88 protein-coding genes, 1 tRNA gene and 4 pseudogenes (1 of these 93 running past the window's edge) are annotated in these 115,343 nt (G+C 57.9%); 55 read left to right on the top strand and 38 right to left on the bottom strand.

What is annotated here, in order from left to right; genetic code table 11:
- The 3 genes from MMG91_RS00470 to pgm all read left to right on the top strand — a co-directional run.
- Nucleotides 1–1,417, top strand: partial view of a hypothetical protein gene (locus MMG91_RS00470; RefSeq protein WP_310658714.1) — the 3' portion only. The gene continues 74 nt to the left of window position 1, outside the view; the window shows 1,417 of its 1,491 coding nt (coding positions 75–1,491); its start codon lies beyond the left edge, outside the window; the stop codon is at nucleotides 1,415–1,417.
- Between the two features lie 67 nt (nucleotides 1,418–1,484).
- Nucleotides 1,485–2,885 carry a PLP-dependent aminotransferase family protein gene (locus MMG91_RS00465; RefSeq protein WP_310658364.1) on the top strand — a complete coding sequence of 467 codons (1,401 nt, stop codon included), beginning with the start codon at nucleotides 1,485–1,487 and terminating at the stop codon, nucleotides 2,883–2,885.
- Between the two features lie 110 nt (nucleotides 2,886–2,995).
- Entirely contained in the window at nucleotides 2,996–4,642 is a 1,647-nt protein-coding gene (pgm, locus tag MMG91_RS00460; RefSeq protein ID WP_305501683.1) for a phosphoglucomutase (alpha-D-glucose-1,6-bisphosphate-dependent), read from the top strand.
- A 124-nt stretch (nucleotides 4,643–4,766) separates the two neighbouring features.
- Here pgm and MMG91_RS00455 read toward each other — a convergent pair whose 3' ends face one another.
- Nucleotides 4,767–5,462 (bottom strand): pirin family protein, encoded by a 696-nt coding sequence (locus MMG91_RS00455; protein ID WP_310658363.1) that lies wholly within the window; start codon nucleotides 5,460–5,462, stop codon nucleotides 4,767–4,769.
- Between the two features lie 279 nt (nucleotides 5,463–5,741).
- Between MMG91_RS00455 and MMG91_RS00450 the strand changes: the two genes are divergently transcribed.
- The 3 genes from MMG91_RS00450 (at nucleotide 5,742) to MMG91_RS00440 (ending at nucleotide 10,983) form a co-directional block, all read left to right on the top strand.
- Nucleotides 5,742–8,216: a UvrD-helicase domain-containing protein gene (locus tag MMG91_RS00450; RefSeq protein ID WP_310658362.1), complete on the top strand. Its 2,475-nt coding sequence runs from the start codon at nucleotides 5,742–5,744 to the stop codon at nucleotides 8,214–8,216.
- A gap of 212 nt (nucleotides 8,217–8,428) precedes the next feature.
- Nucleotides 8,429–9,805 carry a cystathionine beta-synthase gene (locus MMG91_RS00445; RefSeq protein ID WP_310658361.1) on the top strand — a complete coding sequence of 459 codons (1,377 nt, stop codon included), beginning with the start codon at nucleotides 8,429–8,431 and terminating at the stop codon, nucleotides 9,803–9,805.
- A complete protein-coding gene (locus MMG91_RS00440; RefSeq protein ID WP_310658360.1) occupies nucleotides 9,802–10,983 on the top strand; it encodes a cystathionine gamma-synthase in 1,182 nt (393 codons plus the stop codon). The genes MMG91_RS00445 and MMG91_RS00440 overlap by 4 nt, the downstream gene beginning before the upstream one ends.
- A gap of 120 nt (nucleotides 10,984–11,103) precedes the next feature.
- Here the strand turns inward: MMG91_RS00440 and MMG91_RS00435 are convergent, their stop codons facing one another.
- Nucleotides 11,104–11,379 carry a DUF1652 domain-containing protein gene (locus MMG91_RS00435; RefSeq protein ID WP_305449682.1) on the bottom strand — a complete coding sequence of 92 codons (276 nt, stop codon included), beginning with the start codon at nucleotides 11,377–11,379 and terminating at the stop codon, nucleotides 11,104–11,106.
- A gap of 443 nt (nucleotides 11,380–11,822) precedes the next feature.
- Here MMG91_RS00435 and MMG91_RS00430 point away from each other — a divergent pair, with 443 nt between their 5' ends.
- The 12 genes from MMG91_RS00430 (at nucleotide 11,823) to MMG91_RS00375 (ending at nucleotide 32,249) form a co-directional block, all read left to right on the top strand.
- Complete coding sequence (locus tag MMG91_RS00430) at nucleotides 11,823–13,229, top strand: FAD-dependent oxidoreductase (RefSeq protein ID WP_310658359.1); 1,407 nt, start codon at nucleotides 11,823–11,825, stop codon at nucleotides 13,227–13,229.
- Nucleotides 13,230–13,715: 486 nt separating this feature from the next.
- The gene (locus tag MMG91_RS00425; protein ID WP_310658358.1) at nucleotides 13,716–15,173 is read left to right on the top strand and encodes a serralysin family metalloprotease; all 1,458 of its coding nucleotides are present in this window, start codon (nucleotides 13,716–13,718) and stop codon (nucleotides 15,171–15,173) included.
- 67 nt (nucleotides 15,174–15,240) lie between these two features.
- Nucleotides 15,241–15,663 carry an AprI/Inh family metalloprotease inhibitor gene (locus MMG91_RS00420; RefSeq protein ID WP_310658357.1) on the top strand — a complete coding sequence of 141 codons (423 nt, stop codon included), beginning with the start codon at nucleotides 15,241–15,243 and terminating at the stop codon, nucleotides 15,661–15,663.
- A 211-nt stretch (nucleotides 15,664–15,874) separates the two neighbouring features.
- Nucleotides 15,875–17,662 carry a type I secretion system permease/ATPase gene (locus tag MMG91_RS00415; RefSeq protein ID WP_310658356.1) on the top strand — a complete coding sequence of 596 codons (1,788 nt, stop codon included), beginning with the start codon at nucleotides 15,875–15,877 and terminating at the stop codon, nucleotides 17,660–17,662.
- Nucleotides 17,659–19,008, top strand: a complete 1,350-nt coding sequence (locus MMG91_RS00410) for an HlyD family type I secretion periplasmic adaptor subunit (RefSeq protein ID WP_305449686.1) — start codon at nucleotides 17,659–17,661, stop codon at nucleotides 19,006–19,008. The genes MMG91_RS00415 and MMG91_RS00410 overlap by 4 nt, the downstream gene beginning before the upstream one ends.
- A gap of 2 nt (nucleotides 19,009–19,010) precedes the next feature.
- Nucleotides 19,011–20,375 carry a TolC family outer membrane protein gene (locus MMG91_RS00405; RefSeq protein ID WP_310658355.1) on the top strand — a complete coding sequence of 455 codons (1,365 nt, stop codon included), beginning with the start codon at nucleotides 19,011–19,013 and terminating at the stop codon, nucleotides 20,373–20,375.
- Between the two features lie 121 nt (nucleotides 20,376–20,496).
- Nucleotides 20,497–23,454, top strand: coding sequence for an autotransporter domain-containing protein (locus MMG91_RS00400; protein WP_310658713.1), 2,958 nt, complete (start codon nucleotides 20,497–20,499; stop codon nucleotides 23,452–23,454).
- 204 nt (nucleotides 23,455–23,658) lie between these two features.
- The gene (locus tag MMG91_RS00395; RefSeq protein ID WP_310658354.1) at nucleotides 23,659–26,706 is read left to right on the top strand and encodes an autotransporter domain-containing protein; all 3,048 of its coding nucleotides are present in this window, start codon (nucleotides 23,659–23,661) and stop codon (nucleotides 26,704–26,706) included.
- A 23-nt stretch (nucleotides 26,707–26,729) separates the two neighbouring features.
- Entirely contained in the window at nucleotides 26,730–28,430 is a 1,701-nt protein-coding gene (locus MMG91_RS00390) for a polyurethanase (RefSeq protein WP_310658353.1), read from the top strand.
- Between the two features lie 97 nt (nucleotides 28,431–28,527).
- The gene (locus tag MMG91_RS00385) at nucleotides 28,528–30,381 is read left to right on the top strand and encodes a polyurethanase (protein WP_310658352.1); all 1,854 of its coding nucleotides are present in this window, start codon (nucleotides 28,528–28,530) and stop codon (nucleotides 30,379–30,381) included.
- 255 nt (nucleotides 30,382–30,636) lie between these two features.
- On the top strand, nucleotides 30,637–31,023 hold the full coding sequence (locus tag MMG91_RS00380) for a hypothetical protein (RefSeq protein ID WP_310658351.1): 387 nt from the start codon (nucleotides 30,637–30,639) through the stop codon (nucleotides 31,021–31,023).
- 20 nt (nucleotides 31,024–31,043) lie between these two features.
- Entirely contained in the window at nucleotides 31,044–32,249 is a 1,206-nt protein-coding gene (locus tag MMG91_RS00375; protein ID WP_310658350.1) for a heparan-alpha-glucosaminide N-acetyltransferase domain-containing protein, read from the top strand.
- A 43-nt stretch (nucleotides 32,250–32,292) separates the two neighbouring features.
- Here MMG91_RS00375 and MMG91_RS00370 read toward each other — a convergent pair whose 3' ends face one another.
- Complete coding sequence (locus tag MMG91_RS00370) at nucleotides 32,293–32,517, bottom strand: YgdI/YgdR family lipoprotein (RefSeq protein WP_008012287.1); 225 nt, start codon at nucleotides 32,515–32,517, stop codon at nucleotides 32,293–32,295.
- Nucleotides 32,518–32,725: 208 nt separating this feature from the next.
- On the opposite strand from MMG91_RS00370, the gene MMG91_RS00365 reads away from it, so the two are divergent.
- The 5 genes and pseudogenes from MMG91_RS00365 (at nucleotide 32,726) to MMG91_RS00345 (ending at nucleotide 39,916) form a co-directional block, all read left to right on the top strand.
- A complete protein-coding gene (locus tag MMG91_RS00365; protein ID WP_310658349.1) occupies nucleotides 32,726–34,393 on the top strand; it encodes a VRR-NUC domain-containing protein in 1,668 nt (555 codons plus the stop codon).
- Nucleotides 34,390–36,669: an ATP-dependent DNA helicase gene (locus MMG91_RS00360; protein WP_310658348.1), complete on the top strand. Its 2,280-nt coding sequence runs from the start codon at nucleotides 34,390–34,392 to the stop codon at nucleotides 36,667–36,669. The genes MMG91_RS00365 and MMG91_RS00360 overlap by 4 nt, the downstream gene beginning before the upstream one ends.
- 71 nt (nucleotides 36,670–36,740) lie before the next feature.
- Nucleotides 36,741–37,268, top strand: a pseudogene (locus tag MMG91_RS00355) (zeta toxin family protein); the annotation flags it as partial.
- Nucleotides 37,269–37,369: 101 nt separating this feature from the next.
- Nucleotides 37,370–39,292, top strand: coding sequence for a PAS domain S-box protein (locus tag MMG91_RS00350; RefSeq protein WP_310658347.1), 1,923 nt, complete (start codon nucleotides 37,370–37,372; stop codon nucleotides 39,290–39,292).
- Between the two features lie 87 nt (nucleotides 39,293–39,379).
- Nucleotides 39,380–39,916 (top strand): hypothetical protein, encoded by a 537-nt coding sequence (locus MMG91_RS00345; protein ID WP_305449696.1) that lies wholly within the window; start codon nucleotides 39,380–39,382, stop codon nucleotides 39,914–39,916.
- Between the two features lie 135 nt (nucleotides 39,917–40,051).
- Here the strand turns inward: MMG91_RS00345 and MMG91_RS00340 are convergent, their stop codons facing one another.
- The 3 genes from MMG91_RS00340 to MMG91_RS00330 all read right to left on the bottom strand — a co-directional run bounded on the left by MMG91_RS00340 (nucleotide 40,052) and on the right by MMG91_RS00330 (nucleotide 42,757).
- Nucleotides 40,052–40,519 carry a hemerythrin domain-containing protein gene (locus tag MMG91_RS00340; RefSeq protein WP_305449697.1) on the bottom strand — a complete coding sequence of 156 codons (468 nt, stop codon included), beginning with the start codon at nucleotides 40,517–40,519 and terminating at the stop codon, nucleotides 40,052–40,054.
- Nucleotides 40,520–40,743: 224 nt separating this feature from the next.
- A complete protein-coding gene (locus MMG91_RS00335) occupies nucleotides 40,744–42,090 on the bottom strand; it encodes a sodium:proton antiporter (RefSeq protein ID WP_310658346.1) in 1,347 nt (448 codons plus the stop codon).
- Nucleotides 42,091–42,145: 55 nt separating this feature from the next.
- Complete coding sequence (locus MMG91_RS00330) at nucleotides 42,146–42,757, bottom strand: Yip1 family protein (RefSeq protein WP_310658345.1); 612 nt, start codon at nucleotides 42,755–42,757, stop codon at nucleotides 42,146–42,148.
- Nucleotides 42,758–42,928: 171 nt separating this feature from the next.
- Between MMG91_RS00330 and MMG91_RS00325 the strand changes: the two genes are divergently transcribed.
- Genes MMG91_RS00325 through MMG91_RS00315 form a run of 3 tightly spaced genes read left to right on the top strand, consistent with a single transcriptional unit; the run spans nucleotide 42,929 to nucleotide 44,410 of the window.
- A complete protein-coding gene (locus MMG91_RS00325) occupies nucleotides 42,929–43,441 on the top strand; it encodes a CinA family protein (protein WP_310658344.1) in 513 nt (170 codons plus the stop codon).
- A complete protein-coding gene (locus MMG91_RS00320; protein WP_305449701.1) occupies nucleotides 43,438–43,956 on the top strand; it encodes a hypothetical protein in 519 nt (172 codons plus the stop codon). The genes MMG91_RS00325 and MMG91_RS00320 overlap by 4 nt, the downstream gene beginning before the upstream one ends.
- A 7-nt stretch (nucleotides 43,957–43,963) precedes the next feature.
- The gene (locus MMG91_RS00315) at nucleotides 43,964–44,410 is read left to right on the top strand and encodes a DUF421 domain-containing protein (protein ID WP_305449702.1); all 447 of its coding nucleotides are present in this window, start codon (nucleotides 43,964–43,966) and stop codon (nucleotides 44,408–44,410) included.
- Nucleotides 44,411–44,458: 48 nt separating this feature from the next.
- Here MMG91_RS00315 and MMG91_RS00310 read toward each other — a convergent pair whose 3' ends face one another.
- Entirely contained in the window at nucleotides 44,459–45,316 is an 858-nt protein-coding gene (locus MMG91_RS00310) for an SDR family oxidoreductase (protein ID WP_310658343.1), read from the bottom strand.
- A 244-nt stretch (nucleotides 45,317–45,560) separates the two neighbouring features.
- On the bottom strand, nucleotides 45,561–46,709 hold the full coding sequence (locus MMG91_RS00305; RefSeq protein WP_310658342.1) for a PatB family C-S lyase: 1,149 nt from the start codon (nucleotides 46,707–46,709) through the stop codon (nucleotides 45,561–45,563).
- 235 nt (nucleotides 46,710–46,944) lie between these two features.
- Here MMG91_RS00305 and fdnG point away from each other — a divergent pair, with 235 nt between their 5' ends.
- The 7 genes from fdnG (at nucleotide 46,945) to MMG91_RS00270 (ending at nucleotide 56,075) form a co-directional block, all read left to right on the top strand.
- Nucleotides 46,945–50,010, top strand: coding sequence for a formate dehydrogenase-N subunit alpha (gene fdnG / locus MMG91_RS00300; protein ID WP_310658341.1), 3,066 nt, complete (start codon nucleotides 46,945–46,947; stop codon nucleotides 50,008–50,010).
- On the top strand, nucleotides 50,011–50,955 hold the full coding sequence (fdxH, locus tag MMG91_RS00295) for a formate dehydrogenase subunit beta (RefSeq protein WP_310658340.1): 945 nt from the start codon (nucleotides 50,011–50,013) through the stop codon (nucleotides 50,953–50,955).
- Entirely contained in the window at nucleotides 50,952–51,605 is a 654-nt protein-coding gene (locus tag MMG91_RS00290) for a formate dehydrogenase subunit gamma (protein WP_310658339.1), read from the top strand. Before fdxH ends, MMG91_RS00290 begins: the two co-directional genes overlap by 4 nt.
- A 4-nt stretch (nucleotides 51,606–51,609) precedes the next feature.
- Nucleotides 51,610–52,536 carry a formate dehydrogenase accessory protein FdhE gene (gene fdhE, locus MMG91_RS00285; RefSeq protein WP_310658338.1) on the top strand — a complete coding sequence of 309 codons (927 nt, stop codon included), beginning with the start codon at nucleotides 51,610–51,612 and terminating at the stop codon, nucleotides 52,534–52,536.
- 72 nt (nucleotides 52,537–52,608) lie between these two features.
- Entirely contained in the window at nucleotides 52,609–54,057 is a 1,449-nt protein-coding gene (gene selA / locus MMG91_RS00280; RefSeq protein ID WP_310658337.1) for an L-seryl-tRNA(Sec) selenium transferase, read from the top strand.
- The gene (gene selB, locus MMG91_RS00275) at nucleotides 54,054–55,973 is read left to right on the top strand and encodes a selenocysteine-specific translation elongation factor (RefSeq protein ID WP_310658336.1); all 1,920 of its coding nucleotides are present in this window, start codon (nucleotides 54,054–54,056) and stop codon (nucleotides 55,971–55,973) included. The genes selA and selB overlap by 4 nt, the downstream gene beginning before the upstream one ends.
- 6 nt (nucleotides 55,974–55,979) lie before the next feature.
- Nucleotides 55,980–56,075, top strand: a tRNA-Sec gene (locus MMG91_RS00270).
- A 20-nt stretch (nucleotides 56,076–56,095) separates the two neighbouring features.
- Here the strand turns inward: MMG91_RS00270 and MMG91_RS00265 are convergent.
- The gene (locus MMG91_RS00265) at nucleotides 56,096–57,421 is read right to left on the bottom strand and encodes an OprD family porin (protein ID WP_405046510.1); all 1,326 of its coding nucleotides are present in this window, start codon (nucleotides 57,419–57,421) and stop codon (nucleotides 56,096–56,098) included.
- Between the two features lie 53 nt (nucleotides 57,422–57,474).
- Nucleotides 57,475–58,128, bottom strand: a complete 654-nt coding sequence (locus MMG91_RS00260) for a hydrolase (RefSeq protein WP_123722783.1) — start codon at nucleotides 58,126–58,128, stop codon at nucleotides 57,475–57,477.
- Nucleotides 58,129–58,364: 236 nt separating this feature from the next.
- On the opposite strand from MMG91_RS00260, the gene MMG91_RS00255 reads away from it, so the two are divergent.
- From MMG91_RS00255 to MMG91_RS00225, 7 genes are all read left to right on the top strand, one after another.
- Entirely contained in the window at nucleotides 58,365–59,330 is a 966-nt protein-coding gene (locus tag MMG91_RS00255; RefSeq protein WP_310658335.1) for a tripartite tricarboxylate transporter substrate-binding protein, read from the top strand.
- Between the two features lies 1 nt (nucleotide 59,331).
- A complete protein-coding gene (locus MMG91_RS00250; RefSeq protein ID WP_310658334.1) occupies nucleotides 59,332–59,823 on the top strand; it encodes a tripartite tricarboxylate transporter TctB family protein in 492 nt (163 codons plus the stop codon).
- 24 nt (nucleotides 59,824–59,847) lie between these two features.
- Nucleotides 59,848–61,356 (top strand): tripartite tricarboxylate transporter permease, encoded by a 1,509-nt coding sequence (locus tag MMG91_RS00245; protein ID WP_310658333.1) that lies wholly within the window; start codon nucleotides 59,848–59,850, stop codon nucleotides 61,354–61,356.
- 359 nt (nucleotides 61,357–61,715) lie between these two features.
- A complete protein-coding gene (locus tag MMG91_RS00240; protein WP_310658332.1) occupies nucleotides 61,716–62,357 on the top strand; it encodes a hypothetical protein in 642 nt (213 codons plus the stop codon).
- Entirely contained in the window at nucleotides 62,357–62,800 is a 444-nt protein-coding gene (locus MMG91_RS00235) for a phage holin family protein (RefSeq protein ID WP_305501727.1), read from the top strand. The genes MMG91_RS00240 and MMG91_RS00235 overlap by 1 nt, the downstream gene beginning before the upstream one ends.
- The gene (locus MMG91_RS00230) at nucleotides 62,797–63,621 is read left to right on the top strand and encodes a DUF3618 domain-containing protein (protein WP_305449715.1); all 825 of its coding nucleotides are present in this window, start codon (nucleotides 62,797–62,799) and stop codon (nucleotides 63,619–63,621) included. Before MMG91_RS00235 ends, MMG91_RS00230 begins: the two co-directional genes overlap by 4 nt.
- Before the next feature lie 28 nt (nucleotides 63,622–63,649).
- The gene (locus tag MMG91_RS00225; protein ID WP_310658331.1) at nucleotides 63,650–64,006 is read left to right on the top strand and encodes a hypothetical protein; all 357 of its coding nucleotides are present in this window, start codon (nucleotides 63,650–63,652) and stop codon (nucleotides 64,004–64,006) included.
- 33 nt (nucleotides 64,007–64,039) lie between these two features.
- Here the strand turns inward: MMG91_RS00225 and MMG91_RS00220 are convergent, their stop codons facing one another.
- Complete coding sequence (locus MMG91_RS00220; RefSeq protein WP_305449717.1) at nucleotides 64,040–64,597, bottom strand: ATP-dependent Clp protease proteolytic subunit; 558 nt, start codon at nucleotides 64,595–64,597, stop codon at nucleotides 64,040–64,042.
- 286 nt (nucleotides 64,598–64,883) lie between these two features.
- Here MMG91_RS00220 and MMG91_RS00215 point away from each other — a divergent pair, with 286 nt between their 5' ends.
- Both MMG91_RS00215 and MMG91_RS00210 read left to right on the top strand, forming a co-directional pair.
- The gene (locus MMG91_RS00215; RefSeq protein ID WP_310658330.1) at nucleotides 64,884–65,183 is read left to right on the top strand and encodes a KGG domain-containing protein; all 300 of its coding nucleotides are present in this window, start codon (nucleotides 64,884–64,886) and stop codon (nucleotides 65,181–65,183) included.
- Between the two features lie 225 nt (nucleotides 65,184–65,408).
- A complete protein-coding gene (locus tag MMG91_RS00210) occupies nucleotides 65,409–65,750 on the top strand; it encodes a hypothetical protein (protein ID WP_310658329.1) in 342 nt (113 codons plus the stop codon).
- A gap of 139 nt (nucleotides 65,751–65,889) precedes the next feature.
- Here the strand turns inward: MMG91_RS00210 and MMG91_RS00205 are convergent, their stop codons facing one another.
- The 5 genes from MMG91_RS00205 to MMG91_RS00185 form a co-directional block, all read right to left on the bottom strand.
- On the bottom strand, nucleotides 65,890–67,158 hold the full coding sequence (locus MMG91_RS00205) for an OprD family porin (protein WP_310658328.1): 1,269 nt from the start codon (nucleotides 67,156–67,158) through the stop codon (nucleotides 65,890–65,892).
- A gap of 128 nt (nucleotides 67,159–67,286) precedes the next feature.
- Nucleotides 67,287–69,059 (bottom strand): acyl-CoA dehydrogenase C-terminal domain-containing protein, encoded by a 1,773-nt coding sequence (locus MMG91_RS00200; RefSeq protein ID WP_310658327.1) that lies wholly within the window; start codon nucleotides 69,057–69,059, stop codon nucleotides 67,287–67,289.
- A gap of 64 nt (nucleotides 69,060–69,123) precedes the next feature.
- Nucleotides 69,124–70,794, bottom strand: coding sequence for a cation acetate symporter (locus tag MMG91_RS00195; protein WP_310658326.1), 1,671 nt, complete (start codon nucleotides 70,792–70,794; stop codon nucleotides 69,124–69,126).
- On the bottom strand, nucleotides 70,794–71,120 hold the full coding sequence (locus MMG91_RS00190) for a DUF485 domain-containing protein (protein ID WP_048393398.1): 327 nt from the start codon (nucleotides 71,118–71,120) through the stop codon (nucleotides 70,794–70,796). Before MMG91_RS00190 ends, MMG91_RS00195 begins: the two co-directional genes overlap by 1 nt.
- Nucleotides 71,121–71,242: 122 nt before the next feature.
- Nucleotides 71,243–72,865, bottom strand: a complete 1,623-nt coding sequence (locus MMG91_RS00185; RefSeq protein ID WP_305449723.1) for an acyl-CoA synthetase — start codon at nucleotides 72,863–72,865, stop codon at nucleotides 71,243–71,245.
- A 228-nt stretch (nucleotides 72,866–73,093) separates the two neighbouring features.
- Between MMG91_RS00185 and MMG91_RS00180 the strand changes: the two genes are divergently transcribed.
- The 3 genes from MMG91_RS00180 to MMG91_RS00170 all read left to right on the top strand — a co-directional run bounded on the left by MMG91_RS00180 (nucleotide 73,094) and on the right by MMG91_RS00170 (nucleotide 77,392).
- Nucleotides 73,094–75,370, top strand: a complete 2,277-nt coding sequence (locus MMG91_RS00180; RefSeq protein WP_310658325.1) for a PAS domain S-box protein — start codon at nucleotides 73,094–73,096, stop codon at nucleotides 75,368–75,370.
- Between the two features lie 4 nt (nucleotides 75,371–75,374).
- A complete protein-coding gene (locus MMG91_RS00175; protein WP_305449725.1) occupies nucleotides 75,375–76,010 on the top strand; it encodes a response regulator transcription factor in 636 nt (211 codons plus the stop codon).
- A gap of 197 nt (nucleotides 76,011–76,207) precedes the next feature.
- Nucleotides 76,208–77,392 carry a patatin-like phospholipase family protein gene (locus MMG91_RS00170; protein WP_305449797.1) on the top strand — a complete coding sequence of 395 codons (1,185 nt, stop codon included), beginning with the start codon at nucleotides 76,208–76,210 and terminating at the stop codon, nucleotides 77,390–77,392.
- A gap of 9 nt (nucleotides 77,393–77,401) precedes the next feature.
- Here MMG91_RS00170 and MMG91_RS00165 read toward each other — a convergent pair whose 3' ends face one another.
- Complete coding sequence (locus MMG91_RS00165) at nucleotides 77,402–78,061, bottom strand: MliC family protein (RefSeq protein ID WP_310658324.1); 660 nt, start codon at nucleotides 78,059–78,061, stop codon at nucleotides 77,402–77,404.
- 235 nt (nucleotides 78,062–78,296) lie between these two features.
- Here MMG91_RS00165 and MMG91_RS00160 point away from each other — a divergent pair, with 235 nt between their 5' ends.
- Complete coding sequence (locus MMG91_RS00160) at nucleotides 78,297–78,596, top strand: chorismate mutase (RefSeq protein ID WP_310658323.1); 300 nt, start codon at nucleotides 78,297–78,299, stop codon at nucleotides 78,594–78,596.
- Nucleotides 78,597–78,668: 72 nt separating this feature from the next.
- On the opposite strand, the gene MMG91_RS00155 is transcribed toward MMG91_RS00160, so the two are convergent.
- Together MMG91_RS00155 and MMG91_RS00150 are read right to left on the bottom strand one after the other, a co-directional pair.
- Nucleotides 78,669–79,328, bottom strand: coding sequence for a LysE family translocator (locus MMG91_RS00155; RefSeq protein ID WP_095055738.1), 660 nt, complete (start codon nucleotides 79,326–79,328; stop codon nucleotides 78,669–78,671).
- A 168-nt stretch (nucleotides 79,329–79,496) separates the two neighbouring features.
- Nucleotides 79,497–84,329 carry a M10 family metallopeptidase C-terminal domain-containing protein gene (locus tag MMG91_RS00150; RefSeq protein ID WP_310658322.1) on the bottom strand — a complete coding sequence of 1,611 codons (4,833 nt, stop codon included), beginning with the start codon at nucleotides 84,327–84,329 and terminating at the stop codon, nucleotides 79,497–79,499.
- Nucleotides 84,330–84,610: 281 nt separating this feature from the next.
- Between MMG91_RS00150 and MMG91_RS00145 the strand changes: the two genes are divergently transcribed.
- The 4 genes from MMG91_RS00145 to MMG91_RS00130 all read left to right on the top strand — a co-directional run bounded on the left by MMG91_RS00145 (nucleotide 84,611) and on the right by MMG91_RS00130 (nucleotide 87,962).
- Complete coding sequence (locus MMG91_RS00145) at nucleotides 84,611–84,775, top strand: general stress protein (protein WP_217854924.1); 165 nt, start codon at nucleotides 84,611–84,613, stop codon at nucleotides 84,773–84,775.
- Between the two features lie 409 nt (nucleotides 84,776–85,184).
- Entirely contained in the window at nucleotides 85,185–85,799 is a 615-nt protein-coding gene (locus tag MMG91_RS00140) for a dTMP kinase (protein WP_310658321.1), read from the top strand.
- Between the two features lie 59 nt (nucleotides 85,800–85,858).
- A protein-coding gene (locus MMG91_RS00135) for an IS3 family transposase (protein ID WP_310658320.1) occupies nucleotides 85,859–87,008 on the top strand; the annotation gives its coding sequence in 2 pieces (ribosomal slippage) (nucleotides 85,859–86,248 and nucleotides 86,250–87,008; 1,149 coding nt in all).
- Nucleotides 87,009–87,026: 18 nt separating this feature from the next.
- A complete protein-coding gene (locus MMG91_RS00130) occupies nucleotides 87,027–87,962 on the top strand; it encodes a diguanylate cyclase (protein WP_405046507.1) in 936 nt (311 codons plus the stop codon).
- Nucleotides 87,963–87,994: 32 nt separating this feature from the next.
- Here MMG91_RS00130 and MMG91_RS00125 read toward each other — a convergent pair whose 3' ends face one another.
- The 6 genes and pseudogenes from MMG91_RS00125 to MMG91_RS00100 all read right to left on the bottom strand — a co-directional run.
- Nucleotides 87,995–89,017: an FAD-dependent oxidoreductase gene (locus MMG91_RS00125; protein ID WP_310658711.1), complete on the bottom strand. Its 1,023-nt coding sequence runs from the start codon at nucleotides 89,015–89,017 to the stop codon at nucleotides 87,995–87,997.
- Nucleotides 89,018–89,067: 50 nt separating this feature from the next.
- Complete coding sequence (locus MMG91_RS00120; RefSeq protein WP_310658319.1) at nucleotides 89,068–91,257, bottom strand: FAD-dependent oxidoreductase; 2,190 nt, start codon at nucleotides 91,255–91,257, stop codon at nucleotides 89,068–89,070.
- A complete protein-coding gene (locus MMG91_RS00115; protein ID WP_310658318.1) occupies nucleotides 91,254–91,811 on the bottom strand; it encodes a hypothetical protein in 558 nt (185 codons plus the stop codon). Before MMG91_RS00115 ends, MMG91_RS00120 begins: the two co-directional genes overlap by 4 nt.
- Before the next feature lie 11 nt (nucleotides 91,812–91,822).
- A complete protein-coding gene (gene arsS / locus MMG91_RS00110) occupies nucleotides 91,823–92,800 on the bottom strand; it encodes an arsenosugar biosynthesis radical SAM (seleno)protein ArsS (protein WP_310658317.1) in 978 nt (325 codons plus the stop codon).
- 239 nt (nucleotides 92,801–93,039) lie between these two features.
- Nucleotides 93,040–93,159 (bottom strand): annotated as a pseudogene (locus MMG91_RS00105) (DoxX family protein); the annotation flags it as partial.
- 513 nt (nucleotides 93,160–93,672) lie between these two features.
- Nucleotides 93,673–94,113 (bottom strand): annotated as a pseudogene (locus tag MMG91_RS00100) (DUF692 family multinuclear iron-containing protein); the annotation flags it as partial.
- A gap of 140 nt (nucleotides 94,114–94,253) precedes the next feature.
- Between MMG91_RS00100 and MMG91_RS00095 the strand changes: the two are divergent.
- The 3 genes from MMG91_RS00095 (at nucleotide 94,254) to MMG91_RS00085 (ending at nucleotide 96,650) form a co-directional block, all read left to right on the top strand.
- The gene (locus MMG91_RS00095) at nucleotides 94,254–94,940 is read left to right on the top strand and encodes a DUF2064 domain-containing protein (protein ID WP_310658316.1); all 687 of its coding nucleotides are present in this window, start codon (nucleotides 94,254–94,256) and stop codon (nucleotides 94,938–94,940) included.
- A complete protein-coding gene (locus MMG91_RS00090; RefSeq protein WP_310658315.1) occupies nucleotides 94,930–95,631 on the top strand; it encodes a TIGR04283 family arsenosugar biosynthesis glycosyltransferase in 702 nt (233 codons plus the stop codon). Before MMG91_RS00095 ends, MMG91_RS00090 begins: the two co-directional genes overlap by 11 nt.
- A gap of 458 nt (nucleotides 95,632–96,089) precedes the next feature.
- Nucleotides 96,090–96,650 carry a lipocalin family protein gene (locus MMG91_RS00085; RefSeq protein ID WP_310658314.1) on the top strand — a complete coding sequence of 187 codons (561 nt, stop codon included), beginning with the start codon at nucleotides 96,090–96,092 and terminating at the stop codon, nucleotides 96,648–96,650.
- A gap of 245 nt (nucleotides 96,651–96,895) precedes the next feature.
- Here MMG91_RS00085 and MMG91_RS00080 read toward each other — a convergent pair whose 3' ends face one another.
- On the bottom strand, nucleotides 96,896–98,176 hold the full coding sequence (locus MMG91_RS00080; protein WP_310658313.1) for a sodium:proton antiporter: 1,281 nt from the start codon (nucleotides 98,174–98,176) through the stop codon (nucleotides 96,896–96,898).
- A gap of 459 nt (nucleotides 98,177–98,635) precedes the next feature.
- Here MMG91_RS00080 and MMG91_RS00075 point away from each other — a divergent pair, with 459 nt between their 5' ends.
- Both MMG91_RS00075 and MMG91_RS00070 read left to right on the top strand, forming a co-directional pair.
- Nucleotides 98,636–100,516: a DUF294 nucleotidyltransferase-like domain-containing protein gene (locus tag MMG91_RS00075; protein WP_310658312.1), complete on the top strand. Its 1,881-nt coding sequence runs from the start codon at nucleotides 98,636–98,638 to the stop codon at nucleotides 100,514–100,516.
- A complete protein-coding gene (locus MMG91_RS00070; RefSeq protein ID WP_310658311.1) occupies nucleotides 100,513–101,232 on the top strand; it encodes a 3'-5' exonuclease in 720 nt (239 codons plus the stop codon). Before MMG91_RS00075 ends, MMG91_RS00070 begins: the two co-directional genes overlap by 4 nt.
- A gap of 106 nt (nucleotides 101,233–101,338) precedes the next feature.
- On the opposite strand, the gene MMG91_RS00065 is transcribed toward MMG91_RS00070, so the two are convergent.
- The 12 genes and pseudogenes from MMG91_RS00065 to MMG91_RS00005 all read right to left on the bottom strand — a co-directional run.
- Nucleotides 101,339–102,448 (bottom strand): mechanosensitive ion channel family protein, encoded by a 1,110-nt coding sequence (locus MMG91_RS00065; protein WP_310658310.1) that lies wholly within the window; start codon nucleotides 102,446–102,448, stop codon nucleotides 101,339–101,341.
- A gap of 117 nt (nucleotides 102,449–102,565) precedes the next feature.
- Entirely contained in the window at nucleotides 102,566–104,233 is a 1,668-nt protein-coding gene (locus tag MMG91_RS00060; RefSeq protein WP_310658309.1) for a BCCT family transporter, read from the bottom strand.
- Nucleotides 104,234–104,792: 559 nt separating this feature from the next.
- Nucleotides 104,793–105,089: a hypothetical protein gene (locus MMG91_RS00055; RefSeq protein ID WP_310658308.1), complete on the bottom strand. Its 297-nt coding sequence runs from the start codon at nucleotides 105,087–105,089 to the stop codon at nucleotides 104,793–104,795.
- A gap of 1,434 nt (nucleotides 105,090–106,523) precedes the next feature.
- Complete coding sequence (locus MMG91_RS00045) at nucleotides 106,524–107,357, bottom strand: hypothetical protein (protein ID WP_310658307.1); 834 nt, start codon at nucleotides 107,355–107,357, stop codon at nucleotides 106,524–106,526.
- A gap of 447 nt (nucleotides 107,358–107,804) precedes the next feature.
- Nucleotides 107,805–108,329, bottom strand: coding sequence for a cupin domain-containing protein (locus MMG91_RS00040; protein WP_310658306.1), 525 nt, complete (start codon nucleotides 108,327–108,329; stop codon nucleotides 107,805–107,807).
- Between the two features lie 374 nt (nucleotides 108,330–108,703).
- Nucleotides 108,704–109,894: an acyl-CoA dehydrogenase family protein gene (locus tag MMG91_RS00035; protein ID WP_310658305.1), complete on the bottom strand. Its 1,191-nt coding sequence runs from the start codon at nucleotides 109,892–109,894 to the stop codon at nucleotides 108,704–108,706.
- Between the two features lie 26 nt (nucleotides 109,895–109,920).
- Nucleotides 109,921–110,901: a class I SAM-dependent methyltransferase gene (locus MMG91_RS00030; protein WP_310658304.1), complete on the bottom strand. Its 981-nt coding sequence runs from the start codon at nucleotides 110,899–110,901 to the stop codon at nucleotides 109,921–109,923.
- A gap of 32 nt (nucleotides 110,902–110,933) precedes the next feature.
- Nucleotides 110,934–112,463 (bottom strand): class I adenylate-forming enzyme family protein, encoded by a 1,530-nt coding sequence (locus MMG91_RS00025; RefSeq protein ID WP_310658303.1) that lies wholly within the window; start codon nucleotides 112,461–112,463, stop codon nucleotides 110,934–110,936.
- Entirely contained in the window at nucleotides 112,460–113,758 is a 1,299-nt protein-coding gene (locus MMG91_RS00020; RefSeq protein ID WP_310658302.1) for an MFS transporter, read from the bottom strand. Before MMG91_RS00020 ends, MMG91_RS00025 begins: the two co-directional genes overlap by 4 nt.
- 108 nt (nucleotides 113,759–113,866) lie before the next feature.
- The gene (locus tag MMG91_RS00015) at nucleotides 113,867–114,253 is read right to left on the bottom strand and encodes an ectoine synthase (protein ID WP_310658301.1); all 387 of its coding nucleotides are present in this window, start codon (nucleotides 114,251–114,253) and stop codon (nucleotides 113,867–113,869) included.
- Nucleotides 114,254–114,747: 494 nt separating this feature from the next.
- Entirely contained in the window at nucleotides 114,748–114,948 is a 201-nt protein-coding gene (locus MMG91_RS00010) for a YbdD/YjiX family protein (RefSeq protein ID WP_038983272.1), read from the bottom strand.
- A gap of 15 nt (nucleotides 114,949–114,963) precedes the next feature.
- Nucleotides 114,964–115,343: pseudogene (locus tag MMG91_RS00005) on the bottom strand (carbon starvation protein A); the annotation flags it as partial.

The following is a 115,343-nucleotide window of genomic DNA, read 5'->3' as shown; positions in this document are numbered from 1 at the left end:
CCGCGCCGAGCGTACGGCATTGCAGTTGATGATTCAGCGCCTGGTGGTGTCCGCGGGAGGTATTGAGCGTATCGGCGATTACAAGGTGCTGACGATCCAGTCCGGGTCCCGCGACAGTTGCTACGCACTGGCGCTGCTGCGCGCGGCGCAACTGAGTATTGCCAGTCGGGCACCGGCAACGTTTCAACTGCGAGTGGCGACCTTGCGCTTGAACGGTGTGGCCTCCACATCCCTGGAAAACATCCATCACAGTTGTAGTGCGCTGTTTCTCTACGACGACCCCCGAGTCGAAGTGTTGATGGTCGATAATCGGGAAGTCCTGCCGTTCAACCATCTGGCGCCGATCTCTGAAGCCGGTCGCGAGTCGAACCGGCTCAATCTACTGATGGTCGGGCACCGCCGTACCTGGGACGGGGCGCTTGATCTGTGGGATGACGGGTACCTGGCAACCGGCGAATTTTATGGACAGATTGCCCGCTGGGACCAAGGTGTCGATGCATTGATCAGCAGCGATACGCCCCGTCGGCAGAAGCAGTTTCTCGTGGGATTGAACCGTGCAGCGGCCAAGGCCGGGCTCAAGGCAGCAGACCATCATGAGACGGGGTACGAGGGCCTGTTCGCGCGGCTCGATGAATTGGGCAGCGATTGCTACCGCGCGTTTTATCCTGAGTCTGCCCAAGCGGCATGGCGTCCCGCCGATCGCTTTGAAGCTTGTCGCCGCACAACCTTCATTGATATTCACGACATGCTGGTCAGCAATCTGGAAGAGCGCTGGCCACTGCTCACCGATTTCCTAGGGGTTCAACCTGACGAGTTGTCAGCTCAGCTCAGTGATAACGACTACGTCAGCTTGTCGATATCCGCGCATATTCGTGGCTTGCAAGCGTGCTTTGTCCACGGTCGCACCTACGAGACGGGCGTCAGCGAGTTCCTGCAGCGGTCGCTGGTGATGATGCGTCGTAAACAGCTTCCAGAGCGTTTTTGCGAACAGGCAATGGAGACATTCGGCAACCCGATGACAATGACCGACCAGCGCACGTTGGCGACGGCCGAGGCACAAAAGAACCTCGGTTTGAGCGAGGCTCAACTGGTGTGTCTGCTGTTCGCCCCTTTTGTCGATAGCGGCGCGGCGCTGGAGCATTTTCTTCGTCGGTGCCATCCGGGCATGCTCGTGGCGTTGCCCGACTTGCACCGGGCGATGCAGGGCGGCCCGGCGCCCGAGCAGGTTCTGCAGTGGATGGTCGATGTAAGCGGGTTGCCTGTAAGTCTGATCGGTACGCTTTACCGCATGGGGCCGGTGGTTCGGGATGAGGGCAGGGGGCTCGGCATGGAAAGCGGCGAAGTGGGTGCGCAAGCTGAAGTCGTGGAACCTGACAGTGAAACGACTGTGGCTGGCGAATGGTCGACGGGCCGGTGAAAGTGCCAGGTCTGACGGATTCAGCAAGGATGCGTCACGACGTTCGTAGCCTGTTCGGCCGTTACCCATGAAAGGACCACGAGATACCGATTTCGCGTACCAGGCGGTGTACCGTTACCTGACTAATCTGATCAATGAACCGGGCAGTGACGCGCAAGTGCGCCTGCCCTCATTGCGACAGTTGGCGCACCGCCTGAGTGTGTCTATCTCGACCATTCAGTACGCCTACTCGCTGCTGGAGAAGGAAGGGCGCGTCTATTCGGTGGCCAAGTCCGGCTACTACGCCGTCCCCGTATCCTCGATAGGCATGCCCGGCCGCGGCAAGGACCTGCTCGAAACGGTTTATGTCAACGCCAGACGTCCCGGCATGCTGGTGCTGAGCGCCGATGAACCGGCGTTATTACAACCGCTGGATAGCCCGTTGCTGTTGCTGGAGAGAGAATTGCTGCGCCAGTACCCACGCCAGCCACAACCGTCTTCGCAACCCTGCGGCGAGCTGGAGCTGCGCACAGCCCTGGCGGCGCGCTATACCACTTCGCCGACACGTTGCTGGCATGCTGATGATGTTTATATCGGTGCAGATCTGCGGGGAGTCCTGGAAATATTGATCGCCGTCCTTGGCCTCAAAGACGCTGTGGTGGTGGTCGAATCACCGTGCGACTGGGTCATTCTGCGTCTGCTCCAGGATGCGGACGTGCGGGTGATCGAGCTGCCGTTGCAAGCCGATGGTGGTCTGGATCTGGAGCAGTTGAAGGAACTGCTTGAGACCGAGCCGGTGCGACTGGTCATGCTTTCATCGGGACTGAACATGCCACGAGGCAGTGTGGCACCTGACAGCAACAGGCAATCCGCCGCACAGCTGCTGCTACGACATGGCAGTTGGGTACTGGAAAACGATTGCTATGGCGAGCTTGAGTTCGAGTCGAACGGCCTGCGATTTCGTGATCTGCTGGACCCGGATCGGCTGATCGTGTTTTCCACATTCGAGAAATTCATCGGGTCGGAGGCGCCCTTCGGCTATCTACTGTCGCGACAATTGCGTGCCAGATTGCAGCGGCACTTTTTGCTGCGCGCTTTCCGTTTGTCGTTGATTCGTCAGAAAGCCATTGCACGGTTGTACAGCAACGGACGCATTGATCAACACCTGCTGGTGTTGCGTCGACTGCTCAAGGAACGCATGGTGCAGATGACCCAGTTGCTTGAAGAGCGTCTGCCCGATGCGCTGCACTTCGTTGAACCCCGGGGCGGGGCGACGATCTGGATTCGCTCATTGCGCCAGGTCAATGTGCATCGAGTGTTCGAGCGTTTGCTCAAGCAGCATGTGGTGATTGCGCCGGGAGAATTGTTTAGCTTGCAGGGCCTGCACGGTCAGCACTTGCGCCTGAGTCACACCTTCGGTGGTCACCACGACCTCGCCGACGCATTGGGACTGTTGGGGGATGCCTTGCGCCTGGAATCGATCGACTGAGCCAAGGTGCCAATCCTCCCCGGAACCTGACAATCGATAACATCGCGCCAGGGGCAAACTGTCAGTAAACTGCGTTCTATTCCCGAACCACTCTTTCTCAGAGGTTTTGCATGACACTCAGTCCTTTTGCGGGCAAACCGGCACCGGCAGAACTGTTGGTAGACATCCCGCGACTGGTAACGGCCTATTACACCGGCCAGCCCGATGCAGCCATTTCTACCCAGCGCGTCGCCTTCGGCACGTCCGGACACCGAGGTAGCTCGTTCGACCTGAGTTTCAACGAATGGCACGTTCTGGCCATCAGTCAGGCAATCTGCCTGTACCGCGAAGCCCAGGGCATCGACGGTCCGCTGTTCGTCGGGATTGACACCCACGCGCTGTCCACGCCAGCCGGTGCCAGCGCCCTGGAAGTCCTGGCGGCGAACGGCGTGACAGTGATGATTGCCGAAGGCGACGAGTACACCCCGACGCCGGCCATTTCCCACGCGATTCTTTGCTACAACCGTGGGCGCACCTCGGGCCTGGCGGACGGCATCGTCATCACGCCGTCTCACAACCCGCCACAAAGCGGTGGCTACAAGTACAACCCTACCAACGGCGGCCCGGCCGATACCCACATCACCAAGTGGATCGAGGCCAAGGCCAATGAGTTGCTGGCGGCCAAACTCGTCGGGGTCAAGCGCATCAGCTACGAGCAAGCGTTGAAGGCCAGCACCACTCATCGTCACGATTACCTCAATACCTATGTTGCTGACCTGATCAACGTGATCGATTTCGATGCCATCCGCGATGCGAAGCTGCGTCTGGGTGTCGATCCGCTGGGCGGAGCAGGGGTGCGCTACTGGTCGGCGATTGCCGAGCACTACCGCCTGGACCTGGAGGTGGTGAATAAAGAAGTTGATGCGACATTCCGTTTCATGACCGTCGACTGGGACGGGCAGATCCGTATGGACCCATCGTCCAGCCACGCCATGCAAGGCCTGATCGGTCTGAAAGAGCGTTTCGACGTGGCCTTTGCCTGTGACCCGGATCACGACCGTCATGGCATCGTGACCCCATCCGGTGGTTTGCTGGCACCCAACAACTACCTCGCGGTAACGATCGATTACCTGTTCCAGAACCGTCCACAGTGGCGCGCCGATGCGGCCGTGGGCAAAACCGTGGTCAGCAGCGGCTTGATCGATCGTGTTGCCAAGCGTCTGGGCCGTCGTCTGTACGAAGTACCGGTCGGCTTCAAATGGTTTGCGGATGGTCTGTTCGACGGTTCCCTCGGTTTTGGCGGTGAAGAAAGTGCCGGCGCCTCGTTCCTGCGCAAGGACGGCAGTGTCTGGTGTACCGACAAAGACGGCTTGATTCCGGCTTTGCTGGCCGCCGAAATGACCGCTCGCACGGGCCGTGATCCTGGCCAGGCCTATCGCGCGCTGACTGATGAGCTGGGCGAACCTTTCTCGGTACGGGTCGATGCCAAGGCGAACCCTGAGCAGAAAGCGCTGCTGAGCAAATTGTCGCCAGACCAGGTCACCTCGACTCAACTGGCGGGCGAAGCGATCCAGAGCATCCTTAGCCATGCACCGGGTAACGACCAGGCTATTGGCGGTCTGAAAGTCATGACCGAGAACGGTTGGTTCGCGGCGCGTCCGTCGGGTACTGAGGATATCTACAAGATCTACGCGGAAAGCTTTGTCAGTGACGATCACCTTAAGCAGTTGGTGGCGGAAGCTCAGACCTTGGTGGATGGCGCGATTTCTGCGAAGTGATTGAGGGCCCCATCGCGGGCAAGCCCGCTCCCACCAGGATTGCGCTAAACCTGTGGGAGCGGGCTTGCCCGCGATGGCGTCAGTACAGTCACTACATTTAAGAAAAAATCCCGCATTTAACGCATCAAGCCACATCCACCAACACAATCTCACTGTCCTCAATCGCGGTCACGCGCAACACCTGCTCATCGGCAATCGCGACACCGTCTCGAGCTTGTGCACGCAAGCCATTGACTTCAATGACACCCGTGGCCGGAACCAGGTAAGCACAGCGGCCGCTGTCCAGATGATACTCCGCGGATTCACCGGCCTTCAGGTTCGCCGCCACCAGACGCGCATCGGCTCGAATGTGCAGGCTTTGATCATCGCCAACCTTGCCGCTGGCCAGGGTCACGAATCCTTCGCGCTCGCCTTTGGGGAACGGCTTGGCGCCCCACGACGGTGCCGAACCGACTTTGTTGGGAATGATCCAGATCTGAAAGATCCGGGTCTCGGTTGCTTCCAGGTTGTATTCGCTGTGAGCGATTCCGGTGCCGGCGCTCATGACCTGTACATCGCCTGCTTCGGTGCGGCCCTTGTTACCGAGGTTGTCTTGGTGGGTAATTGCGCCTTCACGAACGTAGGTGATGATTTCCATGTCCCGGTGCGGGTGTTGCGGGAAGCCGGTACCTGGGGCAATCACATCATCGTTCCACACCCGCAGGTTGCCCCAGTTCATGCGTTTGGGGTCGTAGTACTCGGCGAACGAAAAGTGGTGATGGGCATCCAACCAGCCATGGTGCGCGCCGCCGAGCGAGTTGAAGGGTCTGAGTTCAAGCATGATCGTCTCCTGAAAAGGTTCGTCATGGGGCAGAACGCCTGAGCCACAAACGAGAACCGGTGGTTGATGGCGAGCATCATCTATCAGGCAATCATCGATAAAAAGCGTAAAAAATGCCTCAATACAATCGAATTAGTTGATATCAAATAACCTCGAAACATTCTCATCCAGCCTTCAGTTCATCGCATAAGCCAATGACCTGTAAGCATTTCACTAGAACTCAACGACAAATGCAGACACCATAGCCCTCAACAGCCTCACACCCTGGAGTCCGTCAGCGTGCCGCAACACACCCCCGATCTTCCCCCCGAACTTCGTCCCTTGGCCGAGATGCCTTTGTTCAAGCGCTTGGCCGCCCGGTTCTTTGGCCATGGCCTTACCCGTCTGCGCGCGCAACACCGTGCGTCCTGGCTGCACGGGCAAGCCGACGGTTTTCGCAGCGGCCACAGCGCCGGTGTGGAGTACGGCTATAAGGAAGGCAAGCTCGAGGGGCTGGAAGAAGGTCGGCAGGTTCTGTTGATTCGCGACTCGCGCTCAACCGAGCATCGACCGCCCAACGTCGATGACAATCTGTTCGACGATTGGCGGCTGCCATTGAGTGCTGAGCTGAAGAAGCGCATGAAGGCCGACGTGGCGCGACTGCTGCCAGCGCATGCCCAGCCAAGCGCTGCCCAGTGGAAGATGATTTTTAGTGACACACCGTCGACCTCGGTGATCGCCGGGGCGGGCGCGGGTAAGTCGACTACCCTGGTGTTGCGAATTCTGCTGCTCAGCCATTACTTGGGGTTTGAGTTGAGCTCGATGACCGTGGTGACTTTCACCCGCGAATCGCGCAAGGACTTCATCAACAAGCTGATCGAACTGTTTGCAGTCTGGGGCCGGGGAATCAGTCTTAAAGAAGCGCGCGACCTGGTGCGCACTTTCCATTCGCGCATCCTGCCGATGGTCCGCAGCCTGCCGGGTTTCGAGCGGCTGCAAGCTTTCGAAAACCTCAGTCACCGCGTGCAAGGCGGCGATGAGGAGGTCGACAGCAATCCCTTTGACCTGCGCATCAACGACGCCCAGCGTCAGCAACTCAATGCCTGTTATCACAGCCTGTACAATCGCGATGAGCGCTTTCGCGAACTGATCAAACCTCTGTCTCGCCATGCCTTGCAGCTCAAGGAGCTGGAGCGTGATCACCCGGACGTGCAGAAGCGTATGGCGGTGACTGAATTGGCCGCCAAGCGTGATGAAGAACTGTGCGACACAATCGAAGACTTGTGGTTTCGCGCCGGTGCCTGGCCGATCAAGGGCATCGAACCGAATCGTCAAACCTTCGACATCAACGGCTCGACCTTTCATTGCCACGGCTACATTCCGACGCTCGACGCCTGGGTGGTGCTGGGTTTCGATCCCCGGGAAAATCCCCAGGTGAGCCGTCCGAATGCCAAGCTTTCGGTGCGCGCAGAATGGGCGGTAAAGCGCACGTTGTTTCAAGCTTTCTGTCGTAAGCCTTTGATATGGCTGGATAGTTATGAGTCTTCAAAGCGTGTTTTGGCATCGCTTGCCGGAGACGCCAGCGCCGGACCGGGCTTCGATTACAAGGTCAAGGGCGAGCTCGGCTCCGCGCCGTTGCTGGACTGTTTTGTCGCGGCGGCCGGGTTTATTGAAAACCTCGGCCTGGATGTGCCGAATGCCGTAGGCCAGATGAGCTTCGCCAAGGATGACCCGGACCGGTTTTTCTTTGAGGCCTTGAGCCTGTTCTGGCGAGCGCTGGAAGATCATTTGCTGGATCAATCGCCACCGGTGATGACCTACAACCGGATGTTCGCGCTGTTCAGCGAGCATTCGCCGGAGAATCTCAAGCTGCTGAGCGATGAGCTGCTCAGGCCGATGTCGCACTTGATGATCGACGAGTTTCAGGACGTGTCGCCGCAGATCGTTTCGTGGATTCGCGCCAGCCTGGCGGAGATCCGCAGTCGCGGACCGGCCATGCATGTGGGGCGCGGGGCGCAACGTTCGTCATTGCTTTGCGTCGGCGATGACTGGCAGTCCATCTATGGCTGGCGCGGCAGTTCGCCGACTTACTTTATGGAGTTCAACAAGGAATTCCCGTCGCCGACCACGACCAAAGTGATGCTCAGCGACAATTACCGCAGCCATCAGCACATCATCGACGCGGCGGAGCACATTGTCCGCGCGGCACCGGCGATCGCCGGCAAGAAGGCCAAGGCCAGCGGTGAGCCCAAGGCGTTGCTGCCGGTGAATGTTCTCGATCGGGATGACCAAGGCATGGCCCAGCGCCTGATCGAGCACTATAGAAAGGGCGATTCAATTTTGATGCTTTATCGAAAAAGCAGCGATAAGTCGTTGATTGAAGAGCATATTCAATCTGTAGTTAATGTGGATTCTAGCTTGTCGTACGACGCTCGGCGGCTCAAACAACTGACCTATCACAGCGCCAAGGGCCTGCAGGCTGATGCGGTATTTTTGCTGGGCGATTGCCAGCATCTGACCAGTTCACCCTACAAGAACCAGGTCTATCGCATGGCCGGGCTCGGCAAGCCTGGGGATAGCGAAGCTTACGACAGCGCACAGAAAGACGAGATATTGCGGCTGGCTTACGTGGGCATCACCCGGGCAGTCAGCCATTGCTACTGGTATGTCGATGGCCAGGATACCTCGGCTGCGAATATGCCCAAGGCCTCCGACCGGATCGGCAAGGGCAAGGCGTTCTTCGCGGATCACCGTCAGGGAAAAGTGCCGGCCTGATCCTGAAGCTGTTCACTGAGAATCTTGAGTCAGAAAAACCTGTGGCGAGCGAGCTTGCTCGCCACAGGGGCAGTACCGGCTGACTGCGAAAAGTTGCGGGGGGCGCAATCCCGGCCTATGGTCCAAGGCGAGGCTTTGCTTGCGACTCGCGCGCAATGATTCGCCGCAGGTCGCTGTCCATCCAATGCGGATACATGCAGCGAGGTGACGACATGCCGAACGACTCCCGTCCCGCCGTGCTCGAACTGATCGGTAATACGCCGCTGGTGCGTGTCAGCCGCTTCGATACCGGCCCGTGCACGCTGTTTCTCAAACTCGAATCGCAGAACCCCGGTGGCTCGATCAAAGACCGCATCGGCCTGGCAATGATCGACACCGCCGAGCGCGATGGTCGCCTGCGCCCTGGCGGCACCATCGTCGAGGCCACCGCCGGCAATACCGGTCTGGGCCTGGCCTTGGTCGGCCGGGCCAAGGGTTATCGGGTGGTGTTGGTGGTGCCGGACAAGATGTCCACCGAGAAGGTCCTGCACCTCAAGGCCATGGGCGCCGAGGTACACATCACCCGCTCCGATGTCGGCAAAGGCCATCCCGATTATTACCAGGACGTCGCTGCGCGGTTAGCGCAGGATATTCCCGACGCCTTCTTCGCGGATCAATTCAACAACCCGGCCAACCCGCTGGCCCACGAGTGCAGTACCGCTCCGGAGATCTGGGCGCAGACTCAGCATGATGTGGATGCCATCGTGGTCGGCGTCGGTTCGGCCGGCACGCTGACCGGGCTGACCCGTTTCTTTCAGCGCGTACAACCGAATCTGGAAATGGTGCTGGCCGATCCGGTCGGCTCGGTGATGGCCGAATACAGCCGCAGCGGCACCCTCGGTACGCCCGGTTCCTGGGCGGTGGAGGGCATTGGCGAAGACTTCATTCCGTCGATTGCTGACCTGTCCAGCGTGCGTAAGGCTTACTCCATCAGCGACGAGGAAAGTTTCGATCATGCCCGCCAACTGTTGCGCGCGGAAGGCATTCTCGGCGGCTCCTCTACCGGCACATTGCTGGCAGCGGCGCTGCGTTACTGCCGCGAACAAACCGAGCCGAAGCGGGTGGTCAGTTTCGTCTGCGACACCGGCACCCGCTACCTGTCGAAGGTTTACAACGACCAGTGGATGAACGATCAGGGGCTCCTTGCGCGCAAGCGCTACGGTGATTTGCGCGACCTGATCGCGCGGCGCTTCGAGGATGGCCGGGTGGTCAGCGTGGGCCCGGACGATACGCTGCTCACCGCATTCCAACGCATGCGCCTGGCGGACGTGTCGCAACTGCCGGTGCTGGTGGACGGGCAGCGACTGGTCGGCGTGATCGACGAGTCCGACATTCTGCTTGGCGTGCACGAAGACGCTTCACACTTCCGTATGCCGGTGAGCAGTGCGATGACTGGCAAGCTGGAAATCCTGCCGCCCGGCGCCAGTCTGGCGGAGCTAGAGGCGAAGCTCGACCGAGGATTGGTGGCGATGATCGCGGACGCCTCGGCTTTCCACGGGCTGATTACCCGCGTCGACATGCTCAATTACCTACGGAGATCCCTTGCATGAGTCAGCACGATGACACCGCCGAACCACGCGCCTTTGCCACCCGTGTGATCCATGCCGGACAGACACCGGACCCGTCCACCGGGGCGCTGATGCCGCCGATTTACGCCAACTCCACCTATCTGCAACAGAGCCCGGGTGTGCACAAGGGCTTCGACTACGGGCGCTCGCACAACCCGACGCGCTTTGCGTTGGAGCGTTGTGTGGCGGACCTCGAGGGCGGTACCCAGGCCTTCGCCTTCGCTTCCGGGCTGGCGGCGATCGCCACGGTGCTCGAACTGCTCGACGCTGGCGCGCACATCGTTTCTGGCAATGATCTGTACGGCGGAACCTTCCGACTGTTTGAACGGGTACGCCGGCGCAGCGCCGGGCATCGCTTCAGCTTTGTCGATATGACTGATCTGGCGACCTTCGAAGCGGCGCTGCAGGACGACACGCGCATGGTTTGGGTCGAGACGCCGAGCAATCCTTTGCTAAGCCTCACCGATCTCACCGCCGTCGCACGGATCTGTCGCGAGCGAGGCATCATCTGCGTGGCGGACAATACCTTCGCCAGCCCGTGGATCCAGCGGCCGCTGGAGCTGGGCTTCGACATCGTGTTGCACTCGACCACCAAGTACCTGAACGGCCACTCCGACGTGATCGGCGGCATCGCGGTGGTCGGGCAGAATGCCGAACTGAGCGAGCGCCTGGGGTTTCTGCAGAACGCGGTAGGGGCGATCGCCGGACCGTTCGACGCTTTTCTCACCCTGCGTGGCGTGAAGACTTTGGCATTGCGCATGGAGCGCCATTGCAGCAACGCGCTGGAGCTGGCGCAATGGCTGGAACGTCAGCCGCAGGTGGCGCGCGTCTATTATCCGGGCCTGCCATCGCACCCGCAGCACGAACTGGCGCGGCGGCAGATGCGTGGGTTCGGCGGGATGATTTCCCTTGAGCTGAACAGCGACCTGGCGGGTGCCAGACGTTTTCTGGAGAGTGTGCGGATCTTCGCCCTGGCCGAGAGCCTGGGCGGGGTGGAAAGCCTGATCGAGCACCCGGCGATCATGACCCACGCCACCATCCCCGCAGAAACCCGCGCGCAGCTCGGCATCAGCGATGCGCTGGTGCGTTTGTCTGTGGGGGTGGAGGATGTTGAAGACCTGCGCGCCGATCTGGCCCAGGCCCTGATGTCTATCAGTTAAGCGCAATCCATGTAGGAGCGGGCTTGCTCGCGAAGAGGGCGTGTCAGCGACATTAATGTTGCCTGACACACCGCATTCGCGAGCAAGCCCGCTCCCACAGGTTTTGTGGAACGCCAACCATCAGGCATAGCTTCTGAGAGCCTGCGGCGGAATGAACGCCTCCAATTCGTCTTCCACAGCTTCGATAATTCGTTCTACATCCGCCGCATTCATAACCGTTGCGCAAGGAATGCCGGCAATGGCGATCATGGTTTCGCCACTGGCGCGATCGAACAGGCGGGCAACCATGCTGCCCGGTGCATCCATGGTCGCTTCGAAACCCATGGGATGAAAATGCCAGCGCATCAGCTGGCAGGCATTTGGAAAAGTGACCTTACTGAATGTGCCTTGATTCATGTGTTGCCCACCTTATTCATCGAGCGCTTCCTTTAGCTCATGTTAGGAGGGAAGAGCCTTCAATGGCTCAACCGGTGACTGACTTTAAAAGTAGCATCCAGATGTGAAAATCATGTGGATTTTTTCGGTCCGTTAGGCGAATGGTTCATTTTTTTTGATGCAGATCACGAGATACGGATTTTTCGACCAAAGGCTTATATGGCCGGGGCATTCCACGGGGGGCATTGAAGCCTGGCCAGAGCTTCGGCAAGCTCGGTTTTTTTTCGTCGAGTCCTGTGCGACAGCATGCCCCGCGATCCGGATGAAGCCCTGGAGCATTCGGACCGTATTCGTCTGGACGGGCTTACGCCAAACAAATTTTTTTGCGGGCACGCGCGCAAGACAATCCCTGAGCCCACGCATTAGGATCGACGCCAACGAAGTTTTGAGTAGCGGAGTTTTGCATGTCGGCGTGGCGCACGATCAGTTTGTGGATGGATCAACTCGACGAGCCGTTGCTGGCGCGCCCGCCGCTGGAGCAGGATCTGGACGTCGACGTGGCCATCATTGGCGCCGGGTACACCGGGCTCTGGACCGCGTATTACCTCAAGCGCCTGGCGCCGGGGCTGAACATTGCCATCGTCGAGGCAAACATCGCGGGTTTTGGTGCTTCGGGCCGCAACGGCGGCTGGTTGATGGGCAACCTGTTGGGCGAAGATCGCTTGCTTGCCGATTTACCGGCCGAACAGCGCCGTGCTTCTTTCGATCTGCTGCATGGCATCCCTGATGAAGTTGCGATCGTCCTCGATAGAGAAGGCATCGACTGCGATTATCGCAAAGGCGGGGTGCTTTACTGCGCTGCGCGTTATCCCGAGCAGGAAACTACCCTGCGCCATTATCTGGACACGCTCTACCGCCAAGGTCTGATCGAAAGCGACTACCACTGGCTCAGTCCCGAGCAATTGGCGCAACAGATCAGAATTGCCAAACCTTATGGCGGTATCTATGCACCGCACGTCGCGACCATTCACCCGGCAAAGTTGGTCCGAGGCCTGGCACGGACGGTAGAGCGCATGGGGGTCAACATCTATGAGAACAGCCCGGTCACTCAATGGCAGTCGGGCAGTTTGCGTACAGCCAAGGCTCAGGTTCGCAGCCACTGGATCGTGCCGGCGGTAGAAGGTTATGCGGTCACATTGCCGCCGTTGGGCCGTTATCAATTACCGGTCCAGAGTTTGCTGGTGGCAACCGAACCGCTGTCCGCCGCGACCTGGGATGAAATCGGCCTCAGTCGTGGGCAAGCCTTCAGCGAAAGCAGCCGTCAAGTCACCTATGGCCAGCGCACGGCGGATAACCGCTTGGTATTTGGTGCCCGTGGTGGCTATCAATTTGCTGGCAAGTTGCGCCATGACTTCGACCTGACCACCAGCGAAGTAGAGTTGCGGCGCTACCTGTTCAGCGAACTTTTTCCGCAGCTCAAGAACGTACGAATTACCCATGCCTGGGGCGGCAACCTGGGCATGTCCCGGCGCTTCAAGCCGCACATGCTCTGCGATCGAGCCAGCGGCATCGCCTTGTCCGGCGGTTATGGCGGGGAGGGCGTGGGTGCCAGCAACCTCGGAGGGCGAACCTTGGCCGACCTGATTCTCGAACGGGATACCGAGTTGGTCCGCCAGCCGTGGGTCATTCCTCAGGGCGGTCTTGACGCGCTCAAGGCTTGGGAACCCGAGCCCTGCCGCTGGTTGGGCTACAACGCGATCATCCGCTGCTTCGTCCACGAAGACCAGACCCTGGCCAACCCGGCCACCGCGCCCTGGCGTCGCAAACTGGCCAGTCGGGTCGCGGGGTTCATGGAAGGGTTCATGCGCTAAACGGCGACGCTCTGAGTTGCTGCCCGTGCGCAAGACCATGATTTTTGATCTTCTGATTGCCCGGCAGCTCTCCAATAAAAAGAAACAGCACCAGCGACTTGGCCAACGGTGACATCTGCGTGGCTGTCTACAACTAACTGGTCGTTTAATTTATTTGATGGCAATGCGCTGGCACTTATATTAATAAGTTCAGAAAAATGTGAGCTCATCTACAGAAAAACAACTTACCACTATTTAATATTTAGATAGCATATTGTCAGACAATCCGGCTAAAACCTTCAACTAAAAACTATATTTCGACAGCACACGCACTGTTTACTGGAGTTCGCCGGAACCGCTCAATTTGACGTCAAAAAAAATGTAGACGTTTGATTTCGAATTGTGTCAGTTTTTATACGCCTTCATTGGGCGAGTGATAGGACGATCTCGCCAGAGATTGTCGTATCGGACAAAAACTGTTCCATTGCTAAACAAGGAAGTGTGTTTATGTCGAAAGTAAAAGACAACGCTATTGATCTTGCCGAACAGGGCTTTGCGCCATTCCAGGCGCTGGCTGCACCCAGTTCCGCCTACAACCAGATCGATAGTTTCAGCCATCAATATGATCGGGGTGGCAATCTCACGGTCAATGGCAAACCCTCCTTCTCCGTCGACGAGGCAGCTACCCAACTGCTGCGTGACGGCGCTGCCTACCAGGACAAGGACGGCAGCGGCAAAATCGAACTCACCTACACGTTCCTGACCTCGGCTTCGTCGAGCACCATGAACAAGCACGGCATTACCGGGTTCAGCCAGTTCAATACGCAACAGAAAGCCCAGGCCGTGCTCGCCATGCAATCCTGGGCCGACGTGGCCAATGTCACCTTCACCGAAAAGTCGTTTGGCGGCGACGGTCACATGACCTTCGGTAACTACAGTGGTGGTCAGGATGGCGCGGCGGCATTCGCCTACCTGCCAGGCACGGGTCCAGGTTATGACGGTACTTCGTGGTATCTGACGGGCAGTGGCTATAACGTCAACAAGACACCGGACCTGAACAACTACGGTCGTCAGACCCTGACCCATGAAATCGGTCATTCCCTGGGCCTGGCTCACCCTGGCGACTACAACGCCGGTGAAGGTGCGCCGACCTACAACGACGCGACCTACGGCGAGGACACCCGCGGTTACAGCCTCATGAGTTACTGGAGCGAAAGCAATACCGACCAGAACTTCAGCAAGGGCGGTGTGGAAGCCTATGCGTCCGGCCCGCTGATGGATGATATCGCCGCCATTCAGAAACTCTACGGTGCCAACACCACCACCCGTACCGGTGACACCACCTACGGCTTCAACTCTAACGCCGGTCGCGATTTCCTGAGCGCGTCTTCGTCGTCGGACAAAGTCGTGTTCTCGGTCTGGGATGCGGGCGGCAAGGACACCCTGGACTTCTCCGGCTTTACCCAAAACCAGAAGATCAACCTCAATGAAGCCTCGTTCTCCGACGTTGGCGGCATGGTGGGTAACGTGTCCATCGCCAAAGGTGTCACCGTCGAGAACGCGACTGGCGGTTCGGGTAGCGACCTGCTGATCGGTAACAGCGTGGCCAACGAGCTGAAGGGCGGTGCCGGCAACGACATCCTCTTCGGCGCGGGCGGTTCGGACAAACTGTGGGGCGGTTCGGGTTCGGACACCTTTGTGTTCGCGGCCAGCAGCGACTCCAAGCCAGGTGCCGTCGACCAGATCCTCGATTTTGTCAGTGGCCTGGACAAGATCGACCTGACCGGCATCACCAATGGCGCAGGCCTGCACTTCGTGAATTCGTTCACCGGTGCGGCAGGCGATGCGGTATTGACCACTTCGGGCGGTAACAGCCTGTTGTCGGTGGACTTCTCCGGGCACGGCGTGGCTGACTTCCTGGTCAGCACTGTTGGCCAGGCGACGTTCTCGGACATCGTGGCCTGATTCAAGGCATAAAGGAGGGCGGCGCTTGACGCGCCGCTCTCTGCCCCGATCCAGAGTAAAACGCCCTATGATCCAGAACGCTTTTACCTACAAAGCAACCGCGTGGCTGTTGGCGACGCTGATGATGTTTCTTGGAGATGTAGCCATGGCACGCAGTCTGAAACTGGCCGATCCGTCGGAGCTCGCCGGGAAATGGCAGGCCACCTTGAATACCGCGCAAGACTCGCCCGAGTCCCAGGCGCTGCAGGACAAGCCGTCGAATGTCTGCTCGATCGAGCTCAAATTGAACCAGACGCTGGGTGAGGGCGCCGACTGCCTCGGCGCCTGGCTGAACGAGTCGGCGATTGGCTGGTTCCCGGAACCGGATGGCATCGCCGTGACCGGTAAAGAAGGCTCAAGAATTGTGTTTTTCAGCCGACAGCATGAGGGGCTTTATAAAAGCACTTTGAAGTCAGGTCTGATCATTACGCTCGAGCGCGCAGCGCAGTAAGTGAAAAATGCCGGACCGGTATCAGTCGCTGAATATAAAGCTCGTTATTGCCGTTATAAGCAGCAGATCAATAACCGGAGCTCTTTGAAGAACACAAAGAGTTGTTATTAATGTGTAAGCGATAACCGGCAAAAGAACGTCTCGGCCATGTGCGGACAGTTAATTGGAACCTCGCCAAGTAAGGCGAGGATTAATACCTCAGGAAAAACCAATGAAGATGGCGAAGAGCCCGGCCACCGCACCGTTATTCAAGGCACTGGGCGACTATAAAAGCATCCTGATCAGTGTCGGGTGTTTTACCGCACTGATTAATGTGCTGATGTTGGTCCCGTCGATTTATATGCTTCAGGTCTATGACCGGGTACTGTCTTCGCAAAACGAAACCACACTGGCGATGTTGTCGTTGATGGTGGTCGGGTTTTTCGCTTTTATCGGTCTGCTGGAGATCGTGCGTAGCTTCATTGTCATCCGTATCGGCAGCCAACTGGAGCGTCGTTTCAACCTGCGGGTGTATCAAGCCGCTTTCGAGCGCAACCTGTTCAAGGGCGAGGGCAACGCGGGGCAATCCCTGGGCGACCTGACCCATATTCGCCAATTCGTCACCGGCCCGGCGCTGTTTGCCTTCTTCGATGCGCCGTGGTTTCCGGTCTATTTGTTTGTGATCTTTCTGTTCAACGTCTGGCTCGGTGTATTGGCCACCGCAGGCGCGGTACTGCTGATCGGGCTGGCCTGCCTCAACGAGGCGATGACCAAAAAGCCCTTGGGCGAAGCCGCAGGGTTTTCCCAGAAGTCCAGCCAACTGGCCACCAGTCACCTGCATAACGCCGAAACCATTCAGGCCATGGGCATGCTCGGTGTCTTGCGCAAGCGCTGGTTTCAGGTGCACTCGCGTTTTCTCGGCTTGCAGAATCAGGCCAGCGACACTGGCGCGGTCATCAGCTCTCTGAGCAAAACCCTGCGCCTGTGCCTGCAATCCCTGGTGCTGGGGCTGGGCGCCTTGCTGGTGATCCAGGGTGACATGACCGCCGGGATGATGATCGCAGGTTCGATCCTGATGGGCCGGGTACTGAGCCCCATCGATCAGTTGATCGCCGTGTGGAAACAGTGGAGCGGCGCCAAACTCGCTTACCGCCGTCTAGACGCCTTGCTGCAAGCCTATCCACCGACTGAGGAGGCCATGGCGTTGCCGGCGCCGAAAGGTCAGATCACCTTCGAGCAAGTCAGCGCCGGCCCGCCAGGGCAACGGGCAGCCACCTTGCACATGGTCAATTTCAACCTCGGCGCCGGCGAAGTGCTGGGCGTGCTCGGGGCTTCCGGCTCGGGTAAATCGACCCTGGCCCGGGTGCTGGTCGGCGTCTGGCCAACGTTGGGCGGCACGGTGCGCCTCGACGGCGCGGACATTCATCGCTGGAACCGCGATGACCTTGGCCCTTACATCGGTTATCTGCCCCAGGACATCGAACTGTTCAGTGGCAGCATCGCCGAAAACATCGCCCGATTCCGTGAGGCGGATCCGCAAAAAGTCGTCGAAGCCGCGCGCCAGGCTGGCGTACATGAACTGATCCTGCGCATGCCGCAAGGCTACGACACTGTGCTCGGCGAGGACGGCAGCGGTTTGTCCGGTGGTCAGAAACAGCGTGTGGCCCTGGCTCGCGCGCTGTACGGCAATCCGAGTCTGGTGGTGCTGGATGAACCGAACTCCAACCTCGACACCGTCGGCGAAGCGGCACTGGCCGGCGCCATCGCGCACATGAAGGCCCGGGGCACCAGCGTGATTCTGGTCACCCATCGCTCTTCAGCCCTGGCCCAGGCCGACAAGTTGCTGGTGCTCAACGAAGGTCGCTTGCAGGCCTTCGGCCCAAGCCAGGAAGTGCTCAAGGCGCTGGCCGGTAACCCGTCAGGCGCCCAGGAACAACAACGTGAAAAACCTGCGCAAGCACCGGGGGGGCTCAGCATGAGCCGGCAGTATCAGCCCACGACAAGGAATTCGGGTGTATGAGCAGCACACGCATGAACGACGACAGCGAAGCGACCATGGAACACGACTACATCGCCGAACGTCCTGAGCGCGATGCGCGTTTCTTCGCTCGCATGGGCTGGATTCTGGCGATTGTCGGTGCCGGCAGTTTCTTCACATGGGCGAGCCTCGCGCCGCTCGATCAAGGTATTCCGGTGCAGGGGACCGTGGTGGTCTCGGGCAAGCGCAAAGCCGTGCAATCGATGAGCAGCGGCGTAGTCAGCCAGATTCTGGTGCGCGAAGGACAAGTGGTGAAGCAAGGCCAGCCGCTGTTCCGCCTTGACCAGACCCAGGTCGCGGCCGACGTGCAATCGCTGCAAGCGCAATACCGCATGGCGTGGGCCAGCCTGGCGCGCTGGCAGAGTGAACGGGATAACCTCAAACAGGTGAATTTCCCCGCCGAGCTGAGCAACGATCCTGACCCGCGTCTGGCCTTGGTGCTCGAAGGCCAACGGCAATTGTTCAGCAGCCGTCGCGAAGCCTTTTCCCGGGAACATGCCGCCCTGCGCGCGAACATCGAAGGCGCCAGCGCGCAACTGGCCGGCATGCGCCGCGCGCGCACCGACCTGACGGCCCAGGCCAGTTCCCTGCAACAACAGTTGAGCAATCTTCAGCCCTTGGCGGACAACGGCTACATCCCGCGCAACCGCTTGATGGATTACCAGCGTCAGTTGTCGCAAGTGCAGCAACAGCTGGCCGAGAACACCGGCGAAAGCGGCCGCGTGGAGCAAGGCATCCTTGAATCCCGACTGAAGTTGCAACAGCACAGCGAGGAATACCAAAAAGAAGTCCGCAGCCAACTGGCCGACGCACAGCTCAAAAGCGTGACCTTGGAAGAGCAACTGACTTCCGCCGGCTTCGACCTGCAACACAGCGAAATCATCGCCACCGCCGACGGCATCGCCGTCAACCTTGGGGTTCACACCGAGGGCGCCGTGGTGCGTCAGGGCGACACCTTGCTGGAGATTGTCCCGCAAGGTACCCGCCTGGAAGTAGAAGGACACCTGCCGATCAACCTGATCGACAAGGTCGGCACGCACTTGCCGGTGGACATTCTGTTTACCGCGTTCAACCAGAGCCGTACCCCGCGAGTCCCCGGTGAAGTCAGCCTGATCTCCGCCGACCAGATGGTCGATGAGAAAACCGGTGTGCCGTATTACGTGCTGCGCAGCAGCGTCAGTGACCAGGCCATGGAAAAACTCAACGGTCTGGTGATCAAACCTGGCATGCCGGCAGAAATGTTCGTGCGTACCGGTGAACGTTCACTCCTCAACTATTTGTTCAAACCGCTGCTCGACCGGGCAGGCTCCGCGTTGACCGAGGAATAAGGATGTTCGGCTGTATGAATAAGTTTTCCCTGCTCGCGGCGACCCTGGCGTTGCTGACGTGCAACAGCACGATGGCCATGGGGCCCTTCGACATCTATGAGCAAGCGTTACGCAATGATCCGGTGTTCCTCGGTGCCATCAAGGAGCGCGATGCAGGCCTTGAAAACCGTGCCATCGGCCGCGCCGGGCTGCTGCCCAGGATTGGTTACAACTACAACAAGGGGCGTAACACCTCCAAGGTCACTCAACTTAATGAGGGGAGACCAGACTTCACCGAGGACCGCAACTACAGCAGTTACGGCTCGACCTTGACCCTGCAACAGCCGCTGCTCGATTACGAGGCTTATGCGGCGTATCGCAAAGGCGTGGCGCAATCGCTGTTCGCCGACGAAAACTTTCGTGGCAAGAGCCAGGAACTGCTGGTTCGCGTGTTGGAGAATTACACCAAGGCGCTGTTCGCTCAGGACCAGATCGACATTGCACGGGCCAAGAAAAAAGCCTTCGAGCAGCAGTTTCAGCAGAACGAGCAGATGTTCCGCCAAGGCGAGGGCACGCGCACCGATATCCTCGAAGCCGAGTCACGTTACGAACTGGCGACCGCCGAGGAAATCGAGGCGCGCGACGAACAGGACGCGGCCCTGCGCGAGCTCGGCGCACTGGTTGGCGTGCCGGCCATCAACATTGGTGACCTGACGCCGCTGGATCAGAACTTCCAGACCTTCACCCTGCAACCGGCTAATTACGACACCTGGCACGAGATGGCGGTGGCCAACAACCCGAACCTGGCCTCCCAGCGTCAGGCGGTGGAAGTGGCGCGCTATGAAGTCGAACGCAACCGCGCCGGCCACCTGCCAAAAGTCAGTGCCTACGCCTCGGTGCGCCAGAACGAATCGGAAAGCGGCAACACCTATAACCAGCGCTACGACACCAACACCATCGGCATCGAAGTCAACGTGCCGCTGTATGCCGGTGGCGGGGTCTCGGCCTCGACCCGTCAGGCCAGCCGCACCATGGAACAGGCCGAGTACGAGCTGGACGGCAAGACCCGGGAAACCTTGATCCAGTTGCGCCGTCAGTTCAGCGCCTGTCTGTCGGGGGTCAATAAATTGCGGGCTTATCAGAAGGCGTTGACGTCGGCCGAAGCGCTGGTGGTCTCGACCAAGCAAAGCATTTTGGGCGGCGAACGGGTCAGCCTCGATGCGTTGAATGCCGAACAACAACTGTTTACCACCCGCCGGGATCTGGCTCAGGCGCGCTACGACTATTTGATGGCCTGGACCAAGTTGCATTACTACGCAGGGACCTTGAGCGAGCAGGATCTGGCCAAGGTGGATGAGGCCTTCGGACAAGGCCCGAGGGCTCAATGATTTAACCCTGTAGCAGCTGCCGAAGGCTGCGTTCGGCAGCTGCTACAGGGTGTTTTGCAACACCGAGCCCTGGACCGGGGCCTACAACTCTAAAAACGCCAAAAAAGCGAGAGTCATGAACATGGACGTACAGATCAAGCCGATGTCGGTCGGCGCGCTATTGCTCCTGATTTCATCAGTACCAGGCCCAGCCCAGGCGCTTTATCTGGAAACCGGCAAACCCGGCGACCCCGCCAGTTGGCGCTCGACGGAGTTCCAGCGCGATTGGGGCCTGGCGCGCATGCAGGCTGATCAAGCCTATGCCGCCGGCATCACCGGCAAGGGGGTGAAAATCGGCGCGCTGGATTCCGGTTTCGATTCCAGCCATCCCGAATTTGCCGCAGAGCGTTATCACGCGGTGACGGCCAGCGGCAGCTATGTCGACGGCTCGGCGTTCAATGTCGACGGCACGCTCAACACCAACAACGACTCCCACGGCACCCACGTCACCGGCACCATGGGTGCTTCCCGTGATGGCAGCGGTATGCACGGCGTGGCGTACAACGCGCAAATCTACGTCGGCAACACCAACAAGAACGACAGTTTCCTGTTCGGCCCCAGCCCCGACCCGCGCTATTTCACAGCGGTCTATAACGCCCTGGCAGATGCTGGCGTGCGCGCGATCAACAACAGCTGGGGCAGCCAGCCGAAGGACGTCAGTTACCGAACCCTCGACGACCTGCACGCCGCTTACGCCCAGCACTGGAACAAAGGCACCTGGCTTGATGCTGCCGCCGACGTTTCGCGCCGTGGGGTGATCAACGTGTTCAGCGCCGGCAACAGCGGTTACCCGAATGCCAGCGTGCGTTCGGCCTTGCCGTACTTTCAGCCGGACCTGGAAGGCCACTGGCTGGCAGTGTCGGGGCTGGATCAAAGCAATCAGCAGAAATACAACCAGTGCGGGATCGCCAAGTATTGGTGCATCACCACCCCGGGGGCGAAGATCGACAGCACCATTCCCGGCGGCGGTTACGCGATCAAATCCGGCACCTCCATGGCCGCGCCGCATGCCACCGGGGCTCTGGCGCTGGTGATGGAACGCTATCCGTACATGAATAATCAGCAGGCGCTGGAGGTGCTGCTGACCACCGCTACGCAGCTCGACGGCTCAATCACCAACGCACCGAGTACGCGCATCGGTTGGGGCGTGGCCAACCTCGAACGGGCGATGCGCGGACCGGGGCAATTGCTCGGGGCGTTTGACGCCAATCTGGCAGCCGGGCAAAGCGATGTCTGGAGCAATGACATTTCGGACAAGGCGCTGATTCAACGTCAGGCCGAAGACGCCGCCGAACACAGCGCCTGGCAACAGACGTTGAAGGACAAGGGCTGGGAAAACGGTGTCCCGGCCGGCGCCAGTCAGCAGGATCAGACCGATTACGCGGTGGGCACAGCTCGCGACTCCGCCGCCGCCAACCGAGTCTACGAAGGCAGCCTGATCAAGTCCGGGGCCGGACGGTTGATGCTCACTGGCGACAACACTTATCGCGGCCCGACCACGGTCAACGGTGGTTTGCTGGCGGTAAACGGCTCGCTGACATCGACGGTGACTGTCAATGACAGCGGCACCCTCGGCGGTAACGGACGAGTCGCCGCCTTGAATGCCAATGCCGGCGGCACCGTGGCGCCTGGTAACTCCATAGGTACGTTGCAAGTCAGCGGCGATGTGACATTTGCACCGGGTTCGACCTATGCCGTCGAACTGTCACCCACCAGCAGCGACCAGATTATTGCCGGCGGTACGGCGACAATCAGCGGCGCTACCGTGAGCCTGTCCCTGGAAAACAGCCCGACCTTGCTCAGCACCCAACAAGTGCAAAGCCTGCTGGGCAATCAATACAACATCCTGCAAGCGGCGGGCGGGATTCAGGGCCAGTTCGGCGCGGTATTGCCCAACTATCTGTTCATCGGCGGCAGCCTCGACTACGCCGCGACCGGCATTCAGCTGAGCGTGGAGCGTAACGCCACAACCTTCGCCAGCGTCGGGCAAACGCCGAATCAGCGTTCCGTCGCGGCCGCAGCGGAAGGGCTTGGCGCGGGGAACGCCGTCTACGAAAGCCTGCTGCTGTCGCCGACCGCCAGTTCAGCGCAACAAGCGTTCCAGCAGTTGTCGGGGGAAATCTACCCGGCGCTGGGCTCGGTGTTGATCAATGACAGCCGTTATCTGCGCGATGCGGTCGGTGAGCGTCTCAATGAAGCCGACGGTTCCCGAAGCAATGGCTGGATCAAAGCGTTGGGCGCTTGGGGCAAGACCGATGACAGTCACGACACTGCCGGCTACACCACATCGATTGGCGGTTTGCTGGCGGGTGTCGATGGCGCGGTGGATGACCAAACCCGTGTGGGCCTGGTCGCCGGTTACAGCGACAGCTCGGTCAGCATGGGCTCTGGAACGCATTCATCAGCGCAGGTCGACAGTTATCACCTGGGTGCCTATGCCGGCCACGAAATGGGCGCCTGGCGCCTGAGTGCCGGCGGTGCCTACAGCTGGCATCGGGCCGACGTCAAACGTGACCTGCAATACGGTGACGTCAGCGCCAAACAGAAAGCCAAAGTCGATGCCGGGACTACCCAAGTATTCGGCGAGGCAGCGTATCGCCTGAACCTGCAAGCACTGGCTTTGGAACCGTTCGCCAATCTGGCTTACGTGCACCTCGACACCGAGGGCTTCACCGAAATAGGTGACGGCGCCGCGCTCAAAAGCAGTGGCGACCAACGTGACGCGGTGCTCAGCACCCTGGGCGTACGCGCACTGAAAACGGTGAGGCTGTCCGGCCAGCAACAGCTGGACCTGAGCGGCAGCCTCGGCTGGCAGCACAACCTGAGCAACACCGATTCCGAAGAACACCTGGCGTTTGCCAGCGGTGGCACTCCGTTCGCGGTGGAAAGCTCGCCACTGGTTCGCGATGCGGCGCTGGTGGGTGCCCATGCCAGCCTGGCTTTGAGCCGGGATGTTCGGTTGAACCTCGATTACACCGGCCAACTGGCCAGCCGCGAGAAGAGCCACGGGGTCGGGCTGAGTCTCAATTGGCAGTTTTAGTCGCAGCTGCCGAAGCCTGCGTTCGGCTGCGAAGCAGTCGTAAACCCTGAATGCACAGTGTGTCTGATGGATCGCGGCGCCTGATTTTACGACTGCTGCGCAGCCGAACGCAGGCTTCGCCAGCTGCTACAGATCGCGTTATCGCGTGATGTATCGGCAGGAAGGCATAAGGATTTTTGCAACACAACTAAGGACGGTAGCTCGATGAAGAACAAGTACAACAAACTTGCCTTGCTCTGCGCACTGGCCACCCTGGGCACCGCGCACGCGGTGCCCTACGTGGAAAACGGCAGGACAGGCGATCCCGATAGCTGGCGCAGCACGGAGTTCAACGCCGACTGGGGGCTGGGGGCGATCAACGCTCAGGAAGCCTACGCGGCCGGATACACCGGCAAAGGGGTGAAACTGGGGATCTTCGACCAGCCGGTCTACGCCTTGCACCCGGAGTTTTCCGGGGCCAACAAGGTGATCACGCTGGTCACCAGCGGCATCCGCGAATACACCGACCCGTACATTCCGGTCAAAGCGGGGGATGCCTTTCTCTATGACGGTTCGCCCTCGGTGGGCTCCAACGGCAAACTCGGTGCCCACGGCACCCACGTTGGCGGGATCGCCGCGGGCAGTCGCGATGGCGGCCCGATGCATGGCGTCGCCTTTGGCGCGCAGATCATCAGCGCCGACAACGGCGATCCGGGCCCGGAAGACGGCATCATTCGCGGCAACGACGGCGCGGTGTACAAGGCCGGTTGGGATGCCCTGATCGCCAGCGGCGCGCGGATCATTAACAACAGCTGGGGCATCGGCATCACCGACCGCTTCGACCTGGGTGGCCGGGACCCGGCGTACCCGCACTTCACCGTGCAGGACGCACAGGTGCAGTTCAACGAGATCCAGACCTTGCTCGGGACCAAACCCGGCGGAGCCTACGACGGCGCCATCGCAGCGGCCCGCAGTGGCATCGTGACGATCTTCGCCGCCGGCAACGACTACAACCTCAACAACCCGGACGCCATCGCCGGCCTCGGTTACTTCGTCCCGGAGATCGCGCCGAACTGGATGACTGTCGCCGCGTTGCAGAGGAATCCGGACACCAGCAGCCCCGACCCTTACAACATCAGCACCTTCTCGTCGCGCTGCGGTTACACCGCGAGCTTCTGCGTGTCGGCACCGGGCAGCCGGATCTACAGCTCGATCATCAGCGGCACCAATGCCAATGACCTGACCACCGGCTACGCCAATTACAACGGCACCTCCATGGCGGCGCCACACGTTGCAGGCTCAATGGCGGTGTTGATGGAACGCTTCCCTTACATGACCGGCGCGCAAGTCGCCAGTGTACTGCGCACCACAGCCACTGACCTTGGCGCACCCGGCGTCGACTCGCTGTACGGCTGGGGCATGATCAACCTGCGCAAAGGCATTGATGGGCCGGCCATGTTCGTGACCGAGCAGGATATTCCCGAGGAGTTCCGCATCGAAGGTGCCTACGGCTCCAGCCAGTTTGTCGCCGACTTGCCGGGTATCGGCGCGATCATCGACGCTGGCAAACCCACCGAGCGTGTGTGCAATGACGTGCACTGCGGGCTCGATGTCTGGCGCAACGACATTTCCGGCCATGGCGGCCTGACCAAGCAGGGCATCGGCACGCTGGTGCTGACCGGCGCCAACACCTACGCCGGCCCGACCCTGGTCAATCAGGGCCGATTGGCGATCAACGGCTCGCTGCTGTCGGCCGTCACCGTCAATAACAGCGGGATCCTCGGCGGTAACGGCAGCATCGCGGCGCTGACCGCGAAAAGCGGCGGTACCGTGGCGCCCGGCAACTCCATCGGCACCTTGCAGGTGGCGGGCGACGTGACTTTCGAGCCTGGCTCGACCTACGCCGTAGAGCTGTCGCCCACCAGCAGCGACCAGATCATCGCCAGCGGCAAGGCGGTTATCGAAGGCGCAACCGTCAGCCTGTCCCTGGAAAACAGCCCGACATTGCTGACCACCAGCGAAGCGAAATCCCTGCTGGGCAACCAGTACAACATCCTGCAAGCGGCCGGTGGAATCGAAGGGCGCTTCGGTGTGGTGGTGCCGGACTACCTGTTCCTCGGTGGTACCCTCGACTATTCGGCTAACGGCATTCAACTCGCCGTCGAGCGCAACGCGACGTCCTTCACCAGCGTTGGCCAAACCCCGAACCAACGCGCCGTGGCCGCTGCCGCCGAGCAACTGGGCGCCGGCAATCCGCTCTACGAAACCCTGCTGTTGTCGCCGACCGCCGCTGTCGCGCAACAAGCGTTCCAGCAACTCTCCGGCGAGATACATCCGGCAATCGGCACGCTGCTGATCAACGACAGCCGTTACCTGCGCGATGCAGTCGGCGAGCGTCTGCGTGAGCACGATCTGTTCGACGCCGGGGCACCCACCGATGATCGCAGCAACGCCTGGCTCAAAGTGCTCGGCGCCTGGGGCAAGAGCGATGGCGGGCATGACAACGCCAGTTCCAACAGCTCCATCGGCGGGCTGCTGGCCGGTGTCGATGGCTTGATCACTGAAGATACCCGACTGGGTTTCGTCACCGGTTATAGCGACAGCTCGTTGAGCATGGGCGATGGCACGCATTCGTCGGCCTCGGTCGACAGCTACCACTTGGGTGCGTACCTGGGCCATGAAATCGATGCGCTGCGCCTGAGCGTCGGCGGCGCCTACAGCTGGCATCGCATCGACGTCAAACGTGACCTGCAATTTAACGGCGTCAGCGGCAAGCAGAAATCCAAACGCGATGCGACCTCCGCGCAGCTGTTCACCGAAGCGGCGTATCGCCTGGACCTGCAACCGATCGCTCTGGAGCCATTCGCCAATCTGGCTTACGTGCACTTGAACACTGAAAGCTTCAGCGAAAAAGGTGATGCCGCAGCGCTCAAGGGCGGTGAAAACAACCGCGACGTGGTGCTCTCGACCCTTGGCCTGCGGGCGAGCAAAGCCATTGCGTTGTCTGACCAGCAACAGCTGGAACTGTCCGGCACGCTCGGCTGGCAGCACAACCTGAGCAACACCCGTTCCGAAGACCACTTGGCCTTCGTCAACGGCAACACCGCGTTCAGCGTGCAAAGCGTGTCCATGGACCGCAATGCCGCAGTGATCGGCGCCCGTGCCGGATTGGCGCTGGGCCGCGATACCCGTTTGAACCTGGATTACAACGGGCTGCTCGGCTCCCGGGAAAAAGACCACGGTGTGGGCCTGACCCTGGACTGGCAGTTCTGATTTGACGCTAAGGAAGCAAGATCATGGGACTGTTTGATTACAAAAATGGCGGCAGTGAGGCCGGCAAGGCGCTGTACTCCGACGCGATCGCGCTGACGCTCTACGCGTACACGCCGACCGGCCAGCCACTGCCGGCGACTGCCTGGGCGCCGATTGGCGCGGCAGCGTTGGGCTACCAGGGCAAGGTCGGGGCCCAAGGCACCTTCTATGGCGAGAAGGACGGCTTCACCAGCGCCGAAGCCGAAGTGCTCGGTAAATACGACGGGGCAGGGAAGCTGATTGGCATCGGTATCGCCTTCCGTGGCACCGGCGGCCTGGGTTACAGCGACACCTTCGGCGACATGAAAAACAACCTGCTGGCCGCGATCGGCCCGGTGGATTACGCGACGAACTACGCGAAGAACGCCTTCGACACTTTGCTCAAAAGCGTCGCCGCGTTCGCCATCGCCCATGGCCTGAGTGCCAAGGAGGTGCTGGTCAGCGGGCATAGCCTTGGCGGGTTAGGGGTCAACAGCCTGGCGGAGTTGAGCGGCAATAACTGGGGCGGGTTCTTCAAGGACGCCAACTACATTGCCTTTGCCTCGCCGACCCAAAGCGCCACCGGCAACAACGTGCTGAACATCGGTTACGAGAACGATCCGGTGTTTCGAGTGCTCGACGGCACCACCTTCAGCAGTGGCTCGCTGGGCAAGCACGACGGTCATCAGGATTCGGCGACCAACAACATCGTCAACTTCAATGACCAGTACGCCTCTACCGCGCAGAACCTGGTGCCGTTCAGCATCCTCAACCCGCTGAACTGGTCGGCCCACGGTTCGTTGGGCTATGCCGACGGCTTGAACCGGGTGATCGACTCGCGCTTCTACGACCTCACCGACAAGGACTCGACGCTGATCGTGTCCAACCTGTCGGAGTCGTCCCGCGGCAGCACCTGGGTCGAGGACCTGGGCCGCAGTGGCGAGCCGCATATCGGCAGCACGTTCATCATCGGCACCGACAGCAATGACTGGCTCAAGGGCGGCGCGGGCAATGACTTCATCGAAGGCCGTGACGGTAACGACCGGTTCCGCGATGACGGTGGCTACAACCTGCTGCTGGGCGGCAAGGGCAGCAACACTTTCGAGCTGCAGAAACCGTTGCAGAACTTCAGCTTTGCCAATGACGGCGACGGCACGCTGTATGTGCGCGATGCCTACGGCGGCATCAGCCTGACCCGCGACATCGGCGCGCTGGTGAGCAAGGAATCGGGTTCGTGGTGGGGCAGCAAGGACATTACCTACAACGTCACCGCCAATGGCTTGCTCAATGGCAGCGAACTGACCCATTACAACCACTCGCTCAATGGCGATGCCTACGGCAACACGCTGGTGGCCAGCGTCGACGGTGACTGGCTGTTCGGCAACGCCGGCGACGATCTGCTGCGCAGCGACAAAAGCCACGTGACCTTCGTCGGTGGCGCGGGCGATGACGTGATGCATGCCTCGGGGGGCGGCAACAACACCTTCCTGTTCAGCGGCGCCTTCGGCTTCGACGCGATCAATGGCTACCAGGGCAGCGACAAACTGGTGTTCATGGGCGTCCAGGGCGCGGGGCAGGGTTATGACTACGCGCAGCACGCGACCCAGGCCGGCAACGACACTGTGCTCAAGATTGGCGATTACGCCGTAACGCTGGTGGGCGTGGGTCTGGATAATCTCTCGGCTTCGGGAATTACGTTTGCGTAAAGGCTGCATGCACTAAATGCTCCGGGGCGCTTCGTGATCGAGGCGTCCTGGCTGTGAGCTATCTCTGACAATTCCAACAAAGAGAGAGGCAATACCAATGGGTGTGTATGACTACAAAAACTTCGGCACAGCAGACTCCAAGGCGTTGTTCAGCGACGCCATGGCGATCACGCTGTATTCCTATCACAACCTCGACAACGGTTTCGCCACCGGTTACCAGCAAAACGGCTTCGGCCTGGGCTTGCCGGCAACCCTGGTTACCGCACTGATTGGCGGCACCGATTCCCAGGGCGTCATCCCCGGCATTCCCTGGAACCCCGATTCGGAAAAGGCCGCGCTCGACGCCGTGCAAAAAGCCGGCTGGACGCCGATCACCGCCGCGCAATTGGGCTATGACGGCAAGACCGACGCTCGTGGAACCTTCTTCGGCGAGAAGGCCGGTTACACCAGCGCTCAAGTCGAGATTCTCGGCAAGTACGACGCCCAGGGTCATCTCACCGAAATCGGCATCGCGTTTCGTGGCACCAGCGGTCCGCGAGAAATCCAGATCGGCGACTCCATCGGCGATGTGATCAACGATCTGCTGGCGGCGTTGGGTCCCAAGGATTACGCGAAAAACTACGCGGGCGAAGCCTTCGGCAATTTGCTCGGTGACGTTGCGGCATTTGCCCAGGCCAATGGGCTGTCGGGCAAGGACGTGCTGGTCAGCGGCCACAGCCTCGGTGGCCTGGCGGTCAATAGCCTGGCGGACTTGAGCAGCGAAAAATGGTCCGGGTTCTACCAGGATTCGAACTACATCGCCTACGCCTCGCCGACCCAGAGCAGCAGCGACAAAGTGCTGAACATCGGTTATGAAAACGACCCGGTATTCCGCGCCCTCGATGGCTCGTCGTTCAACCTGTCCTCGGTAGGCGTGCACGATGCCGCCAAGGATTCGACGACCGATAATATCGTCAGCTTCAACGACCATTACGCGTCGACGGCGTGGAACGTGCTGCCATATTCCATTCTCAACATCCCCACCTGGATCTCGCACTTGCCCACCGGTTACGGCGACGGCATGACCCGGGTGCTGGAGTCGCAGTTCTACGACCTGACCAGCAAAGATTCGACCATCATCGTCGCCAACCTCTCGGACCCGGCGCGCAGCAACACCTGGGTTCAGGACTTGAACCGCAATGCCGAAACCCACAAAGGCAGCACCTTTATCATCGGCAGCGACGGCAATGACCTGATCCAGGGCGGCAAGGGCAGCGACTACCTGGAAGGCCGCGACGGCAACGACACCTTCCGCGATGGCGGTGGCTACAACATCCTGTTGGGCGGCAAGGGCAGCAACGTGCTGGACCTGCAGCAGTCGGTGAAGAACTTTGTCTTCGCCAATGACGGTGCCGGCAACCTGTACGTGCGCGACGCCAATGGCGGCATCAGCATCACTCGCGACATCGGCAGCATCGTGACCAAGGAGCCGGGGTTTCTCTGGGGTGTGTTCAAGGATGACGTGACCCACAGCGTCACCACCAATGGCCTTGCGACCGGCAGCAACCTGACCCAGTACGCTTCAAGCATCAAGGGCACGACCGGGGCCGACACCCTCAACGCGCACGCAACGGGCGACTGGTTGTTTGGCCTTGATGGTAACGATCATTTGATTGGCAGCATTGGTAACGACGTGTTTGTCGGCGGGGCGGGGAATGACCTGATGGAGTCGGGTGGCGGGGTCGATACGTTCCTGTTCAGCGGCGCGTTTGGCCAGGACCGGGTGGTGGGTTATCAAACCAACGACAAACTGGTGTTCCTCGGGGTTCAGGGTGTTGCGCCGAACGATGATTATCGGGCCCATGCCACGGCGGTGGGGCAGGACACGCTGCTGACATTCGGCAGTGATTCGGTGACCCTGGTGGGTGTGGGGCTGGACAGTTTGTCCAGTAGCGGGATTGTGATCGCCTGAGGGTGATGGGGCGCCGGTAAGGGCCTCTTCGCGAGCAAGCCCGCTCCCACAGGGATTTTGCGAACAATGAAAATCCAATGTGGGAGCGGGCTTGCCCGCGATGAACGACAACGCGGTAGATCGGTGACTCACGGTTCACTCCCGGACTCCAATACCTGCACCAACAGGAACTGGCACTAAAGCATCAGCCTCTTTATGCGTTACACTATAACGCTATTGCTGCATGCCGCCATTGAGTACAGGAGATTTTGCAACGTGAGTAACAGCAAGAGGTACATCGTCAGTTTGGCGGTGGCCTTTCTATCGGCCACCGCCGCCGCAGACCTGCCTCAGAGCTCGATTCTGACCCGTTATGGGGTCACCTCCGATCAATTGCCCAAACCGGCAGTGACCGAACCCGCCAACCCTGTCGAAGAAAAAAGCCGCTTCAAGCTCCAGCCAGAACAGCCCTGGGTGACAGTGCGCCTGGGCGATGGCAAACAACCGGAGAAGACCGGCAATATCAGCATCGATCGTTCGATGCAGCAGGAACTGGAGCGTTGCCAGCGGATGCAGGAACAACTAATCCGGCGCGGGGGACAATACATTTCCTGCGACAACAGCATTCCGGGATTCACTGAGCCGCCAGCAATAGCCCACTGACCACGACATGAGTGACTGATATGACCCTATCCACCAGCGTGGCAGGGCAGGTGGGACGTGTTTCCCCTGCGCTTGCTACCAGCGCGGCAAAAACCAATACGCGGATGCTGGCGATCGATGCCCTGCGCGGCTTCGTCATGCTGTTGATGCTCATCGACCACGTACGGGAAACCTTTCTGCTGCACCGCCAGGTGACCGATCCGATCGACGCCTTTAGTGTGACCCCGGACCTGTTCTTCACCCGACTGCTGAGCACCCTTTGCGCCCCGGTGTTCATCTTCCTCACCGGTTTGTCGGCCTGGCTCTACAGCCAGAAACACACGGCCAATGAAACCTCGGTGTTCCTGCTCAAACGCGGGCTGTTCCTGGTGTTTCTGGAACTCACGTTCGTGTGCTTTGCCTGGAACGCCGAGTTCCCGCCCAAGACGTTGTGGCTGCAAGTGATCTGGTGCATCGGCATCTGCATGATCGTGCTCGCCGGGTTGCTGCACTTCAAACGCGGTTGGTTGATCGTGCTCGGGGTGGCGATTGTCGCCGGGCACAACCTGCTCGATGGCGTGACCGTGGGGCCGGAGTCGCCGTTCTTCGTGCCGTGGTCGATCCTGCATCAGCGGGTGTTCATCGATATCACCGAGTTCACCCGGGCTCGCACCACGTATCCAGTGTTGCCGTGGATCGGGGTGATTCTGCTGGGCTGGGCCATCGGGCCATGGTTCGGCAAGGACATGGCATCGGCGGAGCGGACTTCGCGGTTGCTGAAAGTCGGTGTTGGCTTGCTGGTGGCGTTCGTGTTTATCCGCTACCTGAACGTTTACGGCGAGAAACCTTGGGTCCAGACCGGGGACTCACTTCGCACGTTCATGAGCTTTATGAGCGCGAAGAAGTACCCGCCATCGCTGATGTTCCTGATGCCGACGCTGGGTCTGGGGTTGATTCTTCTGGCGTTATTCGAGAAAGCCCAGGATCGCTGGTCCACCGCGACCTTGGCGATTTACGGCGGTGCGCCGATGTTTTTCTATTTGCTGCACCTGTACGTGCTCAAGGCGATGTACCTGGTGGCCGTGGCGATTTGGGGCACCAATCAGGGCACTTATTATGGCTTCGATAACCTGCCCCTGGTCTGGCTATGGAGCGTGATCCTCGGGGTGTTGCTGTTCTTCCCGACGCGCTGGTTCGCCAATCTCAAACAGCGCCGTCGCGATATCGCGATTCTCAAATATCTCTGATTTGGCTGCCCGCGATGACAACGCGGGCAACCCGTTCAGGGCATCAGTCTTCCTTGCGAACCGTGGCCACGTCATCGGCCCGGACTTTTACCTTCGCCCCGGAAATATCTTCAAACTCGAAGAAGCCATCCTTGGTTTTGGTGTTCGGCATGTCCTTGGTCAAATACTGGGTACCGTTCTGCAGGGTCACGACCGTCGGCGTCGAGCAACCGGCCAAGGCCAGAAAGGCCGCTACTGCCAGGGGCAAACCCAGAGTCTTGATATTCATACACACCTCTTATCACTGAATAAAAACAGCGCGAACGCCTCGCTTGAGGTCAATCGTCGCTGTGCCTCTAACGCGGTTGGTGCAATGGAATGGCAGAAAGTTCGATGGTCACCCGAAAATTGCCGGATAGCGTTGCCACTGATCCTTTTCCGTTTGCACCGGGTGGGGCATAGCTGGTATCTGTACGCATAACCAGTACTCGTTTGCCATGGCCCTTTTGCCCGTGATTGTAAATCCTCTCGATGACCCGTTCTATTACTTGAATAACTTCCTGCAAGTGCTTGATTGGCTTGAACATCGTTATGCCGATGTATTGAGCGTCGAGGAACAGGATTTCATCCGCGACTTCAATCGACTGCCCCGTGAATCCCAGGCGCTGCTGGTCAGGCTGGTGATGCGCAAGGGCGTGCATTTCAGGGCGGGTAAACTGAGTTACGTCGAGATCGGCGACATCGACAACGCTGCGGCGCCGCTACTGGCATCGGGCTGGGTCGATGAGCAGTCGCCGTTGCACATCGAAGACTTGTTCGAGGTGTTGCTCAAGGCCGAGATTCTCCAGTGTTTTGGCAGCGTCATCGATCAGCCAAAAGGCAAAAAGACCGATTGGCTGCCGGCCCTGAGCGAGCAATTTCCCGAGGCGCAAAGTTTTGCCCTGTGGTGCCCGGCATTGAATGACCGGTTGTTCAGCCTGACCGTCATGGGCCTGTGCGACCGGCTGCGGCTGATGTTTTTTGGCAATCTTTACCAGGACTGGTCGGAATTCGTGCTGGCCGACCTGGGCATCTTTACCTATGAAAAAGTCGAGTTCTGCGCCGAGTCCCGTGGCTTGCGCAGTCGCGAGGACGTCGACGCCTGCCTGTTTCTGCACAGCTGTCAGCAACGTTTTGAGGCTGGTGAAGACGTGGCGGACGTTGTCGAGCAGATCAACGGGCTGCAGCTCGACAATCCCTGGCTGCAAAGACGTCGCGGCAAACTGCTGTTCCAGATCGGTCAACACTGCGAGCGCATTGCCGATTTTTCCACCGCCCTGAGCCTCTACCGCGAATGCGCTTACCCCGGCGCGCGTCTGCGGCTGATTCGCGTGCTGGAGCGCTGTGCTGAATATCAACTGGCGATGGACCTGGCCGCCCACGCCGAGCAAGCCCCCGAAAGCGCCGCCGAGCATCAGCATTTATCGCGTGTGCTGCCCAGACTGCGGCGCAAATTGGGTGGGCCGCCGATCAAACGGCCAGCCCCTCGGGCCATGCAGCGTCTGGACCTGCAACTGCCCCGGCACGATCCGGCGTTGTCGGTGGAGTCTTACGTTCAGGCGCACCTGGCGGACGATTCGGCGCCGGTGCATTACGTCGAGAACAGTCTGATCAATTCACTGTTCGGGCTGCTGTGCTGGCCGGCGATCTTCGCGCCGTTGCCGGGGGCGTTTTTTCACCCGTTCCAGCGCGGGCCGGTGGACCTGCTCAACGAAGACTTTCATGCGCGGCGCGCGGACCTGTTCCAGGCCTGCCTCGCCGAACTCGATGACGGGCGTTATGTGCAAACGGTTCGCGAGCGTTACGGCGCCAAATGGGGCGTGCAGTCACCGTTCGTATTCTGGGGCGCGCTGAGCGAAGAACTGCTGGAGCAGGCGCTCGACTGTCTGCCAGCGGAACACCTCAAGCACTGGTTCAATCGACTGCTGCTCGACATCAAGGCCAACCGCGCCGGCATGCCGGACTTGATCCAGTTTTGGCCGCAACACAAAACCTACCGGATGATCGAAGTCAAAGGCCCAGGCGATCGGTTGCAAGACAATCAATTGCGCTGGCTGGAATTCTGTCACGAGCACCAGATGCCGATCGCCGTGTGCTACGTGCAATGGGCGGAGCAGGGCGCGTGAGCTACAGCATTGCGGTGCGGGCGCTGTGTGAATTCACCGCCAAGGTCGGCGACCTCGACCTGCGCTTCACCCCGTCACCGACTGCGCTGGAAGGCATCGTCGGGCATCGCACCGTGGCGTCACGGCGCAACGAGGGTTACCAGAATGAGGTCGCCCTTGAGGGCCAGTATCGGACCTTGACCGTGAAGGGCCGGGCGGATGGCTACGACCCGGTGCAGAACTGCCTTGAAGAAGTTAAAACCTACCGTGGCGACCTGAGCAAACAACCGGCCAACCACCGTCAGTTGCACTGGGCGCAGGCGAAGATCTACGGCGGGTTGATGTGCCAGAAACTGCAGTTGGAGCAGATTAATCTGGCGTTGGTGTACTTCGACATCGTCAGCGAGAAGGAAACCTGCCTGGTCGAGACCTTCAGCGCCGCCGAATTGCAGCTATTCTTCGAACACCACTGCGGGTTGTTCCTGCACTGGGCCGAACAGGAAATGGCCCATCGCGAAGGGCGCAATCTGGCGGCACAACGGTTGGCATTTCCTCATCCTGATTTTCGCCCCGGGCAACGGCATCTGGCTGAGTCAGTGTTCAAGGCTGTCAGCACCGGTCGCTGCCTGATGGCCCAGGCGCCGACCGGTATCGGCAAGACCGTTGGCACGCTGTTCCCGATGCTCAAGGCCTTGGCGCCGCAACAACTGGACAAGGTGTTTTTCCTCACGGCGAAAACCCCGGGGCGCAAATTGGCGCTGGACGCCGCTCAGGTCATCCTCGACAGCGCCGACGCGCCACCTTTGCGAGTCCTCGAGATGATCGCCCGGGACAAGGCTTGTGAGCACCCGGACAAAGCCTGCCATGGCGAGTCTTGCCCGTTGGCCCAAGGTTTTTATGATCGTCTGCCGGCCGCGCGTCAGGCCGCCAGCCAACTGAGCCTGCTGAACCAGAGTGCCTTGCGCGAGGTTGCCCTGCAGCACGACGTTTGCCCCTACTACCTGAGCCAGGAAATGGCTCGCTGGGCGGACGTGGTGGTCGCCGACTACAACTACTATTTCGACTTCAGTGCGTTGCTGTTCGGGCTGGCCCAGGCCAATAACTGGAAAGTCGCGGTGCTGGTGGACGAAGCCCACAACCTGGTAGAGCGCGGCCGGCAGATGTACAGCGCCAGCCTCGATCAGGCGACGTTGAACAACGTGCGAAAAACCGCGCCCGAGCCGTTGAAGAGATCCTTGCAACGGGTCAATCGCGAATGGAATGCCCTGCATGATCAGCAACTGAGCCCCTATCAGGCCTACGACAAAGCCCCGGAAAAACTGCTTCAGGCGCTGTCCTTGTGCTGCGCGAGCATCGGCGACTACCTGAACGATCATCCTCAGGGCCTGGACAGCGGATTACAGAACTTTTATTTCGACATGCTGCAATTCGGCCGCATGGCTGAACTGTTCGATGAACATTTCCTGTTCGACATCAGCAAGCGCGACCTCGAGCGCAAGCGCAACCTGTCGCAACTGTGCCTGCGCAATGTTGTGCCCGCCGCTTTCATTCGCCCGCGCCTGACTGCTGCGCGTAGCGCCGTGTTGTTTTCCGCCACCCTGAGCCCTCGGCATTACTATGCCGATTTGCTGGGAACACCAGCGAACACGGTATGGATCGATGTGGAATCGCCATTTCATGCCGATCAGCTGCAAGTACACATCGTCAATCAGATTTCGACCCGCTATGTCCATCGTCAGGCATCCCTCGAGCCCATCGTCGAGCTGATTGCCAAACAGTTCACGCAACGCCCCGGTAACTATCTGGCGTTTTTCAGCAGCTTCGATTATTTGCAGCAAGTGGCCCAGTTGCTGGCCGAACGGCATCCGCACATCACGCTGTGGTCGCAGTCCCGGGGAATGGGGGAAGTGCCGCGTCAGGCGTTTCTCGATCAATTCACTGTTCATAGTCAGGGCGTGGGGTTTGCGGTGCTGGGAGGAGCATTCGGCGAAGGCATCGATTTACCCGGCGCGCGGTTGATTGGTGCATTCATTGCCACCCTGGGGTTGGCGCAACTGAATCCGGTCAACGAACAGATGAAACAGCGCATGGCGGCGATTTTCGGTGCCGGGTATGACTACACCTACCTGTTTCCTGGCGTTCAGAAAGTTGTGCAAGCCGCGGGGCGGGTGATCCGCACTCAGCAGGATCAAGGGGTGGTGATGCTGATCGATGACCGGTTTGGCGAGAGCAAGGTCAAGCAATTGCTGCCGCGCTGGTGGTCAGTTGAGTTGACGCAATTCCCTTCTGTTCTGTAGGAATATTTACTTTATAAAACAGCGACATATCTTGAAAGACACGCTCATTTGAACAAACAGCGAAACAGCGCTTCGCCGCTTTTCCACCGATGGCAACGGCAGCCGGTTACCAATTCGAGACTCATATTGTTGCCTGCAATCAAGAGTTCGCTCATGCATCGAGCATCAAAAGAGCACTCAGGAGTCTGGAAAAGCAGGAAATGGAAAGGTTCGTCACTGTGTCGGATCTGGATGCCAGTATGAGTAATGCGCAAGCGATCATTCTGGCCTTCGAGACGGCAGCCAAAGCGATCAGCGGTTCGCAAATCACCTTGTATGAGCGCGGGTTGGGGGCATTGAACGAACGGACCTTACGCGCTCAAAGTACTTATACCAAAGCCGCCGACGGGACCTTGACCATCGCAGGAACACCGGCACCTTATACGTACAGCGCTTATGGGAGGGTCATCGACAATCACATCTACACGATGAGTGAGCGCGATGAAATGATAAAAGAATGTCATCTGGCACTGCTCAAAACCCAAGCCCATGCTGAACGGGTGCCGGATTTTGTGTACAACGATCTGTACGCCTATATCGTCAAGTACGTGTACCGATAATCCGTCGCGCCAATGCGACAAACCCACGTATAGGTTTTTTGAATTTCCTGACAAGCGGTTTGTCGCATACTCCAGAAGAACAACAATAAGGACAGGGATCCATGAGCGATGACCGGACCAAGACCAATGCCATCGAGGAGAAGCGCTTTCGTCTGCTGATCGATGCAGTGGTCGACTACGCGATCTACATGATCGACCCCGATGGCATTATCAACAGTTGGAATTCCGGTGCCAAACGCTTCAAGGGATATGAAGAGGCGGAGATTCTAGGTCAGCACTTTTCGCGTTTCTATACCGAGGAGGATCGCAAAGCCGGTCTGCCCCAGCGCGCGCTCGATACCGCCATTCGCGAAGGGCGGTTCGAGGGCGAAGGCTGGCGGGTTCGCAAGAACGGCACGCATTTCTGGTCCCACGTCATCATCGATCCCATTCTCGATCCGTCGGGCAAATTGCTGGGTTTTGCCAAGATCACCCGGGATTTGACCGACCGTAAAATGGCCGAAGAAACCCTCAAACAAAGCGAGCAGCAGTTCCGGCTGCTGGTGCAAAGCGTTACCGACTACGCCATCTACATGCTCGCCCCGGATGGACGCCTGACCAACTGGAATCTGGGAGCTCAGCGAATCAAGGGATATCGGCCCGAAGAAGTTATCGGCCAGCATTTCTCGATGTTTTACACCCCTGAAGACCGTGAAGCCGGTGAACCGCAACGGGCGCTGGAGATTGCTACGCGCGAGGGGCGATTCGAAAATAAGGCTTGGCGCATGCGCAAGGACGGCACGCGGTTTTTTGCACATGTCGTGGTCGACCCGATTTGGGGCGACACCGGCACGTTGCTGGGATTTGCCAAGATCACTCGGGACATCACCGAGGTGACCCAAGCCCAGCAAGCCCTTGAAAAAACCCGCGAAGCGTTATTTCAGGCGCAAAAGATGCAGGCTATCGGTCAACTCAGCGGGGGGATTGCCCACGACTTCAATAATCTGCTGACCGTTATTCTCGGCAATCTGGAAATCGTTCGTAAACGTGCGGCAGACGACCCGAGAATTACCCGTTTGCTCGACAACGCCACTCAAGGCGCCATGCGTGGGGTTTCCCTCACCCAGCGCATGCTGGCGTTTGCCAGGCGTCAGGAGCTCAAGACCGAATCCGTCGAGATACCGGCGCTGATACAGGGGATTACCGGGCTATTGCGTAGCTCTCTGGGGCCTGGGGTGAGCATAGAAACCCACTTTTCGCCCGAACTCGAACCTGTCATGGCCGACGTCAATCAGCTCGAACTGGCGGTACTGAACCTGGCGACCAACGCCCGCGATGCAATGCCCGACGGTGGGAAACTTGTCATCAGTGCCCAAACAGAAGAAATCCACGATCAGTCGAAATTGTCCCTTTCGCTTGGCCGCTATGTCTGCCTGAGTGTCACGGATACGGGGGAGGGCATGGATGACGCTACCCTGGCCTCGGCAATGGACCCCTTCTTCACCACCAAAGGCGTCGGCAAAGGCACTGGCCTCGGGTTGTCGATGGTTCATGGGTTTACAGAGCAACTGGGTGGGCGCTTCATTCTGAAAAGCCAGAAGGACGTCGGCACTACGGCCGAACTCTGGTTACCCGTCGCAATCGCCGGCTCGACCACCGATCCCGTTACCGAGGATACAGCCGGGTCGCAGGTGCCATGTTTGTGTGTATTGGTTGTGGACGACGATAGCCTGGTATTGACCAGTACCAGCCTGTTGCTTGAAGACCTGGGCCATCGGGTGATCAGTGCAGCGTCCGGTGCACAGGCACTGGAGCTGTTCGACAGCGAACACGATTTTGACCTGGTCATTACGGACATGGTCATGCCCAAGATGAGTGGTGCGCAGCTGGCGCAGGCTATTCGGGCAATGAGGCCGCACCTGCCGATCATCCTCGCCACCGGCTACGCCGAGCGCCTGGAAGGCTTCGCGTCCAGACTTCCGCGCCTGTCCAAGCCTTTTACCCAACTCAATCTGGTGGAAGTCATTGCCTTGGCGATGAAGTGAATGACACAGGCAATCGGGCTGAACTTGTCGGTTCGTGCTTCTTCTAAACGTTTTTTCATCCGCTACCTGAATCGGGTTGACAGTACCGTGCCGAGAATACTGACCGAACCCGCAGCAGCCGAAACGCTGACTGAACACAACGCCAAGATGTTCGGTTCACCCAAGGAACGTCTGGATTTCTACCGCCGGGAAATCCAGTACGAGACCAGCATTCTGGCCAACCGCACCGACGCCTATCTGGCAGCGCAATCGTTTCTGGTGATCGCTTTCGCTTCTTGTATGGCCAATCTCAACCCCGAATGGGGAAAGCTCTTCACGCTGGTGGTCCCGCCATTCCTGGCACTGTTGGGGTTGCTCAGTTCGCTCAACGCCTGGCCGGGTATTCGCGCCGCTTACGACATCATCGATCACTGGCACTTCAAGCAAAGTGAATTGCTGCGTAGCGAGCCACTGATGGGGCTGGCCTACGACGAGTCACCGCTGTTCAGTAAAATGGAATCGACCCACAAGGGTTATCGCAAGTCGCTGCTGTTCTCCGTGCGCACGCCGTGGATCTTCGCCACGTTCTGGGTGTTGCTGGGCACCTATGCTGTTTACATCCAACTGACCAATCCCGGCGCGTGACGCCGTAAAATCAAAAAGGCCCGGCATACGCCACAATCCCCTTGGGGGCCCCATCAGTTGTGGCGAGCGAGCTTGGTCCGGGCGGCGTTCCGGCGGGAGCAAGCCCCCTCGCTACAGGCTTCTCTGTGAACAGCATCAAGCCGCCAGCCCGAGCTCTTTTTTGTAGCGGGCTTTCAGGCTTTCCATCTCTACACCCAATTCGTCGAGCGTCGTTTTGCCCAGCAGTTTTTTGGCCTGAGGAAACATTTCCTTTTCCTCCTCTTCGATGTGATGCTCCAACAACTCCTTGACCACTTTCACTCGACCGGCAAATTCAACGGTAGAGGGATCGGTGGTTTTCAGGTCGGGAAGCACCAGCGAATCGACGGTGCGATGTTCTTCCTTGGCTTCGTAATACATCACGTCCTGCTCTTTGCCCCCGGCCTTTTTATACGCCGGATACAAGACTTCCTCTTCCAGGCGGGTGTGGATCGATATTTCCATTTCCAATTTTGCCAGCAGCTCGGTGCGCTTTTTAACCCCACGCTCGGTGGACTCGCTCAACTGTGCCAGGATGCCTTTTACGCGTTCATGGTCGGCTTTCAACAGGTCAATGGCGTTCATGGTCAAACCTCTTGTTTAGTCACGGGTCAGGCGCAAACGGTCTTCCTGCCGTTGTCGCTCATACTGTTGGAGCATTTCCCGTGCCGGTTTCAGAATTCACAAAAAAACCTGTAAAAACAGTTGATTGTGATCGGCTGGAAGCGACGTTTGTCGTGCAACCTGCATGAATATCCATTGCTGTTCAGTGCAGGTTGACCGAAGGAATGGCTTCGCCGAGAAAGGCGTCAGACGTGTTGCTGATTACGCCGCTCATAACGGGCCAGGATCGGTTGAGTGCTGATGCCATGGACCAGGATACTGAGCGCCACCACCGACAACGTCAGGTCGGTGCACAGCGTCGCCGCGGCCGGACCGAGGTCGTGGTTCAAGGCGTAGAACAGGTAATAAAAGCTTCCGATGCCGCGAATCCCGAACCAGCCAATCAACAGCCGCTGGCGGCCGTCCAGCAAGCGCCCCCACGGCATGAGCCATACACACAAGGGGCGAATGGCACAGAACAACACCAGTGCAATCACCAACGCTCGCCAGTCCCAATGGCCCACCAGCACCACGCCCAGCAGGGTGACCAGAAACACTTCCATGGCGCGTTCCACCAGGCTACCGAAGGCCAGCATGTCGCCCATCATGATGCCCGCCGCGACTTGGGTTTCTGGCAAGTTCGTCACGTCGCCGTGGACGGCAGCCGCAGGTTCGACGTTCTGGTGGCCGACTACCGGTTGCACCAGATGCTCGGCGGGGATCCGCGCGTCGCCGGTGGATTTGACTTCGGCCTGCCGCAACCCGAGGCCTGCGGCGAATACCGATAAAAAGCCATAGGCATGTATCTCCTCGGCCGCGACATACGCGAGGGCGATCAGGGCCAGGGTCAGGTAATCGTTGGGAGAAATGGTGCTGTCGGCATTGCGGATGCGCATCGACAAGGTCAAGCGACCGATCCCGTGCCCCATCCAGTAACCGATGAGAAAACCGGCCGGCACGGCCCACAGCACACTTTTCAGTGCCCACTCACTGAGCCAGGCGTCGCTATCGCCGCCCTGCTGCACGAACAGCAAGCCGAGGATCACGAAGGGGAAGGCGGTACCGTCGTTGAGCCCCGCCTCACCCGTGAGCCCGAAACGCACCGAATCGTAATCCCTGGCGTCGTTGACCTGCACCAGCGAGGCCAGTACCGGATCGGTGGGGGCCAGGATCGCCCCGATCAGCAGCGACGGCCCCCAAGCCACGGCAAAACCGTAATGCAGCAGCAGGCAGATGCCAACGATGGTCAAAATCATCACCGGTCCCGCCAGGCCGAACGCCACGCGCCATCGAAGATCCTTGAGCGGCAGGCGCAATTTGAGACCGCAGACAAACAGTGAAAAGATCACCGCGACTTCCGTCAGGTGCTCCATCCAGATCGCCGTGTCCTTGATGTCCAGCTTCAGCAGCCCCAGGCCCGTCGGACCGATCGCCACACCCAGCGCCAGGCACACCGCCGAGGTGGTCACCGGCATCCAGCGCAGATAGGACGAGGTCAGTGCCAGAATCAACAGCACCGCACCCAACACCGCCACCCATACAGTGAAGTTCATGCCCGGTTCTCGGAGGTAGGCCGCCGACCGCCGGCGGATGGCGGAATCAGGAGCGTCACACGCCGGTCACACGCACGTACTCAGGTCCCAGATAATTGAACCAGAGCAGAATCATCTCCACCAGGATAGTCACCAGCACCAATAGCCCGACGCCCCATACGCTCGCCGCATTCAGCAAGCCTTCTTCTTTGCGCTCGTGCATGAAGATCGGCAAACCGACGAACAGCAGAAACGTCGAATAGAGGGAGGCGGCCCCCAGCACCGTGATCGCCAGCCAGCGGCTCGGGTAGAGCCCGGCGATACCAGCAAGGAAGAACGGGGTGACGGTGTAGGCGGCAAAACCGATGCACTGATTGACGGTGGGGCGGGAGTCGAAGGTGCGCGACATCCAGCGGATGAACAGCCCCATCAGCACCACGCCGACAATGATGCTCAGGTACAGCAGCCCGCAGAGTTGCAGGGCGCTGGTGGCACTGAGTTTGACCGTTTCATTCTCGGCCAGGCTCCAGCCGACATAGGTGGTACCGATAAACAGGCAGACGGCGGGGATCAAGGCGAGCACTAGCAAATGAGCGAGGTAATGGCGCGGATTCGCTTCCTCTTCCTTACGAATATCTGTCCAGACGAAATTGGGCTGAGTGAACAGCCTGACGAGGGGTGCGGACATGACGACCTCCAGATAGCGAGCGGCCCGGCGTAGCGGCCCCTAAAAGTATTGAGGTGCATCCATCGCCGGGGGTTCATTTTTTATCAGGAGCGTCATGGGCGGTCTGCCCGAGGGAATGTTTCCAGGCGTCGAAGGTCAACCGAGCAGTTCCTCTTGCCTGGATACCTGGTCATGAGCGTCAGCCAAACCGTCGTCGAATATTTGCGGCAACACGAATTGCGACTGACGACCGCCGAGTCCTGTACCGCCGGAAAGATCGTGACCTTGCTGGCCGAAGTGCCGGGCAGCGGGGACTTGATCGAGAGCGGCTACGTGGTTTATTCCCCTGAAGCGAAGCAACGGTTGCTCAACGTCAGCCCCCATACGATCAAAACCTTCAACCTGACCAGTTGTGAAGTCGCTCGCGAAATGGCCTTGGGCGCCTTGCTCGACAGCACCGCCAACGTCGCCGTGGCCACCACCGGGATTTTGGGGCCGGAGGATGTCGACGGGATTCCGGCCGGCACCATCTGTTTCGCCTGGGCGTACCAGACTGAGCGAGGGAAGTATGTGTTCACACATCAGCATCGGTTTTTCGGCTCCCGCAGCAAGGTCCAGTTATTGGCCGCAGAGCATGCCTTGAAGCAGATCTCGTTTTTTTATCAACGTGCACTGACCGGTGAACAAGATCAGGTAAATCAATGAACGACGAATCCCGCCGCACCGAATACCACAGCCGCGATTTTCCGGTGCGCGAAGACATGGCCTATCAGGTCAAGGTCTGGCGATTCGAGCGCTGGGGCTGGTACGTGTTGGTGCTGCTGGTGGTGCTGGCCTTGCTCGGCTTGTTTTCACGTGGCCCGCTCAGTTCCCGGGATGTTCACGGCAGCGATGGCAAGGTGCGGGTGGAATACGAGATGTTCCACCGTCATGGCTCGACCAATCCGATGAAGCTCAGCGTGATCGGCCGGCCGGATGCCACGGTTGAACTGGAACTGACCGGAGAACTGCTGGAGGGCTTCGACATCGAAACCCTGCAACCGGAACCTGTGCGCGCACTCAGTGGCGAGCAGGGCATGAAACTGTGGGTGCAAACCGACGCGCAAGGGCAGGCCAGCCTTTACCTGACGTTGCGCGGGGATGGGCTGGGCCTGTTTCGCAGCCAGATCGCCTCGCCCGGTGCAGCCCCCGTCAAGGTGGATCAATTCATTTTTCCTTAGGTGACTTATGGATTCGGTATTGCGCGCGGCCGTGATGTACCTGGCGTTGATGGTGCTGTTCAAGATCGCGGGCCGGCGCTCTTTGGCCGAACTGACGACGTTTGATTTTTTGCTGCTGATGATCATCGGCGAGGCCACGCAACAAGCATTGCTGGGCGATGATTTTTCCCTGACCAACTCGATGCTGGTGATTGTTACGCTGATTGCTATCGACGTTGGGCTTTCACTGCTCAAACAGCGCTCGCAATGGGTGTCGCGGCTGATCGATGGAGGACCGACGATCATCGTCGAAAACGGCAAGATCCTGCACGAACGCCTGCGCCATGCGCGACTGGTGGAAGCGGATGTCATGGAGGCTGCGCGGTCGAGCCAGGGCATTGAAACCCTTGAGCAGATCAAATTCGCCATCATCGAGCGCAATGGCAAGATATCGGTGATTGCTCAAGAGCCCTGACTCACCCGCGAACCTGCATTTGGCCCCTGTAGCAGGACGTCAGCCGCGTCAAAGCATCGGCTTGCCGCCCGTGACGCCATACCGTTGCCCGGTGATGTAGCTGGCTTCATCCGAGGCCAGCAGCACATAGATCGGCGCGACCTCCACCGGTTGACCGGGACGGCCGAGCGGGGTTTGCGCGCCGAAGTTTTGCACGTCTTCGTCGGGCATGGTCGAGACGATCAATGGCGTCCAGATCGGCCCTGGCGCCACGCTGTTGACCCGGATGTTTTTCGGTCCGAGCATCTGCGCCAGGCCGGCGGTAAAGTTGGCAATCGCGCCTTTCGTGGTCGCGTAGGCCAGCAACGTCGGCTTGGGCATGTCGGAGTTGACCGAACTGGTGTTGATGATCGAACTGCCGGGCTGCATGTGCTTCAGCGCGGCCTGACAGAGCCTGAACATGGCCGTGATGTTCACATCGAAGGTCATCACCCATTCTTCGTCGGGGATGTCCTCGATGTTTTCGTGGCTCATCTGGAACGCGGCGTTGTTGACCAGAATGTCGATCCGGCCAAAACGCTCGATGGTTTTGTCCACCAGCGCCTGGCAGTGCGCTTTCTGCGCCACATCGCCGGGCAGCAGCAGGCATTGACGACCGGCCTGTTCGACCCAACGTGCGGTTTCCTGCGCATCTTCAGTTTCATTCAGGTAAGCAACCACCACATCCGCGCCTTCCCGGGCGAACGCAATCGCCACCGCACGGCCGATACCGCTGTCGCCACCGGTGATCAGGGCGATTTTGCCCTCCAGCCGCCCCGAACCTTTGTAGCTCTGCTCGCCACAATCCGGGTAAGGGTCCATTTTCGTTTGAACCCCGGGGACTGGCTGGCTTTGTTTCGGGAAGGGTGGTTTTGGATAGTCAGTCATCGGGAAATCTCCTCGGCTCAAGGCAAAAGACTCAAGCGCCACAAGCGCTCGTTGAGGGTTGACCCCGGTCTTTTGTCTTGAGTTCGGTTGGATTTCCGCTGGCTACTCAGTGATCGTTCCCACGCTCTGCGTGGGAACGCAGCCAAGGACGCTCCGCGTCCCAAAAGATCGGACGCAGAGCGTCCAGTGAGGCATTCCCACGCAGAGCGTGGGAACGATCAATTAACCCGTGGTGCCGCAAGGGTCAGCGGTTACGCAAACTACGCTCCATCCGCGCGATCCCTTCTTCCAGCAGCGCCCGCGGGCAGCCGAAGTTCAGGCGCACGAACTGCCGGGCGTTATCGCCAAAATCCAGCCCTGCGCTCAGCCCGACCTTGGCCTGTTCGAGGAAGAATTGCTGCGGGTTGTCCAGTTCCAGCGCCGTGCAATCGAGCCACGCCAGGTAAGTGCCCTGGGGCACGTTCATGGTCACACCCGGCAACCGCGTGCGAACCGCCTCCACCAGATAATCCCGATTGCTTTGCAGGTAAGCCATGAGCTCGCTCAGCCACGGGCCGCCTTCGCTGTAGGCGACGCGGGTGGCTTCCAGGCCCAGCGGGTTGACGCTGTCGACCATGCCGCAGCGGGCGTGGTTGACACGATGGAGTAGCGCAGCGTCCTGAATGATCATGAACGCCGTCTTCAGGCCGGCGATGTTGTAGGCCTTGCTCGCCGACATCAGGGTGATGGTGCGCTTGGCGATCTGCGGGCTGAGAGAGGCAGTCGGAATGTGCACGCGCCCGTCGAAGCACAGTTCGGAGTGGATCTCGTCCGAGATGATCCAGGCGTCCTGCTCCAGGCAAATGTCAGCGACCGCTTGCAGTTCTTCCCGGGGAAAGACCTTGCCCAGCGGGTTATGCGGATTGCTCAGCAACAGCGCGCCACCGCCTTGCAGCGCCTGGCGCAAGGCATCGAGTGGCGTGGCATACGTGCCATTGGCCAGCGCGTCGAAATCCAGCTCGACCTTGTTCAACTGCCAGTGACCCGGTGCATGGCGCAGCGGCGGGTAGTTGGGCGTCTGCACGACCACGTTCTGCTGCGGCTGAACCAGCGCATGCAGGGCCATGTTGAAACCTGACTCGATACCCGGCAGGAATACCAGTTCCTGAGGTTGAACACGCCAGGCGTACTTGCTCCACAGGTCGGCGACGATGGCGTCGCGCAAGTCATCCTGAGCCACGCTGTAACCGAGCATCGGATGTTCCAGGCGTTTTTGCAGTGCCTGAATGATCGCTGGCGGCGCGGCGAAATCCATGTCGGCGACCCACATCGGCAATACGTCGGCCGGGTAGCGGCTCCATTTGGTACTGCCGGTGCCATGGCGGTCGAACACCTGATCAAAATCGAAAGTCATGCTCAGTCTCATAAAAAGCAGAGGGGTTAATCCGGCGCTCATGATAAGCGCCAACCTTCACCGCTGGCGAGGTGCTCGATAGACCATGACCGGCAAGCCACCGACGGTCGGTTTCCAGACCGCGCACGGCAACATTGTCTAAAGTTCTAATTGGCGGTAGTTCCGTTGCCGTCACCGTGATCGTCCAGAAAAACCCGGTCATCGCACCGGGTTTCCACCTGATCAGGAGTGCACGATGGACCTCAACCGTCGTCAGTTCTTCAAGGTCGCAGGTATCGGCCTTGCGGGATCCAGCCTCGGCGCGCTGGGCATGGCCCCGACGCCAGCTTTCGCCGAACAAGTGCGTCATTTCAAGCTCGCCCATACCCATGAAACCCGCAACACCTGCCCGTACTGCTCGGTCGGTTGCGGCTTGATCATGTACAGCCAGGGCGATAACGCGAAGAATGTCGCCCAGAGCATCATCCACATCGAAGGCGATGCCGACCACCCCGTCAATCGCGGCACCCTCTGCCCCAAAGGCGCAGGCCTGCTCGATTTCATTCACAGCCCCAGCCGTCTTCAGTACCCGCAGGTGCGCAAGCCCGGCACCACGGAGTGGACGCGAATCTCCTGGGATGAAGCGCTGGATCGCATAGCCGACCTGATGAAGGCCGACCGCGACGCCAACTTCATCGAGAAGAACGCCCAGGGGCAGACAGTGAATCGCTGGCTGACCACCGGTTTCCTCGCGGCGTCGGCGTCGTCCAACGAAGCGGGGTACATCACCCACAAGGTGATTCGCAGTCTCGGCATGCTGGGGTTCGATAACCAGGCACGTGTCTGACATGGCCCGACGGTGGCAAGTCTTGCCCCGACGTATGGCCGTGGTGCCATGACCAACCACTGGACCGATATCGCCAACGCGAATCTGGTTCTGGTGATGGGTGGGAATGCCGCCGAAGCGCACCCTTGCGGTTTCAAATGGGTGACCGAAGCCAAAGCCCACAACAAGGCGCGGCTGATTGTGGTCGACCCGCGCTTCACCCGTACGGCCTCGGTGGCCGACTATTACGCGCCGATCCGCACCGGTACCGACATTGCCTTCATGGGCGGGCTGATCAATTACCTGCTGACCGAAGACAAGATCCAGCACGAATACGTACGTGCCTATACGGACGTGTCGTTCATCGTCAAGGCCAACTACGGTTTCGAGGACGGGTTGTTCAGCGGTTACGACGCGAGCAAGCGGATCTACACCGATAAGTCCGGCTGGGGCTATGAAATCGGCGAGGACGGTTTCGCCAAAGTCGACCCGACCTTGCAAGACCCACGCTGCGTCTATCAATTAATGAAGCAGCATTACAGCCGCTACACCCTGGAACTGGCCAGTCAGGTCTGCGGCATGCCCGTGGACGCGATGAAGAAAATCTGGGAGGAGATCGCCACCTGCTCGCAACCGGGCAAAACCATGACGATTCTCTACGCGCTGGGCTGGACCCAGCATTCGACCGGCTCGCAGATGATCCGCAGCGCGGCCATGGTGCAACTGCTGTTGGGCAACGTCGGCATGCCGGGCGGGGGCGTCAACGCCCTGCGCGGGCACTCCAACATCCAGGGCTTGACCGACCTGGGCTTGCTGTCCAACCTGCTGCCCGGTTACCTGACCCTGCCGGCCGAGGCCGAACAGGATTACAACGCCTACATCGCCAAGCGCGCACTCAAGCCGCTACGTCCCGGGCAGATGTCTTACTGGCAGAACTACGGCAAGTTCCACGTCAGCCTGATGAAAGCCTGGTACGGCGCCAATGCCACCGCCGAGAATAACTGGGGCTACGACTGGCTGCCCAAGCTGGACATTCCCGGCTACGACATCCTGAAAATGTTCGACATGATGGGCAAGGGCCAGGTCAACGGCTACATGTGCCAGGGCTTCAACCCGATCGCCGCCTTGCCGGACAAGAACCGGGTGATGAAGGCGTTGGCCCAGCTCAAGTGGCTGGTGGTGATGGACCCATTGGCCACCGAAACCTCGGAGTTCTGGCGCAACGTCGGGCCGTACAACGATGTGGAAACGACCGGCATCCAGACAGAAGTCATTCGCCTGCCTACCACCTGTTTCGCCGAAGAAAACGGTTCACTGGTCAACAGCGGTCGCTGGCTGCAATGGCACTGGAAGGGTGCCGACGGCCCGGGGCAGGCGCGCACAGACATAAAGATCATGGCCGAGTTGTTCTTGCGCCTGCGCAAGCGTTACCAGGCCAACGGCGGTGCCGGGGCCGAGCCGATCCTCAAGCTCGACTGGCCCTACAAAGTAGCGGATGACCCGACACCGGAAGAGCTGGCCCGGGAATTCAACGGCTACGCCGTATCCGATATCACCGACGCTTCGGGCGCGATGATCAAGACCGGTCAGCAGCTGTCCGGCTTCGGCCAACTCAAGGATGATGGCAGCACGGCGTCCGGGTGCTGGATTTTCTGCGGCAGCTGGCCCGAGCAGGGCAACCTGATGGCCCGGCGTGACAACAGCGATCCTTTCGGCATGAAGCAGAACCTGGGCTGGGCCTGGGCCTGGCCGGCGAACCGGCGGATTCTCTACAACCGTGCCTCTTGCGACCCTCAAGGCAAACCGTGGGACCCAAACAAACGGCTGGTATGGTGGAACGGCAAGGTCTGGACCGGCACCGACGTGCCCGATTACAAGGTCGACGCCGCACCGGAAGCGGGCATCAATCCGTTCATCATGAACCCTGAAGGCGTGGCGCGTTTCTTCGCCCTCGACAAGATGAACGAAGGGCCGTTCCCGGAACACTATGAGCCGTTCGAAACGCCCATCGGCATCAACCCGATGCACCCCAACAACAAGCAGGCGACCAGCAACCCGGCCGGGCGGATCTTCGATTCGGTGTGGGACACCCTCGGGCAGGCCAAGGACTTCCCTTATGCGGCGACCAGCTACCGGCTGACCGAACACTTCCATTTCTGGTCCAAGCATTGCCCGATCAACGCTATTACCCAGCCCGAACAGTTTGTCGAAATCGGTGAAGTCCTGGCCAAGGAGAAGGGCATTGCCGCAGGCGACCGGGTGCGGGTCAGTTGCAAACGCGGGCATATCGAAGCAGTGGCGGTGGTGACCAAGCGGATTCGTCCGCTGCAGGTCAACAATCAGGTGGTGCATCAGATCGGTATCCCGTTGCACTGGGGCTTCACCGGCGCCACCCGTCACGGTTACCTGACCAACACCCTGGTGCCGTTCCTCGGCGATGGCAACACTCAGACCCCGGAATCCAAGTCATTCCTGGTCAACGTGGAGAAAGTCTAAATGGCCAGCCAAGACATCATCGCCCGTTCGGCCACCACCACCATGCCGCCTTCGGTGCGCACCCAAGAGGAAGTGGCCAAGCTGATCGACACCACCAAGTGCATTGGCTGCAAGGCCTGCCAGGTCGCCTGCTCGGAATGGAACGAGCTGCGCGACGATGTCGGTCACAACCTCGGCACTTACGACAACCCTCATGATCTCAGCGCAGACACCTGGACCCTGATGCGCTTCACCGAGCATGAAACCGACGCCGGCAACCTCGAATGGCTGATCCGCAAGGACGGCTGCATGCATTGCGCCGAACCCGGCTGCCTGGCGGCGTGCCCGAGCCCCGGCGCGATCATCAAGCACGCCAATGGCATCGTCGATTTCGATCAGGATCATTGCATCGGCTGCGGGTATTGCATCACCGGTTGCCCGTTCAACATTCCGCGCATCTCGCAAAAGGATCACAAAGCCTATAAATGCACGCTGTGTTCGGACCGGGTGGCGGTGGGGCTGGAGCCGGCCTGCGTGAAAACCTGCCCGACCGGAGCCATCGTTTTCGGCAGCAAGGAAGACATGAAAGAACACGCCGCCGAACGTATCGTCGACCTCAAGAGCCGTGGTTTCGACAACGCCGGTTTGTATGACCCCGCAGGCGTCGGCGGCACTCACGTGATGTATGTGCTGCACCATGCCGACACGCCCAGGTTGTACGCCGGGCTGCCGGATCACCCGGCGATCAGTCCACTGGTGGACCTGTGGAAAGGCCTGAGCAAACCCCTGGCGCTGCTGGCCATGGGCGCGGCTGTACTGGCCGGGTTCTTCCATTACGTGCGCGTCGGGCCACAACTGGTCGAGGAGGACGAACATCCAGTCACCCTCGACCCGGCGGTGCATGAATTCGATCCCTCGGTGCACACCTTTGATCCGACGAAACCCGGCGGGGAGGACAGGCCATGAACAACAAACCGATCCTGCGCTACACCGCCAACCAGCGCACCAATCACTGGCTGGTGGCGATTGTGTTTCTCATGGCCGCGCTGTCGGGGCTGGCCTTGTTTCACCCGGGGCTGTTCTGGCTCAGCAACCTGTTTGGCGGCGGTTCGTGGACGCGCATTCTGCATCCGTACATGGGCGTGGCGATGTTTGTGCTGTTCCTCGGCCTGGTGTTCAGTTTCTGGCGGGCGAACTACTTCAGCGCCAACGACCGGTTGTGGCTCAGGCGCGTCGGGACGGTCATGCGTAACGAAGAGGAGGGCGTGCCGCCGATCGGCAAATACAACCCGGCGCAGAAAGTGCTGTTCTGGATCTTGCTGATCTGCATGCTGGTGCTGTTGTTCAGCGGGTTGGTGATCTGGCGTGCCTGGTTCAGCGCGTACTTCGGCATCACCGGTATTCGCTGGGCGATGCTGCTGCATGCGCTGGCGGGGTTCATCCTGGTGCTGAGCATTATCGTTCACGTCTATGCCGGTATCTGGATTCGCGGCTCGGTCCACGCCATGGTGCGTGGCAGGGTCAGCCGCGCCTGGGCGAAAAAACACCATGAACTCTGGTATCAGGAAGTGACCCGAGACGAGACGCCTGAGCGACCGATCACCAAAAAAGGATGACCCCTTGGCCACGATCCTCGAGCCCGGGCAGATAGAAGCGGCGGCGAGTTCACCGCCGTTTCTGTACCTGCCACCGAACAACCTGTTCACCTTGCGCGCGCTGCGCCTGGAACGTCTGGCCGATGGGCATCCCATGGCGGACTATCTGCGATTGATCGCGGGTCTGTGTCATGTCCAGCAGCGCCTGATGGACGATCCGCCTGTTGCGGCCATGCCCGAACCCGAACGCCTGCGGGTGTGCGTGGAACATGGCTTGCCACCATTCGCTGCCGACAGTCTGGTGCGTGAAAACGTTTGGCTACCCTTTCTCGAAGCCTTGTTGCAACGCTATCAGCCACCGCCACAGGCTGCGGTAGAAAACGCCGTGGCGACTTTGCGCAGTGCCAACCCGGGGCTGCTCAAAGCCTGGGCGATTGCCCTGGTCAGCGGCCAGTATTCAATGCTGCCGGCAGAGTTGGTGCCGTTCCTCGGTGCAGCGCTGCAAGCGGCCTGGAGCCATTGGCTGCTGAGTTCACCCAACCTTGAACTCAAGCGCGGCGACAGCCTCAGCCAATGCCCGGCCTGCGGCTCGCCGGCGATGGCCGGAGTGATTCGTCATCGCGGCAAATACAACGGCTTGCGTTATCTGGTGTGCTCGTTGTGTGCCTGCGAATGGCATGCGGTGCGGGTCAAGTGCGTGTATTGCGAACAGAGCAAGGGGCTTCAATACGTCAGCTTCGAGGATGACCGCCATGCCGCCAATCAGGCGCCGTTGCGGGCGGAAGTCTGCCCCGGCTGCAACAGCTACCTGAAACTGATCTACCTGGAAAACGACGCCGAAGCCGAAGCGCTCTCGGCAGACCTGTCCAGCCTGATGCTGGATATGCGCCTGGAGCAGGAAGGCTATCAGCGCCCATCGCCCAATCTGATGCTGGCACCGGGAGGCGACTGAGCCTACCCCCTTGAGCAGTGAACTCAGCGGCTACACTCAGACGCGACGGTCAATCGCTTCCGGGAGCCTCTGATGTCCGCACCCTCCGCCGGCCAAGCCTTGCGGCTGCCCTCCATCGACAGCTTGCTGCGCCATCCCGCCTGCCAGGCGTTGGCCGAGCGTTATGGGCGTGACGCGCTGTTGGCCGGCCTGCGGCAACTGCTCGATGACTTGCGCGAACCGGTGCTCAAGGGTGAACTCAATGCCGTTGAAATCGCCCCCGAGGTATTGGCGGGCAGGGCAGGCGAGCGTCTGGCGATCCAGCATCGCAGCCAGGTCCGCCGGGTGTTCAACCTCACCGGCACGGTGCTGCACACCAACCTCGGGCGCGCGTTATTGCCGGAGGCCGCTATCGAAGCCGTTCAGCTCGCTGCCCGCTATCCGCTCAATCTGGAATTCGACCTGCACAGCGGCAAGCGCGGCGACCGCGATGATTTGATCGAAGGCCTGATCCGCGAGCTGACCGGCGCCGAAGCGGTGACCGTGGTCAACAACAATGCCGCCGCCGTGTTGCTGACACTCAACAGCCTGGGCGCGCGCAAGGAAGGCATCATTTCCCGTGGTGAACTGATCGAAATCGGCGGCGCCTTCCGCATCCCCGACATCATGGCTCGCGCCGGAGTGCGGCTGCACGAAGTGGGCACTACCAACCGCACCCATGCCCGCGATTACGAGGCTGCGATTGGTCCGCGCAGTGGCCTGGTGATGCGCGTCCATGCGAGCAATTATTCCATCGAAGGTTTCACCGCCCGGGTGCCGACGGCTGAATTGGCCGAGCTGGCTCACCGTCACGGGTTGCCGCTGCTGGAAGATCTGGGTAGCGGCAGCCTGCTGGACCTGACTCGCTGGGGGCTCCCCGCCGAACCGACGGTGCGCCAGGCGCTGCTCGATGGTGCGGACATCGTTACTTTCAGCGGTGACAAACTGCTCGGCGGCCCTCAGGCCGGGCTGATTGTCGGTCGCAAAGACCTGATCGCGAAGATCAAGAAGAACCCGCTCAAGCGCGCGCTGCGGGTCGACAAACTGACCCTGGCTGCCCTCGAAGCCGTATTGGCGCTGTACCGCGATCCTGATCGGCTGGCTGAACGTCTGCCGAGTCTGCGGTTGCTGACGCGACCTCAAGCCGACATCCTCGCCCAGGCCGAACGCCTGCAACCGTCACTGGCGCAGGTGTTGGGTGACCGCTGGAGCGTCAGCGCGGTGCCGGCGCTGGGCATGATCGGCAGCGGCAGCCAGCCGGTGGCGCGACTGCCCAGCGCTGCGTTATGCCTGCGGCCCAACGTTTCCAAACGTCTGCGTGGGCGGCGATTGCTGGGGCTGGAGGCAGGGTTTCGTCGGTTGCCGATTCCCGTGCTCGGTCGCATCGACGGCGATGCGCTTTGGCTGGACCTGCGCCAACTCGACGATGAAGCCGCGTGGTTGGCTCAGCTCAATCAGCTGGCGCAATTCGATCAGTTGCAGGAGGAGGGCCGGGACGGGTGATTGTCGGCACCGCGGGGCACATTGATCACGGCAAGACCTCCTTGCTCCAGGCACTGACCGGCCAGGCCGGCGACCGTCGCCGGGAAGAACGCGAACGCGGCATGACCATTGACCTCGGCTACATCTACGCGACGCTGGAACCGGGCGCCGCGCTGACCGGTTTTATCGACGTACCCGGCCATGAACGTTTTACCCACAACATGCTGGCCGGCGCTCAGGGCATTGATCTGGTGTTGTTGGTGGTGGCGGCCGATGACGGCGTCATGCCGCAGACCCGCGAACATTTGGCGATTGTCGAGTTGCTGGGCATCCCTCGGGCACTGATTGCAATCACCAAATGTGACCGCGTCGATCCTGCTCGTGTGCAAGCCGTCCGGGAACAGATCGAAGCATTGCTGGCACCCGGACCGTATGCCGACGCGCCGCAAATCGCGCTGTCGAGTGTGACCGGCGAGGGTATCGAGACACTGCGTCAAGCCTTGCTGGAGGCGCAACATGAGGTGCTTCAACGCAGCGCCAGCGGCGGTTTTCGCCTGGCGATTGATCGGGCTTTCAGCGTGGCTGGCGCCGGTATCGTGGTGACCGGCACCGCGTTGTCTGGCCAGGTGGCCGTGGGCGATACGCTGTTGTTGAGTCCGCAGGGCAAACCGGTGCGGGTGCGAGGCCTGCATGCGCAGAACCAGGCGGCTTACAGCGCAACGGCCGGGCAGCGAGTCGCGCTGAACCTGAATGCCGAACGCTTGGCCCTGGAGCAGATTCACCGGGGTCACTGGCTGTTGGCCGAATGGCTGCATGCGCCGACCCAGCGTCTGGATATCGAGATGACCTTGTTGGCCAGCGAAGCGCGAAGCTTCGAGCACTTTCAACCGGTGCACGTGCACCTCGGCACTCAGGACGTGACCGGGCGAGTGGCGTTGCTGGAGGGCAGCAGCCTGGCGCCGGGGGCAAAGATGTTCGCGCAACTGCTGGTGAACGCGCCGGTGCTGGCGGTGAAGGGCGACCGCTTGATCCTGCGCGACCAAAGCGCCCAACGGACCCTCGGCGGTGGCCGGGTGCTCGACCCGTTCGCCCCGGCCCGACACCGCCGCAGCCCCGAACGATTGGCGCAGCTACAGACGCTGGCCACCACGAACAGCCTGGAACAAGCACTTCCGGCATTGCTGGCCAACAGCGACACCGGGCTCGACCCTCAGCGTCTGGAACGCCAGTTTAATTGTCCGCGCGAAACTTGGGAGCTGCCCGACGATGTGCGTTTGATCGATACGCGGCAAGGGCCGTTGCTGTTCAGCTCGGTGCGCTGGGAAGCCCTGAAAGCGCCGCTTTTGGAACACCTCGCCCGCTTTCATCAACTCGAACCGGATCAAATGGGACCGGACAGGGATCGCCTGCGTCGCTTCGCCGGCACCGCGCTGGATCGGCCGACCTTTATCAGTCTGCTCGACGAATTACTGGCCAGCGGCGCGATTGTCGCCAGCGGCCCATGGCTGCATTTGCCCGATCACCAGGTGCGTTTGAGCGAGGACGACGAGACCCTGTGGCAACAGCTACAGCCGCTGTTTGAACAGGCGGGTTTCGATCCGCCGTGGGTGCGTGATCTGGCGAAATCGACGGGCCATGAAGAGGCCGCCGTGCGCCTGCTGCTGCGCAAGATGGCGCGACTGGGGTTGGTGCATCAAGTGGTTCGTGACCTGTTCTACACCGACACGCTGCTGCGCCGATTGGCGGCTATGCTGGTGCAACTGGCCAGCGATAACCCGGTGATTCAGGTCACCGCGTTTCGCGATGCCGTGGGCCTGGGGCGCAAGCGCAGCATTCAGATTCTTGAATACTTCGACCGCATCGGCCTGACCCGACGCTTTGGCGACCGGCGCCACATTCGGCTCGACAATGCACTGGCTCAACCAGCAACAGACTGAGTTCAAGGAAGGCAATCGCGCCCGGTGGCGCGGCCGGGCTTCAAACCCGGTTGGGGACGGCATCCGTTCCCGGGCAGGTTCGACTCCGGCTGCCTTCCGCCATTTCCATCGTGACGCGCTGATTATAGTTGCCCGAAGGTCAGCGGATACTGGATAACAACGTAAACCCTGTCGATGTCATCGCCTGCCTGAGCAGTGTTGGCTCGGTGAGACACATGGGACAGTTGCACTGATAAACCCTTGGCGGCGCCGGATTGCACGATGTAGCGCACGTCTATGTCGCGCTCCCAATGCCGCCCGCCATCGCCTTGTTGAGGCACGTACTCACCGACAGTCTGGTCGAACGGGTTGTAGGCCCCACCCTTGGGCGCACGGGTGCCGTCGATGGCGCTGCCCCGGACATAACGGGTCATGAAGCTCAGACCGGGAATTCCATAAGCGCCGAGGTCGAGGTCGTAGCGTGCCTGCCAGGAGCGTTCGTGGGCGCCGTTGAAGTCGGCGTACTTGATCGAGTTGGCCAAGTAAATGGAGTCGCCACCGACGAAGTCGAACGGTGTGTCGCCATTGATGCGTTGCCAGGCCAAGGTAAAGACATGTGCATCAACCGTATATTTGCCCGACAGGCTGTAGGCGGTGTTGTCGATAGCACCGGCCAGAGTCTTGCCGGTGTCTTGCGTGCGATACAGGTTGGCGTCGATGAACACGCCGGACTGTTTCAGGTGCAGGTTGGCGTAATACTGCCGCCAGGTGTCACTCAGTTCGGAGGCATACAGGGCGCCGCCGACAGGGCTGTGTGTGAACAGGTCGGCGCCTAGAAACGTGATGCCACCGGCCTCGGTGTTGGCACCGTAGCCGTAAAAGTTGCCCTTGCTCGACGTGTTGTCTTGATTCTTGAACGCCGTGAAATGACCAGCCGCCAGTTTCACGTTGTCGATCTCGCTGCTGTTCAACAGAAAGCCCGTGGCGTATTCCGGTTGCAGGCGTTTGTCGGCGGTGTCGAACACCGGGGTTTCGACGGTCATTTCACCGAAGGCCAGGGTGGTTCGGGAAGCCCTGATTTTCAGCGCGCCACCGGCACTGGAATAGTTGTCTTCGCTGCGGCCGTCACTGTCCAGTGGCAGTAACCCCGTTCCCGAATGCCCTTTGCCTCCGTCGAGCTTCAGCCCCGTAAAGGCGTGGCTGTCGACGCCGAAACCTAGTGTGCCGGGTGTGAATCCGGATTCAAAAGAGCCGATAAAGCCTTGAACCCACTCTTGTTTGTAGTTCTTGCCCGAAGGCGAGGGTGAACGGTAGTCGCTGTTGAGGAAGAAATTTCGACTGAGCACCTCAAGCTTCGCGCCCTCGAGGAATCCTTGCGCGGTTGCCGGCGCTTCATCCGCCAAGGCCGTTCCGGCGAAAAGCACGCAGAGCCAGAAGGACGCTTTGGCCACGTCCTCCCGACCGGGCATGAGCGGGGGGGCTTGTAAAGAAAACATCATTGATCGCCCCTCGCTGTTTTCTCTCAATGGCCTTCAGAGGCGTTGAACATGGTCTTGGCGTAGATCAGGCCCAGACCATAGGCACCACCGTTGGCAATGGAGGTTTTCACCGTCTCGTCGTAAGTCTCGGTACGTGCCCAGTCACGCTGGAGTTCAAGCAAGTACTGCAGCGATGTCATGGGGCGGGCGCCGATCTGGATCATGCGTTGCAAGGCCATTTCATGGGCCTCGGTGGTGACGTCGCCACAGGCATCGGCAATCACGTACACCTCGAAGCCCTGGTCAATCGCCGAAAGGGCCGGGCCAACGATGCACACGGAAGTCCACAGGCCGGCCAGAACGATTTTCTGCTTGCCGGCAGCGTTGACTTCGACGGCAATACGCTCGTCCTCCCAGGTGTTCATGCTGGTGCGGTCGATCACCTTGTGTTCCGGGAATACCGATTTGATTTCGTCGAAAATCGGGCCGGAAAAACTCTTCTCGGCAACGGTGGTGAGGATGGTCGATACCTTGAAGCCTCTTGCGGCCTTGGCCACGAGGGCAGCGTTGTTGCGCAGGGTGACGGCATCGATGGACTTGGTCGCAAACGACATCTGCGACTGGTGATCGATCATGATCAGGGTGTGGTCGGTCGGGGTCAGCAGGGTTTTACCCGGAACAGCTTTTGCAATGGCCATGGTGAATGTCCTTACGGATTAAGTGAGAGGTGATTCGCGAGGCCATGGTTGCGTAGATTCGGGCGGGAATATTGAGTCGATGTGCTGTTTTTTTCGTAGGAATAGTGGCGCAGGCAGGCCATTGAAATACCGCCAACAAACACAACTATGACCTACGCTTATTCCAGACGCATGTTCACCGAACAGGGTTCTTCCCTGATCGAAAACAACAAAAAACAGCTCTCGGGAGACCACTCATGTTTGTATTGGCCCGTCGATTCAGCAGCAACCTCGCCGTTTTCATTACCGCCGCCGCGCTCGCCTTACCGGTTTTTGCGCTGGACACCGTCAAGTTCATGGCCCCCGGTTCGGTCGGTGGTGGTTATGACCAGACTGCACGCGTCCTGGGCAAGGCGATGGTCGAGGCGAAAACGGCAAAGTCCGCTACCTTCGAGAACAAGGGCGGCGCCGGTGGGACCCTGGGCTTGGCGCAATTTGCCAACGGCACCAAGGGCGACGCCAATGCCCTGCTGGTGGTCGGCGCAATCATGGTTGCGTCCATCGAGCAGAACAAACCGCAAATCACCTTGAAGGACGTGACGCCGATCGCCCGGCTGTTCACCGAATACAACGTGATTGCCGTGCGGGACGACTCCCCATACAAAACCCTGGATGACTTGATCAAAGACTTCAAAGCCAACCCGTCCAATATCAAATGGGGCGGTGGCTCCAAGGGGTCGATCGACCACATCGGCATCGCCGAACTGGCGAGCAAAATGGACGTCCCCGTCAACAAGGTGAATTACGTGGCCTTTGCCGGTGGCGGCGAAGTCGTCGCCGCGACGCTGGGGGGCCACATCACGGTGATCACCGGCGGCTACGCCGAGCTTGCCAAATACGTGCAGTCCAAGCAGTTCCGCTTACTCGCCATCGGCGCACCCACCCGTGTTGAAGGCATCGAAGCACCGACTCTCAAAGAAAGTGGCTATGACGTGACGATCAGCAACTGGCGTGGCGTTTACGGCGCGGCGGGCCTGACGCCTGACCAGCGCAAAGAACTGACCGAAGCCGTCCTGACCGCCACCAAAAGCACTGTCTGGCAAGAAAACGTAAAAACCAATGCATGGTCACCGAGCATTCTGACCGGGGATGACTTCGGCAAATTCGTCGAAGAAGAACATGGCCGCCTGCGCGCGATGCTGGTCAAGGTCGGACTGCTTTGAGATGGCCGGGCGCTGGAGAGTCATGCCGGCCCAACTGGCAATTGGCTTAGGCGTCGTCGCCATCAGTGCGGTATTGGCGTTCGGCGCCTCGCGGTTTCCTCCCGAGATGGGCTTCGTCATCATGGCGGCGTACGTCTATCCCTACGCTGTCGCAGCGTTTCTGAGCGTCGTCGGTCTGTTGATGTGCTATCAGGCGCTCACCGGTGGTTTCCGCAACCTTGCCGACGACCACCAGACCACCCAGGCTCAGCCCGGCGGTAGGGCCGGGGCGACCTGGGTCACGGCGGGGCTGGTGGGGGTTGCCTTGCTCATTACCTACATCGGTTTCGTATTGGCGGCCTCATTGCTGTTTGCCTGTTCGGCACGGGGCTTTGGCAGTCGCAGCCCGCTGCGGGACCTGGCCATCGGCATCGCCCTGACGCTGCCGATTTACTGGCTTTTCACCGCCGGGCTAGGGGTTTCCCTTCCGCCCCTGGTCAACGCCTGGATCTGATCCGGGCCGAAAGAGGTCGACAAGGTGGACATTCTCTCGAGTCTGGCAACCGGCTTTGGTGCCGCGTTGGCGCCGATCAATCTGATGTGGGGTTTTATTGGCTGTCTGCTGGGTACCGCGATCGGTGTTTTGCCAGGGATCGGGCCGGCGCTGACGGTGGCCTTGCTGCTGCCGATTACCGCCAAGGTCGATCCTACCGGGGCGCTGATCATGTTCGCCGGTATCTATTACGGCGCTCAGTTTGGCGGCTCCACCACCTCGATTCTGCTCAACACGCCGGGGGAGTCGTCCTCCATGGTCACGGCCCTGGAAGGCAACCTCATGGCCCGCAACGGACGGGCAGGCCCGGCCTTGGCGACAGCCGCGATAGGTTCATTCGTGGCCGGCACCATTGCGACGATTTTGCTGACGCTGTTCGCCCCCCTCGTGGCCACGTTGGCGCTGAAGTTCGGGCCGGCGGAGTATTTCGCGATTCTGGTGCTGGCCTTCACTACGGTGTCGGCGGTGCTCGGTGCGTCGATGCTGCGCGGCTTCGTTTCGTTGGGGATCGGACTGACCATCGGCTTGATCGGTCTGGACTCGACCTCAGGCATAGCCCGCTACACCCTGGAGGTGCCCGAGTTGGTCGATGGCATCGAAGTGGTGCTCGTCGCGGTGGGGTTGTTTGCCGTCGGCGAGGCTTTGTATGGCGTGCTCTACCAAAAGGAAGAAACGACCGGCCGACATCGCTTGACCTCGTTGTGGATGACCCGCGCCGACTGGAAACGCTCGATTCCCGCGTGGCTACGGGGCACCTTGATCGGTTTTCCCTTCGGGTCGATTCCGGCCGGTGGCGCGGAAATTCCGACGTTCCTGTCCTATTCGACCGAACGCAAACTCAGCAAATTCCCGAAAGAGTTCGCGGCCAGCAAAGGCGAGGGCGCCATCGAAGGTGTCGCCGGCCCTGAGGCGGCCAACAACGCCAGCGCCACTGGTTCTCTGGTGCCGCTGCTGACCCTGGGCATACCGACCTCCGCCACGGCGGCGATCATGTTGGCTGCGTTCCAGAACTACAACCTGCAACCGGGGCCGCTGCTGTTCCAGACCTCGGGCGAACTGGTCTGGACGCTGGTGGCCTCCTTGTACATCGGCAACGCCATTCTGCTGGTGCTGAACCTTCCATTGGTGGGCCTGTGGGTCAAGCTTCTGCAGATCCCCCGGCCATACCTGAACGCCGGTATTCTGGTGTTCGCCACCATCGGCGTGTACGGCATGCGCCACTCGACGTTCGACCTGTTTCTGATGCTGGGCATCGGCTGGGCCGGGGTGTTGATGCGGCGTTTCGATTTTCCCGTCGCCCCGGTGATCGTGGGCATGCTGCTGGGCCCGATGGCGGAAAAACAACTGCGCAACGCCTTATCCATCAGCCAGGGCGACTGGATGGTGTTTGTGACACAACCCATCGCGGCCTCGCTCCTGGCGCTGACGCTGCTAGTGCTGCTGGTTCCGTACCTGCTGCATAAACGCGGCATCAAGTTGCATGAGGATGATTGAGCGCTTCGTGAGCTGGTTTGATGATGCTTTGCCCTGGGAGCATGGCTCAAGAATCCCCACGTAGATCGTTCCCATACTCCGCGTGGGAATGCCTCAACGGACGCTCCGCGTTCGGCTCCGGAAGGGACGCGGAGCGTCCCGGGCTGTATTCCCACGCAGAGCGTGGGAACGATCATAGCTACCCACAAAATCAATGAAACGCAGTCCTGTGGGAGCGGGCTTGCTCCGGCACGCTTTTTTATCACTTCATCATCTGCTTGGAACTCCCCGCCAGCCCCTCTCGTCATCTGCAATGAAGCACCACCGCGGACAGCCCGCGGACACTTCCTGACGTGTTCATTACGAAGGCGATGGATGACATGACTATTCCAGACAGCAGAACCGGACAACCGGATACCCCACGGGAGTCTGCAGGCTCCGAACAAAACTTTCAGCATTTAAAGGAGGAGGTTACCGAAGCGATAGGCGGTGCACGGCATCAGGCCGATGAGCAGTTCGGCCAGTACCGCGATACCGCAGCGGATCAGATTGAAGCCTTGGCCAGAGGCGCCCAATCAGTCGTTTCCGAGATCAGGACAAACGACACGTTTGGGATGTCCGACTACCTGGCGAACATGGCCGACAGCATGAGCAGCCTGGCGGGAAAACTGCGCAGCAAAAGTGCCGAAGAGCTTCTGCACGATGGCGCCGACCTGGCACGGGACAATCCGGGGCTATTCATTGTCGGCAGCATCGCGGTGGGGTTCGGTCTGTCGCGGTTCCTGAAAGCAGGCACGGCGACCCTGCCGACAACAACCGACCGTGAGTTCACTGCCCAAAGCAGCACACCCACCTTCACTGGCGATGGCTCGCAAGGACTTTATGAAACATCGATGCCGACCGGGGGCGATCTATCGCCCGGATTGGCCACTGGCATCACGCCGTCCTCGCCGAGCGCGCCCGACCATCGTGGCGACAGTTCCTCAATGCCGGGGTCCAGCCCCTTCTCAGGAGAACGGTGATGAACAGAGAAGATCCAGAACTGCAACGCACACCACCCGTCACACCGTCGGTCACGACGGCTGATCATGACGCCTCTGTGGTCGGTTTATTGCGGCAGCTGACTCGGGAAGTACCGGCGTTATTCACCAAGGAGCTGGCGTTGGCCAAGGTGGAATTGCAGGCCAGCCTGGCGACATTGAAGGCAGGGATTGCCGGGGTAGCCGGTGGCGCCATCGTGCTGCTCGCCGGGTTCATCATTCTGCTGATGGCGGTCGTCTATGCCTTGAGCCTGGTGATGGCGCCCTGGCTGGCCGCGCTGATTGTCGGCGTCGTGGTGATGGTCATCGGGTTCGTGATGCTGCAAGCAGGCAAAAAACAATTCGAGCCTTCCCACTTCAAGCCTGATCGCACCCTGGACGCCTTGAACAAAGACCAGGAAGCCCTGCGGAGGAAAGTGTCATGAACCGAGAATTCGAAACCGAAGCGGCCAAGAGCCCGGAAACCATCGAGCGTGAAATCGATGCGCAACGGGAGAACATCGGGCATATCGTCGACGCGCTGGAAAGCAAGTTTACCCCCGGCCAGATGTTCGATCAGGCACTGCTGCTGATGCAAAGCAACGGCTCGACCTTCCTGACCAATCTGGGCACCAGTGTGCGCAACAACCCCGTGCCCGCGGTGCTGACCTCGGTCGGGCTGATGTGGTTGATGATGAGCCAGAATCGCCCGCCAACGCCCAGGGAATATCGCGTCGAGCCGGATGTCGACTGGGCCGATGACTTGGGGGAAGGGCTCTCTGAGGGGCTGGACAGCGCCCGACAGCGTCTGCACGACACCACTGATTCGCTCAAGGACAGCTATCAGGCGGTCAAGGGTAAGGCCGCGCACCTGAGCGACAGCCTGCATGCGAAGACCGATCAGCTCAGCCACGCCGTCCATGACACCAGTGATCGGCTGGCGCGCAGGACTCATGAAATGGGCGACCAGTTCAGTCATCTGCTCAAGGAGCAACCCCTGCTGATGGCTGCGATGGGTATCGCGGTGGGAGCGTTGCTGGGCGCAGCGCTACCGACCACCGCAACGGAGCGTCGCTATTTGGGCAGGACCAGTGCAAGCCTCACCGGCAAGGTCAAACAGCAAGCACGGGAGGGTTATGAGGCGGTGCGCGAAAAGGTAATGGAAACCACGGAGCCCCACGAGGCAATCGCTGGAGAAACGGGCGAGATGCGCAAGACCGCGTCCGAAACCTCAGCCGATCTGTCGCGTGGGCTGGGAACTTCTTGACAGGTATCAGGGCAAGGCGGGAGGTCTGATGCACAGACATCCCGTCGACGCCTTAAACAGGCAAGGCTCCAAGATCGGACACCATCACGAGGTACACATCATGTTTGATGAATCCACAGGAATGACCCCCGGCGTGCGCTACGAAATCGAGAACCGGGAAAGGGTAAAACCGTTTGCCGGTTTTTTTCTGGACGGCAAGTATTACCTCACCCCCGAACTGCAAACGGCCATCGGCTGGCTCGAAGGCAACCGCTTTATCTGCGATGAGCTTGATCCCGAGGGCGAGCCGGTGTTCAAGGACCGTGTGGCTGGCACGATCAAGGATTTGAAACTCACCTTGAATGACGGAATGACGCTGGATATTCAACCCATTGCTGGCACCTGACTCATCGGTAACGAAAAGTTCAGGGAACATGCGTCAGCCGCCACTGACTTTCCAGTGCTTGACGTTATCGGCAAACACCATCTGATGCATTTCGTGGGCGATTCCGTAGGCCAGGGATTCATGCGCCGCAATGACTTTCTCTTCCGCTGAAAGGCAATGAAAAATATCCAGTCTGGTATCCGCGTTGGCCGTTTCCAGGGCAAAGATTTGCACATAACGCGCGAGGTCGTTATCCAGGCTCAAGAGGTACTCGCGCAGGCGTTGATGGTCGACCGAGCTTTGGGGGAAGTACCAATTCATGGGGTGAATCAGAAACCGCGAATGGGGCGCGGTGATTCGTCGGCCGGCGGCCAGGTACATGATGATGCCCATCGACTCGATGTTGCCGGCATTAATCGCGCACAGCGGCACCGGCAGGGATTTGAGGAAGGTGTAGAGGGCGAAGCCAAAATTGGTACTGCCACCGCTGGTGGAAAGATTCAGCAGCAAGGAGGAGGCGCCCTGGTCGATGGCGTCGAGGCAGCAGTCTCTGAAGCGCTCCATGGTGCCCTGATCGATCTGGCAATGAAAGTGGACGATGTGCTCTGTCATCGACATACCTCCATACAGAATAAATTACAGAGTTTATAGTCCATTGGGTTGCTCGAATAATGCCAGACTTCGGCAGTATCTTCCTTTATCAAATTGTATAAGCGACACACGTTTTTATACTCGATTGACTGATCACCATTAGTCGTTATTCAACGAGTTTTCTGGAACTAACCATCCCAATCCGCTTGTCGCGAGAACCCTTGTTCAGTTCAAACTTTCAAGCCGACAAAACCTCCGAATTAGACGAGCCGACAAAGGTTCGTGCGTGACAATGAGGAGAACGAAAATGGCTAACACCGGAAACAAGAACCCTGGCAATTTTGCCAATGACCCTCAAAAGGCCTCCGAAGCTGGCAAAAAAGGCGGGCAGTCGGGCGGCGGGATGATGAATGATCCGCAACGCACCCCCGACGCCGGCAAAAAAGGTGGACAGGCCTCAGGTGGACGTCAATCCAGCGATACCAATCGCTCCGGCAGCGAACAGGGAGGAGGGCGCGCCGGCAACCTTGCCGAAGACAGAGAAAAAGCCTCTGACGCAGGCAAAAAAGGAGGAGGGCAAAATCCCGGCGGCGGGCGTAAACCCTGATGCCGTGTGAAATACATCAAGTCCCGCTTATGGCGGGGCTTGGTTTTATCCAGGCCAGATTCCTGACGCCTCGCGAATCATGATAGGCGGCACGGCGCAACTATCGGTTCAAGTAATAGTGACAATCAAGAAACGCAAGTTCTGCTTTGTCGGGCAAAGGCGGAAAATCGCCTCCATCGAAGACGCTGCTCAACGACCCGACTTTTTATTTTCAGGACTTCACCGATGCGCCCTTTATTCGTTCCTGCCATGGCTTTCACCTCCTTGCTGCTGGCCGGTTGCGCCTCTGCGCCGAACGACCCGACGCTGATCTTTCAGACGAAAAAAACGCCTGCCGAGTACGCCGATTGCGTGATACCGAAGTTGCAGGGCAGCGCACTGAACCCGACGGTCTCGCAAACCCAGCGCAGCTATCGGATCGTGGTGCCGAGCAAAGTCGCGGCAGACAACATTCTCGAAGCCTATAAAGCCCCGAGTGGCGGCAAGGTGTTTTTGTATGAGCGCCACTTGCTGGCGTCGAACTTCATGCCTTCGAGTTTCGAACGTGCCGCGCAGGAATGCCTGTAACCGCTTTTAAAAATGCTCCTTTGGTTGGCCGCAACCAATCCATTATCGCCACGGACGCGGGTGATCGTTCCCACGCTCTGCGTGGGAACGCAGCCCGGGACGCTCCGCATGCAGAGCGTGGGAACGATCATTGCGGTGTTTACCAGATCGGCAAGGTGTAGCTGACGATCAGGCGGTTTTCATCCAGATCGCTGCCAAAGTTGGTCGAGCGAACGGTCGCATTACGCCATTTCACCCCGACATTCTTTAATGGCCCGCTTTGCACGACATAGCCGATGTCGGTATCACGTTCCCATTCCTTGCCTTGCGGGCGGTTGCTGCCCAGATCGATATTGTCGCCTGTGAGGTAACGGGTCATGAAGGTCAGGCCCGGAACGCCAATCGCCGCAAAGTTGTAGTCGTATCGCGCCTGCCAGGATTTTTCGTCCTTGCTGGCGAAGTCGCCGATCTGCACGAAGTTCACCAGGAAGGCATCGGTGCCGTTGACATAGGCGTAGCCGGTGTCGCCGCTCATGCCTTGATAACCCAGGCCCAACCCATGCCCGCCGAGGCTGTAGGTGAACATCGCGCCGATGGCATTGTTATCGACATTGCTGCCACCATCGTCCGTGGAGCGGGCGAAGCGCAGATCCGTCTTCAGCGACTGGCCGGTTGTGACCGGCAGCACGTAGGTCAGGTTGACCAGGTGCTGGCTGTAGAAATTGTCGAGGTGACCATAGCTGTAACCGGTGGCGAGGTTGCTGGTCCATTTGTAGTTCAGGCTGGCGAAATCGAAGCTGTCGCTATCGAGATGACGCGTGGTGATGCCCTTGGCGCCGGTGCGGGTGATGCCCATATCCTCGTAGTCCGAGGAGTCGCGCTGATTGACTTGCGTCAGTCGTCCGGCATCCACCGTCAGGCCTTCGATTTCCAGCGACGTCAGCTGACCGCCCTCGAAAGTTTGTGGCAGCAAGCGTGAATCGTTGGCCAATACCGTCGGCAGTTTCGGCAGCAGCGTGCCGAGTTTCAGCGTGCTTTTCGACGCTCGTACCTTGGCCGTCAAGCCCAGTTCGCCGTACTCGTCCTGAGCCCCTTTGCTTGTGTCGCGATGGCGTTTAAGCAGGCCGGAGCCCGCGCGATCGGGGCTGGAATCGAGCTTGACGCCGAGCAGGCCAATGGCATCGAAACCCACACCGATCAAGCCTTCGGTGAATCCCGATTCATAGCGCAGCAGGAAACCTTGCGCCCATTCCTCTTGTTTGGATTGCGGGGCGTTGTTCTGGCGATAGTCGCGATTGAAATAGAAGTTGCGCAGTTCAAGGCTAGCCTTGCTGTCTTTGACAAAGTCCGCAGCGGCGGGGGCCGAGAGGCTGATGACGCCGCCGGCCAGCAATAGTCGAGTCGCGAGGATGCGGGTGTTGCGGTCCATGGTGAAGCCCCTTTGTTTTTATTATGGAAAGACAGGTCCCACGGCCCTCGCCAAGTGGGCGAGGGCTTATCAATAAAAAACGCGAACGCCAAAAAGAGAGGAGCGTGGCGCCGCGTGCGGTTCAATCGTTAGAACTGTTCGGCGCGCAGGCCAAACAACGAGGCACTGCCCGCGAGGATGGATTGTTCCAGGCTCAAAATGCGTGGCAGCAGGCGATGGAAGTAGAAGTCGGCGGTGGCGATCTTCGCGCCATAAAACCCTGCATCTTCGTGCAGCTTTTGCTTGGCAACCTGTGCCATGCGCGCCCACAGCCAGGCATAGGCGACGTAACCGAACAGGTGCAAATACTCCACCGAAGCAGCGCCGACTTCGTTGCGATTGGTGGTCGCCTGGTCCTGCAGCCAGTCGCTCACCTCTTCCAGACGCTGCACGGCATCGAACAGTTGAACGGAGTAGGGCGCGTCGGGCTGATGGGCGAAATGGCGGATCTCGCCGGTGAACTGGCGCAGCGCGAAGCCCTTATCGGCGAGCACTTTGCGTCCAAGCAAGTCCAGGGCCTGAATGCCGTTGGTGCCTTCGTAGATCTGCGCGATGCGCACATCGCGAACCAATTGTTCCTGGCCCCATTCGCGGATGTAGCCATGGCCGCCGAACACTTGCTGGCCGTTGATGCAGCTTTCCAGGCCCGTGTCAGTGAAGAACGCTTTGGCCACCGGTGTGAGCAGCGCCACCAGGGTTTGCGCGCTGTCCCGTTCCTTGGCGTCATCGGAAAACTTCGCCAGGTCCAGTTGCTGCCCGACATAACTGGCGAACGCGCGGCCGCCCTCGGTCATGGCTTTCATGCTCAGCAGCATGCGGCGCACATCAGGGTGGACGATGATCGGGTCGGCCACTTTGTCCGGAGCTATAGCACCGGTCGGCGCGCGACTCTGAACGCGTTCACGTGCATAGGCGACGGCGCTCTGATAGGACGCTTCGGCGCAGCCGATGCCCTGAATGCCGATGGACAAGCGCTCGTAGTTCATCATGGTGAACATCGCCGCCAAGCCTTTGTTGGCTTCGCCGACCAGCCAGCCGCTGGCGCCATCGAAGTTCATCACGCAGGTGGCCGAGGCCTTGATGCCCATCTTGTGTTCGATCGAACCGCAACTCACAGCGTTGGCAGCGCCGAGGGAACCGTCGGCATTGACCAGTACTTTGGGGACGACAAACAGCGAGATGCCTTTGGGCCCCGCAGGGGCGTCCGGCAGTTTGGCCAGCACCAGATGCACAATGTTTTCGGTCAGGTCCTGATCACCACCGGTGATGAAGATCTTGCTGCCGGTGATGCTGAAGCTGCCGTCGGCCCGGGGTTCGGCGCGGGTGCGGATAATCCCCAGATCGGTGCCGGCGTGGGCTTCGGTCAGGCACATGGAACCGGCCCAGCGGCCTTCGTACATCGGCGGCAGGTAGAGGCTTTTCAGGGTGTCGCTGGCGTGGGCATCCAGCGCCAGACAGGCACCGGAACTCAACGCCGAATACAGTGCAAAGCTGGAGTTGGCGCCGTAGAGCATTTCTTCGAACTGCACGGCGAGCATCTTCGGCATGCCCATGCCGCCAAAATCGGCGTTGCCGGACAAGCCCACCCAGCCGCCTTCGATGTAGGTGGCATAAGCCTGTTTGAAGCCGACCGGCGTGCTGACTTGGCCGTCGACCCACTGGGCGCCTTCCTCGTCGCCACTGCGATTCAATGGTGCAATCAGGTGCGAGGTGACTTTGGCCGCCTCCTCAAGAATGGCGTCGGCGGTGGCGGCATCGACACTGTCGGCCAGGGCCGGCAGGCGTGCCCACAAGGCCGGGGCATCGAACACTTCATGCAAGACAAAGCGCATGTCGCGCAGCGGGGCGTTGAATTCGGGCATAACGAGAACCTCAAAAGGGTGTGCGATGGACACGGCGCCGCTTGAGCAGGCCGTGCCCTTTCAATCAATGGCTGGAAGCGCTGGCGGCACCGAGGCCGGTCTGGGCGCGGACAAACTGGTCGGCGTAAGCATCACGCTCCTTGTCGGCCCGCACGCTGCGGTCGAGTTTGGATACGACGACGATCACCAAGAACGCCAGTGGCATGGAGAACAGCGCCGGGTGGTCGTACGGGAAAATCGCATGCGCATGGCCGAGCACGGTGACCCAGACCGCTGGCGAAAGGATCACCAGGACCAGCGCGCAGATCAGCCCGGCGAAACCACCGATGATTGCGCCTTTGGTGGTCAAGCCTTTCCAGTACATGGCCATGATCAGTACCGGGAAGTTGGTCGACGCGGCGATGCCGAAGGTCAGGCCCACCAGGAACGCGACGTTCATCTTCTCGAACAGAATGCCCAGCAGAATCGCGATGATGCCAAGACCTACGGTGGCCATGCGGGTCACGCGCATTTCCTGTTTCTCGCTGGCTTTGCCCTTCTTGAATACCGTGGCGTAGAGGTCGTGGGAAATCGCCGAAGCACCGGCCAGGGCCAGCCCGGAGACCACCGCAAGGATGGTGGCGAAGGCCACGGCCGAGAGGAAACCGAAGAACAGATTGCCACCGACCGCTTTGGCCAAGTGCATGGCGACCATGTTGCCGCCACCAATCAAGGTGCCACCGACTTCGCCATTGACGTAGTACTGCGGGTCGGTGCCGATGATCACCATCGCGGCGAAGCCCAGGGTGCATACCACCAGGAAGAAAAAGCCGATGAAACCGGTGGCGTAGAACACCGATTTGCGTGCTTCCTTGGCGTTAGGCACGGTGAAGAAACGCATCAGAATGTGCGGCAGGCCGGCAATCCCGAACACCAGGCCCAGCGACATCGAAGCGGTGTTGATCGGGTCGGCGAGCATCGAGCCTGGGCCCATGATGTTCCAGCCACTGGCGTGCGCCTGGACGGCTTTGTCGGCGAGGGTTTCGTAGCTGAAACCGAACTGCGACATGGCCATCAATGCCAAAGTCGTGCCGCCGGCAAGCAGCAGCACGGCCTTGATGATCTGCACCCAAGTGGTGGCGATCATGCCGCCGAAAATCACATAAACCAGCATCAGCGCGCCGACGATCACCACGGCTACCGGGTAGTCGAGGCCAAACAGCAACTTGATCAACTGACCAGCACCGACCATCTGCACGATCAGGTAGCAGCACACCACCGTCAGCGAACCGAAAGCGGCGAAGATCCGTACTTTGTTTTGGTCCAGACGATAGGACACGATGTCGGCAAAGGTGTACCGCCCCAGGTTGCGCAAGCGCTCAGCCATCAGGAAGGTGATGATCGGCCAGCCCACAAAGAAGCCGATGGTATAGATGAAGCCATCGTAGCCCTTGGCGAACACCAGGCTGGACAGCCCCAGCAGCGTGGCGGCGGACATGTAGTCACCGGCAATGGCCAGTCCGTTCTGGAACCCGGTGATGCCACCGCCCGCAGTGTAGAAGTCCGAAGTGGATCTGGTTTGCCGCGCGGCCCACCAAGTGATAGCCAATGTGCCCAATACGAAGACGAAGAACATGCCGATCGCATGCAGGTTGAGCGGCTGTTTTTCCACCGCACCCAACGTGGGTGCAGCCAGCACAACGGAGGCCGGCAATAGCCCGGCAGCGGTGAGGAGAAGTTTACGCAGCAGAGTCATCACTTGCTCTCCTCGAGAATGGCGGCGCCCAGTGCGTCGAAACGTGTGTTGGCGCTGTAGACGTACCAACCGGTCAACAGCCAGGAAAAAATGATGATCGCCGCGCCAACCGGCATGCCCAGGGTCAACATCCGATGCTCGGCGATTGGCGCATGCAACCACTGCGGAGCAAACGCCACCACCAGCATGAACGCGTAGTAGGTGCCGAGCACGGCAGCACTCAGCGACCAGGCCAGGCGCGAACGGCTGCTCACCAATTGAAGGAACTTGGGGTTGGACCGAATGCGTTCACAGCGTTGGGTATCGGTTGAATGAATGTCGATCATGGGTGGCTCCACATTGTTTTTGTTATCAGTGTGTAGGTCAGGGGCAGGGCCGAATTCAGCCTGCACGAGCCCGAAGCGGCAGGTAAAACACCTGCCGCCTGGTGGGTACAACGTCGATTCGGTTAGAGCGCTTTGGCCCTGTCGCGCAGCACGTACTTCTGGATCTTGCCGGTTGAAGTCTTCGGCAGCAGGGTGAAAATCACGGTGCGCGGGACTTTGAAACCGGCCAGGTGTTCGCGGCAGAAACTGATGATGTCGGCCTCGCGAACGTCCTGGTGATCAGCCTTCAATGTGATAAAGGCGCAGGGCGTTTCGCCCCATTTCTCATCGGGACGGGCGACGACGGCTGCTTCCATGACGGCTGGATGACGATAGAGCACACCTTCCAGTTCGATGGTGGAAATGTTTTCACCGCCGGAAATGATGATGTCCTTGAGTCGGTCCTTGATCTCGACATAACCGTTGGGATGACACACCGCCAGGTCCCCGGTGTGGAACCAGCCGCCGTCGAAGGCTTCGGCTGTGGCGGTCGGGTTCTTGAGGTAGCCCTTCATTACGGTGTTGCCGCGCATGAAGATCTCACCGATGGTCTGACCGTCTCGCGGGGTCGGTTCCAGTGTCTTCGAATCGCCAACCATCACACCTTCGAGTGTCGGGTAGCGCACGCCCTGACGGGATTTGATTTGCGCCCGCTCGTCGAGCGGCAGCTCATCCCATTCGGCATGCCAGGCGCAGAGCGTCACCGGGCCATAGGTTTCGGTCAGGCCATAGACGTGGGTGACTTTGATGCCCATCTGTTCCACGGCACCGATCACTTTGGCCGGCGGTGCAGCGCCGGCGACCATCGCGTTGACCGGATGATCGATCGCCGCTTTAGCCGATTCCGGCATGTTGACCAAGGCATTGAGCACGATCGGCGCAGCGCACAGATGGGTGACCTGATGCTCGCGGATCAGCGTGAGGATTTTCTGTGGATCGACGCGGCGCAGAAACACATGCACACCGGCCATGGCGGTGACGATCCACGGATAGCACCAACCGTTGCAATGGAACATCGGCAAGGTCCAGAGGTACACCGGATGGTTACCCATGGCCCAGGTCATCTGGTTGCCCAATGAGTTCAGGTAGGCACCGCGATGGTGGTAAACCACGCCTTTGGGATTGCCGGTGGTGCCGGAGGTGTAATTCAGCGAGATGGCTTGCCATTCATCATCGGGCCACTGCCAGGCGAAAGCAGGGTCGCCTTCGGCCAACAGTGCTTCATAGTCCAGATCGCTGACAGCCTGGCCTTCGCCGTATTCCGGATCATTAACGTCGATGACCAATGGCGGGTGGTCCAGCATGCCGATCGCCGCGTGAATCACATCATGGAACTCACGGTCGGTAATCAGCACCCTGGCTTCGCCATGCTGGAGCATGAAGGCAATGGCTTCAGCATCCAGACGCACGTTGAGCGGGTTGAGCACTGCGCCAATCATCGGCACGCCGAAATGCACTTCGAGCATCTCGGGAATGTTGGGCAACATCACCGCCACCGTGTCGTTCTTGCCGATGCCGCGACCGGCCAGCGCCGAGGCCAGACGGCGGCAGCGGGTGTAGGTCTGCGCCCAGGTGCGGCGGATCGAGCCATGGATGACGGCGGGATAGTGTGGGTAAACGCTGGCGGTGCGCTCGATGAAGCTGAGCGGAGACAAGGCAATATGGTTGACAGCCGCAGGGCTTAGCCCTTGTTCATAGATCGACATGTACGGTACTCGGTGGCTGATTGTTAGCTCTATAGGTGACCTTGCAGCGTAGCCGCTGAGGTCCCTTTTATGTCCGGCTTGCTTTATATAACATTCAGCTAGAGATATGGAAGTACAACCTACGTAATATAGGATATGTACTATATTTGATTCTTCCGAATCTAAATGAATAGAGTGACACCGCCGAGGCCGGTATATCCTTGGCCTCCCCAACGAAGCGGACCTGTGATGACCCTGACTCCCGTTCGATTGCACAGCTGGTTGCGCCTTCAGCGCGAGGGTGTCTCTCTGGCCGCCCGGGCCGATGCGTTGTGCCGTGCGCTGCAGGATTGCCCCGAGGTGCGCCGGGCGGTTTATTTGAGTTGGCAACCCAATGCGCGGATTTACAGCCACGAGGGCGCCGCCCAGCATTTTCCTCCGGGGCTGGGCGACCCTTCGCTGGCCAGCGATCAACGGTTGTTTGATCGACTGACCGAAGCGGGGCGGCTGGATCTGACTCAAGTACGTCAATTCGATTGTTGGCTGGCCGGCCGACTGCGCCGGGCCGCTATCAGCCATGGCCAGGTGTTTGATCTGGCGTTGCAACCGGGGCAGGCGGGGTTGTTGCTGGTGGAAGTGTGCGAGGGCGTGAGTCTTGATTGGCTGGGCTGGGTGCAGGACTTGCTGACGACGTTGCTGAGCAGCGTCAACGGCATGCTGCGCGGTTCACCGCTGTTGGGGCACGACCCGCAACCGAGTCTGCTGCTCGATGCGCAGGGCCGGCCATTGGAGTTCAACGCGGCGCTGCTGGCGTTGCTGGCCGAAAAGCCGCTGACCGATGTGCTGGGTTTTTTACCGGTCAATCACCGGGTGCTGGTACGCGCCTGCCTGGACCAGCAACGCGCCATCGAAGGGGTCGAAGCCCAATTCGAAGCGCAGATCCTGATCTGGACGTTTATCCCCGATCCGCAGGACAACCGTGTGCTCGCCCGGTGTCGCGATGCCACGGCACAAGTGCTGGCCGAGCGTGAAGCGGCCACGGCACGGCGGCTGTACCGGCTGATCATTGAAAACACCACCGACCTGATTTCCCGACACACACCGGACGGGCGCTTTCTTGATGCCTCGCCGGCGTCCTGGACATTGCTCGGCTACTGGCCGGAGGAGTTGCGCGGGCAAATGGCCCAAGGCTTGTTCCATGGCCAGGACCTGGCCAGCCTGGTGCAGCGCGCGCGGGATGCCCTGGAGCAGGATGGTTATCACACGATGACGTATCGGATCCGCCATCGGGATGGGCATTACCTGTGGTTTGAAACCGCCAGCCGCGCGATTCGCGAGACCTATACCGGGGCGGTGGTGGAAGTGGTCAGCGTGTCCCGTGACATTACCGCCCGGGTGCACGCCGAAGAGAACAAGCGACGCCTGGCGGAAGTCGTCGAGGCCAACACTGATCCGGTGTTGTTCATCGACCCCGAGGGGCAAGTCACTTACCTCAATCCAGCGGCGCGGCGCATCCTGGGGGTCGATGAGCAACAACCGATGCCAGCCCTGGCAACGTTGTTCGCCAGCGGCGACCTGGTACGTCTGCAGCGTGATGGCTGGAGCAGCGCCGAACGCGACGGTGTCTGGAGCACCGATGCGCGATTGCAGCCACCGGGCGGCGGCACTTCTGTGCCGGTATCGCTGGTGCTGCTGGCGCACCGTTCGGCCGGTGGCGAGCGCTATTACTCGTTGGTGGCGCGGGACATGACCGAGCGTGAACTACGTGAAGTGCAACAGCGCCGCCATCAGGACGAACTGGCGCACACCGCGCGGTTGGTCACCCTGGGTGAACTGGCCTCAGGCATCGCTCATGAAATCAACCAGCCATTGGCGGCGGTCGTCAATTACGCCAATGCCAGCCAGCGCTATTTACAGACGCTGGATTCCAATCCCCAGGCCGCCGCCAAAGTAGCGCAAGGGCTGGAGCGCATTACCCATCACGCCACTCATGCTTCAGAAGTGATCAAACGTTTGCGGGCGTTTCTGCGCAAGGGGCAACGCCGGATGCAGTCCTTGAATTTCACCGAGGTCGCCCGCGAGGCCGTGCGTTTATGTGCCTGGGAGGCGAGCAATTGCCAAGTGACAATCGAGGATCGCCTACCGGATAATCTGCCGCCGATCTATGCCGACCGAGTGCTGCTGGAGCAGGTCCTGCTCAATCTCCTGCGAAATGCCATCGATGCCAACCGCGAACAACATCCGGGGCAACCCTCGCTGATCGTGATGGCTGCGGGGCAGGGCGGTGGTGCAACCGTGGAAATCAGTGTGCAAGACCAGGGGCCAGGCGTCAGCGAGCCCGAACTGGAGCAGATATTTACCCCGTTCTATACCAGCAAGGCCGATGGCCTGGGGCTTGGCTTGTCCATGAGCCGCAGCATCATCGAAGGTTTCGGTGGCGAATTACAGGCCCGACGCCAACCTGTCGGGCTGCTGATGTGCTGCCGTTTGCCGCTGGCCGGTCCAACAAAACAACAACAGGAATAACGTAATGGCAGGTGCGACGGAGCACGTGGTGTATGTGGTCGACGATGACCAAGGCATGCTCGATTCAACCGTCTGGTTGTTGGAGTCGGTGGGGCTCAAAGCCTTGCCGTTTACCAGTGGCGTGGAGTTTCTCAATGCCTGCGATGCCAGTCTTGATGCCTGCGTGCTGCTCGATGTTCGCATGCCCGGCATGGGCGGTTTGAACGTGCAGGAAGAAATGCGCGCACGTGAGCTGAACCTGCCGATCATTTTCGTCAGCGGGCACGCGGATGTGCCGATCGTGGTTCGCGCCTTCAAGGCGGGCGCCCATGACTTCATCGAGAAGCCCTACAACGAGCAATTGCTGCTGGACAGCGTGCAACAGGCGCTCAGCAACTGCGCGGCAAACCGCTCGGGCAATCAGGGGCACGAAGCCTTGCAGGCGCGCTTGCTGACACTGACCCCACGGGAGCGCGATGTCTTGCTGCCGCTGGTCCAGGGTTACACCACCCGTGAGATCGCCGAGCAACTGGGCGTCAGTGCGAAAACCGTCGACCTGTATCGTTCGCGGGTGATGAAACGCATGCAGGCCAATACCTTGCCGGACCTGGTGGGCATGGCCATCGCCGCTGAACTGGTTGATCCGCTGAAACTGCGGTGATTGCTGGCGTTTTCTAATGATCGTCTATGGGAGGGGAGGATCAGCCGCAGGGCAGACCGGACGTCCCGCCAACGTCATGACTGCCTGAGCTTGCGCTAGCATGAAAGATGTTCAGGCCACTCGCCATTGAGAGTCTGGTCATGGGTGTCGAGTGTGCGTGACGGGCTCTGTTAATTGCAGGAGCCGGAGGAGGCGTGTTGAAACCATTCCAGCTCAGACCTAGCGCCTCAACCCTGAACATGTTGCGTCAAGCGTGCCTGCAACGCCGTGATGCGGTGCCGCCAACGTTAACGGAAAGAGCGCTGATCCCGGACATTCCAGATGCTCGTTACTGGCTGGACCAGGACCTGACGCCGTTCATTCGGGATGTGAGCCAGGCCAACCTTCGAGAGGCTGAGGCGCTCGCCAGCGCAGGGCTACCGAACGACATCCTGCCGCGGGCAAATCTGCTGGCCGTTTCGGGCGGCGGCGACGCCGGCACATTCGCGGGGGGCATCATTGCGGGATGGACCCGGCATGGGACTCGACCGGTGTTCAAAGTCGTCACCGGCATTAGCGCTGGCGCCCTGGTCGCCCCGTTTGCCTACCTGGGGCCCCAGTACGACGATGTCATTGTGCGTATCTGCAATGCAGTCGGTCCAAAAGACATTTTCCATGCGCGCAATATGCTGACCCGTCTTACCAGCGATGGGATGGCGCACAGCAAGCCACTGTCGCGGCTCATTGCACAGCACGTCACTGCCGAGATTCTTGCAGCGATCGCGTTGGAATACGCCAAGGGACGGCTCCTGATGATCGGTACAACCGACCTTGATTCAGGGCGCCCGGTCACCTGGAACATGGGCGCTATTGCCTCCAGCCAGGCACCGGGAGCGCTCGAGCTGTTTCGCAACATCATGGTCGCGTCGATGAGTATTCCAGGTGCCGTCTCACCCGTCATGATTGATGTGGACGTTAACGGCCACCCGTTTCAGGAAATGCACGTGGACGGAGGTGTCCTTACGCAAGTGTTCCTTTACCCACCTGGCACCGTGATGGCGCTGAACCAGGTGCCCGGAGCGCGTTTGCGTCGTGAGCGGCATTTCTATGTCATTCGCAACGGCAAACTGGAACTGCAATGGTCCGGAACCAAGCGCCGAACCTTGAACATCGGCGGTCGAGCCATCAGCGCATTGATCCAGAATCAGGGGATCAGCGATCTGGATCGGATTTACCGAATTGCCCAACAGGATGGGGCGGACTTCAATCTGGCGTACATCGGCTCCGACTTCCACATTTCTCGCCTGCATAAATTCGATGGCGAATACATGAAGCGCTTGTTCGAATACGCCTTTGAACTCAGTGCCAAAGGCTACCCGTGGCATAAATCGCCGAGTTTGTGAGAGACGGTCTCAGCCGATCGGTTCGGCCGTACAACTCATTTCCCCGGAGCCTGGCTTCTGGAAAAGCACCACGTCGCCGTCTTGCCAGAAGCTGTAGTTCCCCTGGGAATCCTTGCCGGTGTATTGGGTTCCCGAATCATTCTGCACTTGGTTCAGGGTGATCGAGCTGTTCGCCCATTGCAGGTACACGACACCAGGCTGCGTGTTAAAGAAAGTGGCGGCGATCAACGCCTTTAACCCTGTACACCGAAAAGCCAGGGGGCCTTCGGTGAGTCTGTCTGGATCGTTGGTTCTTGCAATTGCCGAGCCTTGGCGTAGCTGGTGCGCGCGCTCGGCATAACTTCGGATCGCGCACGCCTTGGGCGCAGGGTCGGAGGCACACTGATTGCGAGCCTCGATCCAGAACTGCTGGTCGATCATGACTTTGTCTGGACGCGGTACTGAATGATCATCCGTGAGCGCCAGGCGATAAAGACGTGTCAGTTCAATATCCATCTGCGTCAGTTGTGGATCGCGACAGATAAGCTTCTCGACGGACGCTCTTGCCGTGGCGCAGTCGAAGCTGGTCTGGATGATTGGCGAGGCAGGCGCGGCGTTGGCACAGGTGCTCGTCGCCGCGCACAGGCTGGCAGCGAGCAGAGAGGTGAAAAGGGCCGTGACCGTTTTCATGTTGGCTTGATCATTACGTGATGCCCGGATTGCTGTGGGATTTATCGATCCGTTGAGCAGTCATTCGTTCGCATTGGGTGTATCGCAGTGTAAGTCAGTGCTCAAAACTTGCCACATAACGGCGAAAGCAGGATCCAGATTGATCGGTTCTCGCGGTGGACTTATAAAGTGCTTCTCGCTAATGTCCTGTGCGGCAAAACTGACGCATTCCGGTTACTTAAAAGGAGATATTTATATGGAAGTACGTTGCACATCAATCGAAGAAGTTCGTCAGCACATAGACCTCATCGACCGCGATGTGGTTGCACTCCTCGCCAGACGCGGCAACCTCGTCACCCAGGCGGCGGCCTTCAAGAAAACCACTGATGATGTGCGCGCTCCAGCGCGGGTTGAACAGGTCATCAGCAAAGTGCGCGGAATTGCGAACGATTCCGGTGCCTCACCTGATGTCGTGGAGCGGGTATACAGAGCCATGATCGCTGCATTCATTGACGAAGAGTTGAAAACTCACTCAGCCCTGAAAGATAAGTTTTGAAGTCGTCTGCTTTCCTGATCACCGAGGCTTCGCGAGGCTGAATCTTAGCCCCGCGACGCCAATGCACTGATCCTATTTTTGGCTGAGTGCCGCTATCGATACGCCCGAAGCAACGAAGGTGAGTCCTGCCCCTACGTTCAGACCATTTACCAGTCGTGGCCTCTGACGCAAAAATCGGGACAGTGCAGTGGCAAATACGCCCATAAGTGCAAATCCAACTGCCGTAAGTGCGGCGAACCATATGCCGTACACCAGCATCTGCACGCTCACTGAGCCGCGTTGTGGGTCGACGAACTGCGGGATGAACGCAAGGACGAAAAACCCAGGCTTCGGATTGAGTGCTGCCGAGAGTAATCCCGTGAGGAAAATGCTCGGCAGTGATTGCCGAGTCGCTGGCTGGAAGCTAATCAGGCTACGAGAGCGTAGGACTTTTATGCCAAGCCAAAGTAAATAACCGGCGCCGATGAGCTTGACGACCCAGAAGGCAACTGCGGACGTCTGCATAAGCAAAGTCAGTCCTAGCGAAGCGGTTGCCACATGAAAGAGAATTCCCGCCCCAGATGCCATGCCCGATACGATAGCGGCGATCCTGCCCTGACTGAGTCCTCGGCCTACGGCCAGTAGATTGTCCGGGCCTGGTGCGAGTACCAATAGTAAGCACGCGGCAGTATAGGCAAGCCAAATATTGATCGGAAACACGGCATTCTCCTTAAGCCTCACCGAGGCATCCATCCTCATGTAGCGCCAGACTGTGCCCATAACAGGCTGCAAAGTCAAAGCCACTGCATTTGAGAAGATGTAGTTACCGAACGGTTACTAGGGCGTTGAGAAATCATCAGTTCGCGCAACGCTCACACCCCTAGTGGAAGCGGGCGAGCCCGCTTCCACAGGCTTGTGGGCTTAACCCAAGGCTGTGAAATCGCTGGCGTGCAGCTCCTGGACGCCCACCAGTTGGATTTCGAACTCGGGGGTGGCGCTAGCGTTGACACTGCCGTAGAGAATGCCATCGGCAAAGCGCAGTTGGCCGGTGGCGTCGGCAGGGTCGAAGGCGTTGCTGCCGATGAAGGTGAAGGCGTCGACAGCGATGGTCAGCGGTTTGGCGTCCAGGCCGGTGAAATCCAGAAGATCGCCTTCGGTGCTCTTGAAACCGTTGATCACATCACGCAAAGCCCCGACGCCCATGTCCGACAGCGCACCAAACGCGTAGGTATCCGTGCCAGTGCCACCGGTGAGGTTGTCGGTGCCTGCACCGCCGATCAGCCGGTCATTACCCGAACCGCCCACCAGCGTATCGTTGCCCGCACCACCGTTCAGAACGTTCGCGGCACTGTTGCCCGACAGACTGTCGGCGTAGGCGCTTCCCGTCAGGTTTTCGAAGAATTTCAAGGTGTCGAGCCCGGAACTCACGGTGTTTTGTTGCGCTGACGTCGAGAGGTTTACGGTAACGCCGGACAGGGCGCGTTCAAAAGACACCGTGTCATTGCCATCGCGCCCGTCCAGCACGTTGTTGCCGGCTCCGGCGAACAGTGTGTTGTCCAGCGCGTTGCCCGTGCCATCGGCGGCGCCGGTGCTATCGATATACAGATGCTCGACGTTGTTGCTGAGGGTGTAGGCCGCCAGGCTGCTGTGCACACTGTCGATCCCTCCAGACACCGCATTGCTGTTGATCTCGATCACTGCGTCGTCGGCGTTGTCGACATAGTAGGTGTCGTTGCCATCGCCCCCACTCATGCTGTCGTCCCCTGCGGCACCATTGAGCACGTTATTGGCGGCATTGCCGGTGATGAAGTTGTGCCGCTCATTGCCGGTGCCGTTGATGGCCAACACGCCGGTGAGCACCAGGTTCTCGAGATTGGTGCTCAGGGTCCAGCTGAGCGAGGCCTGCACCGTATCGATCTGCGAGGTCGAGGTGTTGGTTTCCACTACGCGGTCGAGCGCGTTATCGACCACATAGATGTCGTTGCCATCGCCACCGGTCAGGGTGTCGGCGCCCAGTTTGCCATCCAGCGTGTCGTTGCCCGAGCTGCCCGCCAAGGTATCCGCCTGGTCCGTACCGGAAATCATGTTCCGGGCGTTGTCGAAAATGGCCTGCACGCTGTTGTTGTCGTTGGGGTTGCCCTGGAAACCAAGGTCATTGGCAATGTAGTCGGCCAGGCGCTGGCCGACGATCTCCGCCGACTCCTCGTGCAGGTGCCAGACGTCGTCGGGATACGCCATTGGATCGACTTCGTAGCGCAAGGGGAGGTCGGTGTAGTCCACCGCCAGCTTGACATCGGCGCGCTCGGCGGCGATGGCTTCCTGGGCGGCGCGGACATAGCCAACCCCCTCGACGATGGAGGCAATTTTCTCCTCCGAATAACCACGGGCACGCGCCGCGTCCTGTTCGTAGTGACCGGTTTCCATCAAGTACACGCTGAAGTTGCCGAACTGGGCATGCAGGTAATCAAACACCTTCAGGGTCGCGGCCTTGTAGGCCGCTGCTGCCGCTGCTTTGTCCGTGGCGCGGGCGATCTCCTGGGCGGCTTCCTCACCCTGGCCCCAAATGATGCCCATGGTGACGTTATCGATCGATTGCAGTTCGGTGAGCTGGTCGCGCAGCAGCGTCACTGCGCGCAACAGCGCAGCCCCGGGTTGGTTGGTGTCGGTCAGCCACCAGCACAATTTGAGTTCCTCGGCGCTGAGCGTCGACAGGCCGGTAACCGTGCTGCCGCCCACCGCGATGTCGATGCCGTTGCCATTGGCATCAGTGAACTGGCTGCGCACGTCATAGGGGGTGTAGCGGTCCAGGTCGTTGACCAGCATCGAGGTGCCGGACTGATTGTCGTCCTCTGTCATGCGCAGCAGGCGCGCATTGGATTGGCCGAGGGTGGGCAGGTAGAGGATGTTTTGCTGGACGCTCTCGCCGAACACGAAGTCGCTGGCGGTCAGGGTGTTGAGGTAGTTGCCGTTGAGGGCGATTTCAAAACGATTGCCATCGGCATCCGCTTCGGCGGACTTGATGTAGGTCTTGTTGCCGGCCGCGTTAAGGGTGATGTACAACGTGCCATTGCGGCCATCGCCGAGGCCGACAAAGCCCAGACCGGAAACATCGATCTTGTCGACGCCCACGGTGAAGTCATAAATCGTGTCGGTGGCCGTGATACCCCCCGTGTCGTAGTCGCGATAGCTGTCGAGCACGTTGGTGTAGCGGAAGGTGTCGGCACCGTCGCCGCCGTACAGCGAATCGCGTCCGGCGCCGCCGTCGACGATGTCCGCGCCGGTGCCGGCCTTGATGGTGTCGTTGCCACCGAGGCCGAGGATCAAGTCCACGCCCGCCGTGCCGTTGAGGGTTTCGGCATTGTTGGTGCCGGTGATGGTGTTGGCGGGCGCATCGGCCACTGTCAGGGCGAAGCTATCGCTGACCGATGCACCGGCTGGGTCCATGGCTTTGACCTGCACGTTGTAGTTGCCGGACGCGGTGCTGGTCGGCGTGCCGGTGAAGGTCAGGTTGGTGGCATTGAAGCTCAGCCACCCGGGCAGGGCGCTGCCGTCGGCCAGGGTCGCGGTGTAGCTCAGGCTGTCGTTATCCGGATCGGTGAAGCTGGTGGCCGGCACCACGTAGCTGAACGGGGTGTTTTCGGTCGCGCTCTGATCCAGCAGCGGCGTGGCCAGCGCCGGCGCCTGATTGGTCGGCGATGAGGTGGCGAAGACAAAATTAGCGCTGGTCAGCGTGTTGAGGTAGTTGCCGTCCAGTGCCACTTCGAAGCGGTTGCCATTGGCATCGGCGGTCAGGGACTTGATGTAAGTCTTGGTGCCGGCACTGTTGAGCACCACGTACACGGTGTTGTTCTTGCCATCCCCCAGGCCGGTGAAACCCATGGCCGAGAGGTCGATCTTGTCGGCGCTGATATCGAAATCGGTGATCAGGTCGCCAAGGTTGGCACCGCCGGTGTTGTAGTTGCGGTAACTGTCCAGGCGATTGGAGAACACAAAGGTGTCCGCCCCGGCGCCACCGGTAAGGGTGTCCATACCGGCGCCGCCGTCGAGTTTGTCGTTGCCCGCGCCGCCACTGAGGTTGTCGTTACCCGCCAGGCCGAGGAGGGTGTCGGCCGAATCGCTACCCAGCAGCGAGTCGCTGCCGCTGGTGCCGGTGATCACCCGATTAAAGATGAAGTTATTGGCCGTCAGGGTGCTGGTCAGGTTACCCGAGAGGATCAGCTCGAAGCGATTGCCGCTGGCGTCGGCATCGTAGTCCTTGATGTAGGTGCGGTCGCTGCTGGCGCTGTAGCTGACCTGCAGGGTGCCGCCACGGCCGTTGCCCAGGCCGGTGAAACCGAGGCCGGCGAGGTCGATCTTGTCCTGGGTGATGTCGAAGTCGGTGATGATGTCATCGAAGCTTGTGGTTGCGTTGCGGTAACTGTCGGACTGAGCGGTGAAACGGAACGTATCGGCGCCGGTTCCGCCGGTGAGTTTGTCGATGCCTGCACCACCCACCAGAATGTCGCCACCGGCCCCGCCATTGATGGTGTCGTTGCCGGCCCCGCCGTAGAAAATCTCGCTGGCGGCGCTGCCCAGCAGGGTGTCGTTGCCAGCCGTACCTTGCACGGTGGTCATCGGCTCCGTGGCGCTGACGTAGCTGCCATCACCATAGATCAGCGTGGCACCTTTGCTGGTGTGACTGATGGTGTTGCCAATAATGGCGTTGCGATCAGTGCCGTCTTCATTGCGCTCTGCAACGCCGTAGGTCGAGAGGTCGCTGCCGATGATGATGTTGCCCTGGATCGTGTTATCGCTACCGTTGAAGTACTTGCCGGACACACCCAGGGTGTCGTTGTAGGACTGGATGATGATCTCTGGTACGGGGCTGCCCAGGGAGTTGTTGCTGAGCGTGTTGTCGATGATCTCGACGTGGTTGCTGCCGTAGATGCGGATCCCGGCGCTGGTGTTGTCGTGAATATCGACGCCGCTGACTGTCACCTCGCTGGACATTTTGATCAGCACCCCTTCGGCGCCGTTGCCGTACACCTCGCCACCGGTGATGGTGATGTTTGTGGGGGAGGGGATGTCCTCACTGCCGCGCTGGATCACGATGCCATTGCCGCCGTTGTTGTAGGCAACGTTATTGGTGAGCGTGAAGTCGTGGGTGCTGGTGACGATGTTGAAACCGTGGCGGTCGTTGTCGTAGGCGATGTTGTTTTCGAAGGTGCTGTCGCTCAGGAAGTCAGCAACGAAGCCGTCCAGGCCGTTGCCGTGGGACACGCTGTTCTTGATGACCATGTTGACGGTCTGCTCGTGGGGGTCGAAACCGTACCCGGAGCAATCCTTGATCTCGACGCTGTCGAGGGTGACGTTAGAGTCGTAGCCTGCTTCGCCGGGAATGTAGCCGTTGAACCAACCGTCGATCTTGCCCGTGGTGTTGTCACGGTTGCCATCGATGGTGAGGTTGCTGACACCGAAGTCGTGGGTTTCCTCGCCATAGGCGGAGCGGATGACCCCCGTGATCTTGGTGTCGGAGCCGTCAGCCACCTTGACGGTGGTTACGCCCATGCCGTCGCCGTACAGGTAGACGTTGCTCTTGAGCATCAGGCAACCGTCGGAAGGTTCCTCACCTCCCGAAACGATATAAGTTCCGGTCGGCATATACACCTGCCCCCCGCCTGCAGCGGCCGCCGCATCAATTGCACTTTGTATTGCCGCCGTATCGTCAGTGATGCCATCTCCTTTGGCGCCAAAATTTTGTACATTGAAAATCATGAGCTTATCTCCGTATCAGGCGAAAACCTCGGTAGATGCCAATATTCCATCGACAGCTACCGTGTTATGACCCAGCGGAGGGCAAAAGTTGTGACCGCGTATCGGGGAAGCGTCAAAAAACCGGACTAACTGATTAGCGGTTGCGAGATGTTTTGAGGTGTTTTGAAAAAATAACGTTCTGTTGACGTTTGCTTAGGGCGTCCGTTGGTCGTGCCGGGGGGACGAAGGTGCAGGGCGCAGTTCCAATGGAGGCAACTGTTTTTTCTTAAAGGAGATTGGACATGACCAAGCGACAAGAACCGCATCACGGCTTTTCCGACGACCCTCAAAAAGTTAAAGAGGCAGGGCGTAAAGGCGAGCAAAACGCCAATGTGGCAACCGACAAGGCGGAGAAAGCTCGAATCGGCGGGCAGCATAGTCATGGGGGAACACGCGGAGAACGATGATATACCTGCTCGACCTGCTGATGCCTATGTCAGCAGGTCGCAGGCCAGCCAGTCGCAAATGCAATGCACACTCAAGGGCTGATTGCAGACTCCCTGGAGAGGGATTGTCATACATCGAGGTGTCATGCATGTAATTCAAGCGTGCGGTGGTAGCAGTCATGGCAAAGGCTTGGCATGCGCGTCTTAGAGTATTGCGTTAGCCAAAAGCCTTGCCGGTGAGCGACCTCATTGCCGTGTCACGAACACCGAAAGGCCCTTGGGAAGTTTGAGATCCGTTAGCCAGAAACCAGGTTAGAGTGTTCACCAATGTCTGTTCATAAGCTCCCTCCACTCGATTCGCGTAGTCGCGCCAAGCGGTTCCAGCGAACGAACAGGGCAAAAAAACCGTATATCAATCGTTATGTGAAGAATGAATCGTCCGCTGTTTATTTCTCTAGATGGGCCCAAAGGAGCCGGCAAAACCACATTGTTGGAGGCCGTTACGAAAGTACTGAGGGCAGACAACAAAAAGGTAATCCGACTTTGCGAGAAAAAAAGCGATCCCTATAGGGGGGAAACAATGAGCCTCGTGAACAAACTCGTCAGAAATCCCACCCGGGATTTGGAGTTGGAGGTTTGCGAGCGCTTTGCTGATAGCCGTACTTGGATTTCCCACCACGTGCTGGCTAAACAGCCACCAGGCAGCATCATCTTGATCGATCGCTGGTACCCGTCTGATGCCGCGTTTCGCCGGATAGTCCCGTTTGCAGAGATTCTACAGTTGAACATTGATCGAAACGTGCGAGTGCCAGACCTGCATGTCGGAGTTGTCACCGCCCCTGAAATTTCATGGGCAAGGGCAGCGGCACGAGGGCGTGGGCTGAGCAGTACTGTGATCCATAAGCTGGAAGAACATGTCGCTTGCACCAAGGCGTTCGAGCGAGCGATTGCGGATCACGGCTGGGTTTTATGCCGTAATGAAGGAACGATCGAAGACGCAACGATGCAGGTGATTTCCGAGATCCATAGAGTCCTTCGATTGTAGTGGTCTAATGAAACCGGACACCCATTTAGGCGAGAATGCTCGCCAGATCGAGGTGTCAAATGACCAAACAACGCCGTTCATTTTCTGCTGAATTCAAACGCGAGGCTGCCGACCTCGTACTCAAGCAAAACTACAGCTTCATCGAAGCCAGCCGTTCACTCGGCGTGGGCGAATCGGCCCTACGTCGTTGGGTCGACCAGGTTCAGCAGGAGCGCAAAGGCGTTACCCCGCAGAGCAAAGCGCTGACACCGGAACAGCAAAAAATCCAGGAGCTTGAAGCCCGGATCGCTCGCCTTGAACGGGAAAAAGGCTGCCGCGCTCTTGATGTCGGAAGATCACGAGCGTATGCGCTGATCAATCAGCTGAGCGCCCATGAGCCGGTTGATTGGCTGTGTAAAGTGTTTGATATCAGCCGCTCAAGTTTCTATGCCCACGGTCTCAGACGTCGGACATCCGGATGTTGAACGGCTTCGGTTGCGCAGCCGGGTGAGTGAGTTGTTTTCACAAAGTCGCAGCGCTGCCGGCAGTCGAAGCATTCTCTCGTTGATGCGTGAGGATGGTGAGCAACTCGGTCGATTCAAAGTGCGCAGCTTGATGCGTGAGCTTGACCTCGTCAGCAAACAGCCAGGTTCTCATGCCTATAAACGAGCGACGGTTGAGCGATTGGATATCCCAAACATCTTGAATCGGGAGTTCGATGTCCCGGCACCCAACCAAGTGTGGTGCGGCGACATCACCTACATTTGGGCCCAGGGGGAATGGCACTATCTGGCGGTTGTGCTGGATCTTTGCGCGCGCCGTGTCGTGGGCTGGGCATTGTCGGAAAAGCCGGACGCCGATCTGGTTATCAAGGCGCTGGATATGGCTTACGAGCAACGAGGAAGGCCTCAGGGCCTGCTGTTCCACTCGGATCAAGGGTCGCAGTATGCGAGCCGCCTGTTTCGCCAGCGACTGTGGCGTTATCGCATGCGTCAGAGTATGAGTCGCCGGGGAAATTGCTGGGACAACGCGCCGATGGAGCGCGTGTTCCGTAGCTTGAAAACTGAATGGATACCGACCGTGGGCTACAGAACTGCTCAAGAAGCCCAGCGCGATATCAGCTATTTCTTGATGCATCGGTACAACTGGATTCGACCCCATCAATTCAACGGTGGACTGGCTCCAGCTCGGGCCGAAGAAAAACTTAACGTCGTGTCCGGGACTAGTTGACCACTACAACGCGGCCAATTGGTTGGTGAAAGCGATATCGAATTTCATTTCTGTACTGACTCCACGTCCGCTGTGTCTGAAGCTGAGAGAGTAAGGCCAACGGTGATTTTGCAAGATTTGGTCATGCCGGGACTGGATGGTCTTTCGCTCATTGAAGCCTATCGAAAAAACAAAAATACGAATGGTATTCCAATTATTGCTTTGTCAGTTAAAGAAGATGCCGTCGTAAAGAGTCGAGCCTTTGAGGCAGGAGCCGACGACTACCTGGTAAAGCTACCCGATCCCATCGAGCTAATTGCACGCATTCGCTATCACTCACGGTCATTCGTGACGGCTAGAAAACTGGATAACGCCTACAGTCTTTTACGGGCAAGTCAGCAGCAAGTCTTGGACACGAACCTTGTGTTGCAAATGGCCAATAGTGCATTGCAGCGGCTTATCAATTTAGACGGCCTGACCGACTTGCCGAACCGCAGACATTTCGATGATTTCTTAGAGGCCCAGTGGCAGCGTGCAATCGAAACAGGGGCTGAAATTTCACTGCTGATGGTTGATGTGGATTTCTTCAAGCTTTTCAATGATGAGTATGGGCATTTAGCTGGCGATGACGCGCTGAAAAAAGTTGCCGCTGCTATGCGGAATACGGTAACGGATGAGTCCTATCTACCAGCGCGATATGGTGGTGAAGAATTCGCGGTTATTTTGCCTGGCGCGTCGGAGTCGGTCGCGAAGACGATTGGGAATAGCCTTCGGGAGAAAGTCGAAGAGATGAATATCCCCCATCATTCTCCCAAACCGGACTCTGTCGTAACGGTAAGCATCGGGCTCGCGACGCTGGCTCCTACAGCGTCGGGCGGCAGCAAAGAGCTGATTGAGTTGGCTGATAAAGCGCTTTATCTAGCAAAGCGAGGCGGCCGGAATCGAGTCGCCATTAATAATGAAGACTGCGAATAGCTTGGAATTTTCCAGTTGGCGTCATGATGTCATCATCTGATCGTTAGCTTGTGTATGAAGCTTTGATCAAGTCGGTCTTTCCACCACCCGAAAAAGCGACCTTCAGCAGATATCGCCGCCCAGCTCATCAAGGCGCCGCCTTTACCGTCAGCCAAAAGTGCCAGTGCGTGAGGTTGAGGTACAAACTTACTCAACTGCCGGCCTTCTAAAGCAGCGGCTAGATTCCTCGCGAGTATTGGCCCCTGTCGCACGGCGTAGACTCCGTTACGCGGGCAATCGGGCAGGCTGGCACAATCACCCACGGCTAGAATGTGCTGATGGGATACGCTTTGAAAAGTCGGAGTAATTGCGACAAATCCACGTCCATCCTGTGCAAGAGTTCCCTCTTTTAACCAGGGCAGAGGCGTTGCTCCGGTGGCCAAAATGAGTCGCTTGCCGCGCCAAACGATCTGCGATCCACATAGCAATGCATCGCCATATACCGTGTCGACTGTCGAACCCTCGATTAGCTTTACATTAGCACTCGCGAGGCACCGAATTGCCCGAGCTCTCAGTCCTGGCGGATGCCCGGCAAGGATTTCTCCAGAGCTTATAAGTGTTAATTCTGGAACCTGCGGTGCAAGGGCAAGAGCGAGCTCAACCCCAGCAGCACCACCACCCAGAATTGCCAAGGGCATAGGTAATTTCTGCCAGGTACGCCAGGCACAGACGAGCCCCTCGAAAGGCTTCACTGGAACCAGCTCCAACTCGCGAAAGTCTCCCGGCAGTGGCTGTGGTTTTGAGCCGACGTTTAGAGACAACCAGGTAGCCGAGCAAACACGCCCATCGGCAAACCTCAACGAGTTTGAGTTGGGGTCAATGCCTACAATCTCCCCCTGTATCAGTTCGACACCTGCGCTAGCACAGAGCGGAGATAGAGGCACACGACACTGCTCTGGCCGATACCTTCCAGCCAGCAAGCCCGGAAGCATCCCAGAGTACCAAGCCGATGCTCCATCGCTTATGAGAGCGATACGTCCGTGAGGCCGAAGAACAGAAAGCCACTGACGAAGCACCTCCAAATGGGTATGGCCAGCTCCTGCAAGCAGGAGGTCAAATTCCGCGCTCAAGACGGTTTCTCGTCCGTATTGAAGCCGGACTCAATACGCGGGGTGCCGCCGAGGCGCCATCGATGAAATTTTGAAAGCCAGTGCAGTGCTCCGATGGGGGCACGAGCACGCTTCCATTCTCCGGCCGCGTATTTGTTCGCTTCAGCCAAAGTAGGATAGATATGGATCGTGCCGAGTATTTTGTTCATGCCGTAGCCGTGTTGCATGGCAGCCACGTATTCGATGATTAGATCACCTGCATGCTGGCCCACGATTGTTACGCCGAGGATCCGATCCTTGCCAGGTTCAGTCAGCACTTTGACGTAACCGTAGGCTGCGCCATCGACGATAGCCCTATCTAAATCATCAATGCCAAAGCGGGTGACTTCGTAGGCAATGTCTTGGGATTCAGCTTCTTGCTCATTCAAGCCAACATGTGCCACCTCTGGATCAGTGAACGTCGCCCAAGGAATCACCCGGTAATCAACTTTGAATTGCTTAAAGCCCCCAAACAGTCCATTCACTGCGGCATACCAGGCTTGGTGAGCTGACGTGTGGGTGAATTGATACGGGCCCGTGACATCCCCTACAGCAAAAATATTGGGGAAGCGTGTTGCCAAGTATTCGTTGGTATTCAGGGTGCCGTTGTCTCGCACCTCCAGACCAAGCTCTTCAGCGCCGAAATCTTTTACATTAGCGACTCGACCCAAGGCCAATAGCACCTGATCAAAAGGTATTTTCACTTCGCTGTTGTCTGCCAGATTTACGCAAATAAGCTGCTGCTGGCCTTCAAATACTTCAAAACATATAGCTTTATGCTGCAACCTGATATCGACGCCATCCGCCCTGAGGCTTGCCATAACGATTTCACTCGCATCGACATCTTCACGGATCATTAACCGCTCAACCATCTCGACTTGGGTCACAGCACTTCCGAGGCGCTGAAATGCTTGTGCCAACTCACACCCGACTGGCCCACCTCCCAAGACGAGCAATCGCTTTGGTTGTTCGCGCAATGCCCATATGTTGTCCGAGGTAAGAGGAGTGATGAGCTCAATACCTTTAATCCTGGGTATCAAAGAACGGGCACCAGTGGCAATAATGATGGATCGAGTGCTCAGGGTTTTACCATTGACCTCAACTGTCCAGGGAGAAGTGATCCTCGCTTCTCCCTCAATGACTTCTACGCCCAGCCCTGTGTATCGCTTGATGGAATCATGCGGTTCGATCTCCGACACCACGCGCTGAATACGTTGCATGACTGCCGCGAAATCAACCTCGCTGGTGACCGATCTAAAGCCCAGGCTTTCGGCTTTTTTAAGTTCGTGGGCAAATTTGGCAGATCGAATGAGTGCTTTAGAAGGCACACATCCCGTGTTCAGGCAGTCGCCACCCATCTTGTGCTTTTCGATAAGCGTAACCTTTGCTTTCACAGCCGCCGCTATGTAAGCCGATACCAAACCACCGGAGCCAGCGCCAATAACCACCAAATTGCGATCAAATCGCTTGGGCTTCTTCCAGCTCGCATACACTTTACGAGTCTTGAACCATTCCAGAATTTTGCGAGACAAAATCGGTAGCAACCCAAGTAGCAGGAATGCACCGATGAGACTGGGTGAGAGGATTCCAGCCAACGAGTTGAGTTGACCAAGCTCGCGACCGGCATTCACATAAAGCAGCGTGCCGGGCAGCATACCCAGCTGACTGACCCACCAGAATGTGCGCACAGGCAACTTGGTCAATCCCATCGCCAGGTTGATCAATACGAAGGGGAATACGGGTACCAGTCGCAAGGCGAATAAGTAGGATGTCCCCTCACGCTCAAGCCCTTCGTTTATTCCCATCAAGCGTTTACTGAACTTGGCTTGTGCCCAGTCGCGCAGCATGAAGCGACTGATCAGCATCGCCAATGTGGCTCCAAGCGTCGATGCAAAGGACACCAGGATCGTACCGCCGAATAAGCCGAATAATGCACCGCCAAGCAGAGTCATCAGAGCGGCACCGGGTAGTGACAGTGCTGTCACCAATACGTACAGAAAGAAATACGCGCCGCCAATGAACCAAGGGTTGGCAGACACCTGCTCACGAAACGTTTCCTGTTGGGTTTTGAGGTTTGTCAGGTCGAGATATTGGCCCAGATCGAAGATAAAAAAAGAAGCGATCAGCGCAGTTATCACCACCAAAAGTATGAGCTTACGAAGGTTCATGAGAGAGGGTCCTTTAGCGTAGAAACTGAACACTCCTGAAAGTCGCCCAGCAAGGCTGATGGTGGAAGATCGTCAGTTCCATTGAGTAAACGATCACGATAAGAAAGTGCTGCCGGGCTCTGTGAGGGCCATTGTCGGTCGAAGTCCTGGAGGAAGGCCGCATGGTTGTATTCAAGTGAGATTGCTTCGACATAGAGTCCGAGCAACTGAGCGCGATAAAGCGCCTGGGGATGGGAGGTGGAAGCTATCCGCGTGACAAGCCCTTTACGTTCTGCGTTGAAGTTTGGAAGGCCGGCAGCTCCGTTATTTATCACCGCCCCAGAACCCCAGCTCAAGGCTGCGGGGGAGCAGGTGTGGCTGGTGGCGAATACGTCGATTTTTCGTTCAGCCATCCAATCCGCCAATTCCTTTTGGCGATCAACAGATTTTAATGCCTGACGTGAACACTGCCAGCCGGCAAGTGAACGCTCATCACCATGACTGATGGCGACTGTACGTCCGGCGACTTCGACCAATGCATGGGCAGGACGCAACGCCAGACTATTCGGATCCATTGATCCACTCCCTAAACTTTTAATGCGCCGGCGCAACTCGAGCCCTGACCAGCGGTGCAAGCAAAGCAATGGTCGCGGGTATTGATGGGGTTATTTTCCAGGCTTGGAGATTGGAGCAAGTCACGCAGATGAGGCCGATCACGACCAATCAGATCAGGCATGAACATCGGCAGGTCTAGCATTTGGTTGAAGTCGCAGTCGTAGAGGTAACCTTGCCAGTCGACGCTGATCAAGTTCCGGCACATGACTGCATCGAGATTTTCTGATCGATAGCTATCTCTGAGCAGCTGCATGTAATTACCGAACTGCCCCTTGCTGACCAGGGTGCTTCCAAATCGGGCTATGGGTTGGTTGATGATAGTCAGGAGATGGTTGAACTGAATGCCGAAATCTTCAGCCAAGTGAACTTTGTAATCGATCTCGAGCTGAGCCTGTGGAGGCGGCAAGTTTGCGCCTTGAGGGTTGTAAACAAGATTCAGGATCAAGCCGGTGTCAGAAAAACCGTATCCGAGATTGTTGAGCTTCTTGAGGCCTTCAATACTGGCGTCGAATACCCCATCACCACGTTGCCTGTCGACATTCTCACGGGAGTAGCAGGGCAGAGATGCAGTCACCTCAACTCCTTGCTCAGCCAGAAACTCCGCTAAGCCTTCATATCCTGGCTCACTGAGAATCGTTAAATTACAGCGGTCAATGACTCGCAATCCTTCTCGCCGAGCATGGACAACGACTTCTCTGAAACGGGGATGCATTTCCGGAGCACCACCCGTCAGATCAAGGGTTTTCACTGGATGGGCATCAATGACCTGATGCAAAAACGCCAGGCTCTCATCAGTCATCGATTCCTTGCGAGTGGGGCCTGCATTCACATGGCAATGCAGGCACCGCTGGTTGCAAAGATAGGTGAGGTTAATCTGCAAGGCTTCCAGTTGCCCTCGGCGAAGGGGCGGAAAGCTCAATGCATTCAGAAGCGGTAACATTGCGCGCATGACGATAGCTACTCTCGGAAAACTGATGTTCTGAGGCCGAAGCCTCTCGGTATTACCAATAGACCTCGAAAACCAGCTAGTGATCTCGCTGAGGCGTTCCTGCTCGATAGGGCTTTACGCGTCGCAAATCAGAAAAAATTTCGGCCTCGATGCCTGCTGCCTGTGATCTGTCCGAAATACCTGATTAGGTCTGAGTACGTAACCTTCCCATCAGACAATGCGTGGGCAGTGGCCAAGCATCACTTGATGCCGAGTGGACGATCCAGCGACATTGCACCTCCACCACGTGCGACGATGAGTAGTAGGCCCGCCCAGGAAAAGTGCGTTGGCCAGGCATCAGGGTAGACAAACACCTGGATTGGTCTGCAATGCGGTTCCAAATGCCGTGCAAGGACTTATCGGAAGTGGACGACGTATTTCGTATCAAGTCCATGATGCCTCCTTTGGTTAATCTTCAGAGAGAGCTAGGGTGTTTACAGCGACGAACGCGTTGGTACTGAACAAGCGGGCAATGAGTTCTGACAGATCTAAATCAGATTGAACCTCAAGGGCTTTTTCTGCGACCAGTTCAATAGGCAGGTATGCCGCGCAGGCGTCTAGAAACGTGCAGTCTGCGGCACTGACGGCCTCCCAACAAATCCGGCCTTGCTTGCGCGTCAGAAGCGCTCCTTCGCCGCGCCAGTCAAGTTCGTCAGGTATGTCCCGCTGTTCTCGATTGAGTCGCCAAATGGTGTAGACCGGTTGGTCTGGAAACCAGGCCCAACGAAAAGCAGCCCTCGGTTCGAGCCGGCTACGAGCCAAGTCCTTATGGGATAAGCTCGCAAATGCACTCGGATCAATGTCGTCACTTCCGATGATCGCTTCTTACCGATGTTCAACAGAGTCTGTGCTCTGTCCCGTTCGGCCAGCAAGACGTCGAATCCTGGGATATTGTCGTCGCGCTCGATCAAGGTCGGACGTATGCCGATCCGTTCGATAACGCGTTGATACAGCAACCAGACGTTGTCAGCGATGGGGGCATCGTGAGTGTCTATTAGCAACCGCGTATCTCCCGGATCCACTGCGCGGCCTGCCAAATGGATTTCCACAATCGCCTTGGCCGGGAAGGCATCCAGATACGTCGCCGCATCGAAGCCCAAGTTATGCGCGCTGATATGTACGTTATTGATATCCAGCAGTAACCCACAACCAGTTCTCACGCTCAGCTCGGTCAAAAAGTCGAGTTCGCTGAATTCATGACCCTCCAGGCGTAGGTAATGGGTGGGGTTTTCAATTGCGATATGACGTCGTAGGGCGTCTTGTGTACGTTGGATATACTAGGCGCATTACTCGGACGACGCTGGCTGCGTTGGTAGCAGATCGCGTGCATCACCCGTGCTGGCGGTAAGAGATATCTGCCAACGCCATCACTTCGGGCGATGCGTGATACCGGACGCATATTGGGATCAAGCAGATGAGCTCGCTGAACAGTCATAATCCATGCCTGGTATTGCTTTGCAAGCGACCTGCTTTAGGCCACTCAAAACAGCGTCTGGCAGAGGGAATTGGTAAGGCACGCGCCCTGGATATTGCTCAGTTACTTCTTGAGTGCGCTGTAGAAGACCTTTCGGTTTTCCCGGGCCCTCGAGCTTTGGCTCCTGATCAAGCACAACACCAGCAATGGGGGCAGGCTTTGTGCGAGAGCGCACTATGCATTCCACAGAGTGAGGGAAACCTCGGTGATCGCTTGAATGCGTTGGATATGCAGCTCCGTAACCTAGGTCACCAGTACCTGATTTACATAGGAAGCGACTGCCCATTGTTAGGCCCTCATGACTATCAGCGTGTGAGCGAGCAACTTCAGCACTCAGATACAGTGCTCATGATGGCGCAAGATGGTGGCGTTGTTCTTATGGCCTCTCGTAAGCCTTGGCCAACCTTGAGAGCTTTGCCTTGGAGCACTCAGCATCTGGGTCAAGCATTAGCCGAATGTTGTCGGAATTCAGGCCACTTGGTTTCACTGGAAGGTGAGTTATCCGACATTGACCTCCAAGAAGACCTAAAACCCTTGCTAGAGGCATTGGCTCACGATGCACGACCTGCGAGATTAAAACTGAAAAACGCGTTGGCAGATCTACTGGAAGTATCAGATGAAAAATAAAGGCTCTGTCAGCGTTATCGTGCCTTGCTGGAATGACGAAGCAGCGCTGGAAAAGCTGCTCAGCCATTTAAATCTAATGGCAAAAAATGAGCGTGAGTCACTACAACTGATCGTGGTAGATGCGGCCCAAAGCGCGAATTGCCTAGAAATTTGTCAGCGCCATGGTTCGCTTTGGGTACCTGCATCACCCTGCCGAGGTGAGCAGCTTCGCTTGGGGGCAAGCCACGCAGTTCATTCGATTCTCTGGTTTTTGCATGCTGACGCTCATCTGACGTGTGATTGCTTGCCTGCTATCCGTGATGCAATCAACTCTGGTGCATCGGGAGGGTATTTCGCATTTAGATTTTCCAATGCCAATTGCTGGCAAAGCAGATTGTTAGAAAAGCTAATCAATGTGCGTACCCGTTTTGGGATTCCTTACGGAGACCAAGGATTATTTTTCCAGCACGATATCTATCTGTCGTGCGGACAACATGATGCGTCACCGTTGTTTGAAGAGGTCGAACTTGTGAAGCGCGTCCGAGAGCAAGGCCGATTCGTAGAGCTAGCTCAAGGTGTGGGAGTTGATGCCAGGCGCTGGCAGCGCGATGGTTGGTGGCGTCGTTCATTTCGTAATCGTTTACTCGCGATAGCTTATTACATGGGTGTCCCAGCTTCCCGATTAGCAGCCATTTATAGTTCGCGAAAATAATCACTTCTGTCGGCTTAACCAACCCACGCATTCCCGAAAATTCACGGATCAAAGGGGGAATATTGCTAACTCCCGTCCATCCTGATGCAGATGTATACGTATCCCCTACGGTAGTGGTTCAGTATTAAACCCGTAACGTGTTCAGTTTCGCATCGGTACTGCCAGACAGCGGACTTCGCTACCCAGCGCAGGCCTTACGGCGCTGTCTCTTCGCGCAGATTGAGCTAGGCCATTGTTTCGACGCATCAGTCGGCGGGGAGGCGTATGGTTAAGTCTGTGATTCACATGGAGGTTTGGTCTGCGCAGCGGATCGTATGCTCCCGAACCCGATGCCGGTTTTTCTCTGATTGAGCTGGCTATAGTCTATCGTTGAGCTGCGAGACCAATCTACGTACATCCGATTTCTCCGATGGCATTGGGGGATGCGTCGTCGACTGCCAATCTTGAGCGATAGAGCTATGCGCAGAATAGTTCGCTACCTTTTTACTAGCCTGCTTTGGGCCGGGTTGAATTTTACCATTCCGGGCATTCAGGCAGACAGTTCCAGTCTGCCGTTGCAACCTGTCGCCAGCATCGATCTGCCTCGGTTCATGGGTACCTGGTACGAGATCGCCCGCACTCCCAACCGGTTTCAGAAAAGGTGCGCCGGTTTCACCCGCACCGATTTCCATCTACAGGTCGACGGCACGGTGCAAGCGGTCAACCGGTGTCGATTGCACGATGGCCAATTGCATCTTGCTCTCGCCACTGGTCGGCAAGTTGGCGCTCCGGACTCTCCCAGGCTTAAGGTGCGCTTCGCTCCAGCGTGGATGTCGTTCCTCCCCGCAGTGTGGGGGGACTACTGGATTATTGATCTTGACGAACAATACCAATTGGTCGCCGTCAGCGAGCCGACTCGCAAATACTTATGGATTTTGTCGCGAACAACTCGTGTGAAACCGCAGGCCTACGCGGCACTGCTGAAACGACTGAAGGACAAAGGCTTTATGGTGGAACAGCTGTTGATGACAAAGCAATAGGCTAGTTAACTCTAAACAAGTCTCTAAGGTGTTTTCATCAGGGGGGCATTATTAAGGCAAGATGCGTTAAGCATGTCTAGGCACGATGCCTTTGCTTGATTGAGCGCGAAATCACTATAGTGAGTGGTGGGCAAAGCCGCGAAGGTTGCCATACCGACCATAACGGCCGAGCACCCTTTCGGGTGCCGATGCGACTATCGGCTCCTCGAGCGTTACAAACATGCCTGCGATATCCCGTTAGATAGCTATCGCAGTATAATCTTTTTTGATCGCAATGTTGTATTAGCTATACTCGCGCAGGGCATGACCTTCTTGACCAGTTTCCCAATGGTCATACCTTGGATCAAAATGGAGAACACTACGATTATGTAGGTTAGGGAAACCACTGTATCGCGTGCCTCGCTCGGCGGAAGCGATAAAGCGAGGGCCACTGAAATTCCTCCTCGTAGGCCACCCCAGGTCATTACGCTCCAAGCACCTTTAGGAAGCCGAAAGCGTTTACCCAAGACAGCGATAGGAACACCGACCGTCAGCAATCGCGACAGCAACGTTAAAGCCACGACCATCAATCCAGTGGCGATAAGAGCATTTGAAAAATGTATCAGAACCACTTCTAGGCCGATCAGGACAAATAAGACTGCATTAAGGATTTCGTCCATCAATTCCCAAAACATGTCGAGATTTTTCTTGGTCTGTTCAGACATTGCATAGGAACGGCCATGATTGCCAATAATCAGCCCCATTACTACCGTAGCAATGGGGCCGGAAACATGTAGATGCGTTGCGAGGGCATAGGCGCCGAGCACAGCGGCCAAGGTGATGAGGACTTCCTCTTGATAGCTGTCGATACTTTTGAGCATCCGGTAGATGACGTACCCGACGACTGCACCTAGAAGAGCGCCGCCGCCTGCCTCCTTCAACAGTAACTGCGCGGCTCCCGCAACCGATGGGCCTTCACCGCTGGCGATCATAGCCAAAATGAGAGAAAACAGGACTACGCTGACTCCATCGTTGAATAGAGATTCGCCCGAAATAACCAGTTCAACGCTACCGGGAGCACCAGCAGACTTCAAAATGCCCATCACAGCGATAGGATCGGTTGGCGAGATCAGAGCACCGAACACCAGACAGTAGGCGAGCGGCATACCGAGATCTGTCAAAGACAATAACGCCCATAGACCGAAACCGATAAATAGCGTCGACAGGGTTGTGCCTATTGCGGCGAGGGACGCTACCTGCCATCTGTAGATACGTAACTGCGACAAGTCGACGTGCAAGGCCCCAGCGAATAGCAGCAACGACAACATGCCTTGCATGAGCAATTCGGAGAAATCTATGGATTGCACCAGCGATTGCTCAAGCGTGTGCAAGGCATGGAAGCCAAGGCTATCAGCTGCCATATTCAGCAGCGATATGCCAAGTGCGATACCCATGACGCCAATGGCGGAAGGAAGTCCCACGTAACGTCGGTTAACGTAGGCAAGTAGGGCTGTGACACTTAGAAATATCGCAATAATGTCTAGCATTCAACGGTTAGCTCCGGGGTATGTGCGATAGTTAATGATAAGGATGCGCTCTGCGGTGAGGCCTGCTATTCAGTTTGAAAGCAATAATGCCTAAGAGTGCAACATTTGCCGGTTGGTCGCGCTGCCCTGACGGTAGCTTGGACACCATCGGCGCATCGGTATCACAACCAAAGATATGGCCCATGCCATTTGTGTGTGGCGGCAGAGGAGGGGGGCCATGCGCGATACGCTGAGTCATTCGACTGCTAACCACGATGGTTACAGAGCTTTCACTCAAATCGACAGCCCACTGTTAAGAGTGGATGGATGCCGTATTTCGCGAAGGCCGCTGCCGCCGACTCGACTTGAATTGCCTTAATCTTACAATCCGATAGAAAGTATCTGATAGGCTTTTCGGGCGAGCAGCAAATTTCAACGTACGCCTTTTGGCGATTTTTCCTTCCAGCATACCGAGGTTCCATGCAAGCCGAGATGCAGGAGATCAGCGACCATCTCTATCGTTTTGCTCCATTTGATAAGCTGCCTAGGGAGTCTATAGTTGCTATGGCTCGGCGAGTTGATGTGCGTTACTTCAAGGCCGGTAGCGACATCCTGGAAGCGGGTGCCGTTATCCAGGATTTGCACTATGTGCGCAGCGGCGCAGTGGAGATTTATCGACGCAACGGCGAGCTTTACAACCGGCTTGTCGAAGGCGATATCTTTGGCCAGGCAGGGCTCTTGCGCAGTAACAAAGTTCGTTTTCCTGCGAGAGCACTTGAAGACAGTCTGATTTACTACATCCCCGCCGACGTATTCGCCGATCTGTGCGCACAGCATGACGCCTTTGCGGATTTCGTTGAAGCTGAAGGGCACTCCAGGCTTAAGTCTGCAGTCGAAGCGCAGGGCCGGGCGAGCGAACTGATCCAGCTCAAATGCCGAGCCTTGCTGTCACGCTCCCTGGTCTGGGTGACGTCGGATACCATGGTTGGCGAGGCTGCAAAGCTGATGACCGAACAACGCGTTGCCTGTGTCGTGGTTATGTCGCCAGCGGCACTGCAGGCAGGAGAGATCCGGGGGATCGTGACCGACAGGGATCTTCGCACCCGCGTTGTCGCGGTCGGGAGGAACGCCGACGAAACGCTCATCAGCGCTATCATGACGACCGATCCAGTGGCCATAAATGCTGACGATTCAGGCTTTGAAGCCATGCTTGTCATGCTACGCCGCAATATCCATCACTTGCCGGTTCTCAACAACGGGCTCCCGATTGGCGTAATCAACCTCTCAGATATTATTCGGTACGAGTCCCACAGTAGCTTGTACTTGGTCAACAGAATATCTAACCAGACGTCGGTCGACGGTCTAAAGTCGCTTTTACGAGACCTGCGTGGAACGTACATCCGGATGGTGAAGGATGGCGCGACCGCGCACATGATCGGTAGCGCTATCTCAGGTATCGGCAGAGCTTTCACGCAGCGTCTGCTGGAGCTTGCAGAAGAAAAACTGGGCCCACCTCCAGTTCCTTACTGCTTCATGGTTCTAGGCTCCATGGCGCGCGATGAGCAACTGCTGGTAAGCGATCAAGATAACGCCTTAGTACTGGATGATCGATTCGATCCCTCCTCGCATGATGCATATTTCCTTAGCCTCGCATCGTTTGTAAGCGATGGCCTCGCCGCATGTGGGTACAGCTACTGTAAAGGCGGAGTAATGGCGACCAACGATCAGTGGCGCCAACCTTTGAGGGTGTGGCGCAGTTATTTTGATCAGTGGATCGAAAAACCAAACCCGACAACGTTGCTAAATAGCTGCATCTTTTTCGATCTGGATGGCGTATTCGGCCAGCTCTCGCTAGTGCAAGAACTCAAAGTTCTATGCGCTCGCAAATCCAGTTCCCACCCCGGATTTCTCAGTGCCATGGCGAGGATTGCACTGAACCGGACACCGCCCCTAGGATTTTTTCGTACCTTTGTCGTCGAGACAGATGGACAACAGAAAAGAATCATCAATCTTAAAGGTCGCGGTACGGCACCACTCACCGACCTTATTCGCATCCATGCTCTTGCTTGCGGCAGTACTGCGCAGAACTCGTTTGACCGTATCGATGCAATAGCTAGCTCTAACATCATGCCGCCCGAAGCATTGAAGCACTTGCGCTATGCTCTTGAGTTACTCTCTATGGTGAGGATCCGGCATCAGGTAGAGGCGCTGGAGCAGGGAGAAGCGCCCAATAACTATATCGAGCCTGAGCGCTTCTCCAATAGCGAGCGGCACAATCTCAAAGAGGCCTTCAAGGTGTTGAGTAACGGCCAGAATTTCCTGCGGTTCCGCTACCCGCCAAAGAGTCGTGTCTCAAAATGAATGATGCCAAGGCGGAGGCAGATCACCCGGGAAACTGGCCAGAAGTGTTCCGCGAGTTGGCGCAGAAGTCGGCTAATTCTTACTTGCGAAAGTTTTATCAGGCGGGCGTCGTTTCACCACACACTCTGATTGAAAACGTGCAATTTCTTGCGATGGACGTGGAGACAACCGGGCTCAATGCACAGGCTCATAGTATTGTTAGCATTGGTTTAGTGCCGTTCACCTTAGAGCGCATTTATTGCAGCAAGGCGGCGTATTGGGTGCTAAACCCATCATCAGAACTGAATGAAAAGTCGGTGACCTTTCACCACATTACCCATGCTGAGATTTTGAATGCTCCCTCGCTTCCGGAAGTGCTGGAGCCACTTCTGGACGCCATGGCAGGCAAAGTGGTCGTCGTCCATTACCGCAATATCGAGCGTGAGTTCCTAGATGCAGCATTGCGGAGGCACCTCGGAGAAGGCCTGAGGTTTCCGGTCGTAGACACGATGCAATTGGAAGCCAGGATGCATCGGCAAAAGCAAGGTTGGGTTGCCAGGCTCATGCGTCGCCCGCAGACATCCATACGATTGGCCGACAGCCGCACGCGCTATAACCTTCCAGCCTATCAAGGGCATCATGCGTTAACCGATGCCCTCGCTACCGCTGAGCTGCTACAAGCGCAGATAGCTACGCATTATTCATCAGCGTCACCTATTAGTGCGCTATGGGACTGACGGCCCAGCACTAAGCGGGGTGCCCGAAATGCCATGGCGGGAGGCTTCTCAAACGCCTCGAAAGTCTGTTAGGCGATATGCATGATCTATACGTCTGAGCATGCGTTTATGTCGAGTGCTCTGAAGTCCTCACAGCCACGTCTTTGCTACGACCCACAGGCACCTCTTCACCGGAAATAGATGCAACGTAAACGGTTCGTGATGGGAACGCAAAGCTGACGCCTATCTCGTTAAATGCGTCCATTATTGCTAAATTTATGTCCTGCTGAATATCCATATAGATGTTGTAACTTGGGTCTAGCACGATGTATACGACCTCAAATTCTAAGGCGCTCTCCCCAAAACTCCGAAAATGGCATCGGTCAAATCTGGCTCTTTCTTGCTGGCTGATAATATGCTCGATTCGTTGTGTTACTTCCCTGGCCTGAAGCGCAGAACAAGTATAAGTAAGCCCTATCTCAAAGACTATTCTACGCTCCAGAAGCCGTTTGTAATTCTGTATTGTACTCCCGATCATTTCCGCGTTAGCCATAACGATTTGTTCACCGCCCAGGCTACGAATCCGCGTTGTCTTCAATCCAACATGCTCGACAGTACCAGATAATGAGCCCACCACGATGAAGTCGCCTACCTCAAATGGTTTATCTACTGCAATTGACAACGAAGCGAAGACATCCCCTAGAATATTCTGCATAGCCAGCGCAATAGCGATGCCTCCTACCCCAAGGCTGGCAACAAAAGCTGTGATATTTACGCCGACATTCGAAAGCATCGACAGAACTACAACGACCCACAGGAATACCTTCGCCCCCCACAGGCTTAGGGTCGCCAAGGCGCTGCCCTGGAACGTTTCAGAGGCGCTGTGCCGTCTAAAGTATTGAGCTAGCGCCAACGCGCAGGCGCGGTTCGCCCACAAGCCGATCTGCAAAGCAGCAACCACAAACCAAAGGCTGCTGACTCGTCCCAACCAGCGCTCGGGTAGATCAAGGACACCTACACCAACAAGTATCGATGCCAGCAGTAAGAGCGTATTACTTGTACCTGAGAGCACTACGACCGCGATATTACTAACGTTGGCATTGGGTAGGGCTGATATTTTTCGAAGCTTCCTAAGGAAAAAACCAATCACAGTTCTTGCCAAGGCGAAACTGATTGTCGCTAACAAAATAGCGAAAAACCAGTTAGCTAACGAGATTCCCAGAAAATCATAAGTCATAAAAAATTGAATATTTTTTGGAACATTCTGACCTCATTTTTTCGAGGTTTAACCCGCCAGCGTTTGCTTGGCGGGTTATGGGAAGATTACGGTATGCTTGGCTCACTCAATAGTTAACTAGCGGGGCTCAGACATCAGTCCCTTCACAAGAGACACGCAGCCCAGAGCCAGCACAAGAGCGAAAGGCAGACCCGTAGATACCGCCATAGCTTGTAGTGCCACGAGACCTCCGCCCAACAACAGCGCAATGGCAATCACTCCTTCTATGACGGCCCAAAATACACGCTGTGGAACAGGCGCATCGACCTTACCCCCTGCTGTAATCGTATCGATGACTAAGGAGCCGGAGTCAGAGGAAGTGATGAAAAAGACGATGACCAGAACAATGCCCAAGAACGAAGATATTTCTTTTAGTGGCAGTTCTCCCAGCATGGCGAACAGTTTCAACTCCAGCACAGCATCCTTAACGCCAACCAAGTTTTGTACAGTAGCTTGGTCGATGGCAGTGCCACCAAACGTCGTCATCCATAATACGGACACCACGGTAGGAACTAACAAAACAGAGATTAAGAACTCCCTGACCGTTCGGCCACGGCTGACCCGCGCAATAAACATCCCCACAAATGGAGACCAACTGATCCACCATGCCCAATAAAATGCAGTCCAGCCCTGAGTGAATTCCGTGTCAGTGCGTCCGAAAGGATTGGAAAGCGCCGGTAGGTATTCAGCGTAGGTCACCAAATTTTTAAAGAATCCAGTGAAGATTGCCAAGGTGGGCCCAACAACAATGATGAACACCAGCAGCAGCAACGCTAGGCCCATATTGATCTGTGACAGCATCTTGACGCCCTTATCCAAGCCAGCAAGAACTGACCAAAGGGCAATTATGGTGATACCAACGATCAGCACTACTTTGCTTAGATTTGTCGACTCAATACCGAAGAGATATTCAATCCCTGCTGCTGCCTGCTCAGCTCCTATCCCCAGCGATGTCGCCAGCCCGAACAATGTGGCGAATACCGCTAGGATATCTATCAGGTGCCCTGGCCAGCCCCAGACGCGCTCGCCTAGCAATGGATAGAAGATTGACCGTATAGAGAGCGGTAAGCCCTTGTTGTAAGAAAACAGGGCTAGGGACAGAGCGACAATCGCGTAGATCGCCCAAGGGTGGAGTCCCCAGTGAAAGATAGTGGCGGCCATTGCCAAGTCGGCTGATGCCTTGGCGTCACCCGCTGCACCTCCTAACGGTGCCCAGTCGGTTCGGGCTCCACTCGCATCGACTGTTACACCGCCCATGGATGCTTGATAATGAGACATGGGTTCGGCTACGCCATAGAACATTAGGCCAATGCCCATTCCTGCAGCGAAAAGCATTGAGAACCAGCCCACGTAGCTATGGTCTGGTTTGGCATCCCTACCGCCCAAGCGAACCTTCCCCAGCGGCGAGAAAATTAGCCCGATGCAAAGCAAGACAAATATGTTTGCAATGCTCATGAACAGCCAAGCGAGATTGCCAGTCAGCCAGTTTCGGATGGCACTGAACAGCGGTTCTACTTCATTTTGGAGTGCCAGCGTCATAATGACGAACAGCAAGATAGTGACAGCTGAGATGACAAACACCTTGCCATGGATATCAAGGGAAAATGAAAACTCACCTTTGATATTGTCCTGTCCGATCACGTAGTCGGTGTCAATCAGATTGGCGGCCCCGCTAGGAGCAGGAATGCCATCCTCACTGCTTTTATGAGGTTTTTCTGGTAGATCATCCCCAGGTGTTCGGCCCATGAGAGCCTCCTTGATGGTGGCACGCTATGACGTGCAGTGGTCGTTAGCCCCGCTGTTCCTATGGTAAAACGAGATGTTTGCATGCCTATCCTAACAAGCTTTTTTACAATCTGGCGAAAGCTGGTCTTACAGGGTAGGTGCAGTAGGGCGTCAGTCAGCTTGGATGCAGGGCTCGAAAACGGGGCGCTTAAGCAATCATTTGGTTCTTCTTACCTTTCGCTGCGGTAAGAGGATTGATGGGGCTGGATGTTTCCTTTACGAAGGTGCCGGTTCTTCAAGGCGCATCAGTCTCGCCACCGATGCCGACTACAGCCATGACCAATCGACAGGAACTCCATCACGGATTTTTCCGACGATTCTCAAAAGGTTTAAGAGTCCGAACGCAAAAGCGAAGCCAATACCAGCGTGGCCACTAACAAAACCGAGGGCTCGTATCGTTGGGCAGCATAGCCATGGAGGAACGCGTGGCGAACGATAATGCTCTGATCAACCTGATGGGCTGCGCAAGTCGGCCGATTGACAGCGATAGGTATTTTCTACATGCGTGAAATGATGGATGTCATACATCAATCTGCAATTCCAGATCCCCATTTGCCAATACACGAGCGTTAACAAGGGTACCGGTCAGTGGCCGCTCTGAAAGCTGGATAACAGTTATCGCATGCGCCTTGTGAAGATCATCCGGGAAAGGAGCTTTCACCTGCACTTGAAAGGCGCCACGCGTAATCGGGATGATCATCGCCACGCACTCTGCGCTTTTTGCGATGGGGCCAAAAAATGTGTCCAGCAGATAATTCAAGCGTATGCGGCAGCTCATACACAAATCCCATTCAGTACAGCAGATCAGAGTATTCACACTCACTTGTTAACTAGACTGTACATGCAGTATTGCAGTTCAACGTGCTTTCAATCCCGGCCCAGAGCGAAGCTGAGACAATTTATGACAAGTATCGAGCTTTGCTCCTGAATATGCGCGTAGACCAGTGGTTTAAGTACAGTGCATTTCTTCGTCACAAGGTATGTACGTCAGAGGTCGTTAAGAAAGCGCTCAAGTCTCTCACGCTCCCACCCGCTCAAAAGCTTAACTGGATCGGTGCCATAGCGGTGCCAGATTTCAAGAGTCCCGACTCGACCGTCAGATGACCTGCAATCGTCGCAGTAACCTATGGGGCCGCAGTCATTAAATAGCGTGAGCTGCCACCCATCGATCTCAACAGGCATAAGGCCGTTATAGATTTCACTCCAGGCCTCATTACACGTTCTTCGCATGGTGCGTGTGCCGAGCGCGACGTCCTTCAGCACCTGGTAGACCTCGCGGGCGTTGAGAGCAGGTTTTGTGTTCAAATTTTCCATCGTCTTAATTGTCGATGCTCTGCTCTACGTTTCAGAGACGAGGTGGTCATGAAGAATATTGCAGATTACAAAGCAGGGTGGACGAAAAAGGTGAGTAACCCCAAGACGGGCAAGACCTGCTCAGGTGGCGCCTCACGAAATCTCCAAATCGCTGCTGTGGGAGGTGTCGTTGCTATTTACAATCAGGGCGGCCTTGACGCGGTCAACCTATTCGCTCCGTTGATTGAGCAGCTACAGGAGAGATTGGAAGCGTCCGAGAGACTGAATAGAGCGTTGCTCGAGCGCTTGGAGGCCCTGACAGGAGAGCCGCGTGGCGAAGAGAGGACTTCGAGAAGAGTGAATCGAACTCGACCGCTGCATTAGGCCCTGTACGAAAAGTAATGTCGCATGCACCGCATTGCAGCGGTCAATGAGACTGTCGCGGCAAATCTCATTGCGAGCTTGTCAAAGCGCGTGCTGCGGTATCGTATCCCTCGTCAACCGCAAACAATCGACAGCGTTTGCGTAGTGTGCTCCCTCAGATGCCCCGAGCTATACCGGATCTCGGTGTTCAGTGAAGCGCTGGCGGTTTCACAGATGTCGTACAGAGCCCAGAGAAGCATCGCCCCTTCGGGCTCATAGAGGGTGAGAGCGGTAAAAGATCGAGATCATTGGATGAATCATCACTCCAGGAATTGCCGTCTTGCCGTTATCAAGATGGTCGAGTACATCTACTCTAAACCCGCATTCCACTTCCTAGCATTGAAATGTGGCAGCCCTGAGAGCAATCGCCGACGCGTAATCGAAATAATGGGCAGTGTCATCCGATCCTAGCGCTTCGAGACTGCGGCCTGAATGCGCGGGTATGATTCTAAAGATCCAACACCAATCTCTAAGGGATGGCCAACCAACCGAAAGTTTTGTTGGGTTATATAGTTCTTTAGGTTGGCTTTTGAGGTCAGCCCGCGAGGGGAAACTTGTAATCACATTCAAGACGTTTGAAGTTGCTAGGGATTGGGGTAGGGGCCAGCAGTGAGAAGGTCGACAGGGTCGTTGGCGCGGGTTCTTTGATTTTTGGGGCGATCAGGATCTTACTCCGTGCGCTATCCAAATAGAGCACATCATCTGTTAAAGGGTCTACATTCGTGCAGGGCGACTTGCTGCTGAAGTCAGCCATATGTGCGATATGGTAAAGGATTTGGACGCGGTGGCGATCCAGAGACATCACATCAGAAACTAAGGAGGCGATCACACAGAAGGCAAATAGGTTTGAGGCATGGCAGATCGCATATGAAGGGATTTCTTTTCGCAACCGTGCAGCCGGATAGGAAAGAAGGAATAATAAGGTAGATGCGGCCATGATCACGTAAATCATTGGCTTTATACGTATCATAACGTGCATAAAAGTTGCAGCTGTAGTTGTCATTGGCAGCAACGACGCGTCTACTCCAATGATATTGTTGACGTCCACCTGTGCGTCAATCTTTGAGAACCATATTAAAAGGCCAATCAATGAAACCCAGATATACACCCCGGATTTCATGCTCATCAGCCTTCCGGCTAGCTTCAATTCGATCAGACTCATGACGACGTACACGCTGGAAATCATCGCGGCAGTCAAAGCCAGGGCGATGTAGTTTGCGTAGGGTGCGTCCAGCTTTACCATGAACGCTGCTGGTAGGAGCAGCAGCAACGCCAATATAGATACAATGGCGAGCATACGGATTTCAGGGAGTCTAGCGACCGGTTGCGAGCTCTGGTTATTTGGCTGGGGAATGGAGTATTGGTTCATCGTTTAGCACTACTTCTTGTTGATCGTACTTGTTTTATCGGCAAGTCTGTCAGCGTCTTGATGCGCCTCCAAAGGTGGGAGATGGACCACCGAACGACATTGGTTGTTACCGCCGCAAACGAATGACATCAGTTAAACGCTCGGCTGTATCGATGAGGCGTGCTTGAACGCCTCAAAAGCGATATCTGTATATCTGGCTGGAGTTCTTGTACAGACGGGGCAAAACCTTCATGCATACATCAGGGACCGAAGTCAGGAAGGACATCCAACGAGAAGAGCCTGAACGTCTGCAAAAATCGGAAAGTGGTGGCGCGTGACCTCAAGCACAAGCATAGAAAGTTCCACCCAGACACATCATTTAACATAATATACATTACACGTAACAATGTGTTTCAAGATTAGCCCGGTTGCACGCAGATTTTGAAGCCCGGGATCCACCTCAGCCCCTCATCCTCGCGTCAGCTTTCCAAACAGCTCCGAATGCTCGGGAAACTGCACTCTGAGCTTTTGCCGACTGCCCATCTCCATATCTGCAAAATCAAATCCTGGTGAAACCGCTTCACTGATCAAACCGTATTCCGCCAAACCCGTCATAAGCTGCGAAGCTTTCCAGACGCCACCAGGTACATGCAGCTGCAAACATTGCCCGGCGATAACGTCGCTGCCCATCACCACAGTATTCAACGTGCCGTCTGGAAAAATCAGGCTGTACTGAATCGGGTTTCCCAAATGGTAGTAATGAACGATGTCCGATTGATTCAGGTGAAAATGACCTATCGGCGAATCCTTGGTCAGCAAGTAATAAATTGAAGTCATCAAGTGACGTTGTCCACCATTGATCTCAACCATAGCGTGTTGATCAGACTGAAAGGTTCTTCGGTAGAAACCGCCTTCGATGTGTGGCTCCAGAGCCAATCCAGCAATCACTGCTTCAGCGCTGGGAATGTGAGTATCGAATGCATTGATGGTCATGTAGATGGCCCTCCCATGAAACATCAAAACTATAACAGACACATTATTGATAGATTATAACTATGCTAAATAACCATTTAGTAGAGCTGATTAATTGTCTCGATAGCCGCCTATTTGAGGGCTTAGTTGACCATATTGTATATTCGTCCATTCGAATCATCCGCGGTTTCCTTGCCCCCGAAAATGCAGGGAAAAAGCTCCAGCAAATGCTGAGGCAGAGCTCGTTCAGTTTCTACGTGGACCTTCGCTCTACCACCCTTCCCTCCCGGTTCTTCTGCCCTCGTTCGACTGGCTAAAAGTACTGACCTGCTTGCGTTAATTTCTATGGCTGGGTCGACGCTTGAGTTGCTCAGTCGATGACAGTCCCCCGCAGCCTAACCCTTCATAGCCGGATCACAGGGGTGATGATCCATCGCAAAATCTCCATAGGCGAGCATTGCGGTATCCCAATTCACATCCAGATGGGCCGCCATCACCTGAAGGTCACGCCAGTGTCGCTGCACCGGGCTCGCCTCGAAAATCACCGCAGTCCCCATTTGCTGCACCAGCCGCTGAACGGCCTGCACACATAACCGAACCAGATACGCGCGATCTCGCTTGAGGGTGAGCAGTTCTTGCACCGACAGTGACCTGCCAGCGACACCGGCGTCATGCAACAACAAGGCAATGGCGTGGTAAAGGTGCCTGGCACAGCTCAACTGCGCAGCACTTTCCGCAACTCGTTCCAGCAGCATTGGTCGAGTCCTTGAAACGGCGTCCGCCTTAGAGACCTCGCGATTTCGCAGTGTTGCAATGCAATCATCATAGGCCCCCTCCGCACAGCCAAGCACCGGGCCTATATGCAGGCTGCCCAGATACGGAATGAACTCCACATCAAACAGGTAGCCGTCCGGATTGTGCCTGGCGCCTGCCGGTGCCGGGCCGAAACACTCGGATTGCGAGACGACCCAAACATCTGACACAAAGACATCATCCAGCCGAAGGTCTTTTGATCCGGTACCGCACATTCCAGCGACGTCCCAGACATCCTCGACTTGAACCTGATCCGCCCGGAGCGTGAACAACAGCGTCCGGCCGTCACGAGGATCCTTGCCGGACACGATCACCCAGTTGGCATGATCAATTCCTGAACTGAAACGCCAGGTTCCGCCGATACGAAAACCACCCTCTTGCTTCAGGATCGAGACCTCTTTGGACACGGAAGCAGTCGCTATGATCTGCCCGGGTCCATCAGCAAAGACCTGCTCCTGACAGGTGGGAGGAAGCCGCCCGACAATCGCCGCATGGCTGCCCACCAGACCGATCATCCAACCGGTCGACGGACAAGCTCGTGCGGCAATTCGGGATGCTTCAACCAGGGTTGGCCAGTCACGTTGCAGCCCGCCATAGCGTCCAGGCACAAATAACTGCATAAGCCCTACTGCATGCAATTCCTCCACCGTCTGCGGCGAAATACAGCGAGCTTGTTCGGTTTCAGCGGCACGGGCCCGCCACCGGCCAAGCAGTTTTCGCGCGCGATCACAGGTTTCATGATGTTCCAATGACAGGTTAGCCATCCAGTCCATGAACTTCGTTACCTCGACAATCAGCATTAGGGACGGGAAAGTTTCCTGACAACCGGAGACTCGAAGCAGAAACCTTCGGGGATAAAGGGCTCGCCTAGCAGTTCAATGAACCTGCTGATGCTGTTTTCGTCATTGGACGCCACAAACTCATAGAAATTGGTGCCGTTCCAGATGACATAAATATGAGAAAAATAGCGGGACGCGGCTTCGACGAAATCAGAGAAAAGGATCTGGCCGTTTTCCATCTGCACTAACATGGCCTCTCTTTTCCAGGCTATCTGCGCCTCGGAAAAATAATGAGACTTGTGCTGTTCGTCCTTTACCCGCTCGCGTCGCTCATACTCTTGGATGTCGCTCTGATTGCATTTTTCCAGGAAGAAAGCGAGGCCATCCTCTCGCAAAAAGCGGGAAACGAACCTCAGGTGCTCATCCCTGTTTCTGCCATAGAACTGGAAGGCCGCCATCTCATAGAGGTAGTCGACCCCGCAAAACGGCATGTCGACGCCTAAGGAATCCGCCACGATATCCTCTGTGATCTGAAGAAATGACCCCGAATAAAACGCAGAGATTTCCTTGTCGGCGTAGGCGTCGAAATGTTGCTGATTGGCTTTGTTCGGAGAATTGGTCAGGGTTCTGATGGCCCCATTGGAATACTTCGCCAAGGTCCTTGCACTGCTCCCGTCAAACGCATCGATTTCCCACAGGGAAAAGTTTCGCTCGTCTTTTTTTCGTCGCTCACGGGTATATCGGTCGAGCGCCACGCCGATGCGCGAAAGCTCTTCCACAATCCCCGGCACACTGGCAAGGAAGTGCGAAAAAAGCGGACCCGTCTGCATCACCAGCAAATCATGGTAGGCCCTTACATCATCGTCCTGGATACGCTCGCGTATTCTCGTTGTCACAGGCTGCCTGGGCACCTGCACTCTCCCGTTGGCCAGATCGTCAAAATAATCGGCCAGTTTGTTCATGGCAGAATCGACAAACGCAGGGTTTGAATCAGTGGTCATTTCCGTAATTCCATTTACGCGTTGAGTGTTTATTAAATTGCTATAGCGCCGGCGGCCAGGAGATGCGCCGTGGTTTTGCCGTTGAGGTTGCGGGGCAACGCCGCATGAAAACTGACAATGGCGGGCACCATGTACCAATCCAACTGCGTGGCGCAGTACTGGATGAGCGCATCAGCGGACAACTCATGGCCTTCTTTCAATACCACGCAGGCCTTTGGAACCTGACCGGCCACTTCATCGGGAAAGGCAATTACAATCGCTTCGCTCACAGCCTCATGGGCGACGATAACGTGCTCGATTTCCCGGGGGTTTACCTGAAAAGTCCGCCGCGTAAATACGTTGTCTTTTCTACCGACGAAATAGAGATACTGTTCACTGTCCCGTTTGAACAGGTCACCAGTGAAGTAAACCCGCGCTTCACCGAACAGATTGTTTTTTATGACCTGGCGGGTCAGTTCTGGTTTGTTCCAATAACCGAGCATCACCAGATCACCCGCGACTACAAGCTCTCCCACACAATCAGGCCGGGTAATCAGTTGCCCGGCATCGTCAACCAGGAATACGTTAACCCCGGAAATCGCCTTACCCACCGAGCCGGGACGTTGATCAAGTTGCTCTGGAGGTAAATACGCGACTCGCTTGCACTCCGTCAGGCCATACATGGAGTAAACGACAACGCCCGGAAGGAGCGCTCGCAATAGCTGTATGTGCTTGGGTGGCAACGCTTGCCCGCTGCTGGCAATGTACTTCAGGGATTTGATTTTTTCCGGTTGAAACGTGTCGGGGTCGGCCTGCAAGAGATAGTGAATGGCGGGCGGCAAAATATGCATCCCGGTTATGCCTCGGCGTTGAAGCAAATCGAGCAAGTGCTCCGACTGCTCAGGGAGCGCAGTTTCGCAAACCGAATGACCACCGCCGAGCAACGGCATCATGATGTTGTAAAAGCCGTAATCAAAATGCAGAGGTGAGAAGTTCAGAATGACCGCATCCGCGAAGTCCCCCAGATAACTGGAAACCGCCGTGTAGGCCGCCATCATATTGCTGTTGCTGACCGCCACGCCTTTCGAGTCTTTCGTCGAACCACTGGTGTGAAAGATGACGCGGACTTCACTGCCCTCAAGCCCCCCATCACACTCCGGGAACGCTTCATTCAACCCGGCAAATCGGCGGGTGTGCCAATCGCCCATGTGCAAGACGAACTGTAAATGGACCTTCCCGATCAACTCATCGAGGCTGGCACTTGCCGGTACGATCAAGGTCTTTGCCTTGATATCGTTAAGTTGATGGATCAGTTTTTCGGCGGCGATACCGTAATGCATCAGCACCAGGACGAATCCGGCTTTCATGACGCCCAGCGCACAGGCAATGGTTTCGATGGAAGTGGGTGCATGAAGTGCAACCCGATCACTCGTTACCATCCCCGTGCCCACTAACTGCCGGGCTACCACGCAGGCGAGTTCGTCCAACGCTCCGTAGGTGATCTTTCGGCCACTGATGGTCAGCGCAATCTTGTCCGGCGTTCGCTCGGCGTGGTCTTTTACATAGTCATGGAACTGTTTCATCGGGCCACCTCGCTACCATCCGCCAAGGATGACGATGAAGAGCCATCCTCCCTGTTCACCTGTACGACTTCGTTATCCTTGGGGACGAGCAGCACAATGGCCCCCACGATCACTTCGAAAATCCCGGCCCCGACAATAACCAGGCCGGTTTCAAAGCGGGCATACAGCGCAGCACCGCAGGCACCGGCAATCAGAATCGAGGCGCCCAGCGCCGCAAAACGCAGCCGTGCCAGCCCGGCGATTTCGCTTTGCCTGAACCGGGTTTGAATCAGCAAAATGAATGAGATGTCGATCAGTGGCCCGCCGAGTGCCGCAAGACTTGCGCCGACCATCATCCCCGTCAGGACGTGTTCCGGTGGCAGGTACAGCACGGCCGCGCCGATGATCGCGATGCCCAGGCCGTTAACCACGGAACCGAAGGTAAACCCGTGATACAAGCGGCGGATCTGCAGATTGCCCACAACAAAAATGGAGATCAGGTTCCCTGCCCCGTAAGCCCCCATGATCAAGCCGTAGGCAGCAAAACCCTGTACGCCGAATCCCTGGATATCGTATTTGACGACTGCCAGCGCCATGCCGATCGATATACCCACGCTCCAGGCAACATTGCCCAGTCCCGCACACACATACACCGCCTGCATCTGGCTGCGTCCCGCAAGACTTCTCCAACCGGCGGTAAATCCGGCACGCCGGCTTGTTGCCTTGACAGGTTGGCGCGGCAACGCTTTGCCCAACTTCATGACCGCCCACGCGGAGATCAGGAAGGTGATGCTGTTCAGGGTAAACAGATGCTCGATCGGAATCAGCAGCGTAATCGCCGCTGCCAGCATTGGCCCGATCACCCGGGCGACCCGGATGATCGCATCGAACAGCGCGTTGACCGATTGCAGCTGGTCCGGCGCCGCGGCAATCCGCGGAAGACTGGCGCGCAGTGCCGGCTCGAACAGCGAGTTGACTATCATCATGAGCATGAGCGGAACCGCCAGCATCCACAGACTCATGATGCCGAGCCCCCAGGCGATCACCGGAATCAAGGCAAGCCCGGCTCGCGCAAGGTCGGCGCCGATCATCGTGCGACGGTGGTCCCAGCGCTCTGCCCATATCCCCCCCAGCAAAGCGCCTGCCAATGCAGCAGCACCGCGCAAAGCACTGAGCCAGCTCGCATCGCTTCCGGCGATCTGCACCGCCATCCAGGCGATGGCAATCGCGAAGAGTTCGTCACCGATCGAAGAGAGCGCCAACCCTCCCCACAGCAAGGCTACGGGCCGCTGAAGCAACGGCCTGAACAATTTCATATCATCAACTCCGCACAGTCACTCAACAGGTCTGAAAAAAAACCTGTCGTCTCGTTACTCGTTGGCTGGAAACGACTGTCCCGTCGAACAGGTAGTCCATTTCGGAATTCAGTACGAAGAGGCACTCTGATTGTTTATTGAGTGGCGCTCGGTGCCTGCGAGGGGAGGATTGAAAACGCTGACCAGAATAAGGTCCGTGAACTTGCCACCACGCAGATAGTGACAATCATGTTTGTCCAGAACGTACATATCTCCCGGACGGATCGCATGGATGGTGCCCTCCATATCTTCGATTTCGCCCTCACCACCGATGCAATAGCAAGCCTCGAGATGATTGCGATAATGAAGCAGCGATTCGGTACCGGCTCGAACCACAGTGTGGCAAATGGTGAAGCCGACTCCGTCCTGCTCTGTCAGCAGACGGTGGCTGGTGCCTGAGCCCCACTCGACGAAAAAATCGGTTTTTTCAACATCGCGGATACTACGAACAAACATATTCAGTTCCTTTTGAATATTTGGGGCTTGCCGCCTTGAACGTGCGAGGCGAACAGAGTGGTTGCGGCGGTAAACGTCAAGCGGGTAACAAAGAGGCAGGCTTGCATACGGCAAATGTTCAGCAGATCGCTTGAGCCCCCTCTTTCGGGATAGCGCTGTCTTTCACGAATCGAATAAAAATCGGCCCCCTGATCAGAGGCAAATCACAACCAGATAACAGGGATGCTTTCCCGCGGGAAATGCAGGAAGACTTGTCGAAGGACGTGCCTGTAGCACGCATGCCATTACGGCTGACCAGTCATTCCCTGACCCGGTTGTTGCTCCCTGAAGACCCCGGATCCTACGTGTAACAATTTATGAGTGTCAACGGGTTTTTAACTGGCCTCGGACAATTACACAGACGACGGCAATAAAAAAACCCGGCCTTATCAGCCGGGTTTTTCAGGCACTCGATTAGAGTGTGAAGCAACTTCGGAATTGAGCTTTGCGATCATTCAACAACAGCGAGTCTGCCCATTCCCGCCTCCATAACGAGCCTCCTGACGTTCCCGAAAGAACACCTCGTAGCTCATCACCGGCTTGTCCGGGTGTTTGGTTTGCATATGCTCAACGTAGGTGTCGTAGTCAGGCATGCCAACCATCAAGCGCGCGGCCTGACCGAGGTATTTACCAAGGCGACTCAGGTCATTGAACATGGGCCCCCTCCTCCATCAAGCATCCGGCAAAGCCTGGAATGGTGCTTCTTTATCCGTACGTTCTTTGGTGCCCCAGGCGGCTATACCAACCTTGAGTGCAAAGAACAGGATGCTGAACACCACAAGCAAAAACAGCGCCGTCAGCGTTGCGTTGGTGTAGGCGTTGTAGATCACGTGCTGCATCTGCTCGATGCTCTTGGCTGGCGCGAGGACCTGCCCGTTGGCCAACGCATCGCTGTATTTCTTCGCCAGCGCCAGGAAGCCGATCGCCGGATTGGCGTCGAACAGCTTGATGAAGCCTGCTGTGGTGGTGCAGATCAGCAGCCAGACCGCTGGCAGCATGGTCACCCAGACGTAGCGTTGGCGTTTCATTTTGATCAGCACGACGGTTGCCA

This window comes from Pseudomonas sp. JL3 (assembly GCF_031570575.1).
Lineage (GTDB): Bacteria > Pseudomonadota > Gammaproteobacteria > Pseudomonadales > Pseudomonadaceae > Aquipseudomonas > Aquipseudomonas cucumis.
The sequence above is the reverse complement of the archived record's forward strand: the minus strand, read 5'-3'. Positions and strand labels throughout refer to the sequence as shown.

Bases quoted from the DNA above. Each gene is read 5' to 3' on its own strand.
- MMG91_RS00255 (WP_310658335.1), top strand. From the start codon at position 58,365: ATGTTTGTATTGGCCCGTCGATTCAGCAGCAACCTCGCCGTTTTCATT.
- MMG91_RS00420 (WP_310658357.1), top strand. From the start codon at position 15,241: ATGATCCAGAACGCTTTTACCTACAAAGCAACCGCGTGGCTGTTGGCG.
- MMG91_RS00095 (WP_310658316.1), top strand. From the start codon at position 94,254: ATGAGCTCGCTGAACAGTCATAATCCATGCCTGGTATTGCTTTGCAAG.
- MMG91_RS00335 (WP_310658346.1), bottom strand. From the start codon at position 42,090: ATGAACTTCACTGTATGGGTGGCGGTGTTGGGTGCGGTGCTGTTGATT.
- MMG91_RS00400 (WP_310658713.1), top strand. From the start codon at position 20,497: ATGGACGTACAGATCAAGCCGATGTCGGTCGGCGCGCTATTGCTCCTG.
- MMG91_RS00065 (WP_310658310.1), bottom strand. From the start codon at position 102,448: ATGACTTATGATTTTCTGGGAATCTCGTTAGCTAACTGGTTTTTCGCT.
- MMG91_RS00040 (WP_310658306.1), bottom strand. From the start codon at position 108,329: ATGACCATCAATGCATTCGATACTCACATTCCCAGCGCTGAAGCAGTG.
- MMG91_RS00435 (WP_305449682.1), bottom strand. From the start codon at position 11,379: ATGAATCAAGGCACATTCAGTAAGGTCACTTTTCCAAATGCCTGCCAG.
- MMG91_RS00440 (WP_310658360.1), top strand. From the start codon at position 9,802: ATGAGTCAGCACGATGACACCGCCGAACCACGCGCCTTTGCCACCCGT.
- MMG91_RS00250 (WP_310658334.1), top strand. From the start codon at position 59,332: ATGGCCGGGCGCTGGAGAGTCATGCCGGCCCAACTGGCAATTGGCTTA.
- MMG91_RS00315 (WP_305449702.1), top strand. From the start codon at position 43,964: ATGGATTCGGTATTGCGCGCGGCCGTGATGTACCTGGCGTTGATGGTG.
- MMG91_RS00020 (WP_310658302.1), bottom strand. From the start codon at position 113,758: ATGAAATTGTTCAGGCCGTTGCTTCAGCGGCCCGTAGCCTTGCTGTGG.
- MMG91_RS00220 (WP_305449717.1), bottom strand. From the start codon at position 64,597: ATGACAGAGCACATCGTCCACTTTCATTGCCAGATCGATCAGGGCACC.
- MMG91_RS00060 (WP_310658309.1), bottom strand. From the start codon at position 104,233: ATGGGCCGAACACCTGGGGATGATCTACCAGAAAAACCTCATAAAAGC.
- MMG91_RS00240 (WP_310658332.1), top strand. From the start codon at position 61,716: ATGACTATTCCAGACAGCAGAACCGGACAACCGGATACCCCACGGGAG.
- MMG91_RS00415 (WP_310658356.1), top strand. From the start codon at position 15,875: ATGAAGATGGCGAAGAGCCCGGCCACCGCACCGTTATTCAAGGCACTG.
- MMG91_RS00320 (WP_305449701.1), top strand. From the start codon at position 43,438: ATGAACGACGAATCCCGCCGCACCGAATACCACAGCCGCGATTTTCCG.
- MMG91_RS00085 (WP_310658314.1), top strand. From the start codon at position 96,090: ATGCGCAGAATAGTTCGCTACCTTTTTACTAGCCTGCTTTGGGCCGGG.
- MMG91_RS00230 (WP_305449715.1), top strand. From the start codon at position 62,797: ATGAACCGAGAATTCGAAACCGAAGCGGCCAAGAGCCCGGAAACCATC.
- MMG91_RS00045 (WP_310658307.1), bottom strand. From the start codon at position 107,357: ATGAACCAATACTCCATTCCCCAGCCAAATAACCAGAGCTCGCAACCG.
- MMG91_RS00390 (WP_310658353.1), top strand. From the start codon at position 26,730: ATGGGACTGTTTGATTACAAAAATGGCGGCAGTGAGGCCGGCAAGGCG.
- MMG91_RS00190 (WP_048393398.1), bottom strand. From the start codon at position 71,120: ATGATCGACATTCATTCAACCGATACCCAACGCTGTGAACGCATTCGG.
- MMG91_RS00340 (WP_305449697.1), bottom strand. From the start codon at position 40,519: ATGAACGCCATTGACCTGTTGAAAGCCGACCATGAACGCGTAAAAGGC.
- MMG91_RS00265 (WP_405046510.1), bottom strand. From the start codon at position 57,421: ATGCCCGGTCGGGAGGACGTGGCCAAAGCGTCCTTCTGGCTCTGCGTG.
- MMG91_RS00305 (WP_310658342.1), bottom strand. From the start codon at position 46,709: ATGACTTTCGATTTTGATCAGGTGTTCGACCGCCATGGCACCGGCAGT.
- MMG91_RS00025 (WP_310658303.1), bottom strand. From the start codon at position 112,463: ATGAAACAGTTCCATGACTATGTAAAAGACCACGCCGAGCGAACGCCG.
- arsS (WP_310658317.1), bottom strand. From the start codon at position 92,800: ATGCGCGCAATGTTACCGCTTCTGAATGCATTGAGCTTTCCGCCCCTT.
- MMG91_RS00160 (WP_310658323.1), top strand. From the start codon at position 78,297: ATGGAAGTACGTTGCACATCAATCGAAGAAGTTCGTCAGCACATAGAC.
- pgm (WP_305501683.1), top strand. From the start codon at position 2,996: ATGACACTCAGTCCTTTTGCGGGCAAACCGGCACCGGCAGAACTGTTG.
- MMG91_RS00175 (WP_305449725.1), top strand. From the start codon at position 75,375: ATGGCAGGTGCGACGGAGCACGTGGTGTATGTGGTCGACGATGACCAA.
- MMG91_RS00430 (WP_310658359.1), top strand. From the start codon at position 11,823: ATGTCGGCGTGGCGCACGATCAGTTTGTGGATGGATCAACTCGACGAG.
- MMG91_RS00395 (WP_310658354.1), top strand. From the start codon at position 23,659: ATGAAGAACAAGTACAACAAACTTGCCTTGCTCTGCGCACTGGCCACC.
- MMG91_RS00075 (WP_310658312.1), top strand. From the start codon at position 98,636: ATGCAAGCCGAGATGCAGGAGATCAGCGACCATCTCTATCGTTTTGCT.
- MMG91_RS00185 (WP_305449723.1), bottom strand. From the start codon at position 72,865: ATGTCGATCTATGAACAAGGGCTAAGCCCTGCGGCTGTCAACCATATT.
- MMG91_RS00090 (WP_310658315.1), top strand. From the start codon at position 94,930: ATGAAAAATAAAGGCTCTGTCAGCGTTATCGTGCCTTGCTGGAATGAC.
- MMG91_RS00370 (WP_008012287.1), bottom strand. From the start codon at position 32,517: ATGAATATCAAGACTCTGGGTTTGCCCCTGGCAGTAGCGGCCTTTCTG.
- MMG91_RS00465 (WP_310658364.1), top strand. From the start codon at position 1,485: ATGAAAGGACCACGAGATACCGATTTCGCGTACCAGGCGGTGTACCGT.
- MMG91_RS00310 (WP_310658343.1), bottom strand. From the start codon at position 45,316: ATGACTGACTATCCAAAACCACCCTTCCCGAAACAAAGCCAGCCAGTC.
- MMG91_RS00015 (WP_310658301.1), bottom strand. From the start codon at position 114,253: ATGTTTGTTCGTAGTATCCGCGATGTTGAAAAAACCGATTTTTTCGTC.
- MMG91_RS00405 (WP_310658355.1), top strand. From the start codon at position 19,011: ATGTTCGGCTGTATGAATAAGTTTTCCCTGCTCGCGGCGACCCTGGCG.
- MMG91_RS00035 (WP_310658305.1), bottom strand. From the start codon at position 109,894: ATGGACTGGATGGCTAACCTGTCATTGGAACATCATGAAACCTGTGAT.
- MMG91_RS00455 (WP_310658363.1), bottom strand. From the start codon at position 5,462: ATGCTTGAACTCAGACCCTTCAACTCGCTCGGCGGCGCGCACCATGGC.
- MMG91_RS00385 (WP_310658352.1), top strand. From the start codon at position 28,528: ATGGGTGTGTATGACTACAAAAACTTCGGCACAGCAGACTCCAAGGCG.
- MMG91_RS00225 (WP_310658331.1), top strand. From the start codon at position 63,650: ATGCACAGACATCCCGTCGACGCCTTAAACAGGCAAGGCTCCAAGATC.
- MMG91_RS00120 (WP_310658319.1), bottom strand. From the start codon at position 91,257: ATGAACCTTCGTAAGCTCATACTTTTGGTGGTGATAACTGCGCTGATC.
- MMG91_RS00365 (WP_310658349.1), top strand. From the start codon at position 32,726: ATGGCCCTTTTGCCCGTGATTGTAAATCCTCTCGATGACCCGTTCTAT.
- MMG91_RS00445 (WP_310658361.1), top strand. From the start codon at position 8,429: ATGCCGAACGACTCCCGTCCCGCCGTGCTCGAACTGATCGGTAATACG.
- MMG91_RS00330 (WP_310658345.1), bottom strand. From the start codon at position 42,757: ATGTCCGCACCCCTCGTCAGGCTGTTCACTCAGCCCAATTTCGTCTGG.
- MMG91_RS00350 (WP_310658347.1), top strand. From the start codon at position 37,370: ATGAGCGATGACCGGACCAAGACCAATGCCATCGAGGAGAAGCGCTTT.
- MMG91_RS00215 (WP_310658330.1), top strand. From the start codon at position 64,884: ATGGCTAACACCGGAAACAAGAACCCTGGCAATTTTGCCAATGACCCT.
- MMG91_RS00030 (WP_310658304.1), bottom strand. From the start codon at position 110,901: ATGACCACTGATTCAAACCCTGCGTTTGTCGATTCTGCCATGAACAAA.
- MMG91_RS00205 (WP_310658328.1), bottom strand. From the start codon at position 67,158: ATGGACCGCAACACCCGCATCCTCGCGACTCGACTATTGCTGGCCGGC.
- MMG91_RS00195 (WP_310658326.1), bottom strand. From the start codon at position 70,794: ATGACTCTGCTGCGTAAACTTCTCCTCACCGCTGCCGGGCTATTGCCG.
- MMG91_RS00150 (WP_310658322.1), bottom strand. From the start codon at position 84,329: ATGATTTTCAATGTACAAAATTTTGGCGCCAAAGGAGATGGCATCACT.
- MMG91_RS00165 (WP_310658324.1), bottom strand. From the start codon at position 78,061: ATGAAAACGGTCACGGCCCTTTTCACCTCTCTGCTCGCTGCCAGCCTG.
- MMG91_RS00070 (WP_310658311.1), top strand. From the start codon at position 100,513: ATGAATGATGCCAAGGCGGAGGCAGATCACCCGGGAAACTGGCCAGAA.
- MMG91_RS00425 (WP_310658358.1), top strand. From the start codon at position 13,716: ATGTCGAAAGTAAAAGACAACGCTATTGATCTTGCCGAACAGGGCTTT.
- MMG91_RS00235 (WP_305501727.1), top strand. From the start codon at position 62,357: ATGAACAGAGAAGATCCAGAACTGCAACGCACACCACCCGTCACACCG.
- MMG91_RS00410 (WP_305449686.1), top strand. From the start codon at position 17,659: ATGAGCAGCACACGCATGAACGACGACAGCGAAGCGACCATGGAACAC.
- MMG91_RS00155 (WP_095055738.1), bottom strand. From the start codon at position 79,328: ATGGATGCCTCGGTGAGGCTTAAGGAGAATGCCGTGTTTCCGATCAAT.
- selA (WP_310658337.1), top strand. From the start codon at position 52,609: ATGTCCGCACCCTCCGCCGGCCAAGCCTTGCGGCTGCCCTCCATCGAC.
- MMG91_RS00290 (WP_310658339.1), top strand. From the start codon at position 50,952: ATGAACAACAAACCGATCCTGCGCTACACCGCCAACCAGCGCACCAAT.
- fdxH (WP_310658340.1), top strand. From the start codon at position 50,011: ATGGCCAGCCAAGACATCATCGCCCGTTCGGCCACCACCACCATGCCG.
- MMG91_RS00180 (WP_310658325.1), top strand. From the start codon at position 73,094: ATGACCCTGACTCCCGTTCGATTGCACAGCTGGTTGCGCCTTCAGCGC.
- MMG91_RS00210 (WP_310658329.1), top strand. From the start codon at position 65,409: ATGCGCCCTTTATTCGTTCCTGCCATGGCTTTCACCTCCTTGCTGCTG.
- MMG91_RS00325 (WP_310658344.1), top strand. From the start codon at position 42,929: ATGAGCGTCAGCCAAACCGTCGTCGAATATTTGCGGCAACACGAATTG.
- MMG91_RS00200 (WP_310658327.1), bottom strand. From the start codon at position 69,059: ATGCCCGAATTCAACGCCCCGCTGCGCGACATGCGCTTTGTCTTGCAT.
- MMG91_RS00115 (WP_310658318.1), bottom strand. From the start codon at position 91,811: ATGGATCCGAATAGTCTGGCGTTGCGTCCTGCCCATGCATTGGTCGAA.
- MMG91_RS00140 (WP_310658321.1), top strand. From the start codon at position 85,185: ATGAATCGTCCGCTGTTTATTTCTCTAGATGGGCCCAAAGGAGCCGGC.
- MMG91_RS00010 (WP_038983272.1), bottom strand. From the start codon at position 114,948: ATGTTCAATGACCTGAGTCGCCTTGGTAAATACCTCGGTCAGGCCGCG.
- MMG91_RS00260 (WP_123722783.1), bottom strand. From the start codon at position 58,128: ATGGCCATTGCAAAAGCTGTTCCGGGTAAAACCCTGCTGACCCCGACC.
- MMG91_RS00080 (WP_310658313.1), bottom strand. From the start codon at position 98,176: ATGCTAGACATTATTGCGATATTTCTAAGTGTCACAGCCCTACTTGCC.
- MMG91_RS00145 (WP_217854924.1), top strand. From the start codon at position 84,611: ATGACCAAGCGACAAGAACCGCATCACGGCTTTTCCGACGACCCTCAA.
- MMG91_RS00375 (WP_310658350.1), top strand. From the start codon at position 31,044: ATGACCCTATCCACCAGCGTGGCAGGGCAGGTGGGACGTGTTTCCCCT.